General features: G+C 66.4%; 116 protein-coding genes, 4 tRNA genes and 1 pseudogene. 71 read left to right on the top strand and 50 right to left on the bottom strand.

Annotated features, from left to right (window positions below):
• Positions 1–65: 65 nt before the first annotated feature.
• A complete protein-coding gene (serS, locus tag AC56KW_RS11105) occupies positions 66–1,361 on the top strand; it encodes a serine--tRNA ligase (RefSeq protein WP_497170791.1) in 1,296 nt (431 codons plus the stop codon).
• A 110-nt stretch (positions 1,362–1,471) separates the two neighbouring features.
• Positions 1,472–1,561: transfer RNA gene (locus tag AC56KW_RS11100), tRNA-Ser, on the top strand.
• Between the two features lie 204 nt (positions 1,562–1,765).
• On the opposite strand, the gene AC56KW_RS11095 is transcribed toward AC56KW_RS11100, so the two are convergent.
• From AC56KW_RS11095 to AC56KW_RS11080, 4 genes are all read right to left on the bottom strand, one after another.
• Positions 1,766–2,314 (bottom strand): arsinothricin resistance N-acetyltransferase ArsN1 family B, encoded by a 549-nt coding sequence (locus tag AC56KW_RS11095; RefSeq protein ID WP_497170790.1) that lies wholly within the window; start codon positions 2,312–2,314, stop codon positions 1,766–1,768.
• Between the two features lie 72 nt (positions 2,315–2,386).
• Entirely contained in the window at positions 2,387–3,103 is a 717-nt protein-coding gene (arsH, locus tag AC56KW_RS11090; RefSeq protein ID WP_497170789.1) for an arsenical resistance protein ArsH, read from the bottom strand.
• A gap of 15 nt (positions 3,104–3,118) precedes the next feature.
• Positions 3,119–4,399 carry an arsenic transporter gene (locus AC56KW_RS11085; RefSeq protein ID WP_497170788.1) on the bottom strand — a complete coding sequence of 427 codons (1,281 nt, stop codon included), beginning with the start codon at positions 4,397–4,399 and terminating at the stop codon, positions 3,119–3,121.
• Positions 4,399–4,878 (bottom strand): arsenate reductase ArsC, encoded by a 480-nt coding sequence (locus tag AC56KW_RS11080; RefSeq protein ID WP_497170787.1) that lies wholly within the window; start codon positions 4,876–4,878, stop codon positions 4,399–4,401. The genes AC56KW_RS11085 and AC56KW_RS11080 overlap by 1 nt, the downstream gene beginning before the upstream one ends.
• A 143-nt stretch (positions 4,879–5,021) precedes the next feature.
• Here AC56KW_RS11080 and AC56KW_RS11075 point away from each other — a divergent pair, with 143 nt between their 5' ends.
• On the top strand, positions 5,022–5,366 hold the full coding sequence (locus tag AC56KW_RS11075; protein ID WP_497170786.1) for an ArsR/SmtB family transcription factor: 345 nt from the start codon (positions 5,022–5,024) through the stop codon (positions 5,364–5,366).
• Here AC56KW_RS11075 and AC56KW_RS11070 read toward each other — a convergent pair.
• Positions 5,350–5,901, bottom strand: a complete 552-nt coding sequence (locus AC56KW_RS11070; RefSeq protein ID WP_497170785.1) for an isochorismatase family protein — start codon at positions 5,899–5,901, stop codon at positions 5,350–5,352. The genes AC56KW_RS11075 and AC56KW_RS11070 overlap by 17 nt on opposite strands.
• A gap of 129 nt (positions 5,902–6,030) precedes the next feature.
• Here AC56KW_RS11070 and AC56KW_RS11065 point away from each other — a divergent pair, with 129 nt between their 5' ends.
• From AC56KW_RS11065 to AC56KW_RS11050, 4 genes are read left to right on the top strand one after another with little or no spacing between them, the layout of a single operon-like run.
• Entirely contained in the window at positions 6,031–6,981 is a 951-nt protein-coding gene (locus AC56KW_RS11065; RefSeq protein ID WP_497170784.1) for a phosphate acetyltransferase, read from the top strand.
• 1 nt (position 6,982) lies between these two features.
• Positions 6,983–8,179 carry an acetate/propionate family kinase gene (locus AC56KW_RS11060; protein WP_497170783.1) on the top strand — a complete coding sequence of 399 codons (1,197 nt, stop codon included), beginning with the start codon at positions 6,983–6,985 and terminating at the stop codon, positions 8,177–8,179.
• Positions 8,176–8,949 (top strand): enoyl-ACP reductase FabI, encoded by a 774-nt coding sequence (fabI, locus tag AC56KW_RS11055; protein WP_497170782.1) that lies wholly within the window; start codon positions 8,176–8,178, stop codon positions 8,947–8,949. The genes AC56KW_RS11060 and fabI overlap by 4 nt, the downstream gene beginning before the upstream one ends.
• A gap of 14 nt (positions 8,950–8,963) precedes the next feature.
• On the top strand, positions 8,964–9,251 hold the full coding sequence (locus AC56KW_RS11050) for an RNA-binding protein (protein ID WP_497170781.1): 288 nt from the start codon (positions 8,964–8,966) through the stop codon (positions 9,249–9,251).
• Here AC56KW_RS11050 and AC56KW_RS11045 read toward each other — a convergent pair.
• The 5 genes and pseudogenes from AC56KW_RS11045 to AC56KW_RS11025 form a co-directional block, all read right to left on the bottom strand.
• The gene (locus AC56KW_RS11045; RefSeq protein WP_497170780.1) at positions 9,212–9,694 is read right to left on the bottom strand and encodes a hypothetical protein; all 483 of its coding nucleotides are present in this window, start codon (positions 9,692–9,694) and stop codon (positions 9,212–9,214) included. The genes AC56KW_RS11050 and AC56KW_RS11045 overlap by 40 nt on opposite strands.
• Positions 9,673–9,921: pseudogene (locus AC56KW_RS11040) on the bottom strand (hypothetical protein); the annotation flags it as partial. The pseudogene AC56KW_RS11040 and the gene AC56KW_RS11045, both read right to left, overlap by 22 nt.
• A 66-nt stretch (positions 9,922–9,987) precedes the next feature.
• The gene (locus tag AC56KW_RS11035) at positions 9,988–10,122 is read right to left on the bottom strand and encodes a hypothetical protein (RefSeq protein ID WP_497170779.1); all 135 of its coding nucleotides are present in this window, start codon (positions 10,120–10,122) and stop codon (positions 9,988–9,990) included.
• Entirely contained in the window at positions 10,119–10,382 is a 264-nt protein-coding gene (locus AC56KW_RS11030) for a hypothetical protein (protein WP_497170778.1), read from the bottom strand. The genes AC56KW_RS11035 and AC56KW_RS11030 overlap by 4 nt, the downstream gene beginning before the upstream one ends.
• A 327-nt stretch (positions 10,383–10,709) precedes the next feature.
• Positions 10,710–11,303: a sigma factor gene (locus tag AC56KW_RS11025; RefSeq protein WP_497170777.1), complete on the bottom strand. Its 594-nt coding sequence runs from the start codon at positions 11,301–11,303 to the stop codon at positions 10,710–10,712.
• Positions 11,304–11,669: 366 nt separating this feature from the next.
• Here AC56KW_RS11025 and AC56KW_RS11020 point away from each other — a divergent pair, with 366 nt between their 5' ends.
• The 3 genes from AC56KW_RS11020 (at position 11,670) to AC56KW_RS11010 (ending at position 13,074) form a co-directional block, all read left to right on the top strand.
• Positions 11,670–12,212 carry a carboxymuconolactone decarboxylase family protein gene (locus tag AC56KW_RS11020; RefSeq protein WP_497170776.1) on the top strand — a complete coding sequence of 181 codons (543 nt, stop codon included), beginning with the start codon at positions 11,670–11,672 and terminating at the stop codon, positions 12,210–12,212.
• The gene (locus tag AC56KW_RS11015) at positions 12,209–12,754 is read left to right on the top strand and encodes a redoxin domain-containing protein (RefSeq protein WP_497170775.1); all 546 of its coding nucleotides are present in this window, start codon (positions 12,209–12,211) and stop codon (positions 12,752–12,754) included. Before AC56KW_RS11020 ends, AC56KW_RS11015 begins: the two co-directional genes overlap by 4 nt.
• A gap of 158 nt (positions 12,755–12,912) precedes the next feature.
• The gene (locus AC56KW_RS11010) at positions 12,913–13,074 is read left to right on the top strand and encodes a hypothetical protein (RefSeq protein WP_497170774.1); all 162 of its coding nucleotides are present in this window, start codon (positions 12,913–12,915) and stop codon (positions 13,072–13,074) included.
• Here AC56KW_RS11010 and AC56KW_RS11005 read toward each other — a convergent pair.
• Together AC56KW_RS11005 and AC56KW_RS11000 are read right to left on the bottom strand one after the other, a co-directional pair.
• The gene (locus AC56KW_RS11005; RefSeq protein WP_497170773.1) at positions 13,051–13,500 is read right to left on the bottom strand and encodes a GNAT family N-acetyltransferase; all 450 of its coding nucleotides are present in this window, start codon (positions 13,498–13,500) and stop codon (positions 13,051–13,053) included. The genes AC56KW_RS11010 and AC56KW_RS11005 overlap by 24 nt on opposite strands.
• A 258-nt stretch (positions 13,501–13,758) precedes the next feature.
• Complete coding sequence (locus AC56KW_RS11000) at positions 13,759–13,953, bottom strand: hypothetical protein (RefSeq protein ID WP_497170772.1); 195 nt, start codon at positions 13,951–13,953, stop codon at positions 13,759–13,761.
• A gap of 64 nt (positions 13,954–14,017) precedes the next feature.
• Here AC56KW_RS11000 and AC56KW_RS10995 point away from each other — a divergent pair, with 64 nt between their 5' ends.
• From AC56KW_RS10995 to rnk, 5 genes are all read left to right on the top strand, one after another.
• Positions 14,018–14,671, top strand: coding sequence for a MarR family winged helix-turn-helix transcriptional regulator (locus AC56KW_RS10995; protein WP_497170771.1), 654 nt, complete (start codon positions 14,018–14,020; stop codon positions 14,669–14,671).
• Between the two features lie 11 nt (positions 14,672–14,682).
• Positions 14,683–15,405: an MOSC domain-containing protein gene (locus AC56KW_RS10990; protein ID WP_497170770.1), complete on the top strand. Its 723-nt coding sequence runs from the start codon at positions 14,683–14,685 to the stop codon at positions 15,403–15,405.
• Between the two features lie 93 nt (positions 15,406–15,498).
• Positions 15,499–15,588: transfer RNA gene (locus AC56KW_RS10985), tRNA-Ser, on the top strand.
• A gap of 667 nt (positions 15,589–16,255) precedes the next feature.
• Positions 16,256–16,549 carry a hypothetical protein gene (locus AC56KW_RS10980; RefSeq protein ID WP_497170769.1) on the top strand — a complete coding sequence of 98 codons (294 nt, stop codon included), beginning with the start codon at positions 16,256–16,258 and terminating at the stop codon, positions 16,547–16,549.
• A gap of 99 nt (positions 16,550–16,648) precedes the next feature.
• A complete protein-coding gene (gene rnk / locus AC56KW_RS10975) occupies positions 16,649–17,032 on the top strand; it encodes a nucleoside diphosphate kinase regulator (RefSeq protein WP_497170768.1) in 384 nt (127 codons plus the stop codon).
• 4 nt (positions 17,033–17,036) lie between these two features.
• Here rnk and AC56KW_RS10970 read toward each other — a convergent pair whose 3' ends face one another.
• The gene (locus tag AC56KW_RS10970) at positions 17,037–17,645 is read right to left on the bottom strand and encodes a response regulator transcription factor (protein WP_497170767.1); all 609 of its coding nucleotides are present in this window, start codon (positions 17,643–17,645) and stop codon (positions 17,037–17,039) included.
• Positions 17,635–19,305, bottom strand: a complete 1,671-nt coding sequence (locus AC56KW_RS10965; protein WP_497170766.1) for an ATP-binding protein — start codon at positions 19,303–19,305, stop codon at positions 17,635–17,637. The genes AC56KW_RS10970 and AC56KW_RS10965 overlap by 11 nt, the downstream gene beginning before the upstream one ends.
• Positions 19,306–19,480: 175 nt before the next feature.
• On the opposite strand from AC56KW_RS10965, the gene AC56KW_RS10960 reads away from it, so the two are divergent.
• Positions 19,481–20,341 (top strand): hypothetical protein, encoded by an 861-nt coding sequence (locus AC56KW_RS10960; RefSeq protein ID WP_497170765.1) that lies wholly within the window; start codon positions 19,481–19,483, stop codon positions 20,339–20,341.
• Positions 20,338–21,018, top strand: a complete 681-nt coding sequence (locus AC56KW_RS10955) for an N-acetyltransferase (protein WP_497170764.1) — start codon at positions 20,338–20,340, stop codon at positions 21,016–21,018. Before AC56KW_RS10960 ends, AC56KW_RS10955 begins: the two co-directional genes overlap by 4 nt.
• Positions 21,019–21,100: 82 nt before the next feature.
• Here the strand turns inward: AC56KW_RS10955 and AC56KW_RS10950 are convergent, their stop codons facing one another.
• Positions 21,101–22,036 carry a methyltransferase gene (locus AC56KW_RS10950; protein WP_497170763.1) on the bottom strand — a complete coding sequence of 312 codons (936 nt, stop codon included), beginning with the start codon at positions 22,034–22,036 and terminating at the stop codon, positions 21,101–21,103.
• Positions 22,037–22,188: 152 nt separating this feature from the next.
• On the opposite strand from AC56KW_RS10950, the gene AC56KW_RS10945 reads away from it, so the two are divergent.
• The 5 genes from AC56KW_RS10945 (at position 22,189) to AC56KW_RS10925 (ending at position 27,468) form a co-directional block, all read left to right on the top strand.
• Positions 22,189–22,371 (top strand): hypothetical protein, encoded by a 183-nt coding sequence (locus AC56KW_RS10945; protein WP_497170762.1) that lies wholly within the window; start codon positions 22,189–22,191, stop codon positions 22,369–22,371.
• A 30-nt stretch (positions 22,372–22,401) separates the two neighbouring features.
• Entirely contained in the window at positions 22,402–23,277 is an 876-nt protein-coding gene (ypfJ, locus tag AC56KW_RS10940) for a KPN_02809 family neutral zinc metallopeptidase (RefSeq protein ID WP_497170761.1), read from the top strand.
• Positions 23,278–23,454: 177 nt separating this feature from the next.
• The gene (locus AC56KW_RS10935) at positions 23,455–24,639 is read left to right on the top strand and encodes a zinc-dependent alcohol dehydrogenase (protein ID WP_497170760.1); all 1,185 of its coding nucleotides are present in this window, start codon (positions 23,455–23,457) and stop codon (positions 24,637–24,639) included.
• 26 nt (positions 24,640–24,665) lie between these two features.
• Positions 24,666–25,268 carry a hypothetical protein gene (locus AC56KW_RS10930; RefSeq protein ID WP_497170759.1) on the top strand — a complete coding sequence of 201 codons (603 nt, stop codon included), beginning with the start codon at positions 24,666–24,668 and terminating at the stop codon, positions 25,266–25,268.
• Between the two features lie 352 nt (positions 25,269–25,620).
• Positions 25,621–27,468 carry a M4 family metallopeptidase gene (locus AC56KW_RS10925; protein ID WP_497170758.1) on the top strand — a complete coding sequence of 616 codons (1,848 nt, stop codon included), beginning with the start codon at positions 25,621–25,623 and terminating at the stop codon, positions 27,466–27,468.
• On the opposite strand, the gene AC56KW_RS10920 is transcribed toward AC56KW_RS10925, so the two are convergent.
• Positions 27,437–28,120 carry a M23 family metallopeptidase gene (locus AC56KW_RS10920; RefSeq protein WP_497170757.1) on the bottom strand — a complete coding sequence of 228 codons (684 nt, stop codon included), beginning with the start codon at positions 28,118–28,120 and terminating at the stop codon, positions 27,437–27,439. The genes AC56KW_RS10925 and AC56KW_RS10920 overlap by 32 nt on opposite strands.
• A 63-nt stretch (positions 28,121–28,183) precedes the next feature.
• Positions 28,184–29,224, bottom strand: coding sequence for a L,D-transpeptidase family protein (locus AC56KW_RS10915; RefSeq protein WP_497170756.1), 1,041 nt, complete (start codon positions 29,222–29,224; stop codon positions 28,184–28,186).
• A 123-nt stretch (positions 29,225–29,347) separates the two neighbouring features.
• On the opposite strand from AC56KW_RS10915, the gene AC56KW_RS10910 reads away from it, so the two are divergent.
• Entirely contained in the window at positions 29,348–29,650 is a 303-nt protein-coding gene (locus tag AC56KW_RS10910) for a 2Fe-2S iron-sulfur cluster-binding protein (RefSeq protein WP_497170755.1), read from the top strand.
• On the opposite strand, the gene AC56KW_RS10905 is transcribed toward AC56KW_RS10910, so the two are convergent.
• Together AC56KW_RS10905 and AC56KW_RS10900 are read right to left on the bottom strand one after the other, a co-directional pair.
• Positions 29,647–30,660, bottom strand: coding sequence for a Kelch repeat-containing protein (locus AC56KW_RS10905; protein ID WP_497170754.1), 1,014 nt, complete (start codon positions 30,658–30,660; stop codon positions 29,647–29,649). The two genes, AC56KW_RS10910 and AC56KW_RS10905, sit on opposite strands and share 4 nt — an antisense overlap.
• A gap of 21 nt (positions 30,661–30,681) precedes the next feature.
• Positions 30,682–31,587 (bottom strand): alpha/beta hydrolase family protein, encoded by a 906-nt coding sequence (locus tag AC56KW_RS10900; protein WP_497170753.1) that lies wholly within the window; start codon positions 31,585–31,587, stop codon positions 30,682–30,684.
• Between the two features lie 149 nt (positions 31,588–31,736).
• Between AC56KW_RS10900 and AC56KW_RS10895 the strand changes: the two genes are divergently transcribed.
• Both AC56KW_RS10895 and AC56KW_RS10890 read left to right on the top strand, forming a co-directional pair.
• Complete coding sequence (locus tag AC56KW_RS10895) at positions 31,737–31,925, top strand: hypothetical protein (protein ID WP_497170752.1); 189 nt, start codon at positions 31,737–31,739, stop codon at positions 31,923–31,925.
• A 195-nt stretch (positions 31,926–32,120) separates the two neighbouring features.
• Entirely contained in the window at positions 32,121–32,315 is a 195-nt protein-coding gene (locus AC56KW_RS10890) for a hypothetical protein (RefSeq protein ID WP_497170751.1), read from the top strand.
• A gap of 24 nt (positions 32,316–32,339) precedes the next feature.
• Here the strand turns inward: AC56KW_RS10890 and AC56KW_RS10885 are convergent, their stop codons facing one another.
• A complete protein-coding gene (locus AC56KW_RS10885; protein WP_497170750.1) occupies positions 32,340–32,579 on the bottom strand; it encodes a hypothetical protein in 240 nt (79 codons plus the stop codon).
• Positions 32,580–32,765: 186 nt separating this feature from the next.
• Here AC56KW_RS10885 and AC56KW_RS10880 point away from each other — a divergent pair, with 186 nt between their 5' ends.
• Both AC56KW_RS10880 and AC56KW_RS10875 read left to right on the top strand, forming a co-directional pair.
• Positions 32,766–32,906 carry a hypothetical protein gene (locus AC56KW_RS10880; RefSeq protein WP_497170749.1) on the top strand — a complete coding sequence of 47 codons (141 nt, stop codon included), beginning with the start codon at positions 32,766–32,768 and terminating at the stop codon, positions 32,904–32,906.
• A 59-nt stretch (positions 32,907–32,965) separates the two neighbouring features.
• Complete coding sequence (locus tag AC56KW_RS10875) at positions 32,966–33,337, top strand: hypothetical protein (RefSeq protein WP_497170748.1); 372 nt, start codon at positions 32,966–32,968, stop codon at positions 33,335–33,337.
• A gap of 118 nt (positions 33,338–33,455) precedes the next feature.
• Here the strand turns inward: AC56KW_RS10875 and AC56KW_RS10870 are convergent, their stop codons facing one another.
• From AC56KW_RS10870 to AC56KW_RS10840, 7 genes are all read right to left on the bottom strand, one after another.
• Positions 33,456–33,677, bottom strand: a complete 222-nt coding sequence (locus tag AC56KW_RS10870; protein ID WP_497170747.1) for a hypothetical protein — start codon at positions 33,675–33,677, stop codon at positions 33,456–33,458.
• 124 nt (positions 33,678–33,801) lie between these two features.
• Complete coding sequence (locus AC56KW_RS10865) at positions 33,802–36,633, bottom strand: bifunctional diguanylate cyclase/phosphodiesterase (protein WP_497170746.1); 2,832 nt, start codon at positions 36,631–36,633, stop codon at positions 33,802–33,804.
• 152 nt (positions 36,634–36,785) lie between these two features.
• A complete protein-coding gene (locus tag AC56KW_RS10860; RefSeq protein ID WP_497170745.1) occupies positions 36,786–37,562 on the bottom strand; it encodes a spermine/spermidine synthase domain-containing protein in 777 nt (258 codons plus the stop codon).
• A 44-nt stretch (positions 37,563–37,606) separates the two neighbouring features.
• Positions 37,607–39,871, bottom strand: coding sequence for a hypothetical protein (locus tag AC56KW_RS10855; protein ID WP_497170744.1), 2,265 nt, complete (start codon positions 39,869–39,871; stop codon positions 37,607–37,609).
• A gap of 167 nt (positions 39,872–40,038) precedes the next feature.
• On the bottom strand, positions 40,039–41,562 hold the full coding sequence (locus AC56KW_RS10850; RefSeq protein ID WP_497170743.1) for a CitMHS family transporter: 1,524 nt from the start codon (positions 41,560–41,562) through the stop codon (positions 40,039–40,041).
• A gap of 139 nt (positions 41,563–41,701) precedes the next feature.
• Complete coding sequence (locus tag AC56KW_RS10845; protein WP_497170742.1) at positions 41,702–43,153, bottom strand: sensor histidine kinase; 1,452 nt, start codon at positions 43,151–43,153, stop codon at positions 41,702–41,704.
• Positions 43,154–43,157: 4 nt separating this feature from the next.
• Entirely contained in the window at positions 43,158–43,844 is a 687-nt protein-coding gene (locus AC56KW_RS10840) for a response regulator (RefSeq protein ID WP_497170741.1), read from the bottom strand.
• Between the two features lie 156 nt (positions 43,845–44,000).
• Between AC56KW_RS10840 and AC56KW_RS10835 the strand changes: the two genes are divergently transcribed.
• The 6 genes from AC56KW_RS10835 to AC56KW_RS10810 all read left to right on the top strand — a co-directional run bounded on the left by AC56KW_RS10835 (position 44,001) and on the right by AC56KW_RS10810 (position 49,454).
• Positions 44,001–45,059: a porin gene (locus tag AC56KW_RS10835; RefSeq protein WP_497170740.1), complete on the top strand. Its 1,059-nt coding sequence runs from the start codon at positions 44,001–44,003 to the stop codon at positions 45,057–45,059.
• Between the two features lie 34 nt (positions 45,060–45,093).
• Positions 45,094–46,083: a tripartite tricarboxylate transporter substrate binding protein gene (locus AC56KW_RS10830; protein WP_497170907.1), complete on the top strand. Its 990-nt coding sequence runs from the start codon at positions 45,094–45,096 to the stop codon at positions 46,081–46,083.
• Positions 46,084–46,218: 135 nt separating this feature from the next.
• Positions 46,219–46,851, top strand: coding sequence for an exopolysaccharide biosynthesis protein (locus AC56KW_RS10825; protein ID WP_497170739.1), 633 nt, complete (start codon positions 46,219–46,221; stop codon positions 46,849–46,851).
• Positions 46,852–46,936: 85 nt separating this feature from the next.
• On the top strand, positions 46,937–47,212 hold the full coding sequence (locus tag AC56KW_RS10820; protein WP_497170738.1) for a hypothetical protein: 276 nt from the start codon (positions 46,937–46,939) through the stop codon (positions 47,210–47,212).
• Positions 47,202–48,386 (top strand): GGDEF domain-containing protein, encoded by a 1,185-nt coding sequence (locus AC56KW_RS10815; RefSeq protein ID WP_497170737.1) that lies wholly within the window; start codon positions 47,202–47,204, stop codon positions 48,384–48,386. The genes AC56KW_RS10820 and AC56KW_RS10815 overlap by 11 nt, the downstream gene beginning before the upstream one ends.
• 90 nt (positions 48,387–48,476) lie before the next feature.
• Positions 48,477–49,454, top strand: coding sequence for a Ppx/GppA phosphatase family protein (locus AC56KW_RS10810; RefSeq protein WP_497170736.1), 978 nt, complete (start codon positions 48,477–48,479; stop codon positions 49,452–49,454).
• On the opposite strand, the gene AC56KW_RS10805 is transcribed toward AC56KW_RS10810, so the two are convergent.
• Positions 49,428–50,525 carry an AI-2E family transporter gene (locus AC56KW_RS10805; RefSeq protein ID WP_497170735.1) on the bottom strand — a complete coding sequence of 366 codons (1,098 nt, stop codon included), beginning with the start codon at positions 50,523–50,525 and terminating at the stop codon, positions 49,428–49,430. The two genes, AC56KW_RS10810 and AC56KW_RS10805, sit on opposite strands and share 27 nt — an antisense overlap.
• A gap of 242 nt (positions 50,526–50,767) precedes the next feature.
• Positions 50,768–50,992, bottom strand: a complete 225-nt coding sequence (locus AC56KW_RS10800; protein WP_497170734.1) for a hypothetical protein — start codon at positions 50,990–50,992, stop codon at positions 50,768–50,770.
• Between the two features lie 58 nt (positions 50,993–51,050).
• Here AC56KW_RS10800 and AC56KW_RS10795 point away from each other — a divergent pair, with 58 nt between their 5' ends.
• On the top strand, positions 51,051–51,410 hold the full coding sequence (locus tag AC56KW_RS10795) for a hypothetical protein (RefSeq protein WP_497170733.1): 360 nt from the start codon (positions 51,051–51,053) through the stop codon (positions 51,408–51,410).
• Between the two features lie 23 nt (positions 51,411–51,433).
• On the opposite strand, the gene AC56KW_RS10790 is transcribed toward AC56KW_RS10795, so the two are convergent.
• From AC56KW_RS10790 to AC56KW_RS10760, 7 genes are all read right to left on the bottom strand, one after another.
• Positions 51,434–51,724 carry a hypothetical protein gene (locus AC56KW_RS10790; protein WP_497170732.1) on the bottom strand — a complete coding sequence of 97 codons (291 nt, stop codon included), beginning with the start codon at positions 51,722–51,724 and terminating at the stop codon, positions 51,434–51,436.
• A gap of 183 nt (positions 51,725–51,907) precedes the next feature.
• Positions 51,908–52,552, bottom strand: a complete 645-nt coding sequence (locus tag AC56KW_RS10785) for an ABC transporter ATP-binding protein (protein ID WP_497170731.1) — start codon at positions 52,550–52,552, stop codon at positions 51,908–51,910.
• 12 nt (positions 52,553–52,564) lie between these two features.
• Positions 52,565–53,359 carry a phosphonate ABC transporter, permease protein PhnE gene (gene phnE / locus AC56KW_RS10780; protein WP_497170730.1) on the bottom strand — a complete coding sequence of 265 codons (795 nt, stop codon included), beginning with the start codon at positions 53,357–53,359 and terminating at the stop codon, positions 52,565–52,567.
• A complete protein-coding gene (locus tag AC56KW_RS10775) occupies positions 53,356–54,186 on the bottom strand; it encodes a PhnE/PtxC family ABC transporter permease (RefSeq protein ID WP_497170729.1) in 831 nt (276 codons plus the stop codon). Before AC56KW_RS10775 ends, phnE begins: the two co-directional genes overlap by 4 nt.
• Complete coding sequence (locus AC56KW_RS10770) at positions 54,186–55,001, bottom strand: phosphonate ABC transporter ATP-binding protein (RefSeq protein ID WP_497170728.1); 816 nt, start codon at positions 54,999–55,001, stop codon at positions 54,186–54,188. The genes AC56KW_RS10775 and AC56KW_RS10770 overlap by 1 nt, the downstream gene beginning before the upstream one ends.
• Positions 55,002–55,017: 16 nt before the next feature.
• Positions 55,018–55,890 (bottom strand): putative selenate ABC transporter substrate-binding protein, encoded by an 873-nt coding sequence (locus AC56KW_RS10765; RefSeq protein WP_497170906.1) that lies wholly within the window; start codon positions 55,888–55,890, stop codon positions 55,018–55,020.
• A 71-nt stretch (positions 55,891–55,961) separates the two neighbouring features.
• Positions 55,962–56,576: a class I SAM-dependent methyltransferase gene (locus tag AC56KW_RS10760; protein ID WP_497170727.1), complete on the bottom strand. Its 615-nt coding sequence runs from the start codon at positions 56,574–56,576 to the stop codon at positions 55,962–55,964.
• Between the two features lie 152 nt (positions 56,577–56,728).
• On the opposite strand from AC56KW_RS10760, the gene egtD reads away from it, so the two are divergent.
• From egtD to AC56KW_RS10745, 3 genes are read left to right on the top strand one after another with little or no spacing between them, the layout of a single operon-like run.
• A complete protein-coding gene (gene egtD / locus AC56KW_RS10755) occupies positions 56,729–57,697 on the top strand; it encodes an L-histidine N(alpha)-methyltransferase (protein ID WP_497170726.1) in 969 nt (322 codons plus the stop codon).
• Positions 57,694–58,920: an ergothioneine biosynthesis protein EgtB gene (gene egtB / locus AC56KW_RS10750; protein WP_497170725.1), complete on the top strand. Its 1,227-nt coding sequence runs from the start codon at positions 57,694–57,696 to the stop codon at positions 58,918–58,920. The genes egtD and egtB overlap by 4 nt, the downstream gene beginning before the upstream one ends.
• The gene (locus AC56KW_RS10745) at positions 58,917–59,864 is read left to right on the top strand and encodes a YihY/virulence factor BrkB family protein (protein ID WP_497170724.1); all 948 of its coding nucleotides are present in this window, start codon (positions 58,917–58,919) and stop codon (positions 59,862–59,864) included. The genes egtB and AC56KW_RS10745 overlap by 4 nt, the downstream gene beginning before the upstream one ends.
• A gap of 65 nt (positions 59,865–59,929) precedes the next feature.
• Here AC56KW_RS10745 and AC56KW_RS10740 read toward each other — a convergent pair whose 3' ends face one another.
• A complete protein-coding gene (locus AC56KW_RS10740; protein WP_497170723.1) occupies positions 59,930–60,895 on the bottom strand; it encodes a TerC family protein in 966 nt (321 codons plus the stop codon).
• A 142-nt stretch (positions 60,896–61,037) separates the two neighbouring features.
• Between AC56KW_RS10740 and nhaR the strand changes: the two genes are divergently transcribed.
• Positions 61,038–61,979, top strand: coding sequence for a transcriptional activator NhaR (gene nhaR, locus AC56KW_RS10735; RefSeq protein WP_497170722.1), 942 nt, complete (start codon positions 61,038–61,040; stop codon positions 61,977–61,979).
• 148 nt (positions 61,980–62,127) lie between these two features.
• Here nhaR and selD read toward each other — a convergent pair whose 3' ends face one another.
• From selD to AC56KW_RS10720, 3 genes are all read right to left on the bottom strand, one after another.
• Positions 62,128–63,183 carry a selenide, water dikinase SelD gene (gene selD / locus AC56KW_RS10730; RefSeq protein ID WP_497170721.1) on the bottom strand — a complete coding sequence of 352 codons (1,056 nt, stop codon included), beginning with the start codon at positions 63,181–63,183 and terminating at the stop codon, positions 62,128–62,130.
• Between the two features lie 227 nt (positions 63,184–63,410).
• The gene (locus tag AC56KW_RS10725; RefSeq protein WP_497170720.1) at positions 63,411–64,991 is read right to left on the bottom strand and encodes a DEAD/DEAH box helicase; all 1,581 of its coding nucleotides are present in this window, start codon (positions 64,989–64,991) and stop codon (positions 63,411–63,413) included.
• 389 nt (positions 64,992–65,380) lie between these two features.
• Entirely contained in the window at positions 65,381–66,721 is a 1,341-nt protein-coding gene (locus tag AC56KW_RS10720; RefSeq protein WP_497170719.1) for a transglycosylase SLT domain-containing protein, read from the bottom strand.
• Between the two features lie 327 nt (positions 66,722–67,048).
• Between AC56KW_RS10720 and AC56KW_RS10715 the strand changes: the two genes are divergently transcribed.
• Both AC56KW_RS10715 and AC56KW_RS10710 read left to right on the top strand, forming a co-directional pair.
• Complete coding sequence (locus AC56KW_RS10715) at positions 67,049–67,615, top strand: DUF1415 domain-containing protein (RefSeq protein WP_497170718.1); 567 nt, start codon at positions 67,049–67,051, stop codon at positions 67,613–67,615.
• Positions 67,599–67,817, top strand: coding sequence for a DUF1289 domain-containing protein (locus AC56KW_RS10710; RefSeq protein WP_497170717.1), 219 nt, complete (start codon positions 67,599–67,601; stop codon positions 67,815–67,817). The genes AC56KW_RS10715 and AC56KW_RS10710 overlap by 17 nt, the downstream gene beginning before the upstream one ends.
• 21 nt (positions 67,818–67,838) lie before the next feature.
• On the opposite strand, the gene AC56KW_RS10705 is transcribed toward AC56KW_RS10710, so the two are convergent.
• Positions 67,839–68,348, bottom strand: coding sequence for a DUF1993 domain-containing protein (locus tag AC56KW_RS10705; protein WP_497170716.1), 510 nt, complete (start codon positions 68,346–68,348; stop codon positions 67,839–67,841).
• Positions 68,349–68,529: 181 nt separating this feature from the next.
• Between AC56KW_RS10705 and AC56KW_RS10700 the strand changes: the two genes are divergently transcribed.
• The 4 genes from AC56KW_RS10700 to AC56KW_RS10685 all read left to right on the top strand — a co-directional run bounded on the left by AC56KW_RS10700 (position 68,530) and on the right by AC56KW_RS10685 (position 75,853).
• Positions 68,530–71,673, top strand: a complete 3,144-nt coding sequence (locus tag AC56KW_RS10700; protein WP_497170715.1) for an EAL domain-containing protein — start codon at positions 68,530–68,532, stop codon at positions 71,671–71,673.
• Entirely contained in the window at positions 71,666–73,987 is a 2,322-nt protein-coding gene (locus tag AC56KW_RS10695; protein WP_497170714.1) for a xanthine dehydrogenase family protein molybdopterin-binding subunit, read from the top strand. The genes AC56KW_RS10700 and AC56KW_RS10695 overlap by 8 nt, the downstream gene beginning before the upstream one ends.
• Positions 73,988–74,129: 142 nt before the next feature.
• The gene (locus tag AC56KW_RS10690; protein ID WP_497170713.1) at positions 74,130–75,215 is read left to right on the top strand and encodes a hypothetical protein; all 1,086 of its coding nucleotides are present in this window, start codon (positions 74,130–74,132) and stop codon (positions 75,213–75,215) included.
• Positions 75,212–75,853, top strand: a complete 642-nt coding sequence (locus AC56KW_RS10685) for a hypothetical protein (RefSeq protein WP_497170712.1) — start codon at positions 75,212–75,214, stop codon at positions 75,851–75,853. The genes AC56KW_RS10690 and AC56KW_RS10685 overlap by 4 nt, the downstream gene beginning before the upstream one ends.
• Before the next feature lie 55 nt (positions 75,854–75,908).
• Here AC56KW_RS10685 and AC56KW_RS10680 read toward each other — a convergent pair whose 3' ends face one another.
• On the bottom strand, positions 75,909–76,334 hold the full coding sequence (locus tag AC56KW_RS10680) for a thioredoxin family protein (protein ID WP_497170711.1): 426 nt from the start codon (positions 76,332–76,334) through the stop codon (positions 75,909–75,911).
• Positions 76,335–76,433: 99 nt separating this feature from the next.
• On the opposite strand from AC56KW_RS10680, the gene tsaB reads away from it, so the two are divergent.
• From tsaB to AC56KW_RS10660, 4 genes are read left to right on the top strand one after another with little or no spacing between them, the layout of a single operon-like run.
• On the top strand, positions 76,434–77,144 hold the full coding sequence (tsaB, locus tag AC56KW_RS10675) for a tRNA (adenosine(37)-N6)-threonylcarbamoyltransferase complex dimerization subunit type 1 TsaB (protein ID WP_497170710.1): 711 nt from the start codon (positions 76,434–76,436) through the stop codon (positions 77,142–77,144).
• Positions 77,141–77,608, top strand: a complete 468-nt coding sequence (gene rimI / locus AC56KW_RS10670) for a ribosomal protein S18-alanine N-acetyltransferase (protein ID WP_497170709.1) — start codon at positions 77,141–77,143, stop codon at positions 77,606–77,608. Before tsaB ends, rimI begins: the two co-directional genes overlap by 4 nt.
• Complete coding sequence (locus AC56KW_RS10665) at positions 77,605–78,528, top strand: uracil-DNA glycosylase (RefSeq protein ID WP_497170708.1); 924 nt, start codon at positions 77,605–77,607, stop codon at positions 78,526–78,528. The genes rimI and AC56KW_RS10665 overlap by 4 nt, the downstream gene beginning before the upstream one ends.
• Positions 78,512–79,483, top strand: a complete 972-nt coding sequence (locus AC56KW_RS10660; RefSeq protein WP_497170707.1) for a DUF1853 family protein — start codon at positions 78,512–78,514, stop codon at positions 79,481–79,483. Before AC56KW_RS10665 ends, AC56KW_RS10660 begins: the two co-directional genes overlap by 17 nt.
• Before the next feature lie 171 nt (positions 79,484–79,654).
• Here AC56KW_RS10660 and lplT read toward each other — a convergent pair whose 3' ends face one another.
• Positions 79,655–80,914 (bottom strand): lysophospholipid transporter LplT, encoded by a 1,260-nt coding sequence (gene lplT / locus AC56KW_RS10655; protein WP_497170706.1) that lies wholly within the window; start codon positions 80,912–80,914, stop codon positions 79,655–79,657.
• Positions 80,915–81,074: 160 nt separating this feature from the next.
• Between lplT and alr the strand changes: the two genes are divergently transcribed.
• The 17 genes from alr to AC56KW_RS10570 all read left to right on the top strand — a co-directional run bounded on the left by alr (position 81,075) and on the right by AC56KW_RS10570 (position 98,734).
• Positions 81,075–82,181, top strand: a complete 1,107-nt coding sequence (alr, locus tag AC56KW_RS10650; protein ID WP_497170705.1) for an alanine racemase — start codon at positions 81,075–81,077, stop codon at positions 82,179–82,181.
• A 31-nt stretch (positions 82,182–82,212) separates the two neighbouring features.
• Positions 82,213–83,589: a DNA repair protein RadA gene (radA, locus tag AC56KW_RS10645; protein ID WP_497170704.1), complete on the top strand. Its 1,377-nt coding sequence runs from the start codon at positions 82,213–82,215 to the stop codon at positions 83,587–83,589.
• 89 nt (positions 83,590–83,678) lie between these two features.
• Positions 83,679–83,999 carry a PilZ domain-containing protein gene (locus tag AC56KW_RS10640; protein WP_497170703.1) on the top strand — a complete coding sequence of 107 codons (321 nt, stop codon included), beginning with the start codon at positions 83,679–83,681 and terminating at the stop codon, positions 83,997–83,999.
• 479 nt (positions 84,000–84,478) lie between these two features.
• A complete protein-coding gene (gene pstS, locus AC56KW_RS10635) occupies positions 84,479–85,513 on the top strand; it encodes a phosphate ABC transporter substrate-binding protein PstS (protein ID WP_497170702.1) in 1,035 nt (344 codons plus the stop codon).
• A gap of 95 nt (positions 85,514–85,608) precedes the next feature.
• Positions 85,609–86,634, top strand: a complete 1,026-nt coding sequence (pstC, locus tag AC56KW_RS10630; protein WP_497170701.1) for a phosphate ABC transporter permease subunit PstC — start codon at positions 85,609–85,611, stop codon at positions 86,632–86,634.
• A 15-nt stretch (positions 86,635–86,649) separates the two neighbouring features.
• Positions 86,650–87,510, top strand: coding sequence for a phosphate ABC transporter permease PstA (gene pstA, locus AC56KW_RS10625; protein ID WP_497170700.1), 861 nt, complete (start codon positions 86,650–86,652; stop codon positions 87,508–87,510).
• 36 nt (positions 87,511–87,546) lie between these two features.
• The gene (pstB, locus tag AC56KW_RS10620; RefSeq protein WP_229520015.1) at positions 87,547–88,335 is read left to right on the top strand and encodes a phosphate ABC transporter ATP-binding protein PstB; all 789 of its coding nucleotides are present in this window, start codon (positions 87,547–87,549) and stop codon (positions 88,333–88,335) included.
• Positions 88,336–88,399: 64 nt separating this feature from the next.
• Positions 88,400–89,101, top strand: coding sequence for a phosphate signaling complex protein PhoU (gene phoU, locus AC56KW_RS10615; RefSeq protein ID WP_497170699.1), 702 nt, complete (start codon positions 88,400–88,402; stop codon positions 89,099–89,101).
• Between the two features lie 2 nt (positions 89,102–89,103).
• A complete protein-coding gene (locus AC56KW_RS10610; RefSeq protein ID WP_497170698.1) occupies positions 89,104–89,790 on the top strand; it encodes a response regulator in 687 nt (228 codons plus the stop codon).
• Between the two features lie 19 nt (positions 89,791–89,809).
• Entirely contained in the window at positions 89,810–91,102 is a 1,293-nt protein-coding gene (gene phoR / locus AC56KW_RS10605) for a phosphate regulon sensor histidine kinase PhoR (RefSeq protein ID WP_497170697.1), read from the top strand.
• Positions 91,103–91,164: 62 nt separating this feature from the next.
• On the top strand, positions 91,165–91,377 hold the full coding sequence (locus AC56KW_RS10600; protein WP_497170696.1) for a hypothetical protein: 213 nt from the start codon (positions 91,165–91,167) through the stop codon (positions 91,375–91,377).
• A gap of 220 nt (positions 91,378–91,597) precedes the next feature.
• Positions 91,598–92,545 (top strand): patatin-like phospholipase family protein, encoded by a 948-nt coding sequence (locus AC56KW_RS10595; protein WP_497170695.1) that lies wholly within the window; start codon positions 91,598–91,600, stop codon positions 92,543–92,545.
• Positions 92,542–92,952 carry a GlcG/HbpS family heme-binding protein gene (locus AC56KW_RS10590; protein ID WP_497170694.1) on the top strand — a complete coding sequence of 137 codons (411 nt, stop codon included), beginning with the start codon at positions 92,542–92,544 and terminating at the stop codon, positions 92,950–92,952. Before AC56KW_RS10595 ends, AC56KW_RS10590 begins: the two co-directional genes overlap by 4 nt.
• A 295-nt stretch (positions 92,953–93,247) precedes the next feature.
• Positions 93,248–94,411: a glutamine-hydrolyzing carbamoyl-phosphate synthase small subunit gene (gene carA, locus AC56KW_RS10585; protein ID WP_497170693.1), complete on the top strand. Its 1,164-nt coding sequence runs from the start codon at positions 93,248–93,250 to the stop codon at positions 94,409–94,411.
• A gap of 1 nt (position 94,412) precedes the next feature.
• Entirely contained in the window at positions 94,413–97,643 is a 3,231-nt protein-coding gene (gene carB / locus AC56KW_RS10580) for a carbamoyl-phosphate synthase large subunit (RefSeq protein WP_497170692.1), read from the top strand.
• Positions 97,644–97,787: 144 nt separating this feature from the next.
• A complete protein-coding gene (greA, locus tag AC56KW_RS10575) occupies positions 97,788–98,261 on the top strand; it encodes a transcription elongation factor GreA (RefSeq protein ID WP_306392700.1) in 474 nt (157 codons plus the stop codon).
• A gap of 20 nt (positions 98,262–98,281) precedes the next feature.
• Positions 98,282–98,734, top strand: a complete 453-nt coding sequence (locus AC56KW_RS10570; protein WP_497170691.1) for a DUF4149 domain-containing protein — start codon at positions 98,282–98,284, stop codon at positions 98,732–98,734.
• A 50-nt stretch (positions 98,735–98,784) separates the two neighbouring features.
• On the opposite strand, the gene yhbY is transcribed toward AC56KW_RS10570, so the two are convergent.
• Positions 98,785–99,255, bottom strand: a complete 471-nt coding sequence (gene yhbY / locus AC56KW_RS10565; RefSeq protein WP_497170690.1) for a ribosome assembly RNA-binding protein YhbY — start codon at positions 99,253–99,255, stop codon at positions 98,785–98,787.
• 44 nt (positions 99,256–99,299) lie between these two features.
• On the opposite strand from yhbY, the gene AC56KW_RS10560 reads away from it, so the two are divergent.
• The 6 genes from AC56KW_RS10560 to AC56KW_RS10535 all read left to right on the top strand — a co-directional run bounded on the left by AC56KW_RS10560 (position 99,300) and on the right by AC56KW_RS10535 (position 104,756).
• On the top strand, positions 99,300–99,947 hold the full coding sequence (locus AC56KW_RS10560; protein WP_497170689.1) for an RlmE family RNA methyltransferase: 648 nt from the start codon (positions 99,300–99,302) through the stop codon (positions 99,945–99,947).
• Between the two features lie 226 nt (positions 99,948–100,173).
• The gene (gene ftsH, locus AC56KW_RS10555) at positions 100,174–102,057 is read left to right on the top strand and encodes an ATP-dependent zinc metalloprotease FtsH (RefSeq protein ID WP_320467797.1); all 1,884 of its coding nucleotides are present in this window, start codon (positions 100,174–100,176) and stop codon (positions 102,055–102,057) included.
• 90 nt (positions 102,058–102,147) lie between these two features.
• Positions 102,148–103,008, top strand: coding sequence for a dihydropteroate synthase (folP, locus tag AC56KW_RS10550; protein WP_497170688.1), 861 nt, complete (start codon positions 102,148–102,150; stop codon positions 103,006–103,008).
• 32 nt (positions 103,009–103,040) lie between these two features.
• Complete coding sequence (gene glmM / locus AC56KW_RS10545; RefSeq protein ID WP_497170687.1) at positions 103,041–104,381, top strand: phosphoglucosamine mutase; 1,341 nt, start codon at positions 103,041–103,043, stop codon at positions 104,379–104,381.
• Positions 104,382–104,453: 72 nt separating this feature from the next.
• A tRNA-Pro gene (locus AC56KW_RS10540) sits at positions 104,454–104,530 on the top strand.
• Positions 104,531–104,679: 149 nt separating this feature from the next.
• Positions 104,680–104,756: transfer RNA gene (locus tag AC56KW_RS10535), tRNA-Arg, on the top strand.
• Between the two features lie 81 nt (positions 104,757–104,837).
• On the opposite strand, the gene AC56KW_RS10530 is transcribed toward AC56KW_RS10535, so the two are convergent.
• From AC56KW_RS10530 to AC56KW_RS10505, 6 genes are read right to left on the bottom strand one after another with little or no spacing between them, the layout of a single operon-like run.
• Positions 104,838–105,905, bottom strand: a complete 1,068-nt coding sequence (locus tag AC56KW_RS10530; RefSeq protein WP_497170686.1) for a tyrosine-type recombinase/integrase — start codon at positions 105,903–105,905, stop codon at positions 104,838–104,840.
• Positions 105,898–106,128, bottom strand: a complete 231-nt coding sequence (locus AC56KW_RS10525) for a DUF4224 domain-containing protein (protein WP_497170685.1) — start codon at positions 106,126–106,128, stop codon at positions 105,898–105,900. The genes AC56KW_RS10530 and AC56KW_RS10525 overlap by 8 nt, the downstream gene beginning before the upstream one ends.
• Positions 106,125–106,331: a hypothetical protein gene (locus AC56KW_RS10520; protein WP_497170684.1), complete on the bottom strand. Its 207-nt coding sequence runs from the start codon at positions 106,329–106,331 to the stop codon at positions 106,125–106,127. The genes AC56KW_RS10525 and AC56KW_RS10520 overlap by 4 nt, the downstream gene beginning before the upstream one ends.
• Positions 106,328–106,897 (bottom strand): hypothetical protein, encoded by a 570-nt coding sequence (locus tag AC56KW_RS10515; protein WP_497170683.1) that lies wholly within the window; start codon positions 106,895–106,897, stop codon positions 106,328–106,330. The genes AC56KW_RS10520 and AC56KW_RS10515 overlap by 4 nt, the downstream gene beginning before the upstream one ends.
• Positions 106,894–107,802 (bottom strand): hypothetical protein, encoded by a 909-nt coding sequence (locus AC56KW_RS10510; protein WP_497170682.1) that lies wholly within the window; start codon positions 107,800–107,802, stop codon positions 106,894–106,896. Before AC56KW_RS10510 ends, AC56KW_RS10515 begins: the two co-directional genes overlap by 4 nt.
• On the bottom strand, positions 107,799–108,164 hold the full coding sequence (locus AC56KW_RS10505) for a hypothetical protein (RefSeq protein ID WP_497170681.1): 366 nt from the start codon (positions 108,162–108,164) through the stop codon (positions 107,799–107,801). The genes AC56KW_RS10510 and AC56KW_RS10505 overlap by 4 nt, the downstream gene beginning before the upstream one ends.
• Positions 108,165–108,286 lie beyond the last annotated feature (122 nt).

The raw sequence follows: 108,286 nt of genomic DNA, 5'->3' as shown, positions 1-108,286 counted from the left end.
TCGTATTCAAAGTTGGGCGGCTTGGTACAATTGTGTTTTCGATACACAGCCCAGTCCAACCCGACATGATTGACATCCAACTTCTCCGCAAAGACATCGACAACGTCGCCGCCCGCCTGGCGACCCGCAAGTACCAGCTCGATGTGGCCAGTTTCAATGCGCTGGAGGCCGAACGCAAGGCGATCCAGACGCGCACCGAAGAACTGCAAGGCAAGCGCAACTCGCTGTCGAAGCAGATCGGCATGCTCAAGGGCAAAGGCGAAGACACGACCGCCGTGATGGCCGAGGTCGCCGGACTGGGCGACGAGCTCAAGGCGAATGAAGTGGCGCTGGGCGACGTCCAGGCCAGGCTCGCGAGCTTCATCGAAGCCGTACCCAACCTGCCGCACGAGAGCACGCCCGAAGGCAAGGACGAAAGCGGCAATGTCGAAGTGCGCAAGATCGGCACGCCGCCTGAATTCGACTTCGAGGTGCGCGACCACGTCGACATCGGCGAACGCCTGGGCCTCGATTTCGAGACCGCGACCAAGGTTACCGGTTCGCGCTTTTCGATGATGAAAGGCGGCATGGCGCGTCTGCACCGCGCGCTGGCGCAGTTCATGCTCGACACCCATACCGGCCAGCACGGCTATACCGAGTGCTACACCCCGTACATGGTCAATGCCGATTCGCTGCGCGGCACCGGCCAGCTGCCCAAGTTCGAGGCCGACCTGTTCTCGGTCAAGAAGGGCGGCGCGGAAGGCGAGGGCGAGAACTTCTACCTGATCCCGACCTCGGAAGTCTCGCTCACCAACGTCGTGCGCGACGAGATCGTGGCGCTCGACGAACTGCCGATCAAGATGACGGCGCACACCCCGTGCTTCCGCTCCGAAGCCGGCAGCTACGGCCGCGACACCCGCGGCATGATCCGCCAGCACCAGTTCGACAAGGTCGAGCTGGTCCAGGTCGTGCATCCGGAGCAGTCGTACGCTGCGCTGGAAGAGATGGTCGGCCAGGCCGAGTTCATCCTGACCTCGCTGGGCCTGCCATACCGCGTCATGCAGCTGTGCACCGGCGACATGGGCTTCTCGGCCGCCAAGACCTATGACCTCGAAGTCTGGCTGCCGGCGCAGAACACCTACCGCGAGATCTCGTCGCTGTCGAATTGCGAAGGCTTCCAGGCGCGCCGGATGCAGGCGCGCTTTCGCAACGCCGCCGGCAAGCCTGAACTCGTGCACACGCTGAACGGCTCGGGTCTGGCGGTCGGCCGTACCCTGGTCGCGGTGCTGGAGAACTACCAGCAGGCCGACGGTAGCGTGGTCGTACCGGAAGTGCTGCGCCCGTACATGGGCGGGCTGGAGCGCCTGGCGCCGGCTGCCTGATGCCGGGGCAGGGAAGGGATGTCACCTTGGTGCAATTTTCCCTTCCATTTTCCGCGAATATGTCTATAATGGCGGTCTCTTGCAGGACACTGCAAGGATCGACCAAAGCCGGAGAGGTGGCAGAGTGGTCGAATGTACCTGACTCGAAATCAGGCGTACGGGTGACCGTACCGTGGGTTCGAATCCCACCCTCTCCGCCAAGTATCATGAAACAAGCCACCGCAAGGTGGCTTTTTTCATTCCGCATGACGAGTCGCGCACAGCCTCCCATTGGTCGTCGTTTCCCTGCGCGCCCTGCGTGTGGTCCCCAAGGGGGCATGCGAAGGGCAGCGCGTACCCGCGATGCCGCGGCCTGCAGGATGCGCGCGAATCCCGGCCTCTTCCTCCAGGTAGCGTGGGCGACGCTAGTGCGACGTGCCGTCCGGCTGTTGCAGCAGCAGCTGCCAGTATCCCACGTCGATCCGGCTGCCAAGCTTGAAGCCCACTTCGGTGAAATGGGCAACCTTGCGAAAGCCCAGGCCCTCGTGCAGGGCGACACTGGGTTCGTTGGGCTGGGCGATGCCGCCGATGACCGTATGCAGCCCACGCATGCGCAGTTCGTCGAGCAGGCGCGCGTAGAGGCGCCGTCCATGCCCGCGGCCGGCCAGCGCGGGATCGAGATAGACGCTGCTTTCCACGGCGTGCCGATAGGCGGGCCGGGCGCGCCACCTGGTGGCGTAGGCATAGCCCGCCACCTCTCCATCCACCTCCAGCACCAGCCAGGGCAGCGCGCCACCCGTCACATCGGCGATGCGGCCGGCCATGTCGGATTCGGCAACCGGCGCTTCCTCGAACGAGATCGTCGTGCTGGCGACGTAATGGTTGTAGATGGCGCAGATGCGGGCGGCGTCGGCGCGGGTCGCAGGGCGGATCTCGTTCATCGTCACGGATGGAAGGATTGAAGATGGCATCATACGAGGATCGCAGCCGCTGTTCAATCGCCAGCGGCATGCAGGTCGAATCCATGTCCGTCCATGCCAGCCTGCTCACAGCCGCGCGATCTGGCGGTCGATCGCCCGGTTCGCCCGTTCGCTGCGTTCGCTGTAGCGGTCGGTCAGGTAGGCGCTGCTGCCACGCATGAGCAGCGTGATCTTGACCAGTTCCTCCATCACGTCGACCACGCGGTCATAGTAAGCCGAAGGGCGCATGCGGTCGGCGTCGTCGAATTCCTTGTACGCCATCGGCACCGACGACTGGTTGGGGATGGTGAACATGCGCATCCAGCGTCCCAGCAGGCGCAGTGTATTGACCACATTGAACGATTGCGAGCCGCCGCAGACCTGCATCACGGCCAGCGTCTTGCCCTGGCTCGGCCGCACCGAGCCCTGTTCGAGCGGAATCCAGTCGACCTGATTCTTGAACACCGCGGTGACCGCGCCGTGGCGTTCGGGACTGCACCACACCTGTCCTTCGGACCAGATGCACAGTTCGCGCAGCTCGACCACCTTCGGATGGGTTTCGGGCGCGCCGCCCACCAGCGGCAGGTCGGACGGGTCGAAGATCCTGACCTCGGCGCCGAAGTGGCGCAGGATGCGCGCCGCTTCTTCCGTCAGCAGGCGGCTGAACGAGCGCTCGCGCAGCGAGCCGTACAGCATCAGGATGCGCGGCGGGTGGTCGAGGCGCTCGGCGGGAGCGAGCCGCCCGCTTGCCGGCAGGTCGAGCCGGGCGGGGTCGATATTGGGGAGGTCGGTAATCTTGTCCATGGTCGTGTGCAAGGTTCAGCCCAGGCGCAGTGCGAGTGCGCACAGTGTGAGCAGGAGGATCGGCAAGGTCAGCACCAAGCCGACACGGAAGTAATAGGCCCACGAGATGCGGATGCCCTTGCTGGACAGGACATGCAGCCAGAGCAGGGTGGCGAGGCTGCCGATCGGGGTGATCTTGGGACCAAGGTCGCTACCGATCACGTTCGCGTAGATCATCGCTTCGCGCACCGCGCCCGTGGTGACGGTGGCGTCGATCGCCAGCGCGCCGACCAGCACCGTCGGCATATTGTTCATGATCGACGACAGGACGGCCGTGATCAAGCCGGTGCCCAGCGCCGCACCCCAGACGCCATGCGCGGCGCAGCGCTCGAGCAGCGCGGCGAGGTAGTCGGTCAGGCCGGCGTTGCGCAGGCCGTAGACGACCAGGTACATGCCCAGCGAGAACACCACAACCTGCCAGGGCGCGCCGCGCAGCACCTCGCGGGTGGCGATGCGGCCCCCGCGCGCGGCGACGCCGAGCAGGATGACGGCGCCGCTTGCCGCGACGGCGCTGATCGGCACACCGGCCGCATCGAGCCAGAAAAAGCCGATCAGCAGCAGCGCCAGCACCCACCAGCCGGCCACGAAGGTGGCGCGGTCGTGGATCGCGTCAGCGGGATGGCGCAATTGGGTCGGGTCGTAGTCGGGCGGGATGTCCTTGCGAAAGCACAGGTAGAGGACGACCAGCGTGGCCGTCACCGATACCAGGTTGACCGGGACCATGACCGCCGCGTAGCGCGCGAAGCCGATCCCGAAATAGTCGGCCGACACGATGTTGACGAGGTTCGACACCACCAGCGGCAGGCTGGCGGTGTCGGCGACGAAGCCGGCCGCCATCACGAAAGCGAGCGTCGCGCGCGGCGCAAAGCGCAGCGCGGCGAGCATCGAGATCACGATTGGCGTCAGGATCAGCGCGGCGCCATCGTTGGCGAACAGCGCCGCCACCGCCGCGCCGAGCAGCACCAGCAGGATGAACAGGCGCCGTCCGTTGCCCTGGCCCCAGCGCGCCACGTGCAGCGCCGCCCATTCGAAGAAGCCGGCCCGGTCGAGCAGCAGGCTGATGACGATCACGGCCACGAAGGCGCCGGTGGCGTTCCAGACGATGGCCCAGACCACCGGGATGTCCGACAGCTCGATGGCGCCGGCCAGCAGTGCGGCGAGCGCGCCGGCGGAGGCGCTCCAGCCGATGCCCAGGCCGCGTGGCTGCCAGATCACCAGCGCCAGCGTGGCCAGGAAGATGAGCGAGGCGGTTAGCATCAGGCGGTGAGGGCGCCGATGCGCTCCAGCGAGCGCTGCAGCGTCGCCCGGTCGCCGGCCAGGTCGGCCGGCGGCAGTGCGAACAAGGCCTCGGTGCGGGCCAGGACGATCCGGTAGGTCTGCTCGAAGGCGGCCTCGATGTCCTGCGCGCTACCGGTGGCCAGGCCCGGGTCTTCCAGCCCCCAGTGCGCGCGCACGGCCTGGCCCAGGTAGGCCGGGCAGGTCTCGCCCGCGGCGTTGCCGCACACGGTCACCACCACGTCGGGCGTCAGCGCAAGGTCGTGCCACGACTTGCTGGCCAGGCCGTCGGCAGCAATGCCCTTGCGCCGCAACTGCGCGACGGCGCCCTGATTGAGCGCGCCGCTGGGATGGCTGCCGGCGCTGAGCGCCACGAAACCCGGCGGCGCCAGATGGTTGAAGACGGCTTCGCTCAGGATCGAGCGGCATGAGTTGCCGGTACATAGGAACAGGAAGTGCATGGCGGGTGGGTCCCCAAGGGTTGATCTCAATATTTCAATAGATGTTGAGATGATGTCGAACTATAATCGAGCTGCTGGACTTATTCAAGCAGAATGACGCCGTCAAGGTGTCCGGTACAATGCCGTTTTTGATGGTGTCGAGCATGGAAACGAAACACGTACTGGCGGCGCTGGCCGCCCTGGCCCAGGAGTCGCGCCTGGCGATCTTCAGGCTGCTGATCCAGGCCGGCCCGTCAGGATTGCCGGCCGGGAAGATCGGCGAAGAGCTGGGTATCGCATCTTCGGCGCTGTCGTTCCACCTCAAGGAGCTGTCCCACGCCGGCCTGGCGACGGCGCGCCAGGAAGGTCGGTTCGTCATCTACACGGCGCAGTTCGACACAATGAGCGAACTGGTCGGATTCCTGACCGAGAACTGCTGCGCTGGCGTACCGTGCGGAATCGACGCGCCAGGCGGCGTGTGCCGGCCGGCGCCTACGGCGCGGCCTTGACCAGCGCCAGCACCTCGCGAAAGCGCGGATGCCGGCAGTCGTGCAGCCACTCGAACAGCACCATCTCGTGGGTCACGATCGTTGCCCCGGCCTGCCCCAGGCGACGCATGGCGGCGCGGTGGTCCGACGGCCGGCGCGCGCCGCTGGCATTTTCCACCACATACACCTCGCGCCCCGCACGCAGCAGGCCGAGCGCCGTCTGCAGCAGGCAGACGTGGGCTTCGCAACCGGCGATCACCACCTGGGGGCGACCCGGCGCCCGCGCTTCCAGCGCCGCCAGCAAGCCATCCTCGCAGGCGTCAAAGTGCGTCTTGCTCACCGTGTGCTCGCATAGCCGGGCAAGCACGTCGGTATTCGGTCCGAGGGCGTCCGGATTGTGCTGTGTCCCCAGCACCGGCACCTCGAGCAAGGCTGCTGCACGTGCCAGCACCAGGGCCGTGGCGACGGCGTCGTCGGCGCCGTGGATGGCCGGCATCAGCCTGGCCTGGTAGTCGACCAGCACCAGGCTGCTGGCGCCTGCATCGATTGCATTCATCGTCGACCTCATCGTCATTGTGTGCAGGATTCTTGAACCGGATTAAGTTCTGTTGCGGCGCAATATAAAATGATTGCTTTGCAGTCATGTAGTGCTACCATCTGCTCGTCATGCTACAGGAGGAAGTGGATGGAACCGGTGAACACGACGCATCCCTATTATGACCGCCTGATCGCGGCCGCGCGCGCGCAGGGGCCGGTCACGGTGGCGGTGGCGCATGCGTGCGACCGCTATGCGATCGAGGCGGCGCTCGACGCGGCCCGCATCGGCCTGATCGCGCCCTTGCTGGTCGGGCCGCGGGCGCGCATCCGCGCCGCGGCCGATGCCGCCGGCCTCGACATCGGTGCGCTGCCGCTGGTCGACACGGAACACAGCCACGCCTCGGCCGCGCGCGCCGTGGAACTGGTGCGCGAGGGCAGGGTGTCCGTGCTCATGAAGGGCAGCCTGCACACCGACGAGTTGATGGGCGCGGTGGTGTCGGGCAGCACCGGCCTGCGCACGGCGCGCCGCCTGTCGCACTGTTTCGTGATGGACGTGCCGGGCCGCAGCGAACCCTTCATCATCACCGACGCCGCCATCAACATCATCCCCGACCTGGCGGCCAAGCGCGACATCGTGCAGAACGCGATCGACCTGGCCCGCGTGCTGGGCTTCGAGAGCGTGCGGGTGGCGATCCTGGCGGCGGTGGAAACGGTGAGCGACAAGATGCCGTCGACGATCGATGCCGCGGCCCTGTGCAAGATGGCCGACCGCGGCCAGATCACGGGCGGCATCCTCGACGGCCCGCTGGCGATGGACAATGCAATCGACATGCAAGCCGCCGCGGTCAAGGGCCTGGCCTCGCCGGTCGCCGGCCGCGCCAACGTGCTGGTTGCGCCGGACCTGGAAGCCGGCAATATGCTGGCCAAGAGCCTGAGCTTCATGGCCGGCGCGGCGGCGGCCGGCATCGTGCTGGGCACCCGCGTGCCGCTGATCCTGACCAGCCGCGCCGATACCGTCGCGGCGCGCCTGGCCTCGTGCGCGGTGGCGGTGCTGCTGGCGCGCCACCAGCTGGCCAGTACACAAGTGGCGGGGCGCTGACATGGCGCACGCCACGCGGGACTGCATCGCTGTCATCAACGCCGGCTCGTCCAGCATCAAGTTCTCGGTCCACGTCCTGCCCGACCTGGCGCCGGCCTTCAAGGGCAGGATCGAGAACCTGTACCGTGGCGCGACGCGCTTCATCGTGCAGGACGCCGGTGGCGCCACGATCGCAGAACGGACCTGGCCGGAGGCGCTCGACCACCACGCCGGCATGGCCTTCCTGATCGACTTCGCCGGGCGCGAGCTGGCTGGCTACCGCGTGTGCGCCGTGGGCCACCGCATCGTGCATGGCGGGGGCGACTACAGTGGCCCGCAGCGGCTGGGAGAAGCCGTGCTCGAACGCCTGGAACGCCTGGTGCCGCTGGCGCCCCTGCACCTGCCGCACAACCTGGCGCCGGTACGGGCCTTGATGGCGCTGGCGCCCGGCCTGGCGCAGGTCGGCTGCTTCGACACGGCCTTCCACACGGCGCAGCCGGCGCTGGCCCAGGCCTTCGCGCTGCCGCCGTCGATCACCGATCTGGGCATCCGGCGCTACGGTTTCCATGGCCTGTCCTACGAATACATTGCGGCCACCTTGCCCAGGCACGACCCGGCGCTGGCCGGGGCGCGGGTGGTGGCCGGCCATCTCGGCAACGGCGCCAGCATGTGCGCGATGCAGGGCGGGCGCAGCGTGGCCAGTACGATGGGCTTTACCGCGGTCGATGGCCTGCCGATGGGCACGCGTTGCGGCGCCCTCGATCCGGGCGTGGTGATCTACCTGATCGAGGAACTCGGCATGAAGGTCTCGGACGTGCAGCGCCTGATGTATCAGGAGTCAGGCCTGCTCGGCGTGTCCGGCCTGTCGTCCGATATGCGCACGCTCGAAGCGAGCGGCGATCCGCGCGCGCAGCTGGCGATCGACCTGCTGGTGTACCGAATAGGGCGCGAGGTCGGTTCGCTGGCGGCGGCGTTGGGTGGCCTGGATGCGTTGGTGTTTTCGGGCGGGATCGGCGAGAACAGCGCCCGGCTGCGCGCCGCGGTGTGCGGCGATGCGGCCTGGCTCGGCGTCGCGCTGGATGCGGCGCTGAACGCCGCGCCGCCGGCCGGGGTTGCCCGCATCAGCGCGGCCGATAGCCGGGTTTCGGTATGGCTGGTGCCGGCCAACGAAGAAACCATGATCGCCCGCCATACCCTCGACTCCCTGGAGGCAGCATGACCCAGGTCATCCACCCCATCCTGGCCGGCCAGCGCGCGCTGGTGGTCGGCGTCGCCAACGAACACTCGATCGCCTGGGGCTGCGCCAGGGCCTTTCATGCGCTCGGCGCCGAGCTGGTGCTGACCTACCTGAACGACAAGGCGCTGCCGCACGTCGAACCGCTGGCCGCGCAACTGGGCGCGCAGCTCTTGCCGCTCGACGTGCGTGAGCCGGGACAGTTGGACGCGCTGTTCGCCGAGCTTGCGCGCCAGGGCCGGCTCGACATCCTGGTGCACTCGATCGCCTTCGCGCCGAAGGCCGACCTGCAGGGCGGCCTGCTCGACTGCTCGCTCGATGGCTTCCTGCAGGCGATGGACGTTTCGTGCCACTCCTTCGTGCGCATGGCGAAGCTGGCGGCGCCGCTCATGACGGATGGCGGCAGCATGTTCGCGATGAGTTATCACGGCGCAGGCAAGGTGGTGCCGAACTATAACGTCATGGGACCGGTGAAGGCGGCGCTGGAATCGTGCTGCCGCTACCTGGCCTTTGAACTCGGCCCGCGCGACATCCGCGTGCATGCGATTTCACCGGGGCCGCTCAAGACCCGCGCCGCCTCGGGGCTGAAGGATTTCGACCTGCTGCTGAGCGACGCCGTGGCGCGTTCGCCGCTGGGAGAACTGGTGGACATCGACGACGTCGGCCAGGTGTGCGCCTATCTCGCTTCGAACTTCGCGCGCCGCCTGACCGGCAGCACGGTGTACGTCGACGGCGGCCTGAACATCATCGCCTGAACCTGGAGCGCATCATGAAAGTCATCCTGTCCGGCCTGCACGGCGACGCCTGCGAGAGCGCCATCGTCGAGAGTTTCGCGCCGTTCTTCCACATCCGCCACGTCGAGATGATCCGCGAAGGTTCGCCCGACAGTCCGTGGGCGGTGCTGCACATCGCCGATTCCTACGAGCGCGCCTGGGAAGCGTGCAATACGCTGCGCGGCGTGTTCCACCGCGGCCGGCGCCTGCACGTGTATATCCCGCTGCACCAGCACGACCTCTATCACGAGTTCGCGCCGCACCCGCGCGTCGATATTCCTTGAGAACCCAAGCGCCGCGTGCGTCCGGCCACAAGCGTGTCGAACCAGTTCAGCGTCTCGTCCCACAAGGGCTGCGCCTGCGGCCTGAAATAACCCATGTGGCCGAGCTTGCGGTGGTCGACGTCGACCGTATGCACGGCCGCGCCGCTGTGGCCGGCCATGAAGGCGTCGCGCGAGGCCGGCGGCGCCCAGCGGTCGTCCAGCGTGCCATAGGCGACGATCGGCGTCTTCACGCCGGCAAAGCCAAGCGCCGTCTCGCGCATCGCGGGATCGTCGAAGAAGTAGCGCGGGAAGCGGCACCACCCCTTCCATTGGTGGTAGACGCCGCGCGGCACGTCCGCGCCCATGCCGATCCGGCTCCAGGCCAGGTAGCCGTGGCGCCACACCAGCCAGGGACCGGCGATGCGCCACAGGAAGTGCAGCTTCAGCCGTTCCAGCGGCGGCATCCAGCCGTGCCAGCCGCCCCAAGGCCGAACGGGGCCAGGCCGGCAATGCGCGCGTGGTTCGGCAGCAGGGCCAGGGCCTGGCCGCCGAAGGAATGGCCGACCAGCAGCAGCGGCGCGGCGCCGTGCGGCACCGAGTCGACCGCCGCGGCCAGGTCGAGCCGGGCCCAGTCCAGGAAGTTGCCGACGAAGCCCGCCAGCGATGAGGGCGCCGAGCGGCCGATGCCGCGGTAGTCGAAGGTGGTGACCGTGTAGCCGCGCGCCGCCGCGTGCTCGGCGAAACGGCGATGGAAGCCTTACTGCACGGCGGTGGCGCCGGCCACGACCAGGTGGCCGCGCAACGGACCCGGTGTGTCGAAACGGGTCGCGCCCAGCAGGTAGCCGTCGGCGGCGCGGATGGTGATCTCGGTGGCCATGGCCGCTGGGCTCATGCGGCGCCGACGTGGGCGAGATCGGAATGCGGCGCCACCGGCAGCACTTTGCCGCCGATGACCAGGCTTGGCAGCGCGACGACCCCGCGCTGCGTCGCCTGCGGCGCCAGCGCAGGCTCCAGGCCAAGGTCGATGACCAGCAGACCGGGAATGGCGCCGCCGAGCGTGCGCGCGATGTCGAGGCACAGGCGGCAGCCGTCGTGGTAGAGGACGGGCGCGGCGTCGCCGATCGGGGTGGGAGTGGATGCTGGCTGGGACATGGATCGTGCTTTCTTGGTTAGGAATCCTAATGATATCCCAATGGCGGGGTGTGTCAAGCGTCCTTCGCGTGGTCTGGCGCGGCGTTCCGCGCCAGCAGGATATCGAGCTGCGCGCACAACTGCGCGAACTGCCTGGAGGCGCCTGGCAGGCGGTACAACCGGCCAGGCGCGCGGCCAGTTGGCGCGTCTCGTGCGGGGTGAGCGCCGCGCCGCGCGCGCTGGGCGCCAGCCAGGTGGTGTCGCAGCAGGTGACCGGCGTGGCGGCTGGCGTGGTCGGGACAGTGGCCGACGTAGTGGTCGGCGTGGTGGCCGGCCCAGTGGCGTCGGTCATTCGGGTTCTCCCGAGCTGCGCATCCTGCATTCGCGCATGCGCATGCGCGCGCGGTACAGCACCACGCGCAGGTTGGCATTGGTGAGCATGCAGTGCGCTTGGATTACCTCCAATTCCATGCCGAGGTATTCGCGCATCAGGAACAGGCGCGCCGTATCCTCCGGCAGGCGGCGCATGCACAGCTCGACGATGTCGGGCAGCTGGCGCTGGGCGGCGAGGGTGGCGAGGGTGGCGCCGCACCGTGTCGATGAAGGCGCCCGGTTGCCAGGCGCCTCTTGCGTGAACAGGCCGTCGCATTCGGCCTTGCCGTCGCGCGCGCCTGCCGGCGCCGGCAGGTCCGGGTCCGGCCGCCGGCTGCGGATCAGGTCGACGATCTTGTGGCGCAGGATCCCGGTCAGCCAGCTGCGCAGCGCGGCGCGGCCAGCGTAGCCAGGCCAGCCGCGCGCCGCGCCGACCAGGGCGCCCTGGGCCGCGTCCTCGGCATCGGTCTGGCTGCCCAATTGCAGGCGCGCCAGCCGCAGCAGGAAAGGGCGCTCGCCAGCCAGGACCTGCCACGGATCGCTCATCCGGTCCAGCAGTACGTCCGTCACTGCTTCAGGCGGCGCCGGGCGCGTGCACCCTGTGCGACCGGCCTGTGGCGAAGGGGTGGCCGTGGCCATCGCACGCCAGGATGAAGGCATCCGAAGATATACTTAGGAGTCCTTGACATTATCCCGGGAACTGCTATTCTGTGTCTCGGGCCGTCAAGCAGCTGACATCGCCGCAGAGGGAGGTACCGTGAAGTACTACGTGTGGAACGCCTGAAGCAAGACCTCCCGCGCATGCCGCCGCATGCCGGGCGGCGCGAAGTCGGCAGCATGATGCCTCTTTTTTCAAGGTTAATAGTTAGGACTCCTTTTCATATGGGTGGTGTGGCCGCACCCTTCGACACGGCCAATCGACTGAAAGGAAACATCATGTCCCGTATCGAACTCGTCAACCCAACCACCGCCCAAGGCGCCAGCGGCGAACTGCTGCAACAGATCAAGGACGCCTTCGGCGTCGTGCCGAACATGTTCCGCGGCGTGGCCAACTCGCCGGCGGCGCTGACCAGCATGTGGGGCTCGTTCGGCGCCCTCGGCGGCGGCACCATCGGCGCCCGCCTGGGCGAGCAGATCGCGGTCGCGATCGCCGACCGCAACGCCTGCCACTACTGCCTCGCGGCGCACACCGCCCTGGGCCAGAAAGCCGGGGCGAGCGCGGACGAAATGGCGCAAGCCCAGGCCGGCCAGTCGGCCGATCCGAAGACTGCCGCCGCCCTCCTTTTCGCGCTGGCCGTCGTCGAGAAGCGTGGCCAGGTCGATGCCACCGAAGTGCAGGCGCTGCGCAACGTCGGTTTCGACGACGGCGCGATCGTCGAGATCATGGCCCATATCGCCCTGAACCTGTTTACCAATTACGTGAACGTGGCCTTCGAAGTGCCGGTCGACTTCCCTGGCGTGAAGCTGCGCGCAAAATGAACGCGCCCACGAACGTGCCATATGCGCGCGCCCCCGCGCCCGAGTTCGAGGTCAGCGGCTGGCTCAATGCCACGCGGGCGCCGACCCTGGCCTCCCTGCGCGGCAAGGTGGTGGCGGTGTATGCCTTCCAGATGCTGTGCCCGGGCTGCGTCTCGCACGGGATCCCGCAGGCCAAGGGCATCCGCCAGCTGTTCGGGCACGACGAGGTCGCGGTACTGGGCCTGCATACCGTGTTCGAACACCACGACGCCATGAACGAAGGCGCCCTGAAGGCCTTCGTCCATGAGTACCGCATCGGCTTCCCGGTCGGCATCGACCGCGCCGGCGACGGTCCGGTGCCGCGCACGATGGAGCGCTACGGCATGCGCGGCACGCCGACCCTGCTCCTGTTCGATCGCCAGGGCGTGCTGCGTCACAACCTGTTCGGCCGGGCCGAGGACATGCAGGTCGGCGCGCTGATCGGCAGGCTGCTGGCCGAGCCGGCGCAGGGGCAAGCCGATCCTGCCACGGGCTGCGACGGCGACGCCTGCAGCGTGCGCTAGCGACGCGCACCGGTGCGGCGCCGCCCCAGGGAGCGGGGCGGCGCCGGCCGCCGGAAGGCGCCAAGCCGAAGCTGCCGAAAACCTGGCCCGGCCTGCCGATCCTGATCGACAGCCCGGCCTACAGCCCGGTCTTCAAGGGCGGCGCGCCGGAGGTGAAGGTGCGGTTCGACGACATCGCGGCGCTCGACAATGCCAGCTTTGACGGCGTTACCGCGGCGCTGCGCATCAACGAAAGCGTGCACAACCCGCTGGCGTGCGTGGCCGACGTGTTCAAGGTCGCCTCCGGCAACCTGAGCCTACCAGGCAAGGTCAGCCAGTAAGCCGCAGGCATGGATGCGTGGCCGCGGCCATTGCAGGCGCAGCGCATCCATGCCGTCGTGATCAAAGGCGGCGTGGCGCCCGAACCCGCGGTAGCCGCGCCCGCGAAACAGCGCCAGCGAGGCGGCGTTGTCGACGCGGACTTCCAGGCGCAGGCGGGTATGGCCATGCCTGCGCGCCTGCGCCTCGGCGGCAGCGACCAGTCTTGGACCTCCCCGCGGCCCGGCTGCCCGGGATGGGTCGCGATCGAGTACAGCCGCGCACTCGTCGAGCTGACGCGAACAGCAGCAGGATGGAGCCGCGCAGCGTATCCTCGACCCCGTCGACCAGGGGCGCGCCGTGCGCGTGCTCGAGCAGAAAGCAAAGCGGCGTCGGTCGAGCCGGTTGCCGGAGAAGCTGGCGCCTCGATCCCGACCAGCGCGCGACATCGTCCAGGTGGCGCGCCGCTGATCAACCTGTGCCGCAGCTACAGATACCGCAGCTACCGGTGCTCATCCTGGTGCAGGAATACCTGTACACCGACTTCGAACGGTGCATCAGGGTACCGAACCGCGCGCCGATCTTCGCCAGCAAGTACTTCATGTGGAAAGGCCAGTGCCAGGTCGCCAAGCGCGACGCCAGAGGCGAGGCCGAATCCGGGATGGCCGCCGCGGCCCCCTGGCCGAGGTGCCGCCCGCGCTGCTGGATTACGCCCTGCAGGCGGCCAATCTGACTGGCGACGGCCTTGATGGCGTGGACATGAAGATGACGCCGCGCGGCCCGGTGGTGATCGAGGTGAACGGCAGCCGAACATCGATGCCGGCGCCGAAGACGGCGAACTGGGCGACGAGTCGTACCGGATCGTGCTGCGCGATGTCGTGCGCCGCCTCGACCTGCTGCACAGGGAATCCTCCATTCGTAATTAGGAGTCCTTGACAAATCCGCGGGCTTTGCTATCCTGAAGTGATGGACATCCAACCCGAAACCCCCTGGGACAGCACGCCCGACGTCTCGGCGCGCATCGTCACCGCCATCGGCCGCATCGCGACCGTGCTGCGCGCCGGCATGTGGGAAGTCTCGACCAGCGAAGGTCTCAATCCGGCCCAGGCCGAGATCCTGCACCTGCTGCAGCATCGCACGCGCGGCGTGCGCCTGTCGTGGCTCGCCAAGCAGTTGTCGATCTCGGCGGCCAGCGCCAGCGACTCGGTGGCCGCGCTGGTGGGCAAGGGCCTGGTGCGCAAGGCGCGCGCCGAGGACGACGGCCGCGCCACCGCGCTGCACCTGACACCCGAGGGCGAGCGGGTCGCCGAGCGCCTGGGCCACGCGCTGTCGTTCGCCGACAATGCCGCGTCGCGCCTGCCGTCCGGTCAACAGGTGCAGATGCTCACCGGCCTGTTCAAGCTGATCGCCGAGCTGCAAAAGACCGACCGCTTCCCCGAGCTGCGCGCCTGCCTGTCGTGCCGCCATTTCGAGGCCAATAAATACCCCGGCGCCGAGGTGCCGCACCACTGCGCGCTGGTCAATGCGCCGCTGCCGATTTCCTTCCTGCGCATCGACTGCGCCGAACACGAGCCGACCGATCCCGTGACGCAGCAGCGCAACTGGACCATCTTCGCCTGACGAGGACATACATGGAATCATTTCAAGCACGCCCGATCGAGGCGCTGCTGGCCGGTCGCGCGCGTCCGATCAATGCGCCCGGCGCACCCGAGGTCTTGAGCGGCATCGGCAAGCAGGCATGCCAGGGTGCGCTGTGGCTGGGCGTAGGCGGCCTCGAAGGCGACGAGCAGGGCGACCGCGTCTACCACGGCGGTCCCGAGAAGGCGCTGCACCACTACGCCGCCGAGCATTATCCGTACTGGCGCGAGCGGTATCCGGACAGCCCGGTGCCTTATGGCGCCGGCGCCTTCGGCGAAAACGTGTCCACGGTCGGGATGAGCGAACGCACGGTGCACGTGGGCGATGTGTTCCGGGTCGGCGACACGCTGGTGCAGGTGTCGCAGGGGCGGCAGCCTTGCTTTCGCGTAAACCTGCGCTTCGGCCGGCCGGACGCGGCGCTGGCGCTGCAGGCCAGCGGCTACACCGGATGGTATTACCGCGTGCTGCGCGAAGGGTGGCTGGCGGCGGGTGACGCGTTCGAGCTGGTCGACCGGCCCTGTCCCGACTGGCCGCTGGCGCGGGCGATCGCGGCCATGTTCCCGGACGACGTACTGGCGCCGGGTCTGCAGGGCGAGTGGCGGGCGGCGTCGCAACTGGCGCCGCTGGTGCCGCGCTGGCGCACGACTTTCGAACGGCGCCTGGCGAGCGGGCAGATCGAGGACTGGCATCTGCGCCTGAACGGTCCACCGGCGTGAGGCCGGAATTTAGTTGCAGCGCATGCCTTGCAGTTTTCGCCAGGCCTCCGCTATAATGCGGCCTCGCTTACGCGACCACGCAACACCGATTCAGGAGAGGTGGCAGAGTGGTCGAATGTACCTGACTCGAAATCAGGCGTACGGGTGACCGTACCGTGGGTTCGAATCCCACCCTCTCCGCCAAGCAGCATGAAACAAGCCACCGCAAGGTGGCTTTTTTCATTCTGGAAGACGAGTCGCGCGAAGCCTCCTCTCCATTGCTCGTCTTTGCCCTGCGTGTGGTCCCGAGGGGTCATTCGAAGGCCAGCGCGTGCTCGCGACGGCGCGGCCTGCGTGCGGGAGGTGGGCGAATCCCACCTTCTCCGCCACCTAGCATGACAACGCCACCGCAGGGTGGCGTCGTCATCGCGCTGTCAGCCCTTTGGCGCCGCCCGTCATGCCCGTCCCCTAGTTCATTTTCCGGTTCTTGGCGGGGGCAGCGGGAGGAATAGGCAAGGTAAAACCACTACGTGTTTCACTGATGCGGCAAGCGGGCACGTTTGCGACAATGGGCCAACGGGCGCCATCACGTCCGTTCCGGGCCTGACAGTACAAGCCTGTTCGTGCCGCTGGCACCGCCCGGTCCGCTTCCATGGAATGACACACCCGATGTTTCCTTCTCCGATAGACACGATCTCTCGGCCCATCCTGCATGGAGGCCGCGCCCGGCTCTGTTGAGCTCGGCGGGCACATGCCTGGCGGGTCGTTCCGCCAATTCTGATGCCCGCCGAGCACCCGGATGCGCGCCGATGCCGCGCCAGCGGGCGCGGCGCACCGGCTTTCCAGGTATCTCTGCAACAGGAGAGCAGCAATGATTGATCGTACCAGCTTATATCGAGAGGGCGGGCCGATTCCGGACCCCGCACGCCGGGCCCAGGAGCGGCTTGCCGAGCGCGGCAAGCGGCGCGCCGGCAAACTGGCCCTGGCACGCGGCGCCCGGTGGCGCCGCTGGGTGCTCGGCGTCATGATGTCGGGAGTGGCCGTGCTCGCGGCGTTCCAGTTCGCACTGGGCCGCCAGATGGCGGCGCCGGTCGCCGCGGGCGAAGGCGTGGCCGCCGCGCTGGCCACGCACGAGCAGGCGCCGGGCGCCGACACACCCGGCTAGCACCTCACCTGGCCAGCATATCGCCTGGCCTGGCAGCGAGAGCCGACCGGCCAGCTGGCCGGGCCGGCTTCTGTCCATCCAATCGACCCCAGGAATCCAATGACCAAGCAACTCCCACGCATCTATGTATCGAACATCGACTTCGCGCGACTCACGGCCCACCTTGACGCACTGCCGGTAGCGGACGCCAACCGCCTGCAAGGGCTTGCCGACGAGCTGGACCGGGCCGACGTGCGCCTGCCCGACGCTATGCCGGCCGGCGTCGTCGTCATGGGCTCGGTCGTCAGGTTCGCGATCGGGCCGGAGGGCCCGGACCTGACGCTCACGCTCGTGTACCCGGACGAGGTGCAAGGCCAGCCGGACCGGATCTCCGTCTTTGCCCCGGTCGGCAGCGCCTTGCTTGGCCTGCCGGTGGGCGCGCGCATCGCCTGGCCCCGCCCGGATGGCGCCACGCAGATCATCACGATCAAGGACGTCGGCTGACGCCTTACTGCGGGTGGTTCTGCAAATGCTGACGCACCAGGTCGGCGACCGAGGCCACGTTCAGCTTGTCCATGACGCGTGCCTTGTGCACTTCGACAGTCCTGACGCTGATCGCCAGCAGTTGCGCGATCTCGCGATTGTGGAGGCCGTCGACCACCAGCGCCATCACTTCGCGTTCGCGCGGCGTGAGACTGGCCTGGCGCCGGGCATAGTCGTGCGACGCATGCGTGCGCGTCGTGCTGCGCTGGCGCGCTAGCGCCTCCTCGATCGCCTGCACCAGCTGCGCTTCCTGGAGGGGCTTTTCCAGAAAGTCCACCGCCTGCGAGCGGAACGCCTCGCGCGCCGAGCCGACGTCGCCATGCCCGGTGATGATCAGGATCGGCAGCAGGCTACCCAGCTCCACCAGCTTCTTCTGCAGGGCAAGCCCGTCCATGCCAGGCATGCGGATGTCGAGCAGCAGGCAGCCGCGCAGCGTGTCATTCCACGCGCCGAGGAAAGTCGCCGCATCGGCGAAGAAGGCGGTCCGGTAGCCGTGCAGGCTCAGGAGAAGGCCAAGCGCATCGCGCACGGCCGCATCGTCATCGACGATATAGACGGTTTGTTCACTGGACATGGTCGGGTTCCTGGTCTGCGCCGCCGTGGGCGGGCAGGGTGATTCTGAGTACTGCATGGCGGCCCGGTTCGGCCGTCAGCGTGCCGCCATGGGTCTCGACGATCGAGCGGCTGATCGCCAGGCCGAGCCCCAGGCCGCTCGACTTGAGCGAGATGAACGGTTCGAACAGGCGCGCCCGTATCTTGTCGGCGATCCCGGGGCCGTTGTCGGCGATCCGGATCCATATCATCGCGCCGTCCAGGCCGGCCCGCACCGCGATGCGGCGCTCGGCGCCGGCCGGCATCTGGGCCAGCGCCTGGATCGCGTTGGACAGCAGGTTGCGCATGACGATGTCGAGCTGGATGCGGTCGCCCAGGATATCGGCCCGCGGCGCCGGCGCCACATCGAGCGCGATGCCATGCGCGCTGGCCTGGCCCGCGAACGGCGCCACCGCATCGTGGATGAGTTGTTCCAGCGACAGGCGTTCCAGCGCGGTGGCACCGGTACGGAAGAAGTCGCGCAGGCGCTTGAGCACGTCCGACGCGCGCTGCGATTCGGCCACCATCGAGCGGATCGTGGTCTGCAGCAGCGCCTCGCTGTCGCCGCGCGCCATCAGGCGCTCGCAGGCACTGCCGTACATCGCCAGCGCCGTCAGCGGCTGGTTCAGCTCATGCGCCACGGCGCCCGCCATCTCGCCTGCCGCGGCCAGGCGCAGCGAATGCCGCAGGTCGTGGCTGGCGCGACGCGCCACGTCGACCGCGATGCCGATCAGGAAGCCCGACAGGGTCAGCGTCAGCACCAGCATCTGCACGTTCGGCATCTGGGCCGCACTGGCGAGCGGGCGCAGGGCGGCGATGGTCACGCCCGCCTCGAGCACGATGGCGGCGGTCACGGCGCCGGCCATGCCATGGCGCGCGGCCGACCAGGCCAGCGGCAGGAACAGCAGGTAGTACACCAGCGACTCGGGCGCCGGCCGCTGCAGGCCGATTGCCAGCACCAGCGCGATCAGCGCGACATACGCGGCCGTCTCCCGGTTGAGGATGCGGCCCAGGACCTCGGTGCGCAGCTCGTCGTCGAGCAGGTAGTGCAGCGCCGGCACGATCACCAGCATGCCTGCGGTCTCGGCGATCGTGTAGTGGGTTACCAGCTTGAACCATGCATGGCTGGTGCCGGCGCCGGTCCCCAGCAACATCAGCGCATAGGCGGCCGCGCTGAGCAGGCTGCCCAGCGTGACCAGCCCGGCCCAGGACAGCAGGCCCTGGTGGCTGGCGAAGAAGGCATTGCCGGCAAGGTAGCGCCGCATGAGGGTGCCCACCGCCAGGTACATCGGCACCGGAAGCAGGCCAATCAACAGGGAGCGCATGGGGTGGGCCGGCAGGGCCGGGGTGATGACGGCGGCCAGCACGACGGTGGCCACCAGCAGCGGCAAGCTCCTGTAGCCGGAAACGAGCACCAGGTAGAGGGCCAGGCCGGCCGCCGGATGCCAGACCGGCGCGATGGCCTGGTAGCGGGCTTCCGGGCCGCTGAGCACGTCGAGGACGATGTAGGCGATGGCGAAAGCGCAGCAGAGCCAGGCGGCCCGCACGGTACGCACGTCGATCATGGTGTGTTCTCCCGGCGCGGGCGCCGTCGGCAGAATGCGAAATGCGGCATCCTGCATCGTTTCGCGCGAATGGTCCATACGGGAATCCCGTAGCGGGGGGCCCTGATGTGCGCGCAGATCCCCCTCATTATACTGCCGGGCACCTCGCCGTGGGCCCGCAGCGCTGGCACGACCCCGGGCCGCACGGGATGACGGCGACCCGCCTGCCCGCGGCGCGCACGGCGTCGCGGCACCTTCACTATTTTCTTTTGCCATGGACCTGAACAAGCACTTTATCAAGAGCAAGCGACCTTGCGCGGACGGTTTTCGCTGGTTCCTCAAGCACTACCAGGGGGGCGCCGACTATCAGCCGTTGCTCGACGCGCTGGTGGGCGCCGGACGCACGGGCGATGCGTGCTGGTTGCTGGAACAGTTCGGACCGAGCGATGCGGTGCTCGAGCTCGACGCAATCGACGCCGGGGCCATCGTGTTCGCCGGCGCGCTGGTGGTACGCGACGGCATCGAGGTCGATACCGTGCTGATGGCGGGCGGCGCCATCCGCGCCGGCGGCGGCATCCGGGTCGGACAGCATCTTTCCAGCGGCGACGAGATCCGCGCCGGCGCCGCGATCCGCTGCGGCGGCGACCTGACCTCCGGCGGCCATATCGGCGCGCACTGGAATATCGAGGTCGCCGGGGCACTGCGCGCGGCCGGCAATGTGCGCGCCGGCTGGGACCTCGCCTGTGGCGGCGCGGCGCAAGTCGGCGGCAACTGCATCGCGGGCCACGGCATCGCGTTCGGCGCCGCGGCGCGCTGCGGCCACGGCCTGCGCGCCGGCGACGGCATCACGGGCGCGCAGGCGATCCGCGCGGGCCACGGCATCGAGGCCGGCGGCGACATCGCCTGCCATGACCATCTCGAGGCGCAATGGGGTATCCGCGCCGGTGGCGAGATGCGCGCGGCTGGCACGATCCGGGCCGGCGAGAGCCTGCAGGCGCAACGGATCGAAGCCGGTCCGGGGTATGGCGTGTATGCGGGCCTGGCGGTGCGCCAGGAAAGCTGGGCGTCCTGCGCCCAGGTGCGCGTCGCCGATCGCCCGGCGCGGCTGCTGAGTGGGCACTGGTCGCAGCCGTGAGCGCGCTGGTCCTGCCTACCTATGGGGGCCTGCCCACCTATGGGGTCGGGCCCGGCCGGCCGGCCGAATTGCGCATCGACGTCGACCATCGCGACGACGATATCGCGCGCGAACTCGATACGCTCTACCAGCGCATGGGGCGCCCCGATGACTGCCTGTACGGCATGGCCGGGGCGGGCATCGCGCACCCCGGCTTCGCGTTCCGGCACCGGGTGGCCGACGGCGAGCACTATGTCTACGCGATCGATGCCGTGCGCGGCCGCATGGCCGGCTATACGGTGTTCAACCGGCTGGTCGAAGTCGACCGGCGCACCGACCCCCACGTGCGCGCCCCGCACGCCAGGTTCGCCCTGGCCTACCGGCGCGCAGGCATCGCGACCGCCATCTACCGCTGGTGGCTCGACGGCGGTAACTGCCTGCTCAGCGGGGCGCGCCAGTCGTCCGGCGCGCATGCGCTGTGGCAGTCGCTGGCGCGCAGCTATCGCCTCGTTTACGTGGGCCTGCACCGGCGCCAGCTCAGCATCATGCCGCCGGAACAGCTGGCCGGGCGCCTCAATGCCCTCGGCACCCGCATGCTGCTGCTCGGCGCCGGCCGGGATCTCGAGCGCTGGTGCGCGGCGACCGGCGTACCGGCGCCTGGCGGGGATCGGAGCGCCGCTGGCATGGTCTCGTCCTGACGCGGCGCGGCCCGCGCCGCCTGCGTCGGCGTGCCTTGTTCCACGCCGACGCAGGCGGTCCTGCGCGGCGCGCACAACCTGCTCAGCGCTTGACCGCGTGCAGCCACACGGCAGCGATGCGCTCCACGTCCTCGTAGCCCGGTTCGCCCAGCTGGCCGCCGAAGATGTCGGGGTCCAGCTCTTCATAGGTCCAGGTGTCGCATTGCGCCGCCAGCGTCGGGCGCAGGCTTTCCAGGAAGTGGTCCTGCTGGCCGCACAGGGCCACCCCGGTGTAGAGCATCAGGCTGCCGCCGCGGCGCAGGCGGCCCAATCCCTGCTCGACGATGCGGCGCGACAGCTCGGCGCCGCGTTCGCCGCCGCCATGGCGATAGCGGCGCGCATCGGGATCGACCACGAACGGCGGGTTCGACACCACCAGGTCGAAGTCGCCCTCTAGGCCGTCGAACAGGTCGCTCTGGCACAGCGTGAAGTTGCGCGCCTGGGCCAGGCGGCCGTTGACCATCGCCAGCTGCAGCGCCTTGGGGTTGATGTCGGCGCCGATCACCTCGGCGTGCGGGAATTTGCGGGCGATGGTGAGCGCGCCGGCGCCCCCGCCGCAACCGATGTCGACCGCGCGCTCGGGGCCGGCGCCGACGAAGGCGAAGCCGCGGCGCATGGCGTGCACGAAGCGGTAGGTGTCGGGACCGAAGAACACGGCGTCCTCGTCGCGCGTCGGCCAGGCCGAATGGAACAGCAGCATGTCGTCCAGGGTCGAAACGCGCACCAGGGAGCGCAGGCCGTCGTTCGACTCGGCCAGCACGCCGGCTTCGCGCATCAGGTCGACGACACTGGCGGGCAGCAGGCCGGGATCGAAGGGCCGGCTCCAGCCGAACACGCCGCGCAAATCTTGCGCGCGTTCGTTGCCCGGACGGTTGTTGATGCGGCGGTGGGTCGACGGCGTGACCGTCATGAAGCGGTAACCTGCCTGGCGCAGGGCGTTGCCGAGGGCGAGCAGGGCGTTGGCGTTGGAAGAGTTCATGGCGCCAGCGTGGCATGTGTACCTCGACCGTTTCTGTGCGCGCACGCACGCAGGCGGTATTCGTGCGCGGGCCGGATTTGGTGCATTATTGTAGTCAACCGGCATGCAAGGGAACCCGACCGGAAATCCGACTGCACAAAGAGAGAGAAATCATGACCAGCAGGGAACTTGAAGAAGTGCCGCGCGGGCGCATGGCGCGCGAGATCGCCCGCGAGCGCCGCGAGCGCGCGCTGCACGACGAGCTGCGCGCCGGCCTGGGCGCATTGGACGACCTGCGCGGCAAGGACGCGCGCGAGCGTGCCGATACCTGTAATCTGAAACGCGGCGGCAACTGAGCCGATTGAAATAAAAAGCAAGGAGTACCGATGCGTTGGGAAGGCGATCGTGAAAGCGACAATGTAGAAGACCGGCGTGGCGCAGGCGGCGGGGGCGGGGGCTTCGGCTTCGGCGGCCGTTCGATCGGCATCGGCACCATCGCCATCGCCCTGGTCGCCTCGTATTTCCTTGGCGTATCGCCGGCCACCATCCTCGGGCTGCTGTCGGGTGGTGCGCCGCCGCAGCAGGCGCAGGTCGGGCAGCCCTCCGGCACGCGCGCCGATGACCGTGAAAGCCGCTTCGTGCGCACGACGCTGGCCTACACCGAAGACGCATGGGCCCAGCTGTTCAGCGAGCAGGGCGCACAGTACACCCCGGCCAGGCTGGTGCTGTTCGAAGGCCAGGTCGGCACCGCCTGCGGCGTCGGCCAGAGCGCGACCGGGCCGTTCTATTGCCCAGCCGACAGCAAGGTCTATATCGACCTGGGCTTCTTCCGCACCATGCAGCAGCGCTTCAATGTCGAGGGTGAATTTGCCCAGGCCTATGTGATCGCGCACGAGGTCGGCCACCACGTGCAAAACCTGCTGGGCATCTCGAACAAGGTACACGCAGCACAGCAAGGCGCATCCGAGACCCAGGGCAACGCTCTGTCGGTGCGCCTGGAGCTGCAGGCCGACTGTTTCGCCGGCGTGTGGGCGAACCGCACCAACCAGCGCGCGAAGATCCTGGAGCAGGGCGACATCGAGACCGCCCTCGACGCGGCCAGCGCGATCGGTGACGATGCGCTGCAAAAACAGTCGCGCGGCGTGGTCGTGCCCGACTCCTTTACCCATGGCAGCTCGGCCCAGCGGGTACGCTGGTTCCAGCGCGGGCTCGAGCGCGGTGATGTCGCCGCCTGCAATACATTTGATGCCACTAAGCTATAAATGGCATCATTTAATTGCCGTTAGTACATAATTTCCTGATTTTATTCGATTAAATTAAAAAAGAACCCCGTTCGTTTCCGTGCGCCTATCGCAATTCGTGACGTTTTGACATAAGTTTGTGTCACACCAGCTCGTCCATGTACGAGCCATCACCCATCGAATTGTGAAGGAGTACTCATGCTGGCAATGAATTACCGCGGACCATTCCGGGTCCGCGCCGATCACAAACCCGATCCTGTCATCGAACATCCCGGCGACGCCATCGTGCGCGTCACCCGCGCCTGCATCTGCGGCTCCGACCTGCACCTGTACCACGGCCTGGTCCCCGACACCCGCGTCGGCCATACTTTCGGCCACGAGTTCATCGGCGTGGTCGAAGAGATCGGTTCCAGCGTGCAGCACCTGAAGGTCGGCGACAAGGTCCTGGTGCCGTTCAACCTGTTTTGCGGCTCCTGCTTCTTTTGCCAACACGAGCTGTACGGCAATTGCCACAACACGAATGCGCAAGCCACGGCCGTGGGCGGCATCTATGGCTACTCGCACACGGCGGGCGGCTACGATGGCGGCCAGGCCGAATACGTCCGCGTGCCCATGGCCGACGTCGGCCCAATGGTGATCCCCGACGATATTCACGACGACGACGCGGTCTTGATGACCGACGCGCTGCCCACCGGCTACCAGGCGGCCGAGATGGGCGATATCCAGGAAGGCGACACCGTGGTCGTGTTCGGTGCCGGCCCGGTCGGCATCTTCGCCGCCAAGTCGGCCTGGCTGATGGGGGCTGGGCGGGTGATCGTGGTCGACCACGTCGAGTACCGCCTCGAGTTCGTCAAACGCTATGCCCAGTGCGAAGTCGTGAACTTCAAGGAAGTGAAGGACATGGCGATGCACATCAAGAAGATGACCGACTGGATGGGCGCCGACGTCTGCATCGACGCGGTGGGCTGCGAAGCGGCCGGCAACACCATGCAGACCATTACCGGCGTCTACACGATGATGCAGGCGGGTGCGGCGACGGTGCTGCACTGGTGCATCAACTCGGTACGCAAGGGCGGCAATGTATCGATCGTCGGCGTGTATGGCCCGACCTTCAATGCAGTCCCGATCGGCAATGCGCTGAACAAGGGGCTGACCTTGCGCATGAACCAGGCCAGCGTGCGGCGCCACCTGCCGCGCCTGATCGAGCACATCCGCGCCGGCCGCATCGATCCGAAGCAGATCATCACCCACCGCATCCCGCTCGAAGAAGTATCGGATGCGTATCACATCTTCTCGAGCAAGCTGGATAACTGCATCAAGCCGATCCTGATCCCGCCGCGCGCCAACGAGGTGAGGGCGGTCAAGGCCAGCGCCCAGCAGTGAACACACGATCGAGCACAGGAGAGAACATGGAAACACGCAACGATATCGTCACGGCCAACGACCAGCACGACGGCCACCACGCACCGGGCGAGCACGATGGCGATGGCCACGTCGGCCATGTGCACGGCCCCATCACGCCGCGCCGCCCGAGCCGTGACCAACTGCAGCATATCCAGGGCTGGGGCGCCGACCTCGACCGCAAGAACCGACCCGGCGTGCCGATGGAGCGCACCCCGCCGCGCTTCATCCACGTGCCGGACGGCGATCCGGTGCCGCAGGAGCAGCACGTCGAGGTGCTGGTCTCGACCGAGCGCCCCGGCCGCACGCCGCTGTTCGGTTCGGTGCAGCCGCCGTCGGGCCTGTCGGGCGCGATCCGGCGCCTGGCCTTCAAGAGCAGCGAGAACGACATCCGCCACTGGCTGCTGTTGCTGCTGGCCGACCGCGTCAACGTGGTCGAGGGGATCGGCGATGACCTGGCCAAGGGCAAGGTGCCGAATATCCTGGCCGAGATGGGCATCAAGTCCGAGCTCAAGCATAACCCGGCCGGCCTGGCGAAGAAGGTCGCGATCGGCGCGGCCGTCGTCGGCGCCGCCTGCTACCTGATGAAACGGCGCGATCGCTATCGCTGATCACGGCATATTGATCGGTTCCGTGACCGGGTTGCCGCTATTGGCAACCCGTCGCCAACCCATCGCCAACCCGTCGGTAACCCATCGCCAACCCGTCGGTAACCCATCGGTAACCCGTCGGTAACGCATCGGCAACCCATCGGCAACCCATCGGCAACCCATCGGCAACCCATCGGCAACCCATCGGCAACCCATCGGCAACCCATCGGCAACCCATCGGCAACCCATCGGTAACGCATCGGCAACCCATCGGTAACGCGGTCCTTGTTTTTGAGCAAACCCAGCTTTACAAGCTCGTCCATCATGGTCGATGACCGGCGCCTCCCGGCCCGGCCAACCGGATGGAGACGAGATGAACCCGCGCGCCAGAATAACGCCATGCTTCCTCGAGGCAGCCATGCTGGCGGCTGCCGTCCTGTTCCTGCCCTTCGCCCTGGTCGTCGCACCCGGCGTCCAGGCCGCGCCGATGATGGGTGCGCCGCTCAAGCTGGACAGCAAGACGCAGGCCCGGGTCGTCGACCAGCTGGCGGCCCGCCGCCCCGCGGTGGGCCTGGACGCCGACCACGGCTACAAGGTCGTGGCCCAGCACCCGGGCGTCGATGGCACCCACGTGGTGCGCGCCGCCCATCTATACAAGGGTTTGCGGATCTTCGGCTCCGAATCCGTGGTGGTGCTCGACGCGCGGCGCCAGATCGTATCCGAAAGCGCCTCGCAGCGCCGCCTCTACCTGGGCCGCGGCGCCGCCAACCGCATGCAGGGCGCCCCCGGCGGCTTTGACGTCAAGCCGACGGCCGGCCGCCGCGCCGCGATCAATGCCGCGCTGCGCGAGATGCCGCGAAGCGTGGTCGACGTGGTTCCGCCGGCCGCCGAACTGCTGATCTATCCGATCATGCGCACCGCGCGCGCGCCCGGCGCCGAGGGCAAGCCCGAGGCCGAACTGAACGCGGTCGACCTGGTCGAAACGGTGGACCGCTACGCGCTGGCCTGGCTGGTGCGCTTGCGCATGCGCAGCGGCGAGCAGCCGCTGTACTACGACGTGGTCGTCAGCGCCCGCGACGGCGCGATCATCGATCGCTGGAACATGCTGCAGACGGTCGAGGGCGTCGGCAAGAGCCAGTACAACGGCCAGGTCGCCCTGAGCACGACGTTCGCCGACAACGTCTACCAGATGCTCGACCCCGAGCGCGGCAAGGGCGGCGCGTTCGGCGCGATGGCGATCACCAACGCCGACCACGGCACGGCCAGCGGCCGGGTGTATGCCAGCACGGTCAACACCTGGGGCGACGGCAAGCAGTTCGTCGAGGGCGCCAGCACGACCGGCGCGAACGGCCAGACCGCCGCCGTCAACGCCATGTGGGGCCTGAAGAACACGTATGACATGCACAAGAACGTGCTGGGCTGGCTGGCGCTGGACGGCCAGGACACGGCCACCCACATCGCGGTCCACGTCAACCGCGGCTACGACAACGCCTATTACAGCGACACCTGCCGCTGCATGTTCATCGGCGACGGCACCTTCTTCACCAACCTGGGATCGATCGACGTGGTCGGCCACGAAATGGGCCACGGCATTACGGCGGCGACGTCGAACCTGGTGTATTCGGGCGAGCCGGGCGGCCTGAACGAATCGAGTTCGGACATCGCCGGCGAGGTGGTCGAAGCGTATGCGCGCGGCGGCGGCAGGGGAGACACCATCCCCGAGAGCGGCAACGACTGGATGCTGGGCAGCGAAATCAGCCGCACCGGCACGCCGCTGCGATGGATGATCAAGCCGAGCAAGGACGGCAATAGCCACGACGCGTGGAGTACCGGCCTGCGCCGCCTGGATGTCCATTACAGCAGCGGCCCGAACAACCGCATGTTCCACTTCCTGGCGAAGGGCTCGCATGCGGACAACGGGAACGACGCATGGAGCCGCTACCTGGTGAAGCAGCCGCTGGCGATGACGGGCATCGGGATCGACAAGGCGTTTCGCATCTGGTTTCGCGCCAGTACGACCAAATTCACATCGTCCACCAACTACCTCGATGCGCGCGCCAAGATGATCGAGGCCGCGCAGGAGTTGTATGGCGCCGGCGGACGCGAGGCGACTGCGGTGCAGCGCGCCTACGCCGCGATCAACGTGGGGCTGGACGTCGACGAGCCGGCCGTCCGGCCGCCGGTGGAGACTACTGGTCGGACATTAGTGGAAACGGATTGAGCGGCGTGCCTTTCCACCACTGCTTCTCTGGCGTCAGCGCGACGACGGCGAAGTGCAGGTGCGGCGCGTTGGGGTCGGCGTTGCCGGTCACCCCGACATAGCCGACGACATCGCCGCGCTTGACGTCCATGCCCTCCTTGATATGGTCGGCATAGCGGTCGAGGTGGGCGTAGTAATAGGCGTACTGCTCGCTCGGATCGAACTGGTAGACCGTCAGGCCGCCCGGTTTGCTCTGGAACAGCTTGACCACCTTGCCGTCGGCCGCCGCCACCACCGGCGTGCCGGTCGGCGCCATGATGTCGAGCGCCTCGTGCTGGCGCTGTTCGCCGCGCGGCTGGTAGAAGGTGTCGGTCAGTTCGGCCGACTGGATGCCCTGGACCGGCACCAGCAGTTTGCCGGGGACGGTGGCGGGGGCGGCGGGCGTGGCGCCTGCCGCCAGGTCGGGGCGCAGCGGCAGGTCAGCCTCCGCCAGGTTCGGCTCGACGACCGGCGCCGGCGGCAATTGGCCTTCGATCTGCGCGGCCGGCACGCCGCCGGGATTGGCGTCGGGCGGGGCAGTGGCGACGGCCTCCGGCGCTGGCGACGACGGCCGCTCGCTCAGCAGCACGAACAACACCCCGGCGCCCAACAGCGCGCCTACGATCAAGGTCATCAGCCATTTCATCGCATCCTCCGTCGGGCGCCTGCCGCGCCCCTTGTCCTGGTTAATTGCCGATCACTTGACGAGTTCGACATCGGTGCCTTCGCCGACCACGGCCCCCACTTCGGCGGCGCTCCAGTTGGTCAGGCGGATGCAGCCATGCGACTCGGTCTTGCCGACGTGGCCGGGCACCGGCGTGCCGTGGATGCCGTAGTGGGGCTTGGACAGATCGATCCACATCACGCCGACCGGATTGTTCGGGCCTGGCTTGATCTGCGTCTTGCTGTCGCCTGGCTTGGCGTCCCAGAACAGCTTCGGGTTGTAGTTGTAGACCGGGTTGGCGTGCACGCCATTGATCTTCCAGTTACCGATCGGCAGTGGATCGCGGCTGCTGCCGGTCGAGACCGGATACTGCGCCAGCAACTGGCCGCCCGCGTCGAAGAGCTGCATGGTCTTGGTCGAATCGCGCACCACGACCCTGGCGGCCGGCGCCAGCGGCTCCTTGCCGCTCACGTGCGGCACCATGATCGTTTCACCGGCGCGCGACAGCGATTTGCCGGGATTCAGTCGCTGCAGCAGCGCCGGGCTGGCGTGGAACTTCTCGCCCAGGCCCTCGAGCGCATCGGCGTAGCCGAGCGCGGGCAGTTTTGCCTTGCCCATCATCGTGGCGGGAATCGGCTGGAAGGGGCCGGCCACGTCTTCCTCGGCGATCGTGTATTCGGCCAGGGTCGGGCTGGTGTCGGTGTTCAGGGCGTTCCAGGTGGCTTCGTCGAGCTTGCCGGTGACCGGGAGCTTGCGCTGGGTCTGGAAGGTATTCAGGGCCTGGCGCATGTTCGAGCCATAGGCGCCGTCGATTTCGCCCGGCGACAGGTACTGGCGTTCGAGCAGTACCTGGGCCCGCAGCAGGCGTTCGAATTCGGCTTGTTCGGCGATGCCGGGGTCTTGCACCGCGCCGGGCGCGGCGTGCACCGACGTTCCTGCCGGAGCATGTTGAGCGGGGGCCTGCTGCAGCGCTTGCTGGACAGGAGGTTGCTGGCCGACTGGCTGTTGCGCAAAAGCGAGAGGAATGGCGCCTCCAAGGGCGGCGATCAGGGTCAGTGCGGTGGCTTTTTTCATGTGGTCTCCTGCAATTTGCATCTGGAAACCTTAGCGTAATGACGCAAATCAATGGGGTCTGTGCGTGAACGAACTCTTCAATCCGGTCCGGTTTATTTCGCCTGGCGCTACAATCGCTGCACCATGCCGACCACCCACCATACCGTCACCCTGCTTCCCCTCGGCGCCAGCTTTCCCGTTCCGGACGATGCGACCTTGCTGCAGGCGCTGGAGGCGGCCGGGATGAATGCGCCGAACTCCTGCCGCAACGGCACCTGCCGCACCTGCATCTGCCGCCTGCAACAAGGCACGGTGGCCTACACCATCGAATGGCCGGGCCTGTCGTTCGACGAAAAACGGGAAGGGTATATCCTGCCGTGCGTCGCGCTGGCGCGCAGCGATCTGGTGGTCATGGCGCCGTTGGCGCGGCGCCCGCGATGCGACTAGCGCCTCAGCGCCGGGAGTGCGAGCGCTTCGTGCACGCTGCTTGCCGCCACCCCGACCTGCTCTCCACCGCCCATCAGATAGACGCGGTCGCCGACGACGGCGGCGCCGTGCCCATGGCGCGGCGTCGGCATGGCCGGCAACGCCGACCAGCGGTCGCTCGCGGGATCGTAGATCCAGGACTCGGCGAACACCCTGGCTTGGGGGACGAACTGTTCACCGCCGAACACGACCAGCTTGCCGTCATGGGCCGCCGCCGCCAGGCCGCCCTGGGCCAGTGGCATCGGCGCCCGGGTCTCCCAGCGGTCGGTGGCCGGGTCATACACTTCCAGGGCCGCTACATTGACCGGACGCGAGCGGCCATCGTCCTGCCTGACCATCTGGCGGCCACCGACCACGTAGATCTTGTTGCCGATGACGGCGCCGGCCGCGCTATTGCGGGCGCTGGGGGCGTCGGCGATGCGGGACCAAAGGCCCGAACGCACATCCAGGACCTCGGCCCGGCTGGTATCGACGTGCTCGCTGATGTGCTTTGCTGTTGCGCTGGCCGGGACGCGGCCGCCGATGAAGAAGATCCTGTCGCCGCTTGACGCGACCACGCCTTCGGCGCGCGGCTGGGGCAGCGCGGGACCGTTCGACCAGCGGTCGGCTTTGGGGTCATACACGAACACCGAGGCGTGCGCACGCCAGTCGGGAATCGCGCCGGAAAATCCGCCGATGCCGAAGATCTTGCCGGCGGCCGCGGCCAGGGCGATGTGGTGGCGTGCTGCGGGCAGCGGGGCCAGTCGCGTCCAGCGGTCGGCGTTCGCGTCGTAGGCTTCGAACAGGTCGGTGAAGCCCGGCGCCGTGCTCAGGATCCCGCCCGCCACGTAGACCTTGCCCTCCAGCACGGCGGGATAGATTTCCTGGCGCGCCAGCGAGGCGTCGGCAACGCGCGACCAGGATTGCGCCAGGACGGCGCCGGAAGTGGCGAACAGGCTCATCGCCAGCAGCGCCGGCACGATCGGTTTCACGATACACACTCCTTCGATTGCTTATTGGGCGGCGCGGGCGGGAAGCCCGAGCGCCTGTTCGATCACGCGCAGTACCTGCGGCCAGGCGGGCGAGGTCGCCGCCACTTCGTCGTAGTGGCTCGCCTGGGGCAGGATCACGACCTCGGCCGCGTCGCCGGCCGCCCTGGCGCGCGCCGCATAATCGTGGGCCACGCGCGGCGGCGAGATCGTATCGTGTTCGCCCGTCACCAGCCAGGTACGGCTGCCGTTGGGCATCAGGTCGGCGGCATTGGTGTCGGCCAGCACGTCCGGCCGTCCGGCGCTCGGCGCGCCCGCCAGTTGCGCGATATCGCGGTCGCAGCTGGCCTTGATCAGCGCCGCCTCATGGCGCAAGTCGGCCAGTCCGCCCAGGCTGACGATGCGGTCGACCTTCAGGCCAGCGGCGCGGAACAAGGGGCTGGTGGCGGGAATGCGTGACCGGCCCGCGATCCACTGCACCAGTTGGCCGCCGGCCGAGTGGCCCACCGCGACGACCCGCTCCAGGTCGAGCTCGTGGGCGGACGCATTGGCTGCGAGCAGGTCGAGCGCCGCATGCATGTCGAGATACATGCCGGGATAGCCGCCGCCGTCCTCGTCCACGCGCCGGTATTCCACATTCCATACCGCGATGCCGCGCGCTGTGAGCGCGCCGGCCATATTGCGGAACTGCGTGATGCCGCCGAACCTGCTGGTCCAGCAGCCGCCATGCACCAGGATCGCCACCGGGAACGGCCCGGCGCCCTGCGGCACGAACAGCTCGGCATACTGCGAGGGCGCGGGGCCATAGGCGAGCTTGGCGGTGGGGGCGGGGCCGCTCAGGGCCAGGTAGTCGTCGAGTTTCATGGGGGCGGCGGCGGCGTTCAGGAGCGCGCCGAGCAACAACGCAGGAAGCAGTCTGGATAGGCGCATGGACAGGTGGCAAGCATCGTGAAACCGCCACTATAGCCGAGTTGCAACGCCGCAGGACCATCGGCACGGGGCGCCCAATTGAAAATCCCGGCGGCGCGAAGCATGCTAGGCTGGCGTCGACGTCATCCAATAGATCGCGAGGTGAAATCATGAGCAATTCGAAATCGAGTGGTAGCCAGAACAAGCAGTCGGGCGCGCCGGGCAACCTGTCCGAGGAAGACCAGGCCAAGCAGCGCGCGGGCAAGGCGGACAAGAGCAGCCACAACGCCAAGTCGCGCATCAAGGCGGGCACCGGCGAAGGCGCCGGCGGCGGCGCCAAGCAAAAGGCGCGGCGCTGAACGGCAACGCGTTGACAGCGAGCCAGGGATGTAGTCCCCGCCGACGGCGCGATCCGCCGGTGCGGCAGGTGTCTGTCCGCCGCAGCAACAGGTGCCTGTCGGCCGAAGCAGCAGGCAACAACAGGCAACGGTGTTGCCTTCCATGTCCATGCGCGTCAGGGGTTCGATGGCGCGCGTCCAACCTGAGAGGCCAATATGAGTGACATCCAGTCGTATGCAAGCTGGCGCGCGCGCGCCGGCCAGCACTTCCATTCCACGCCCGATCCGGAGTTCCCGGGCGAACCGACGGCGCCGCCATCACCGCCGCCGGTGCCGGACGACGTCCCCGACCCGGTCAACGCCCCGGTCGAGGAACCACGCTTGCCCGAACCGCCGATCCGGGCACACTAGGAACCCGGCCAGGACGGGTCCTGGTCAGACGCCGGGCGTTCCCTGGCGGTTGGCGGGCGGTTCGCCGCCGCCCTTGGTGTCATCGTTGCCTCCCTGTTGCTGCCCCTCGTCGGATTGCCCGGTCGGTGGCAGGGAAGGGATGCTGCGGATCATCTCATCGGTTTCGTGCTGCGCCGGAGAACGTTCACCGCTACCGATGTCCGCTTCGTCGTACATCGTGCGGCCCTTGTTCTTGGGATCGATATTGGGCGTGGGGTCATTCATGCTGTGCTCCGCTGAAGTTGTCAATGTCTTACGATCCTAACAGGCCGCCCGCGGTTCCGGCGCGCGGCAGGATGACGGCCTGAGTGTTGCTTTTTTGTCGTCCGTGACGCGGCCCGTGCTCGCTGTCACACGGCGGCAATGGTGGGGTTTCTATAATGAGCCTGTAACAATAACAAGCAGGAGGAGATGATGGGTTCGACCTTGTACAACAAGATTTACCTGGGCCGCGGCCCGCTGCTGGGCTCGCGCCGCGCCCAGCTGGCGCTGCTGCTCGGGGTGGTTGCCGGCGCCGGGATCGGCTGGTACGCGCTGCGTTCGCTGCGCTGAAAGTTGCCGCCGTGGGCTGGTGCGCGTACCATGCGCCCTTTGCTTAATTGAATGTGGTAATGAAAAACGAAAAGCTGACGACGGACGAATACGACGCGCTGGAACTGGTGCGCCGCGGTGGCAAGCAGAACCTGGCAACGGCCTGTGTCGGGCGTAATACCAAGCGCCTGTGCGGCATCAAGCTGATGTCCCTCGGCCGCGACAAGCGGCTGACGCTCACCGAAAAGGGAGAAGAGGTGTTGTTCCTGCGCCGCTGCGTGATCGGCCTGCGCGCCGTGGCGCAAGACCCGATGGCGCCGATCGACGACGACGTGCTGCGCTTCCTGAGCCGCAAGTCGCACCTGCTGCCGCTGGAAGCGGGCGGCCATGCCTTGAGCGACAAGGGCCGCGAATCGCTGGCCGATATCGAGCGGCAGGAACAGGCGCGTTAATGCAGTCGCGTTAGCCGTCGCCCCGCGAAGGCGAGGTCTGGCCCCCCATCGCGATGATTGCTGCAAGCGGCCACGATGCACCCCGAGCTCCCGCCTGCGTGGAGGCGGCGGGCCGACGCTAGTTGGCGCGCCGGCGGCCCGGATACACCAGCGCCCGCACCGCCACCTCCGCTGGCACGTTCATCGTCGCCAGGAACTCGGCTGCGCGCTGCAGGCCGAGCGTGGGAATCGACGCCACGGCCTGGTTGACCAGGTCGCGTGTGCGGCTGTCCGTGCGCTGCGTGCGGGCTGCTGGCGTGCCGGCGTCGCGTGCGACCTCAGGCGTATCATTCATCATCATGGTGTCCGTGCTCGGGGGTTGCTGGAAATTGCGTATGGGCAGCAACATTGTACGGCCACTGATGTCGGAATGGCTACAAAAATTGTTGTTGGAGAAGCCATTCGTGCCCCAGTTGCCCCGGCGATCACGCGGCAGCGGCTTTCAGCGGTTTTGCTTCCGGCGCCGGCAACGCGCGTCCCTGGCGCAGCAATTGCTCGAATTCGTGGGCCGGTAGCGGCCTGCTGAAATAATAGCCCTGGATTTCATCGCAACCGTGGCTGCGCAGGTAGTCGAGCTGCTCGCGGGTTTCCACGCCCTCGGCGATCACCGCCAGCTTCAGGTTGTGCGCCAGCGCGATGATCGAGGTGACGATCGCGGCGTCGTTGGCGTCGTGCGTGATGTCGGCCACGAACGAGCGGTCGATCTTGAGCACGTCGATGGGGAAGCGCGACAGGTAGGAAAAGCTCGAATAGCCGGTGCCGAAGTCGTCGATGGACAGGTTCACGCCCAGGGCCTTCATCCGGTGCAGCAACTCCACCGCGGGCGTCACGTCGCTCATGAACAGGCTCTCGGTCAGCTCGATCTCGAGGTAGGCCGGATCCAGGCCGGTGTCACGCAAGGCCGATTCCAGGCGGTGCAGCAGGTCGGGGGCGGCGAACTGGCGCGCCGACAGGTTCACCGCCACCCGCAGGCGCGGCAGGCCGGCGTCCTGCCAGGCCTTGTTCTGGGCGCAGGCGGTGCGTATCACCCAGGCCCCGATCTGCACGATCAGGCCGGTTTCCTCCGCCACGCCGACGAAGCGGCCCGGCGGCACCATGCCCAGTTCGGGGTGGTTCCAGCGGATCAGCGCCTCCATGCCCACGATCTGGCCGCTCTTGAGGTCGACCTGCGGCTGGTAGTGCAACACGAATTCGTCGCGGTCGAGGGCGTTCCTGAGCGCGCTTTCGATGCGCACCCGTTCCAGCGATTCCTCGTTCATGGCCGGCGTATAGAACACGAAGTTGTTACGGCCCAGTTTCTTGGCGCGATACATGGCGATGTCGGCGTGCTCGATCAGGTTGTCGCTCGAGGTGCCTTCGCTCGGGTACACGGCCACGCCGATCGAGCAGGTGACGAAGAATTCCTTATTGCCGAGCATGACCGGCTGCGCCACCGCATCCATCACGCGCTGCACGATGGCGGGATCGAGCGGCTGGTCGGCGTGCTCATTGAGGATCGCCACGAATTCGTCGCCCGACAGGCGCGCCACCGTGTCGGCGTCGCGCAGCGAGGCGCGCAGGCGCGCCGCCACCGTTACCAGCAGTACGTCGCCGGCCTTGTGGCCCATGCTGTCGTTGACGAACTTGAAGCGGTCGAGGTCGATCAGCATCACCCACGCCGGACGGCCGCTGCGACTGGCGTAGGCGATCGCCTGGCCCAGGCGGTCCTGGAGCAGCGAGCGGTTGGGCAGGCCGGTCAGCACGTCGTGCTGGGCCACGTGGTGCACCCGTTGTTCGGTCAGCTTGCGCTCGGTGATGTCGCTGCCGGTGCCACGGTAGCCGCGCAGGACGCCGTCTTCATCGAAGACCGGCTGGCCGTTCACGCAGAACCAGCGCGTGTCGCCGTTGTCGTCGACGATCTGGTATTCGAGGTTGGTGAATGCCTCATGGGCCTGCATCTTGGCCAGGTGCTCGCGTCCGCTCTCGCTGTCGAGCAGGCCCGGCACGTATTCCCAGCGCGTCTTGCCGACCAGGCCCTGCACCGCGACCCCGGACTTTTCGGTGAAGCCGCCGGTGATCATCGTGAAGCGAAACGCCTCATCCTGTTCCCAATACCAGTCGGACGACATCTCGACCAGCTGGCGGAAGCGCTGTTCGCTCTGCAGCAAGGCCTTTTCGGCGCGCACGCGCGCGGCCATGTCCTCGATCAGGCGGCGGTTGCTGCGGCGCAGGTCCGAGGTGCGCTGGCGCACCAGTTGCTGGACCTTGCGCGCGCGCATCCCGGCCGACTGCACGAAGGCGGTGCCGAGAAGGGTCGCCAGGATGCCGCCTACCAGCAGCGCCACCGAAGCCATGTGGTCGGCCAGGAAAGGACGCGGCGCGGCGGCGACGTCGACCCGCCACGGCCGCCCGCCGGCCTGCAGCACGATCGAGCGGGCGCCATGGTCCGCCCGCAGCCACCCCACGAACGAGGGCCGCGTCTCGCGCGAGGTCGGGCCGGTCGACAGCAGCAATACCGCGGGATCGGCGTGTTCTGCGGCGTAGACCGACACAAAGATGCCGTCGCGGTCCAGCAGGCCGGCCCCGTCCAGCGACTGGCGCACCAGTTCCTTGCCGCGGATGACGACCGCGGTATTGCCGCGCAGCGCGCCGCGCTTGTCGAGCACGGGCATGACCAGGTCGAAGGCCGCCGTGTTGGTCCGGACCAGCTGGAACAGGGTGGTCGCGGCCGGCTGGCCGCTGCTGCGCGCGCGCTCGAGCGCGCTCATGACGGAGACGTCCAGGCCCAGGTTCAGGCCGAGGGCGCCTTCGTTGCCGGCCATCGGCTCGACATAGTCGATCATGTGGTAGCGGCTGCGCTGGGGCGCCGGCACCAGCCCGTTCGGCGACTTCTCGGTAATGACGGCGCCCGGCCGCACGCGCTGGAGATCGGCCTCGGCCGCCGCGCGCTCCGGTCCCGGCACCATCCGGTGGAAATGGAAGGCCTGGATGAAGCGGTGCCGTTCGAGCAGGAGCGAGGTGAAGTCGGCGAACCGTTCGCGGCTGACCGGTTCGCCTTTCGAGAACAGCTGGTTGGTCACCGCCAGCACTTCGACCGCCCGGTCCATGCCCTGGCGCACCGCCGCCACCCGCTCGTCGGCGCGCTGGGCGAAGGCCAGCGCCATATTGTCGTATTCGAGATGGCTGACGCCCAGGAACAGGCCGAACGAGGCGGCCAGGCCGCCCCCGAAGGTCAGGGCCGCCGCAAGAGTCAGGGAGCGAAGCGGGCGGCGCGGCATCGGTTCATGTTCCAGGAAGTTAAGCAGGCGATCGGAAGTCGTGACAATTGTGCTTGCCAGCAGGCATTAATCGGCGCAAGTGTGTCATAAACCGGTAAGTCCCGCAAACGAATCGTGGCATGCGCGTCTTTTCATCCACAGCGAGTACGCGCTCAGGGGTGACGCCATGCGAGCCAGGCGACCAGCAGGCGCGCCAGCAGGCGGTTGCTCCAGCCCAGGCCGACGCCCCCCGTGCGCGCCATGCGCAGGAGCCGGCGCTCGCCCCGGCCGGGTACCGCCGGTGGCACGGTGGGCCGCAGTGCGAACAGGATGCGGTTGTTGCCGGCGATGCGGGCGAACCATGCCAGGCGGCCATCGAAGGCGGCGCGCACGCGCTGCAGCGCGCTCGCATACTGGGGATCGTAGGTGAAGATATTCGCCACCAGGACGCCACCCGGATGCAGGGCGCGGCGGCAGGCGGCATAGAAGGCGCTGCTCGACAGGGCGGAGGGCAGGCCCCGGCTGTCGAAGCCGTCCACCAGCAGCACGTCGCAGCGGTCGGGCGTGCACGCGAGGTAGTCGGCGGCGTCGCACTGCAGCACGCGCAGGCGGGCGTCGTCGGGGGGCAGGCGGAACGCGTCGCGCAGGGCGATGACGTCGGCGCGGATCTCGAGCACCGTGATGCGCGCGCGCGGGAAATGGCGGTGGCAGAACTTGGCCAGCGAACCGCCGCCCAGGCCGACCATCACGATGTGGCGCGGATCGGGCACGAACAGGGCGAAGCACATCATGGCGCGGGTGTACTCAAGCGCCAGCGCGTCGGGGCGCGCGAGCAGCATCTCGCTCTGGATGTCGCCCGGGGTGAATTCGAGCGTCAGGCGGCCGCCCGCGGTGCGTACCAGGGGCGGGTGATCGTCGAGGGAGGCGGGGCGGTCGAGGGGCGCGGGCATGGAACAAGTATAGGCGAGCGGCGCGCCCGGCGCGCACGCCGCGGTCAGGCGTTCTGCCAGGCCTCGACCCTGAGCCGATCGGATCGCAAGGCAGCGAATTCGTCGTAGATCTGATCCATGAGAATGGATTCATTGCCCCGCTGCGCATGGTCCAGGCGGCGCGCCAATTCCTTCGACAGCGCGTCTGGGTCCCATGACCATTCGCCCTGGCCTGGCTTCACCATGCGGTTGAGGAAGCAGTCTTCGGGACAGTCGATCAAGGTCGGCTGCGCGTTTCCCGGCAACCGAATGAAGCCCCCCGCAGCCAGCACTGACCAGATCGCTGGCAGGAAGCCATTCGACATCCCGATTTCCGTTTCGCTGACCAACTGCCCACCGAAGGTAAAGTTACCCGGACGTTTCATGAGTACGCCCTCGATCCACAGCCCCAACAGCACAGCCTGCGGTTCGAGCGCCAGACTGGTGAACGGATACTGGTAGACGCCGAACCAGCGCATCGTGCGCCGTTCCTCCGGGTCGAGTCCTGCAATGAGATCGCCGGCCTGCTTGAAGTGTCGCTGCGCTTGCTCGCGCTCGCCAAACGCGGCATGGCAGTCGAACAGGTCCAGGTGCAACTGGACGGTCAATACCGTATCGGACGACAAGGCGCTCAGTTCGCTCAACCGTGCAAGCGTCTCACGGCGCTGTTCCGGCGCGGCGTCCATGGCCCAGTTGACGAGCAGGCAGCGCCGGTACTCGCGGTGGCCGGCCGGGCCCAATTTCACGAACTGCCGTTCGACCGCGCCGTTCATCGATTTGACGATGCGGTGGATCGCTTCGATACTGGCGTGGCGCCCGAGGTTCATCTTGGTCGATTCGATACCGATGGCGATGCAGGCCAGGTGGTCGACCAGTTCCTGTTTGGTGAGCAATACGTCACCGTCGATGCCCGCTGCCAGGCTGTCATAGGCGGCGTCCATCCAGTCGGGCGGCATATGGTAGAACAGGGCGTTGTATTCGATGCGTGCCTTGGCGGCACGCTCCTTGCTGTCTGCTGATTCCGGATCGAGCGGATACGAGTAGAGTTGCTGGAGCTCCTCGACTTCGGTGCAGAACGCCCTGGGGAAGTAGTCGGTCCACTCCGGTACCAGGGTCAGCAAATGATCTTCCGGCGAGTCATCGATGAACTGCTTGAGAAAGCGCCACTCCTCCCACTTTTCGAGATCGGATAGCGACTCCTTGGTGCCGGGGATGGCAAGACTCGAATCGATCAGCACCGCGGTTCCCAGGTCGACGCGAAACGGCAAGCTGCCACCTGACCACTTATCCCATGCATCGTATCGACCATCCGCCCGCATCAGCGCCGGACCGATGAACCGAAATCCCAGGTTGTCCGCCATGCCGCTCACGTTCGCGCTCGTGACGTCACTTCCCGACAACACGAAATCGCGGACGGTCAGCGTCCCGATCTGCTCGAGCGAGGCATGCGACCAGCGCACGACCCCTTGGGCCATGCGTTCAAGACGTGCACGCACCAGATCGGTCGCGGTCAGGCGAACGGCCCTGATCGTCATCCGGTCGGCGATTGCCTGGTAGTCGCGCTGGAACAGGGAGCTTACGAACTCTTTCGGCTCGAGCCCCTGACTGAAGAAATGGCTTTCTATCGCATCCAGCGGCGAGTTTTTCTTTCTGATCAACGTGATACTGTTCTCACGTACCGCAATTGCCGCATCGCGGTAATCATCCAGCGCGGTGCGCAACATCGCAAGGCCGTCTTCCTCGATCCGCGCCGTCTCTTTGCGGATATCGATCACGGCTTGCGCTCGACCGGCTTCGTCGTTCGGCAGGGCCGCGATGACCCGTTCTACCTGGGCGACCATGATGAATGAGGTGTTGTTAACGTCGCGCAGCGCCTTGGCGAAGCGGCCAACGACGGCATTGCGCTGGTCGAGCCGGTCACGGAAGTTCTTCCTGATCTCATACCGGTTGAACTGGTTCGACTGCCGCTCACTTTGTCTTGCGAGCAAAATCGCGTACAGGGAACCGGCAACCGCGACAGGCACACCGAACAGTACTTGCAGGAAGCCGCTATATGACTGGGTGTCAAAGCCGCCAGCGTCGTCGTCCAGCTTCGGGAAGAATCTGGTCCCACCCAATGCGGTGTATGCATCCGGCGCCCAGATCAGCAAGGCTGCCGTGACCAGCAGGATCGAAATCGACGCCAGCAGGTAAAGCCAACCGTCATGACCGGAGTTCCTGATCTTCCACAGGACCGCGAATGGTAAAGCGGCCAGGCCCAGCAATACTAGCGACAACATCCAATGCGACATGCAATAGTCTCCGGCGAGCCGTCGGTATTCGACGACGAACGACGATCAAACACATCGGCCGTCATGATTCACGATGACCAATATGACAAAGACTATTAGCTTAAGGGAAATCTAATTTGCCAAGAGAGAACTTGTCGATTGTGTTGTACATTAGCATCAGGATCGATTCAGGTTCCCTGCCCGATCAGCGGCACCACGCCGAAGATGACCGCGGCCAGCAGCATTACCAGCGAGGCCGAGATCGACCAGATCAGCGTATAGCGCTGGTGGTCGCCGAATTCGACCTTGCACATGCCGACCAGCAGGTAGGTGGAGGCCACCAGCGGGCTGAGCAAGTGGACCGGCTGGCCGATGACCGAGGCGCGGCCGATTTCCGCGGCCGTGATGCCATACACTTCGGCGGCCTTGGCCAGCACCGGCACCACGCCGAAATAGAAGGCGTCGTTCGAGATGAAGAAGGTGAACGGGATGCTCAAGAGGCCGGTGACGATGGCCAGGTAAGGGCCCATCCATTCCGGCACCGCCGCGATCACGCTCAGGGCGATGGCATCGACCATCTTGGTGCCCTGCAGGATGCCGACGAAGATGCCGGCGGCGAAGATCAGCGCAACCACCGGCAGCACATTGGCCGCATGCGCCTCGATGCGCGCCTTCTGCGCTTCCAGGCCCGGGTAGTTCACGGTGATGGCGATCGCGAAGAAGATCATGAACAGCACCGGCAGCGGCAGGGCGCCCAGCACCAGCAGCACGAGGAGGGCCAAGGTCAGCAGGAAGTTCACCCAGATCAGCTTGGGACGCGCGGTGTCGGGCGAGGACACGCCGACAGGCGGTTCGTCGCCGCCCGAGCCGCCCACGCCGGGCAGCGGGGCCGGGCCGCCGGCCTGCGCCTCGACGCGGCCGCCGGAAAAGACGTGCACATTGCCTTCGCGCGTTGCGGCGAGCGGTGCCGCAGCGGCGGCGTTCCACTGGCCGGTCGTGCCGTTCATGCCGCCGGCGACGGCAAGCTCTGTAAAGGCGGGCTGCAGCACCGCCGCCGGCGCCGGCTTGCGCGCCCTGGCCTGGTCCGGCAGGCTGACGGTGCCCAGGCGCTTGCGCTCGCGCATGCCCAGCACCCAGGCGACGAACATGACCCACACGCCGGTCACCGCCATCGGCAGGATCATCGGCACGAAGATCTCGCTCACGTCGACACCGAGGGCGGTAGCGGCGCGCGCCGTCGGGCCGCCCCACGGCAGGATGTTCATCACGCCGCCGGCCAGCATGATCACGCAGGCCATCACCAGGCGGCTCATCCCCAGCCGCATGTACAGCGGCAGCATGGCCGACACGGTGATCATGTAGGTGGTGGCCCCGTCGCCGTCGAGCGAGATGAACATCGCCAGCGCGGCGGTGCCGACCACGATCTTCATCGGGTCGCCCTGCACCAGCTTCAGGATGATGCGCACGATCGGGTCGAACAGGCCGGCGTCGATCATGATGCCGAAGTACAGGATGGCGAACATCAGCATCACGCCGGTCGGCGCCAGCGAACGGATCCCGTCCAGCATCATCGGGCCGAGGCCGGCGCCGAAGCCGCCGATCAGCCCGAAGACGATCGGCACGACGATCAGCGCGACCAGCGCTGGCAGGCGCTTGGTCATGATCAGGAACATGAAGACGACGACCATCGAATAGGCGAGGATGGTCAGCATGTCAGGCTCCGCGATGGAGGAGGAATGGCGCAGCCGGGACGGCGCGGGCGAAGGCAGGCTTGTTCATGATGTCTCCGATCGTTGTCGTGGTAAGGGCAGTGCCCCGTTTTCGCCAACTATAGGCCGCGCCAGCTTTCAATCAGCTTTCAGCGCGCAACCCGTCGAACATCACCTCGATTTTCACGCCGCCGGCATCCGCCCGCCCCAGCGCCAGGGTGGCGCCATGCAGGGTCGCGATATCGCGCACGATCGCCAGGCCCAGGCCGGTGCCGCCGGGATTGGCTTCCAGCGTCGCCTGGGCGCGGTAGAAGGGCATCAACACCTTGTCGTATTCGCCTTCCGGGATGCCGGGACCGCTGTCGCTGACTTCCAGCACCACGCGCCGTGCGCGCCGCCCGACCCGCAGCAGCACGCTGCCGCCTGCAGGCGTGTAGCGGATCGCGTTGTCGACCAGGTTCGACACCAGTTCGTGCAGCAGCAGTTCCTGGCCCATGACGCGCGTGCCGGCGCCGTCCTCGGCTTCGAGCGCCAGGTCGATGTCCTTCTGGACCGCCGGCACGGCCAGTTCGAGCCCGACCTGGCGCGCCACGGCCCCCAGGCAGACCGGCCGCGCCTGTTCGCCGCCGCCGCCATGCTCGATCCGCGCCAGCACCAGCAGGCGGTTGGCCAGGTGGATGGCGGAATCGGTGGTGCCGGCGATCGAGGCCACGATGGCGCGCATCGACGCCGGGTCGTTTTCGCGCAGGGCCAGCGCGGCCTGGGTCTTGAGCACCGCGAGCGGGGTGCGCAGCTGGTGCGAGGCGTCGGCGATGAAGCGGCGCTGACTGGCGACCAGGTCCTGCATGCGCGCCATGGTGCCGTTCATCGCCGCGACCAGCGGCCGCACTTCCTTGTGCACCAGGGCCTGGTCGATGGTCGACAGGTCGGACAGCGGCCGCGTCTCGACCTCGCTCTTCAGGCGCATCAGGGGCCGCAGCACCAGGCGCACGGCGAACCACACCAGCGCCGCCACCGCCAGCACCAGCAGGGCCTGGCGCCACAGGGTATTGAGCAGGATGTCGCGCGACAGGGCATTCCTGGCGTCGAGCGTCTCGCCGACCTGGATCAGGGCAATGCCGCGCATCGAATCGTCGTACACCGGCTGCAGCAGGGCCGCGATGCGCACCGGCTCGCCGCTATAGGTGGCGTGGTAGAAGCGCACCAGGGCCGGATACAGGTCGCTGCGCGGCACGTTGGCCGGCACCGGCGGCAGGTCGTCGTAGCCGCTGACGGTTTCGCCATCCAGGCCGGTGACCTTGTAGTAGATGCGGCCCAGGGTGTCGGTCTCGAAGCTGTCCAGCGCCACGTAGGGCACGTCGGCCACCACCTTGCCGTCCTTTACCGTCACCCGTTCGGCCAGCGCGCGCGTGGACGACAGCAGCGAGCGGTCATAGGCCACGTCGGCGGCTTCCAGCGCGTCGCGGTACAGCGACACGGCGTTGAGCGCGACCAGCGCCACCAGCGGCAGGATCAGCCAGCGCAGCAACTGCTGGCGCAGGCTGCCCAGCGGCTTGGCCGCGAGGCGGCGCAGCAATGGCAGGCGCGCGGCCATGGCTTCAGGCCGGCTTTTCTTGCATCAGGTAGCCGATGCCGCGCAGCGTGACGATGGCGGCGTCGCCGCCGGGGCGTTCGAGCTTCTTGCGGATGCGGTGGATATAAAGCTCGATGGCGTCGAGGTTCACGTCGTCGTCGAGCGCGAACACTTCCTGGAACAGCTTCTCCTTCGACAGCGCGCGGCCCGGCCTGGCGATCAGCGCCTCGAGCACCGCGTGCTCGCGCGGCGTCAGCGCCAGCGGCTCGCCGCAATAGGAAAACATGCGCGAGACCGTGTCGAAGGCGAGCCGGCCGCAGCGGTGCACCAGCGCCTCGTTGCCGCTGCGCCGACGCAGCAGGGCTTTCACGCGCGCTTCGAGTTCGGCCAGTTCGAACGGCTTGGCGAGATAGTCGTCGGCGCCCAGGTTCAGGCCCTGCACCTTGTCTTCGAGGCCGCCGCGCGCGGTCAGGATCAGCACCGGCGTGCCGCCGCGCGCGCCGCCACGGGCGCGCAGGCGGCGCAGCACGTCCAGGCCATCCATGCGGGGCAGGGTCAGGTCCAGAATCACCAGCGCGTAATCCTGCGTGTGCAGCAGGGCGTCGGCATCGGCGCCGGTGGCGGCGCATTCGACGGTGAGATGGGCGTCGCGCAGGGCTTTCGATACCCAGTGCGACAGCTCGACATGATCTTCAACTAGCAGGATTCTCATCGCGCCAGTGTAAGCGCAAAGGCCGGGCGGCGGAAAGGCCATGGGCTACGGGTTTCCCACAATCGTGGGCGAGGGCGGTGAAAGCGAACTGAAAGGTTGCCGCGCATATAGTCGGGCCGATAAGCAGCACCACCATAACAGGATTTTGGAGACACCATGAAGCAGTCGGCCCTCGCGCTTGCCGTCCTGGCAGCGCTTTCCCTGAACCATTCCGCCTTCGCCCAGAGCAACGTCCAGGTCTACGGCCTGATCGACGCCGGCGTCGAATATGTGAACCACGCCGGCGAGAACGACGGCAATATGGTCCGCGTGATCTCGGGCGGCAAGAACACCTCGCGCTGGGGCTTTCGCGGCAGCGACGACCTGGGCGGCGGCCTGAAAGCCGTCTGGCAGCTCGAAGGCGGCATCCTGATGGATACCGGCGCCAGCGACGGCGCCGTGTTCAAGCGCCAGGCCTGGGTCGGCCTGGACGGCGCGCTGGGGCGCCTGGTCATCGGCCGCTCGTTTACCACCACCTATGAGCTAGTGATCAAGTTCGATCCGCTGGGCTTTGCCCCCCATTACTCCTGGGCCACCGGCGCCAGCGCCACCGGGCCGTCGAAATACGGCATGACCACCCAGTTCGACAATCTCGTCAAGTACACCGGTAAGAGCGGCGGCTTCACCTATGGCGCGACGGTCGGCCTGGGCGAGCGCTCGGGCAGCCTGGCCGAGGGCCGCAAGCTGGCCATCGGCGGCGCGTGGTTCGGCGACGGCCTGGGCCTGATGGCGGCCTATGAACGGATCAACGGCAACGCCGTCGCGGGTGTGCCGGCGCGCGACGAGACCGACGTCTGGCACCTGGGGGCCGACTATCGGACCGGCAAATGGCGCTACACGGCCGGCATGCGCGGCTACCGGCTCGACGCGGCCAGGGACGGTGCCGACCTGCGCGCCAATACGGTCTGGGGCGGCGTCACGCGTACGATCGACAGCGTGACGCTCACCGGCGCCGTCTACCACGTCGACACGCAGGACCTGCCGCTGGTGGAGGACGCCGATCCGACGATGTTCGTCGTGCGCGCCATGCTGGCGCTGTCCAGGCGCACCGACGTCTACCTGTCGCTCGCCCATGCGAAAGCCGACCACGGCCAGCTGGTCGGCCTGTCGCGCGACGCCCCCGGGTTCGGCACGACCCAGACCGGCATCACGGCCGGCATGCAGCACCGTTTCTGAGCGGCGCCTGCGCCAACCCTGGCGTGGCGCTATGATGCACACCATGAGCTGCGTGCGAACCTTCCTGGCGACCCTCGGCATGGCGGCGGCCCTGGCGTCGACGCCGGCCGCGGCCCAGCCGCGCGCGCCCGAATGCCTGATCCCGTCCAAGCCAGGCGGCGGCATGGACCTGACCTGCAAGCTGGCGCAGGAAGCCTTGCACGGCCAGCCCGGCGCTCCCGAGTTGCAGCTGAGCTACCTGCCGGGGGGCGTGGGCGCGGTGGCCTGGCACACCGTGGTGTCGCAGCGCCGCGCCGAAGCGAACACCCTGGTCACTTTTTCCGGCGGGTCGGTGCTCAACCTGGCCCTCGGCAAATTCGGCAATGCCGACGTCGACGACGTGCGCTGGGTCGCGGCCTTCGGCGCCGACTATGGCATGATCGCGGTGCGCGCCGATTCGCCCTGGCACACGCTGGACGACTTATTGAACGCCCTGAAGCGCGATCCCAGAAAAGTTCTGATCGGCATGTCCGGCACCGTCGGCAGCCAGGACTGGATCAAGATGGCGCTGCTGGCGCAGATGGCCGCGATCGATCCGCGCAAGATGCGTTTCGTCGCGCTCGAGGGCGGCGGCGAGCAGTTCATCGCGATGCAGGAAAATCACGTGCAGGCGGTGTCGGGCGACACCTCCGAAGCCTTGCTGTACACGGGCGACGGCAGGGTGAGGGTGCTGGCGGTGCTGTCCGAACAGCGCCTGCCGGGCGCCCTGGCCCACGTGAAGACCGCCCGCGAGCAGGGCTATGACGTGGTCTGGCCCGTGATCCGCGGCGTCTGGATGGGACCCGATGTGCGCGAGGCCGACTACCGGCGCTGGGTGAAGGCCTTTGCCAATATGGCGTCGCGTCCGGAATTCGCCGAGCAACGCGCGCGCGCGGGACTGTATCCGTTTTCGCTCACCGGCGACGCGCTGACCCGGTATATCAAGCAGTCGGTCGCCGGCCACCACCGCCAGGCGCGGCGGTTCAAGCTCATGCGCGAGCGCTGATATTGCGGGAAGGGCGCCAGCCCGGCAGTGCCTATTGCCCAACGTCCCGTTATACTGTCGCACCGATGGCTGGCGCAGCCCAGGCATCGTTCGCTCATCAACGACATACTTCGCGATTAACGATAACAGGACGACATGAACACCCTTGATAGTGAACCAGTATCCCAGCGCCTGCGCGCGCTGGTGCGCGACATGCCGCGCACCGGCATCACGCTCAGCGAATTGATCCATCGCGTCGGCAACGACGGTCTGCTGATCCTGGTGACCTTGCTCACGCTGGTGTTCCTGATCCCGATCTCGATTCCCGGCGTGAGCACGGTGTTCGGCGCCGCCATCCTGTTGATCAGCGTCAGCCGCCTGTTCGGGCGCGACCTGTGGATCCCCTCCAGGCTGTCGCACCGCGTGATCGGTACCCGCAAGCTGCGTCCGCTGCTGCGCAAGGCGCTGTCCTGGCTCAAGAAGCTGGAGCGCATCAGCCGTCCGAACCGCATCCAGTGGCTGGTGGCGACCGGCCTGGTGGCCTTCCTCAACAACGCGGCCCTGATCCTGGGCGCCGTACTCTTGATGATGCCGTTCGGCCTGATCCCGTTCAGCAATACCTTCCCGGCCGTGGCCATCCTGTTCCTGGCCATCGGCCTGCTGCAGCGCGACGGCCTGTGCATCCTGCTTGGCCATATCAGCAATATCGTCACCATCCTGTACTTCGCCGTGCTGATCGGCGGCGGCGGCCTGGCCGTGCGCGAGGTGTTCAACCGCTTCGCCGGTTGATGTTATAGAGCAACGTCGAAGGGGAAGAGTTGGCTTGTTGTAAAGCATCTTCTTCTGATAAGCTGGTCTCTTCGACGGAGAGCCCATGTTCCTGGACCATCCCACCATGACCGCGACCAATGCCGTGGCCGAGCCGGACCGGCTCGAGCGGCTGCAGCGCGTCTACGGTTACGCGATGGCGCTGGCGGACGCGGCGGAAAATGGCGGCGTCGTCGACAAAGTGACGCAGTTGCACGATCACAAAGGCACCCTGATCGTGTTCTGGCACGAACCGCCCATCGCCGAGGAGCGCGATTATTTCACCCGCGCCTGGGCCAGCAAGGTCGGCGACGGCACCCTGAACGTCGAACATGAGTACTGACACAATGATACTGGATGCGTCGACCATGGTCCTGGTACTGGCATTGGGCAACCTGACCCTGTGCGCGCTGCTGACCTTCTTCGAACACGGACCGCACCGTTCGCCCGCGCTGGTGCCGTGGAGCCTGTCGAAACAGATCCAGGGCGGCGCCTGGCTGCTGCTGGCCCTGGGCGATGCCGGCGTGGTGCCGGTCCCGATCGCGGTGCCGTTGGGCTACGCCTTGCTGTTCGCCGGCGTGGCGGTCGAAGGCGGCGCGGCGTGGGAAGCGGCGCGCCGGCCTGCCTGGCGCACGCCGACCATGATCGTCGCCGGCGTCGCGATCCTGGCTTTCTTCCTGTGCTACCTGATCGACGCCGAAGGCTTGCGCGTCGTGGCGGCGTCGCTGCTGCTGGGCGGCTTCTATTTCTCTGGCGCGCTGGCGCTGGCCTGGCGCTGGGCTGACGCCAGCCTGCTGCAGCGCTTCCTGGCGCTGGCCAGCATGGCGCTGGCCCTGGTAGTGGCCTCGCGCGGCCTGTCGGTGCTGCTGCTGCCGGGTGGCTGGGGCTGGCTGACCAGCGAGTTGCTGGGCCAGTTGTCCAGCGGCGCGCTGTACCTGCTCATGCTCGGCAACGCCTTCGGCGTGCTGCTGCTGAGCCGCGAAAGCCTGCAGCAGGCGCTCGAGCGCGCTGAAATCGTCGATCCGCTGACCGATGCGCCGAACCGGCGCGGCTTTTTCCAGTTGCTGGCGCCATGGATGGCGCTGGCCCGGCGTCCGGGGATGCCGACCGCGCTGGTGGTGTTCGACCCGGATGGCTTCAAGCGCGTCAACGACAGCTACGGCCACCCGGCCGGCGACGTCGTGCTGCGCCAGATGGTCGAGCTGTGCCGGCGCCAGCTACGCGACAGCGACCAGCTGGGACGCGTGGTCGGGGTCGAGTTCGCGATCGTGCTGCCGCGTACGAACCTGGACGAGGCCTCGCTGGTGGCCGAACGCATCCGCGCGGCGCTCGAGGCTTCGCCGGTCAAGAGCGAGCGCGCGATGATCAAGCTGACCGCCAGCTTCGGTGTCACCACCATCCGCCCCGAAGACAGCACCACGACCCTGTTCCAGCGCGCCGACGAGGCCCTGCGGCAGGCGAAGCAGCAGGGACGTAACCGGGTGGCGCAAGCCACCGAAGCGGTGGCCGAAGTGTGACCGCTCTCCCATAGCGGATGGCTGGACTTGCAGCGTCACGCGCCTGTCATGGGCAAGGCTTATCCTGCGGTCTGTTCCGATGGACATGCCATGCACGATTCTCAAATCGATTCACCCATCTACGCCGCTGTCGAATTAGGTTCCGACAGTTTTCGCCTGCACGTCGGGCGTTTCGAGGACGGCGTCCTGCGCCTGGTCGCCACCCTGGCCGAGCCGGTACGGCTGGCCGCTACCCTCGACGAGGACGGCATGCTGTGTGCGTGCGCGATGCGCCGCGCGCTGGGATGCCTGGAGGCTTTCCGCAGCGCGCTCGACGCCTGGCGTCCGCAGGCGGTGCGCGTGGTCGCCACCTCGGCCCTGCGCATGGCGCGTAATGCCTCGTTGTTCCTGCCTGCCGCCGGCAAGGCGCTCGGCCGGCCGATCGAGATCATCGCCGGCGACGAAGCCGGGCGCCTGGTCTACCTGGGCGTGGCGGCCACCCTCGGCGCGCACGACGATGCGCCGCGCCTGGTGGTGGATATCGGCAGCGGCTCGACCGAACTGGCGCTGGGCGAGGGCGCCACGATCCGGCGTATCGAATCGTTCGCGGTCGGCGCGGTGCGCCAGAGCCTGACTTTTTTTGCCGACGGCCACCTCGACGCCGCCGCGTTCGACGCCGCGGTGCGCTCGAGCCGCAGCCGCTTCGCCGAGGCCAGGCTGGGCGCGCAGCGCTGGCAGCAGGCGTATGGCGCTTGCGGCACGGTGCGCGCGCTGGCCGAGATCGCGCAGTCGTACGGCGAGAAAGAAATGCTGAGCCGCGCCTGCCTCGAACGCCTGCGCCGCGATTTTCTCGAAAGCGGCCACGTGGCGCGCGTGCGCCTGGCCCATCCGGCGGCCGAGCGCGTCTCGCACCTGCCGGGCGGACTGGCGGTCCTGATCGGCCTGATGGAAGAACTCGACATCGTCGAACTGGCGCCGGTGCAGGCCGGCTTGCGCGTGGGCGCCCTGTGGGACTTGCACCAGCGCGCAGCGGCGCTGGGCGCCGCCGCGCTCGTGGATTCGCTAACGCAGCCGCCCGGCCTCGACTGACGCCGGTGCGGCCGGCTGGTCTGGCGGCGGCACTGTCAGCAGCGCCGTACCCGGCGGCTCGTCGCGCAGCCAGCCGAACAGGATCGCCATCATCAGCGGGCCGACGAACAGGCCGATCACGCCCAGCGTCGAGACGCCGCCCAGGAGGCCGAACAGCACCGCCAGGAAGGGCAGGTTGACACGCTGCCCGATCAGTTTCGGGCGGATGAATTTATCGACCAGGAACAGCTCGACCGCGCCCCAGGTGAACAGGCCGAGCGCCTCGGCCGAATGGCCCTGGCCAAACAGCAGCAGCGACACCATCGTGAACGACAGCGGCGCGCCGCCCGGGATCAGGGCCAGGTAGCCGGTGATCACGCCCAGCAGCACCGGGGCCGGGGCGCCGGCGATCCAGTAGGCCACGCCCAGCACGATGCCCTCCAGGATCGCGATCGATCCCAGTCCCAGCGCGGTGCCGCGCACCGACAGCGGCAGCACGCGCCGCAGCTTGGCGTATTGGTCGGGCAGCAGGCGTGCGCCGGCGCGGTCGAGGTAGTGCAGCACGCTGGCGCCGTGCAGATACAGCACGAACAGGGTCAGCAGGGTCAGGAACAGATAGAGCGCGTTGGCCAGGATGGTCGAGCCCCAGACCCGCGCGGTATCGGTCAGGTGCGGCATGAAGTCGCCCACCGTGGTGCGCACCAGCGCATTGAGCCCACCCGGGACGGCCAGGTGCTCGAGCCACCATTTGACGGCCGAATCGGCCACCAGCGGCAGGTTGGCCACCCATCCCGGCACCGGCACGCCGGTCTGGTTGAAGCTGATGAGCATGCGCTGCAGGCTGGCCAGCTCATAGGTGAGCGTGTGGAACAGCAGCACCGACGGCCCGACGAAGCTGACGATCAGCAGGGCCAGCATGAAGCTGGCGCTGGCCAGCGGCGCCCAGCCGCGGCGCAGCAGGCGCTGGTGCAGCGGCCAGGTGATCACCGCCAGCAGGCCGGCCCAGGCGATCGAGCCGAGGAAGTGTTGCAACAGGAAGGCCAGGGCGGTGGCGAACAGCACCGGCAAAATCAAATGAGCTTTGTTGCGCATACTGGCCCGGGTTGAATCACGTTTTCCTCGAAAATTTTCCACGTCGCGCAGAGTTTACAGCAGAGTTGTCCGCTCGAAAGAATAAAACAGCTTGCCTTCCCATAAAAGCGTAGTTTGTCGAATGATTACTTCGAAAAAACAGAAGCCTGCTTCTATGAAGATAGCATTGTGCCACCGATTGGCACGGAGGGCAGCAAACGCTTGCGGTATGTACTTCGTCGCGCTGGCATGGGCTAAATCGTTTATACTATTTTCCCTTTCAAAACTGGAGCGACTATGCCACGCAAGAGCGCGTCCGCGCCCGGACAAACAGCCACATCGCGCGCGCAGCGGCCCTCGGCCAGGAACGCCGCATCGAAGGCGTCTGCGAAGAGCGCCGTGACGCCGGCGGCAGACCCGACTCCGAAGCGCGCGGCGAAGCCGGGCGCGAAGTTGGCAACGAAGCCGGCAGCGAAGAGCGCGGCCAAGCCAGGCGCCAGGGCCGCCACAAAGTCGGCGCCCGCGAAGGGGACGCTGAAGGCGGTCGTGAAAACGGCCGCCAGGGCGCTCGCGCAGCCGCCGGCGCGCAAGAGCGCCGCGACTCCCGCGACTCCCGCGACCAGGTCCGCGGCCAGGGCCGCGCCGCGCACGGCGGCGGCGGAGCGCGCGCCCGCGCAGGATGCGCGGCCGGTCCTGGTGCGCGACAGTTTCACGATGCCCGAGCACGAATACGCGGTACTGCTCGAGGTCAAGCAGGCCTGCCTGCGGGCCGGCATCGACGTCAAGAAGAGCGAGTTGCTGCGTATTGGCGTGGCCCTGCTGGGCCAGCTCGACGTGGCCACCCTGCAGGGCGTGCTGGCGGCGCTGCCGCAGCTCAAGACCGGGCGTCCGCCGGCGCAGGATTGAGCCAGCCGTGCGCCGATGGGGCGCTAATGGATCGCGGAGGCGCTGGTCAACTCCTTCAGCTCGCGGATCGGGATATTCGATTTCTCGTGCATCCGCAGCAGGATGGTCGCGCCGACGTTCAATTTACGATGGCGGATCTTGCTGATGATCGGCGGCTGCACTTCCAGAACGCGGCATAGCTCCGCATCGTTCTTCAGTTGCAGGCGCTCGATCAGGGTGTCGAGCAATTTGTTGGGCACGAAGCTCGAGGGCTCCTGGGCACGCGCTCGATGCATCGCTTCGAGCATTTCCTGTTTTTTCTGTCGTACGCTCATGTCGATTCTCCAATATGAAAACATGATTCAAGACAGACTGTTCTGGAAGGTAGCCCTACCTGTTTTTAAAGCGCTCCTTGATGGCGTATCGTGGCGGGTCGTTGTGATATTACTACGAATATGTTGCGCACGCCTCGTAAAATTTAACTAAAAATGCCGCAATGTCGCGTTTCTTCTGGGAATTTATGCCAATTTAAGTCCGGAATGCGTCAGCAGCAGGACCTTGTCGGCCATGGCGGCCGCGGCGTGGGAATGGGTGACCATGATGGCGCCGGCGCCATGGGTGCGGGTTTCGAGGCGCAGCAGCCGCAGGATGCCTTCGGCCGTTTCCGGATCGAGGTTGCCGGTCGGTTCGTCCGCCAGCAGCAGTGCCGGACGGTGCACCAGGGCGCGCGCGATCGCGACCCTCTGCAGTTCTCCGCCAGACAGCTGGCGCGGAAAATCATCGCCGCGTCCACCGAGTCCCACGGCGTCCAGCATCGCATCGGCCCGTGCGCCCGGCGCTTTGTTCAGCAGCAGCGGCAGCGCCACGTTCTGGCGCAGGGTCAGGTGCGGCAGCACGTGGAAGGCCTGGAAGATGAAGCCCATGCGGGTGCGCCGCAGGCGGGTGGCGGCGTCGTCATTGAGACGCGAGATCGGCGTGCCGTCGACGATCACCTGGCCGCCGTCGGGCGTGTCGAGCCCCGCGATCAGGTTCAGCAGCGTCGACTTGCCGACGCCCGATTCGCCCATGATCGCCACGAACTCACCGGCCTTGAACACATGCGACAGTTGCGCGAGCACGGTGCGGCCGCCGTAGGATTTGGTGAGCTGGTCGAGTTCGAGCATGAAGGAGTCGGCTTATCGGGTCAGGGCGCGGCGCAGGGCGTAGCTCGCCGCATCGACCAGCGCCACCAGCACCAGCATCGCGATCACCACGGTGGCCGCGCTGGGCATCTGGAACAGCGAGAGGTGGTACTTCAGCATCTGGCCCAGGCCGCCGGCCCCGACCACGCCCAGCACCGCCGCCGCGCGAATATTATTCTCCCAGCGGTACAGCGTATACGACAGCATCTGCGGCAGCGCCTGGGGCAGCGTAGCGTACAGGAAGGCCGCCAGCGGCCGCGCACCATTCGTGCGCAGGGTCTGCTCGGCGTGCGGCTCGACGTTTTCCAGGGCGTCGGCGAACAGCCGCCCCAGCACCCCGGCGGTGTGCGCGGCCAGCGCCAGGGTGCCGGCCATCGGCCCCAGGCCGGCCAGCACCAGCAGCACTGCCGCCCACACCAGCTCGGGAATCGAGCGCAGCACGTTGAGCACCAGGCGCGTCGCGGCGCGCGCCACGCGTCCGAGCCGGCCGGCGCCGGCCAGCGCCAGCGGCAGGCCGATGAGCGCGGCGAGCAGGGTGCCGATGGCCGACATGGCCAGCGTCTCCCACAACGCGCCGAGCGTCTTGTGCAAGAAGGGCGTGCCTGTTTCGGGCGGGGCGAACCCGGAAAGGAACTCCCTGGCGGAGTCGATCGCCTCGGCGGTGAAGAACGCGCTCCACTGCAGCGGCAGCGAAGCGAAGCTGGCCACGACCAGCGCCGCCAGGCCGGCCAGGATCAGCCAGGTGCGGATGTCGCGCGGCGGGGCAGGTGGCAGCGAAGAGGGCGTCATCCAAGCCTCCGGCGCAGCATCTTCGAGACCAGGTCGGCGCAAGCGACCAGCAGCACGAATACCATCAGCATGGTGGCGACTTCGCTGCCGGCCATCATCTTGGTCGACTCGTCCAGGCGCTGGCCCAGGCCGCCGGCGCCGACGAAGCCCATCACCGCCGAGCCGCGGATTGCGCACTCCCAGCGGTAAACGGTGTACGACACCAGTTCGGCGCTGGAATCGGGCAGGGCGCCGTACAGCAGCGCCGGCAGTCGCCCGCTGCCATTGGCCAGCAGGACGTCGGTGGCGTGGGCGTCGCTCGATTCGAGGATCTCGGCATATACCTTGGCCAGCATGCCGCTGTACGACAGCGCGATCGCCAGCACGCCGGCGGTCGGGCCGAGGCCGACGATGCGCACGAACAGCAGCGCCCAGACGAGTTCGGGCACCGAGCGCAGGATCATCAGGATCCAGCGCAGCATCTGGCGCACGGCGGTGGCGAACGGCTGCACGCGGCCGGTGCCCAGGCGCGAGATCGACAGACGTTCGGTGATCACGAAGGTGGCGGGAATCGCCACCAGCAGCGCGAGGGTCAGGCCGGCGGTGGCGATGGCGACCGTCTGCCAGGTCTCGCGCAGCACCATCGCCAGGAATTCAGGTTCGACGGAGGGCACCAGGAAACCGGACAGGAACATCCCGGCCGCGCGCAGGCTTTGCGCATCGAACAGCAGCCAGGGCTTGAATTCGGCGCCCGCCAGCAGCGGATACAGCAGCACGATGGAGACTGCGGCCCAGGTGACGCGCGCGCGCCACGCGGGATCGCGGTGGAGGGTTACTGCATCCTTCATCAGAAACAGGCGCCGACGGCGATCTGGGCCGGCGTGTCGTGCGGCGTTGCCGGCTGCGGGTCGACCTGCTCGTTGGCGTACAACTCGGCGATCATGGCGTCGCTGACCTCTTCGCGTGGGGCGTCGAACACGATGCGGCCGTCGCGCAGGCCCACCAGGCGGGAGAACTGCTCGCGCGCCAGGTCGACCTGGTGCAGGCTGCACACCAGGGTGGCATTGCGTTGCTGCGCTTCCTGGCGCAGGGTCGCGAGAGTGTGGCGCGCCAGCGCCGGGTCGAGGGCCGAGATGGGTTCGTCGACCAGCAGCGCTTCGGCGTTCGACAGCAGCAGGCGCGCCAGGCCGCAGCGCTGGCGTTCGCCGCCCGACAGGCGGTCTACCCGCGCATACAGCTTGTCGCCCAAGGAAAAGCGCGCCAGCGCGGCGTGGGCCGCGGCCGGATCCTGCGGGCGCACCAGCGAGGCCAGGGCCTGCCACAGCGACCAGTGCGGCAGGCGCGCGGCCAGCACCGCGGTCACCACGCGCTGGCGCGGCGGCAGCGGCGGCGCCTGCGGGGCCAGGAACAAGCGCGAACGCAAGTGGTGACGGTCGGCGCCGCCTAGCTGCCAGGGGGCCTGGCCGAAGATTTCCAGCACGCCCTCGGCCGGCCGGTGGGCACAGGCGAGCGTGGACAGCAGGGTGGTCTTGCCGGCCCCGGAAGGGCCGATCAAGGCGACTTGCTCGCCGGCGCGGATCGTCAGGTCGAGCGCGTGCAGGACCGGCGCGCGGCTGCCGGCCAGGTGGCGCACGGTCAGGCCGCGCAGGCGGTAGGTCGCCACGGTGTGCCTCCCCGAATTACTTCAGCAGGCCCGCATTGCGCGCGGCGGCTTCGATCGCACCGTAGTTGGCGGTCTTGGTCGGCACGAACCGGGTGGCGCGCTGCAGGTCGAGGATCTGCTTGCCCTGGGCGGTCGAGCCGTCCAGCGCCAGGAAGGCGTCGGTGATCTTCTTCTTCAGCGCCGGGTCCATGTCGCTGCGCACGGTCCAGTTGTAGTCGAAGTAGCCGGGGGTGGTGTAAAACACACGCACCTGCTTCGGATCGACCTTCTTGCCTTCGACCAGCTTTTCCCAGACCGAGATGTTCAGTGCGCCGGCATCGACCTTGCCGCCGGCCACGGCCGCCACGGTGGCGTCATGCGCGCCCGAGAAGGCGATGCGCTTCAGGTCGGCGTCCGGATTGATCTTGGCTTGCAACAGGAAGGAGCGCGGCATCAGGTGGCCCGAGGTCGACGATTCCGAGCCGAAGGCCAGGGTCTTGCCTTTCAGGTCTTCCAGCTTGGTGATGCCCGGCGCGGTGGTGATGAAGACCGAGCGGAATTTTTCGTCTTCCTCGCGCTGCACCAGCGGGGTGACCTGGCCCTTGCTGCGCACATTCGCCTGCACGAAGGTAAAGCCGCCGAACCAGACCATGTCGATCTTGCGGTTGATCAGGCCTTCGACCGAGGCGGCGTAGTCGGTCACCGGGGTGAACTCGACCTTCAGGCCGGTGGCCTTGGCCAGGTAGTCGCCCAGCGGCTTGAACTTGCGCTGCAGTTCGGTCGGCGATTCGTCGGGAATGGCCGAGACGCGCAGCACGCCGTTGCTCTGGGCTGAAGCCGCGCCGGCGACCAGCATGGCGCCGGCGACGGCGGCGCACAAGGTTTTCAGAACTTGACGGCGGAAGGACATGGTCATGGTTGGCTCTTATTGATGGTTGGTTGAACGCGGAATCGAATTATACGGGGGGCCGTGCCAAGTAACTATTCCACGCGGCAAAAACAATAGACAAATTGCTGCGTGGTGCCGAATGGCGTGCGATGCAGCTCGATCGCGCTTTCCACCAGCCGGAACCCCGGGCCGAATTCGTCGTGCAGGCCTTCGGCGTCATAGCGCACGATCTCCAGGCCGCTGCACCTGGTGGGGCCCTCGGGGCCGAAGGTGGCGACGATCACGCTGCCGCCAGGGCGCATGGCGCGCGCCACCTGACGTACGTACGCCGCCCTTTGCCCGGGCTCGAGCAGGAAGTGGAACACGGCGCGGTCGTGCCAGACATCATAGCGTCGCGGCGGCAAATCGGCCCGTGTGATGTCGGCGACGAGCCAGTCGACCTTGTCGCCTTGCACACCCAGGCGCCCGCGGGCAACGCTGACCGCCTCGGCCGAGATGTCCAGCACGGACACGTCGGCGTAGCCGCGCGCCAGCAAGTCGTCGACCAGCGTGGCTTCGCCGCCGCCGACGTCGATGATCGCGGACGCGGTCGACCTGGCGCTGCGCCCGATCAACGCAAGCGAGGTGTCCAGGTGAGGGGCGTACCAGCTCAGCGCGTCCGGCGCCTTGGTGCGGTACACCGTCTCCCAATGAAGTCGCGGGTCCATATTGAAATAAAGAAAGATCGCAGGGAAAGGCGCCTGCACGCTTGAATTGTCGCGCGCACAGCGAATCGGGGGATTCCGCTATGATGGCAAAAACAGCAATACTTACATGCCATATCGCATGGTGCGGCGTGGCGGCACGAATGATAAACCTTATGCTGACATCCTGCACATCGGAAGAGCTCGGAGCGAGCGTGGTCAATGCGCACGACGCCGAAGAGCTTCACGCCGGCCTGCTGGCCGCCGAGGCCTGCATTTCGCCCAAGTTCCTGTACGACGCGCTCGGTTCCAAGCTATTCGAGGCGATCTGCGAATTACCCGAGTACTACCCGACCCGCACCGAAGCCGCGATCTTCGAGCGCCATGGCGCCGAGATCGCGCGTGTGGCCGGACTGGGCTCCACCCTGATCGACCTGGGCGCCGGTAATTGCGCCAAGGCAGCGAGTTTGTTCCCGCTGCTGCAGCCGGCGCAATACGTGGCGGTCGATATCTCCAGCGAATTCGTGCACGAGGCCCTGGCGCGCTTGCGCCAGCGTTTTCCGCGCATCGCGATGGACGCGCTGGGCATGGATTTCTCGAACCGCTTCGCGCTGCCCGAACTGGTGCGCGCCGAGCGCCGCCTGTTCTTCTATCCGGGTTCGTCGCTCGGCAATTTCACGCCCGAGCAGGCGCAGGAATTCCTCATGCGCCTGCGCGCGCAATGCGGCCCGGATGGCGGCATCCTGATCGGCATCGACCTGGCCAAGGATAAAGCCACGCTCGACGCCGCCTACGACGACGCGCTGGGCGTGACCGCCGCCTTCAACCTGAACATCCTGCGCCACGTGAACACCCTGGTCGACGCCGACTTCGACATCCGCCAATGGAAGCACCACGGCTTCTACAATGCGGCGCGGGGACGGATCGAGATGCACCTGGAGGCGCGCAGCGCGCAAGAGGTGCACTGGCGCGGCGGCGAGCGCCGTTTCGAGGCGGGTGAGTGCATCCACACCGAGAACAGCTATAAATACCAGCAGGCCGACGCCATCGGGCTGCTGGAGCGCTCCGGCTTCGAGGCCACCCGCGTCTGGACCGATCCGCAGCGCTGGTTCGCCGTGATCCACGCGCAGGCGATCCCCGCATGAACATGCTGCGCGACGAGAGCCTGCCCCGCACCTTCGCCAGGGTGCGCGGCCGTTCGCTGCACTTGGCCGAGGCGCTGTCCGACGAGGATTGCTGCGCGCAGTCGATGCCCGACGCCAGCCCGCTCAAGTGGCACCTGGCGCACATCACCTGGTTCTTCGAGACCTTCATCCTCGAGCCGCGCGAGCCTGGTTTCGCGCCTTTCCATCCGGCCTTCCGGGTACTGTTCAATTCCTACTACAACGGTGTCGGCGCCAAGCATCCGCGCCCGCATCGGGGCCTGCTGACGCGCCCTTCGCTGGCCGAAGTCAAGGCCTACCGCCACGACGTCGACCGCCGCATGGACGCCTTGCTGGCGCGCGGCATCGACGGCGAACTGGCGGCCCTGGTCGAACTGGGCCTGCAGCACGAGCAGCAGCACCAGGAGCTGATGCTCACCGACGTCAAGCACCTGCTGGCGCAAAATCCCCTGTATCCCGCCTATGCGGCCGAGCCGTTGGCGGCTTCCGAACCGGCGCCGCCGCTGGAGTGGATGCCGTTCGAAGGCGGCCTGGCCGAGATCGGCTATGGCGGCAGCGGCTTTTGCTTCGACAACGAGCTGCCGCGCCACCGCACCTATGTGGCGCCGTTCGCGCTGGCCTCGCGTCTCGTCACCAATGGCGAATACCGCGCATTCATCGAGGCCGGCGGCTACCGCGATCCGGCGCTGTGGCTGGCCGAGGGCTGGGACCGGGTCTCTTCGGGCGAGATCACGCAGCCGCTGTACTGGATCGCACAGGCCGATGGCTGGCACGAGTTCACGCTGCACGGCGTGCAGCCGCTCGACCCCGAGCGGCCCGTGACCCACGTTTCGCTGTACGAGGCGGACGCCTATGCGCGCTGGCGCGGCGCGCGCCTGCCGACCGAGGCAGAGTGGGAATTCGCTGCGCGCCAGGCCGGCGTCAAGGGCCTGCCGGTGCACCATCCTGGCGCCGCCAGCGGCGCCGGACTGCAGCAGATGTTCGGTGCCTGCTGGCAGTGGACCAGCAGCAGCTACGCGCCATATCCCGGCTATGCGCCGGCGCCCGGCGCCATCGGCGAATACAACGGCAAGTTCATGGTCAACCAGTACGTGCTGCGCGGCTCGTCCTGCGCCACGCCCGAAGGGCATGCGCGTCCGAGCTACCGCAACTTCTTCCCGTCCGGCGCGCGCTGGCAGTTCACCGGCATCCGGCTGGCGCGATGAGCCGCCGGCGTGACTGGCGCGCGCGCCTGAAAGACCAGCGCGCCAATATCTATATCCTGTCGCATCCGCTCAGGTTCGCCCTGCAGGTGCTGGGGGGCTTTCGCGCCAACCAGGGCCTGCTGCTGGCCGGGGCGGTCGCGTATTACGCGCTGCTGTCGATCGTCCCGTTCCTGATGCTGGTGGTGGTGGTGCTGTCGCACTTCCTCGACCCCGCCGAATTGCTCGACACGCTGCGCCGCTATCTCGAGCTGTTGATGCCGGGGCAGTCGCGCTCGATCGTGGCCGAGGTCGCCAACTTCCTGCAAGATCGGCAAATACTGACCTGGGTGCTCGCGCTCACCATGTTGTTCTTCAGCTCGCTCGCGTTCACAGTGCTCGAAAATGCGATGAGCGTGATCTTCGTGCACCGGGTCGCGGTGCGGCGCCGACATTTCATGGTGTCCGCCGTACTGCCTTATTGTTACATCCTGGCGCTGGGCGTCGGCATCATGGTGGTCACCCTGGTCGCCGGGGCGCTGCAGGTGATGGGCTCCGAAAGCGTCTGGCTGTTCAACTACAAGTGGTCGCTGGACGGGGTGTCGGGGGTGCTGCTGTACCTGCTGGGACTGGCGGGCGAGATCCTGGTGCTGACCTCGATCTACCTGGTGATGCCGGTGGGCCGGCTGTCGGTCTGGCATGCCTTCATCGGGGGGGCGACCGCAGCGCTGCTGTGGGAAGTGGCGCGCCATGTGCTGGTCTGGTATTTCTCGACCCTGTCGCAGGTGAACCTGGTGTATGGCTCGATGACGACGGCGATCGTGGTGATGTTTTCGCTCGAGATCGCCGCGACCTTGCTGCTGCTCGGGGCCCAGGTGATCGCCGAGTACGAGCGGGTAGGGCAGGCCGGCGGCGCCGAGCCGCCGTCCAAGCCGACCTGCGATATTCCGCCGCTCGCGCGGGGATGATCGAAGGTCCTTGAATGCCTTGGGGTGGATGGCTTGCCGTCCACCCCACGATGAGCTCCTGCTGGTTATTTCTGTTCGCCCTTCGGCTTGACCATGAGGCTGGCGATACAGCTGCCTGCGATCAGCACCGCCACGACGGTCAGGGAAGCCTGCACCGGCACGTGATACCACGGCATGATCAGCATCTTGACGCCGATGAAGGTCAGCACCATCGCCAGGCCATACTTGAGCAGGTGGAAGCGGTCGGCCACGTCGACCAGCAGGAAGTACAGCGCACGCAAGCCCAGGATCGCGAACATGTTCGACGTAAACACGATGAACGGGTCGGTCGTGATCGCGAAGATCGCCGGGATCGAATCCACCGCGAAGATCAGGTCGGTCACCTCGATCAGGATCAGCACCAGGAACAGCGGCGTCACGTAACGCAGGCCATCCTTTTGCACGAAGAACTTCTCGCCATGGTCGCCATCGGCGACGCGCAGGTGCTTGCGCGCCAGCTTCAGGATCGGGTTATTGGCCACGTCCGGTTCTTCGTCGACCGCCACCAGCATGCGAATGCCGGTGAACAGCAAAAAGGCGCCGAACAGGTACAGGACCCAGCTGAATTCGCTCACGACCCAGGCGCCGGCGCTGATCATGATGGCGCGCATGATGATTGCACCCAGCACGCCGTAGATCAGGACGCGGCGCTGGTACTGCTGCGGCACCTGGAAGGCGGTGAAGATCAGCAGGAACACGAACACGTTGTCGACCGACAGCGCTTTCTCGATGAGGTAACCCGAGAAGAACTCGAGCGATTTCTGGCTCGCGATCTCGGCGCCGGCGGTGTCCTTCAGGTAGAAGTAGAGGCCGGCGTTGAAGATCAGCGCCAGGCTGACCCAGACCAGCGACCAGATGCCGGCTTCCTTGACGCTGACCTTGTGCGCCTTGTTGCCGCCGAAGACGAACAGGTCGAGTGCGAGCATGACCAGCACGAAGCCGACGAAGCCGGCCCACATCATGGGACTTGCAATGGTTTCCAATCCATTCATTGGATACTCCTTATAGTGAATCGACGTGGCATGACAATCTTCCGGTGGATAAAAACCTCACTATAGGGTCGCCCGATACATCGTACAAATCGAATATTGTTTGATGTAAGATCGAGTTTTTCGATATTTACAAGAGCGGGCGATGTCGACACTCAACTATAAGCACCTGCGCTACTTCTGGATGGTGGCGAAAACCGGCAGCATCACGAAGGCAGCCGAACAGCTGCACCTGACGCCGCACTCGATTTCGGGCCAGCTGTCCGAGTTTGCCGACAGCCTGGGCGTGGAGCTGTTCCGCCGGGTCGGGCGCAAGCTGGAATTGACCGATACCGGGCGCCGCATCGTGAGCTACGCCGAAGACATCTTCAATACCGGCGACGCGCTGCTCGAACTGGTGCGCGACCACGCTTTCGCGACGACGTCCTACCGCGTCGGCTGCGCCGATTCGGTCTCCAAACTGATCGCGGTCGACCTGGTCGAGCCGGCCCTGAGGCTGAAGGACCCGGTCAAGCTGATCTGCCGTGAAGGGCGGCTCGACAGCCTGATCGCCGACCTGGCCGTGCACCGGCTCGACCTGGTGATCGCCGACCGCCCGATCCCGGGCCACTTCAGCGTGCGCGCCTATAACCACTTGCTGGGCGAGAGCCCGATGACGGCCTTGTGCACCGAGGCGCTGGCGGCGACCTTCGCGCAGCCTTTTCCGGCCTGCCTGCACAATGCGCCGATGCTGCTGCCGGGCGAGGACTTCGCGATCCACCAGCGCCTGCTGCGCTGGCTGGAGCGCTGCGACGTGCATCCGCGCGTGGTGGGGGAGTTCGACGACAGTGCGATGATCCAGGCCTTCGGCCGCTCGGGCGCCGGCGTGTTCTTCGCTCCAAGCGTCATCGCGGCCCAGGTCAGCAGCCAGTACGGGCTGGTCGCGCTGGGCCAGGTCGACGCCGTGGTCGAGCAGGTGTATGCGATCACCACCGAGCGCCGCATGAGCCATCCGGCCACCGTCGCGATCAGCAGGCTGGCGCGTGAACAACTGTTTGCGCGGGGCGAGACCAGAGGTGACAGTGGAATGGCGCCTGGCCAGCCGTGAGGCGCGTCGTGGATGGCCGCCACGGCGGCGGCCTCGGACGCGATCAAAGCGCGACTAACCAGCGATCAACGAGCGATCGATGCGCGATCGATGCGCGATCGATGCGCACTTGCGCGCCGGCCGCCGCCGGCCGCCGGCGGCCATGAAGTCAGGCGCGCACGGCGACCCCGGCGGCGCCAGCTTCCATACGGCCGATCACGGCCGCGTCCGCGAACCCTTCGCGCGTGAACAGCGCTATCACCTTGTCGACCGATGCCGGATCGCAGGCGACCAGCAGGCCGCCCGAGGTTTGCGGATCGGTCAGCAGCGCGCGCTGGGCCGGGGTGAGGGAGTCGTCCAGCTGCACGTCCTTGCCATACGCTTCCCAGTTGCGGCCCGAGGCCCCGGTGAAGAAGCCGTCGTGCGCCAGTTGCAGCACGCCGGGCAGCAGCGGGATCGCCGGCATATCGAGTTGCGCCCGCAGTTGCGCGCCGCGCACCAGTTCCAGCAGGTGGCCCAGGAGGCCAAAGCCGGTGACGTCGGTCATGGCGTGCACACCCGGCATGTCGGCCAGCAGGCGGCCGGGTTTGTTGAGTTTGGTGGTGTTGGCGATCATGGCGGCGTAGCCGTCTTCGCCCAGCGCGCCTTTCTTAAGGGCGGCTGACAGCACGCCCACGCCCAGTGGTTTGCCGAGCACCAGCACGTCGCCGGCGCGCGCCGCGTTGTTCTTCTTGACCTTCGACGGATGCACCAGGCCCATCACCACCAGGCCATAGATCGGCTCGACCGAGTCGATCGTGTGGCCGCCGGCGATCGGGATGCCGGCTTCGCGGCAGATGGTGGCGCCACCTTCCAGGATCTTGCCGATGGTCTCGAGCGGCAGCTTGTTGATCGGCATGCCGACCAGGGCCAGCGCCATGATCGGGGTGCCGCCCATCGCGTACACGTCCGAGATCGCATTGGTGGCGGCGATACGGCCGAAGTCGAAGGGGTCGTCGACGATCGGCATGAAGAAATCGGTGGTGGCGACCAGCGCCTGCTCGTCGTTGAGCTGGTAGACCGCGGCGTCGTCCGAGGTCTCGATGCCGACCATCAGCTCCGTCGGCACCGGGAAGCCGGTGGACGACTTGAGGATCTCGGCCAGCACGCCGGGCGCGATCTTGCAGCCGCAGCCGCCGCCGTGCGAGAACGAGGTGAGTTTGATGGGTTGGTCGAGAGTGCTCATGGGCTGGTCCGGTGATCGTTGGTAGTCGAATTATCGCGCAAGTTCGCAAGGGGCGCTGGATGGCGTCAGTCTTCTTCGCCTACATAAAAAACGTCGTCCCCGCGCAGGCGGGGACCCAAGTTCCTCAGCGCGCCACCACTTCAAGGGAAGTAGCGGCGCAAGCTGGCTTGGGTCCCGCCTGCGCGGGGACGACGGGGGTACTGCAAATGCGTCTAGAGGTTCAGGAATTACTCACCGAACGAACGGCGCGCGCCGTCCATCGAGCGCGGGTGGGCGCCCTTGTAGCCGCCTTCGCGGCGCTGGCCCTGGCCTTCGCGTGGAGCGCTGAAGCGGTTGCCATCGCGTGGCGCACGGTCGGCGGCCGGACGGTCGCCTTGCGGACGCGGTGCGTAGCCTTCGCGCGGACCGCGGTCGGCGTAGCGGCTCTCGCCGGCAGGACGGTCGCCCTGCGGACGGGCTGCGAAGCCTTCGCGTGGAGCGCGATCGGCGTAGCCGCCTTGCGAACCCGACGGCTTGCCGAAACCGCGCTGCGCAGGCTTGCCGGCACTACGGCCGTCGCCCGGCTTCCAGCCCGGACGCGCCGCGGTACGTGGCGCCGCGCTGCGTTTCGGCTCGAAGCCCTCGATCACATTGACCGGGATCGGCTGGCGGGTGAAGCGCTCGATACGGCGGATGTTCATGTTCTCGGCATGGTTCACCAGCGAGATCGCGACACCGTTGCGGCCGGCGCGGCCGGTGCGGCCGATGCGGTGCACGTAGTCCTCGGGGAACTTCGGCAGGTCGTAGTTGACCACGTGGGTGATGGTCGGCACGTCGATGCCGCGCGCGGCCACGTCGGTCGCGACCAGCACGCGGACGCTGCCACGGCGCATGCCGTCGAGCGTGCGGTTACGGGCGCCCTGGTGCATGTCGCCATGCAGCGCGGCGGCGGCGAAACCGGCGATGTTCAGGCGGTCGGCGATCATGTCGGCGTCACGCTTGGTGGCGGTAAACACCACGGCCTGGTCCAGCGTCTCGTCGCGCAGCAGGTGGTCGAGCAGGCGGTTCTTGTGCGACAGGTCGTCGACAAAGTGCACGCGCTGGACGATGTTCTCGTGGCGGTTGGTCGCGCTGGCGATCTGGATCGTCATCGGATCGGTCGTGATGCGGCGGGCCATATTGCCCACCACACCGTCCAGGGTCGCCGAGAACAGCATGGTCTGGCGGGTCGATGGGGTAGCGGCGACGATTTTCTCGATGTCGTCGATGAAGCCCATGTCGAGCATGCGGTCGGCTTCGTCGAGCACCAGGATCTCGAGCTGCGAGAAGTCGATCTTGCCCGACTCCATGTGGTCGATCAGGCGGCCCGGGGTGGCGACGAGGATTTCAGGATTCTTGGCCAGCAGTTGCATCTGCTTCGGGTACGGCATGCCGCCCAGGATCGAGACGCAGCGCACGCGGCGCATATGGGCCGTGTACTTGTCGGTGTTGCTGGTCACTTGCAGGGCCAGTTCGCGGGTCGGGGTCAGGACCAGCATCTTCGGCTGGGCCGGCTTGAAACGGACGCGCTCGCCACGTGCCTTGGCAGCCTGCGCTTCTTGCGCAGGGGTCTTGCCGACTGGCGCAGGCTCGGCGTTGGCGAGGTGGTGCAGGGCCGGCAGCATGAAGGCGGCGGTCTTGCCCGAACCGGTCTGCGACGACACCAAGAGGTCGCGGCGTGCGATGGCCGCAGGGATGGCTTGCGCCTGGACCGGGGTCGGGGTGGTGTAGCCGCTATCGGCGACTGCCTGGACGATGGACGCGTGCAGGCCAAGTGCTTCAAAACTCATGTGTTCTTTACTTTCGGAATAAATCATGCACGTTCGCACATGTGGCGCGAACGTAAAAATGCAACGCGAACCAACAAACGAAATGACTCAGTAATGAAAGAAATTTCGGCACAAAAGCTTTGCGCCGGGACGGTGTCTGGAAACGACACGCAAGGCGGGAGGCTTTGGAAAGGCGCTCTGGTCGAGCTGCCTGGGGTTTGCGTAGCTGCTAGTTGTACTGCTGTCGCTGCTTTGACTGCCGCCTTGAAGGTGGGGGATGTCGCAGCGCACAAACCGTACTATACAGGGTTTTCCGGATCTCTGCACGACCCACGCTAAAACTGTGCAGTCTATGCTGCACAGCAATATTAAGGCGAAGCGCTGCGAGGGCGGGCCTTGCGCCCGCCATGTCAGCGCTGCTTGCGCTTGGACGAGGTATTGCGCGCGATGCGCTTGCCGTTCTTGCTGGCGCCGGCCTTGGCCTTGAAGCGCGAAGCGCTGCGCGTGGCCTTGCCGCGGTCTGCTTCGAACGCGACCACCGCATTCTCGATGATGTTCTCGGCGATGTCGGCGTGGCCGGAGGCCGAAGTCTTCGGCACCAGGATCGTCGAGCCGGCCTTCAGGCGCGACTGGGCGGGAATATTGTTGGCCTGGCGGATGACTTCGGGTGTCGTCCCGAACTTCGAGGCCAGCTGGGCGATGCTGACGCGGGCGCCGGTAATCTTGTGCGTGGTCCAGGTCGACAGGGCATGGCCCCATTGCGCCAGGTTGATGTGGAATTTCTCGGCGTTCTCGGTTGGCAGCAGGATCTTGGTGCGCTCGCCGCCGATGATGACCGGTTTCTTGAACTGCGGATTGAGCGCCTTGAATTCATCGAGCGACATCTCGGCCAGTTGGGCCGCGATGGCCAGGTCGATGTCGCTGGTCTTGTCGACCGTCGTGAAGTAGGGCTGGTTGTCGATCGCCGGCAGCGTCACGCCGTACTGGCCCGGATTGGCCACCACGTTCTTGACCGCCTGCAGCTTCGGCACGTAGTTGCGGGTCTCGGCCGGCATCAGTTCGGCCAGGCTGTCGAAGTCGGTCGGCTTGCCCAGTTCCTGGTTTTTCTTGATGGCGCGCTGGACATTACCTTCGCCCCAGTTATACGCCGCGAGGGCCAGTGGCCAGTCGCCGAACATCGTGTACAGGCGCTGCAGATAGGTCAGGGCCGCGTCGGTCGAGGCGACCACGCCGCGCCGTTCGTCCTTGAACATGTTCTGCCGCAGGTCGAAGTCCTTGCCGGTGCCCGGCACAAACTGCCACAGGCCGGCGGCATTGGCGCTCGACATCGCCTGCGGATTGAAGGCCGATTCGATCACCGGCAGCAGGGCCAGCTCGGTCGGCATGCCGCGCTTTTCGAGTTCGGATACCACGTGGTACAGGTAGGGCGAGGCACGGCCGGAAATGCGGGCTAGGCTGGCCGGATGATTGGCGTAGGCCTGGGCATGGCGGGTGACGAGCGCGTTGTTCAGGTCAGGGATCGCATAACCGCTGCGGATGCGGCCCCAGACGTCGGTCTCGCGGTATTCGTCGGTCTTGTCGGCGGTTCTGTCGATCCTGGTCGACGCTGGCGACAGCGAGGTCGACAGAGGCATGGACTGGACGGTCGGCAGGGCGGCGGCGTCCATTGCCTGGCTCAGCGGCGCGGCTGCCAGCAGAGCCAGCGCGGCCAGGGTGAAGATGGAACGTTTCGTGTCGTGCATGGGCTTCATGGTGAGAGGCTTTTCCAGTGTTGCGTCCAGGAACGAGCGGACAAGACAAGAGGGCAGTGTACGGACCAATTGTCGAGGCAGTCAAGAATTAAGTCTCCGTCGTTACAATAAAAGTCGAAGAATGAATATCATCCATTGGCATCATGAAAACGGAAGATGCCGGACATATCAGGAAGATGGGAGCAACAGGCATGTGCTCTGGCGCCTGTCCTGGTCTACGCCCGTGGTTGCCAAACCTTAGCGCCGCCGTGGGGGCAATCTATGAGTCGGCGCAAAGAGTGCGTACAATCCAGGCTTTGCCGTTCCCCTGCTATTGAAAGTTTCACCATGAGCCCCCCCAATCTGAACGCCGACGATGACGCCATCGTCGCCGCCACCCGCAGGTGGCTGGAGCGGGCCGTCATCGGCCTCAACCTCTGCCCCTTCGCCAAGTCGGTCTATGTCAAGGAACAGATCCGCTACGTCGTGTGCCCCGCCACGACGCCCGAGCAATTGCTCGAGACCTTGATGGACGAGTTGCAGCACCTGTCCGACACCAGCCCGGAACAGGTCGACACGACCCTGCTGATCCATCCCTTCGTGCTGAACGATTTTGAGGACTACAACGAGTTCCTCGACGTGGCCGACGTCGCGGTCGAGGACATGGGGCTCGAAGGGGAGCTGCAGGTGGCCAGTTTCCACCCGGATTACCAGTTCGCCGACACCGACGCCAACGACATCGCGAACTACACCAACCGCGCGCCGTATCCTATCCTGCACCTGCTGCGCGAGGACAGCATCGCGCGCGCCGTGGAAGCGTTCCCGCAAGCCGAGGAGATCTTCGAAAAGAATATCGAGACCATGGAAAAGCTGGGCCACGAAGGCTGGGACAAGCTCGATGTCGGCCCGGCCTGAAGACGGCGGCGCCAGGGCGCCGCTGCCCGAGCGTCCCGATACCCCGTGCGTGGCGGTGTGCTCGACCACTTTCGACGAGGTGTGCCGCGGCTGCGGGCGCACCGTGGCAGAGGTCGCCAACTGGGTGTCGATGAGCGCGCCCGAGAAGGAAACCGTGTGGCAGCGCATCCTCGCGCAGGGTTACCCGCGCCGCAATACCTGATCGTTCTCGGGGAACGCTGGATCAATAGGTCCCGATAAAATCCCGCTTGCCGATCGGAACGCCGTTATGACGCAGGATCGCGTACGCCGTGGTGACGTGGAAGTAGAACTGCGGCAGGGCGAAATGGATCAGGTAGCGCACGCCGTCGTCGAAATGGCGGGCGCGTTCGCCGCTGCCATGGGTGATGGCGCGCGTGGCGCCGGCCTCGACGTCCGCCTGCGCCAGGCTGTCGATGAAGCCGAGCGTCCTGGTGATGCGCTGCTGCAGTTCGGTGAAAGTGCGCTCGGCGTCCTCGTAGCGCGGCGGCTCGACGCCGGCCAGGCGCGCGCTGGCGCCCTTGGCGAAATCGGTGGCGATCTGGATCTGCTTGGCCAGCGGGAACATGTCCGGATACAGGCGCGCCTGCAGCAGGGCGTCCGGTTCGATACGGCGTTCCAGGGCGTGGGCCTCGGCTTTTTCGAGCACCGCCGCCAGGCCGCCCAGCAATTGGCGGAATACCGGCACCGAGGCCGCATACAGCGAATGGGTCATTTGATGGTTCTCCTATCGATTGTCAATCATAGCAAGTCTTGTCGTGCGCCGCCGACAGACGTGGCCGGCGATATCGGCCGTCGTCCCCCTCGGCCGCATTGTTAGTGACGCCCAGCAAGCAACTGTGCATAATCTCGCCATCTTCATGCAGCGGGCCTGTCCAGTCCGCCATTCTGCATCCATGTCCAGTCCCGCTGCCCCCGCCGTACCGTCCCGCCTGCGCATGCTGAACGGCCGCTCGTTGTACGGTGCGCTGCTGCTGGTGGTGTTCGCCGGCCTGCTGGCGCCGGCGGTGGTCGGCAGCTATCTGCTGGTCGGGGTGCAGGAGCGCGCCGCCGCGGCGGCCAGCCTGAACGACACGCTCCAGCGCAATGCCGACATCCTGGCGCTGGGAATGCAGGAATCGCTGCTGGACCTGAACACCGACGCGGCGCGGCCGCTGCTCGACTCGATGCTGCGCGACCCGGCCGTGGTCGGGATCGACGTGCGCGACCTGGCTGGCGCCAGCGTACTGCGCCTGCGCTCGCCCGAACGTCCCCTGGGCAAGGTCTTGCGCGCCGAGCGGTCGATCACGGCGCGCGGCGCGGACATCGGCAGCGTCACGCTGGCCATGGACGACTACCGTAGCGGCCAGGAGCTGCGCGCCAAGCAGCGCAACTACGCGCTGGTGCTGGCGGTGCAGCTGGCGGTGTCGCTGCTGCTGATCGCCTTGCTGCTGCGCCGCCGCCTGGCCTCGCCCCTGCGCGGCCTGATGCGATTTTCCGACCGCCTGGCGCGCGGCGACTTCGAGACGCCGCTGGCGCTGTCGGCCCATGACGAGTTGGGGCGCCTGGGCGAGCAGATGGAACGCATGCGGCTGGCGATCCGCGACCTGTTCGCCGACGTCGCGCGCAGCGAAGAACAGTTCCGCACCATCGTGACCCAGGTCCCGGGCGCGGTCTACCGCGTGCGCGCGGGCGGACCGATCGAGTTCGTCAGCGATGCGATCGAAGCGATCACCGGCTTCCCGTCGGCGCGCTTCATGTGCGCCACGACCGAGGACTGGGCCGCCATCGTCCATCCGGAAGACCGGCGTGAATATCACCGGATCGTCCGTGAAGCGGTGCGCTCGGGCGCCGCCTACGAGATGGAATACCGGATCCTGGACGCCCACGGCATCGAGCGCTGGGTGCAGGAGCACGGCCAGCCGCAGGCCGCCCACGATCCGGCACTGCACGGCGCGGGCGGAGTGTGGGTCGACGGCATCATTTCGGACATCAGCGAGCGCCGTCATGACGAGATGCGCATCGAGGCGCTGCTGGCCGAGCAGGCGGCAATCCTGGACAACGTCATGTTCGGCGTGCTGTTCGTGCGCCAGCGCCGCATCATCTCCAGCAACCGCCGCTGCGAAGAGCTGTTCGGCTACCAGGAAGGCGAGATGGTCGGGCAGTCGACCGCCATCCTGTATCCGACCCGCGGGGAGTATGAGCGCATCGGCACCGAACAGTACCCGCTGCTCGAGCGCGGCATGGACCCGGGCGAGGAGCGCCAGCTGCGCCACCGCGACGGCAGCCTGTTCTGGTGCCTGATGAGTGGCTGCGCGCTCGATCCGAGCCGCGCCAACGAGGGCAGCATCTGGGTGTTCGCCGACATCACCGAGCGCAAGCTGGCCGAGGAAAAGCTGCGCCTGTCCGCCAATGTACTGGAACACATCGCCGACGGCGTGATGGTGCTCGACGTGGGTGGCCGCATCGTGGCCACCAACCCGGCCTTCACCCGCATCACCGGCTACGCCGAGCAGGAAGCGCTGGGCCGCGAATCGAGCCTGACAAAAGGCACCGGCAACGACCAGGCCTTCTACGAACAGTTGTGGCGTCAGCTCGAGGAATCGGGATTCTGGCGCGGCGAGATCTGGGACACACGCAAGGACGGCGAAGCCTACCTGGAAGCGCTGACGGTATCGGCGGTGCGCGACGACGCCGGCGCCACCACCCATTATGTGTGCGTGTTCAGCGACATCACGCGCGAGCGCGAGTCGCAGATGCAACTCGATCACCTGGCGCATCACGACGCGCTCACTGCACTGCCGAATCGCCTGCTGTACCACGACCGCCTGCGCCACGCGATGGCGCGGGCTGAACGCGACGGCGAGCAGCTGGCGGTGATGTTCATCGACCTCGACCGCTTCAAGAACGTCAACGACACGCTTGGCCACCACGTGGGCGACGAACTGCTCAAGCAGGCGGCGCAGGCGCTGTCGCGCTGCCTGCGCGAGGGCGATACCCTGGCGCGCCTGGGCGGCGACGAATTCATCTTGCTGCTGCAGGACGTCGGCGGCGCGCCCGGTGCGACGCGCGTGGCCGAGAAGCTGATGGCGATGTTCGAGCAGCCCTTCGAGGTCTCGGGCTACGAGCTGTTCGTCACCGGCAGCGTCGGCATCAGCCTGTATCCTCAGGACGGACGCGACCTGCACATGCTGATCCGGAACGCCGACGTGGCGATGTATCAGGCCAAGGCGCGCGGGCGCAACGGCTACCAGTTCTACACGCCGTCGATGAGCGGCGACGGCGTGGAGCGCCTGCGCATGGAAACCCTGCTGCGGCGCGCGATCGAGCGCCAGGAGATCTACCTGGACTACCAGCCTCAGGTCGAGATCGACAGCGGACGCCTGATCGGGGTCGAGGCCCTGCTGCGCTGGAACAGCCCGGAGCTGGGCCAGGTGGCGCCCAGCAGCTTCATCCAGCTGGCCGAGGACACCGGCTTGATCGGCCAGCTGGGCCAGTGGGTGCTGCAGGCTGCCTGCCGCCAGATGGTGGCCTGGGAAGCGCGTGGCCTCGCGGTGCCGAAGATCGCGGTCAACCTGTCGGCGCGCCAGTTCGAGCGCGGCGGCATGGCCGCCGCCGTGGCCGCGGTGCTGGACGATGCGGGCCTGGCGAGCGCGCGCCTGCAGCTCGAAGTGACGGAATCGGTGATCATGAACACGGGCGACGCGCTGCAGTACGTGAACGACCTGCATGCGATCGGCGTGGCGCTGGCGATCGACGATTTCGGGACCGGTTACTCGTCGCTGGCCTATCTCAAGCAGCTGCCGGTGCAGACGCTCAAGATCGACCGCAGCTTCATCAAGGACATCCCGCAGGACCCGGATGACGAGGCGATCGCGATCGCCATCATCCAGCTCGGCAAGAGCATGGGGCTGTCGGTGATCGCCGAAGGCGTCGAGCGCGAAGACCAGGCCGACTTCCTGCTGCGCCACGGCTGCAACCGCGCGCAGGGCTATTTGTATGGCAGGCCGGTGTCCGGCGACGACATCCTCGCGCGCTGGGGGAGGGCCTCCGATGCCTAGGCCAACGCTGGTGCCGCGCGAAGGCGCGCCTGCCCTGCCTCACCCGCAGGGCAGGCGCCGCCGCAACTTCCTGCTGGCTGGCCTGGCCGCCGGCGGCGCGCTGCTGATCGGCTGGGGCACGCAACCGCCGCGCCAGCGCCTGCATCCGTCGCGGCCGCTGACGTTGGAGGACGGCGAAGTGGCGCTCAATGGCTGGGTGGCGCTGGCCCAGGACGGCACGGTCTCGGTGGTGGTGCCGCGCAGCGAGATGGGGCAGGGCGTCCACACGGCGCTGCCGATGCTGGTGGCCGAGGAACTCGACGTCGGCCTGGACGCGGTGCGCGTGATCCAGCCGCCGATCGACAAGATCTACGCCAACGTCACGGTGCTGCGCGAGAACCTGCCGTTCCACCCGGACGACACCGGCCGCACGGCGCAAGGCGCCCAGTGGCTGATGGCGAAGATCGGGCGCGAGCTGGGCATCATGTTCACGGGCGGCTCGAGCAGCGTGCGCGACGCCTGGCTGCCGATGCGCGAAGCCGGCGCCGTGGCGCGCGCGATGCTGGTCCATGCCGCGGCGCACGGCTGGGACGCGCGGGTGGAGGATTGCCGTACCGAGGATGGCTTCGTGCTCCACCGTGACGGCCGCAGCGCCGGCTATGGCGCGCTGGCGCGCCAGGCGGCGCGGCTCGGCGCCGGCATCACCGCGCGCGACGTGCGACTGAAGCAAGCAAAGGACTTCCGCCTGATCGGCAAACCCGTGGCGCGCCTGGACAGCCGCGCCAAGTCCGACGGCAGTGCGCGCTTCGGCATCGACGCGCGGCCTGCCGGTCTGGTCTACGCGGCCCTGAAGATGGCGCCGACGCTGGGCGCGACGGTGGCGTCCTTCGACGCCGACGCGGTGCGCCGCATGCCGGGCGTGCTGGCCGTGGTCGACGTCTCGCCGGCGCTCGAGGGCCGCACCGGCGCCGGCGCCGGCGTGGCGGTGGTGGCGTCGACCTGGTGGCAGGCGCGCCAGGCGGCCGAGGCCTTGCCGGTCAGCTGGATCCCGGGCGAGCATGCGGCGCTGTCCTGCGCCGCGATCATGGACGGCCTGGCGCGCGCGCTCGACGAGGAGCGTGGCCATGTCTATCACGAGACCGGCGCCCAGGAAGTCGCAGGCGCGGCGCGCACCGTGCGCGCCGAATACCGGGCGCCGTTCCTGGCGCATGCGGCGCTCGAGCCGGTCAACTGTACCGCCCAGGTCGCGCGCGGCAAGGTGCGCCTGTGGGTCTCGACCCAGGTGCCGAGCATCGCGGTCGATTGCGCCGCACGCGTGGCCGGCGTGGCGCGCGAGAACGTGGCGATCGACGTGATGCTGCTGGGCGGCGGCTTTGGCCGGCGCCTTGAGGTGGACATGGTGGCGCAGGCGGTCGCCATCGCGAAGGCGGCCGGCGGCCAGCCGGTGCAGTTGATCTGGACCCGCGAGCAGGACACGATGCACGACGTCTACCGCCCGGCGGCGCTGGCGCGCTTTGCGGCGCAATTGGACAAGGACGGCGCCATCCTGGCCTGGGACAACAAGTCGGCGGGCGGCGCGATCGGCCATCAGTATTTCGAGCGCAGCCTCGGCCTGCCGGGCGTGGGGCCGGACAAGACCACGGCCGAGGGAGAGTATGACCATCAATACGCGATCCCGAACCAGCGCGTGGCGCACGTGGCCGTGGCCAGTGCGGTGCCGATCGGCTACTGGCGCTCGGTCGGGCATTCGCACAATGCCTTCTTCAAGGAGTCGTTCCTGGACGAGGTGGCGCACGCCGGCGGCCAGGATCCGGTGGCCTTGCGGCGCAAGCTACTGGCGGGCCAGCCGCGCGCGCTGGCGGTGCTGGATGCGGCGGTGGCCGCCGCCGGCCAGGCGCCGGACGGGCGCGCGCACGGCGTGGCGCTGCATCGATCGTTCGGCAGCACGGTGGCCCAGGTGGCCGAGGTGTCGGTGGAACATGGCGAGATCCGCGTGCACCGCGTGGTGTGCGCGATCGATTGCGGCCTCGTGGTCAATCCGAATATCGTGGCCCAGCAGGTCGAGTCGAGCGTTGTGTTCGGCCTGTCGGCCGCGCTGGCCGGCGAGGTCACGGTGGAGGGCGGCAGGATACTGCAGTCGAACTTCGGCGACTATCCGCTGCTGCGCATGGGCCAGGCGCCGCGAGTCGAAACCGTCGTGATGCCGAGCAGCGCGCATCCGGAAGGCGTGGGCGAGCCGGCCGTGCCGCCGGTGGCGCCGGCGGTGGCGGCGGCGGTGTTCAGGCTGACCGGGCAGCGGCTGCGCAGCTTGCCGTTGCGGCTGGCCTCGTCATAGGCTGTTCGCTTCTGGCCGCATCCGCGTTGGCGTAATGACGACAGACATGGCGTGCGTTGTGGTTCACAATGATAATTGTGACTACACCCGGCTTCCGGTAGGCGCGGTTTGCCCCGGCCGGCTTTCGTGCACGGCGACAATCGTGGTGAACATCATGTCGATAGTGGCCAGCTTGATCGAAAGGCTCACTGCCAAGCCGGACAACGCGCCGTTCCTGTATGCAGCCGAGCATGTGGTCGTTGCGACGGATGGTGCATACCGGACGCTCGATATCGCCGCCTATCCAGGGCTGGCCATGCTCCATACCGTCTCATGCGGCGCGCACGTCAAGGTCTTGTCGTACTGGCGAAGCGCCGAACACTTCCGGGCATGCAAAGCGCAGTTCGGCGCGGCGCTGGGTAGTGCCGGCAAGCCCCATCATGGGCCGGTCGACCATGTCGCGACGGCCGGCAAACCCTGGTGGCGCAAGGTGTCGGCATATAACGCCGTGGTTACGCTGGTGGCGGTGCTGTCGGCGGCGAAGGCGCTCGAAGGGCATCTCGACTGGCTCTTTGCGGCGCCTGACGTTTCGTTTCACCCGGGACGGCAGCAGTTGCATGTCGTCGAAGGCGAATCGTTCGAAGCCAATCTGGAAGTGACGAACCGGGCGCCGGTGGTGCAGCGGCTCGACATGCAGGCATGGCAGGCGTCGCCGGCGCATGGCCAGCTATCCATCGATCAGTTCGGGTCCTCCATATCGAATCTGGCGCCCGGTTCGTCGCATTCCATGCGCGTCACCGGCCGTGCGCTGAAGCCGGGGGAGTCGACGGTCGTCGTGGCGGTCACCGCCAACGCCGGCCTGTTCAGGTACAAAAAGGTCCGGTCGGCACGCATTGCGATCTCCGTCTGGCCGCTGACGCCGTTCGCGACCGGGCTGCGTTTCGATCCTTCCAAGGGGCGGGCCGGGATGCTGCGCGGCCAGGTCGTCAACGGACCGCCGGCCCACGAGATCGAATGCCGCGCGGTCATCAAGGCAGTGCCGGGGTTGCGCTACAGCGGTGAAGGAGAGTTGATTTCCGCGGGCGAGCCATCGAAAGGGAACTATGTCCTGGTATTCAAGATCGGTATGAAGACAGCGTTCAAGGTCACCGACATCGCACAACAGCTGGAGAGCCCGGTCGCTCAGGATTGGAAGAAAGTCGAGGCGGCCAGCGAACTGACGTGTTTTCAAAAGGAGCCGACATCATGAAAAAATCCTTGCTGGCGCTGGCGGCCGTATTTTTCGCGGTGACGATCATGACCAGTTCAATGGCGGGGGCCGGGACGATCCGGGGTCGGGTCATCGAGGCAGGTTCGAGCGGTGCGACCGATGTCGGTATCGACGCGGTGATCGTCAGGATCATGGATGCCGGCGACAAGGTCCTGGGCTCGACGGCGACCGACGAAACCGGGCATTACAGCGTCCAGGTGGCGGCGAAAGCGAGCAAGGCCACGTTCGACAAGATCGACTATGCCCCGCAACCTGCCCGGCGAATACTCGACCCTGGCAAGGCCACGCAGGACGATGTCTTTCTTGGAAAGAAAAATCAGGCACCGGACTACTATCAGTCCCTGGCAAGAGCGTTCAACCAGAGCGATCGGCAAAAGGTGATGCAATACGCCGAAATCGTGGATGCCTTGCCCAGGCGAGACAGGGATCTGGTCGTGGGCTCGCTCAGCTCGATAGAGGCCATCGCCGCGCTGAAACAGGTCGAGATCCGGCACGGGGAGTTGGGGTTCTTCCGACAACGGGAGATGCGCGCCGCAGGCCGGCCTGACCAGGAGCAGCCTGCGCCAGTGAGCGACTCGGGTTCTGGCAGAGCGAAGGAAAAAATCATTGTCAACTGAATCGCGCCGGCGCCGCGGTAGCGAGCCGCGTCGACCCGCCGCGTGTCGCGGCTTTTCAGTCGACTTTCCCGAGCAGCAGGCGCAGGCTGGCCTGGCGTTGCCAGCCGCGGCGTTCTTCGCTCGACTGCGCCAGGCGCGCCAGCTCGTCGTCGCTTTGCTCGGCCTGCGCCTGTACCAGGCGGTCGGCCACGCCGACGTCCGGGACCATGGAGCCGAAGAAGGCGACCGTATCGCCGCGCTGCAGCAGCAGGGTGGGGAAGTTGTCGACGTCGAGATCGCCCACCAGGTCGGCCTGGTCTTCGATATCGATCCAGACGAACTGCTTGTCCGGATGGCGCAGCGCCAGCTCGTCGAAGGTGGCGCGGTAGGTCGCGCAGGTACCGCACCAGGCGGCGCACAGGCAGGCGACGGTCCAGCCATCGCCATTGACGGCGGCGGCGACCGCGTCGCGGGTCGTGGAATCGAGGGTCAGGCTCTGCATGAGCGGCATTGTACAGCGACTTTCAGATCGTGTTGCACTGCAATGGGCATTCGCCATGCCGCCATGGAAGCCGTTCGGCCGAGCGGTTAAAATAGCGGCATGTCTACCATCCTTGCTATCGAAACCTCGGCCGAACTGGCGTCCTGCGCGCTGCTGGTCGGGGAAACCGTCATTGTCCGTTCGACGCCCGGCGTGCGCAGCCACTCGCAATCGGTCCTGCCCATGGTGCAGGAGTTGTTGAATGAGGCAGGCGTCGCGCTGGCCGACTGCGACGCGGTCGCCTTTGGCGCCGGTCCCGGCTCCTTCACCGGCGTGCGCACCGCCTGCGGCGTGGCCCAGGGCCTGGCCTACGGCGCCAACTTGCCCGTGCTGCCGTTGGTGACCCTCGAGGCGATGGCCGTAGCCTGCCGCGCCGCCACCGGCGCCGACGAGGTGCTGGCGGTGCTGGATGCCCGCATGGGCGAGGTGTACTGGGCCCAATACAGATTCGAAGACGGCAAGTGGACCGACGTGGTGGCGCCGGCGCTGTCGGCGCCGCAGGACGTGGCGCCAATCCCGGCCGGCGGCCTGCAAGCCTGCGGCAACGGCTTCGCGGAGTACGCCGACGCCTTCGCCGCCCACCCGTTCGCGCAAGGCGCGCTACCCGATATCATGCCGCATGCGCGTGAGCTGGCGCTGCTGGCGCGCGCCGCGCTGGCGGCCGGGCAGGGCGTGCCCGCGGCCCAGGCCCAGCCGATCTACCTGCGCAACAAGGTCGCGTACACGAGCGCCGAGCGCCAGGCCATCAACCAGGCCAAGGCCGGCGCATGACGCAACTGCAAGACACCGGCCTGCGCCTGGCCCCGATGACGCCGGCCGATGTGGACGAGGTGTGGGCGCTCGAACGCAGCGTTTTTCCCTATCCCTGGAGCCGTGGAAATTTCGTCGATTCCGTGGCCAGCGGCTACGATTGCTGGACCGTGCGCGACGCCGGCGGCGAGTTGGCCGGCTATTATCTGTTGATGTACGCGCTCGACGAAGCGCACCTGCTCGACGTTGCGCTGGCCGGCAAGCACCAGGGCCAGGGCCTGGGCCGGCGCCTGCTCGACGAGATCGCCGCGCGCGCGCACAGCCAGGGCATGACCTCGATCCTGCTCGAGGTGCGACCGTCGAACGAGCGCGCGCTCGACGTATATCGGCGCCATGGCTACGTCCATATCGGCCGCCGCAAGGGGTATTATCCGGCCGGCCCGGCGGGCCGCGAGGATGCGATCGTGATGAGGCTGGATTTATGAAGAACACGAGCCAGCGCGACGCGCTGTTCCTGGCCGAGATGGGCATCGGCCCGCTGTGGCAGTTGCGCAATGCGCCGCAGGCCGAGGCGGGGGCCGTTGCGGAAACGGCGTTCGTCGAGGCGGCGCCGGACGTCGTCGCGCCGGCGTCCGACGCTGCGCCTGCACTTGAAGCCGCACCTGCACTTGAAGCCGCGCCTGCACTCGAAGCAGCGCCTGTGCCCGAGCCGACGCCGGCCGCGCGGGTCCACACGCCGTTGTCCGCGCCGCCGTACCGCAATGCGCCGCCGGTCGAAGAAGATTCGGCCTGGGACGATGGCGCTGTACCTGAACCGGCGGCGCCGGATGTCGCCGCCATGGACTGGACCGGCCTGCGCCAGGCGATCGCCGCCTGCAGGGACTGCGCCTGTGGCGAAGGCCGCAAGCCGGTGTACGGCGCCGGTCCGCGCCAGGCACGCTGGCTGGTCGCGCCCGGCACCCCGAGCGCCCTCGATGAACAGGCGGGACAGCCGCTGACGGGCGACCCCGGCAGGCTGCTCGACAATATGCTGCACGCGGTCGGCCTCTCGCGCGAGCGCGACGTCTATGTCACGCCGCTGGTCAAATGCCGTCCGCTGAACGCGAAGGGCGGCGACCGCGCGCCGACCCCTGGCGAGATCGCCGCCTGCCGTCCCTTCATCGCGCGCGAAGTGGCGCTCACCGGGGCGTCGACCGTGGTGACCCTGGGCCAGGTCGCGGCCAACGGCTTGCTGGGCCGTGCGCTGCAAGAGCCTCTGGCGGGCGCACGTGGCGAAGTCCATCGATTGAACGAGACGCCGCTGGTGGCCACGCTCCATCCGGGCGAGCTGCTGCTGCGCGGCGAGAACAAGGCGCTGGCGTGGGCCGACCTGTGCCGGGCGCGATCCCTTGGGCCGCGCGACTAGTTACCAGGCCGCCTTCCACCGCCGCTGGGGCCACCTGCGGCAGGACCGGGTGCGTGCGCTTGCCTGGCTGCTCGACTCGCCGGACCTGCTCGACGCGCAAGCGCCGGCATGGGCGGGCCGCATCGCCGCCCTGGGCCCGGTCACGCAAGACGTGGCCGACTGGCTGGCGCGGCTCGACATGGATTCATCGAGGCTGGACGCCGCGCTCGGCGCCAGGACCTTTACCCGGCTGGGGCTGTACGCCGAAAAGCTGATGGCCTTTTATTTCGCCGAGCAGGGCCGCCTGGTGCGCCACGGCCTGCAGGTGCGTGCCAGCCGCAACGACACGGTGGGCGAATTCGACTTCCTGCTCGAGCACGGCCCCAGCGCGCTGACCCACATCGAATTCGCCACCAAGTTCTACCTGCTCGATGGCGGCGGATCGACCGAGTTCGACGCCCTGGTCGGCCCCAACCTGGCCGACAGCCTGGGCGTCAAGATGCGCAAGGTGTTTGAGCGCCAACTGGCGCTGGGCGCGCACCCGGCGGCCCAGGCCCTGCTGCCGCTGCCCGTGACGCAGGCGCAAGCCCTGGTCAAGGGCTGGCTGTTCTACCCGTCCGGCAGCTGGCCCGCGATGCAGGGCATCACAGCCGGCCACTGTCGCGGTTTCTGGTGCGCGCTGGAAGAACTCGATGAGGTGCCCGGGGAGGAATTCCTGGTCTTGCCCAAGCTGCAATGGCTTGCTCCGTTCCGCGCCGAATCGGCAGACCGGACAATGACCCGGTCCCAGCTGGCCACCGCCCTGGCCGACCAGTTCGCCACCTCCGGCACGCCGGTCCTGGTCGCCATCGTACGCCGTCACGACGGCATCATCGACGAGGTCGACCGCGGCTTCGTCGTCCCCAACGACTGGCGCGCACGGGCAGCCCAGGTACGCATGGTCAAGTCGGTCCAGCCGCCGCAGCCTCCCTCTTGATGAGGGTCAGAGTAGAATTGTTGAGCAATTTCTCGCATGGGCGAGGAAAGTGGGGGCCGAGTGGCCAGGTTGAGCAAGTTCCAGCCGTAAGCATTGCATGTTAGTGCCGCTTAAGCAATGTTGACTTGAAACGTTGTCAAACAATCCGGCGCCGCCCCTCATTGGATGGGGTCAGTGCTTGCCTTCGCCGATCAGGCCGAGCGAATCGTGTTCGCGCTGGTTGAGCAGGTGGCGGCGCTGGATCAGCAGCATGATGCCGGCGACCGACAGGCCGAAGATGACGATGATGATGTCCAGGTCGAGGTTCAGCGTGATCATGATCGCGTAGGCGGCCAGCATCACCAGGATGGACAGGTTCTCGTTGAAGTTCTGGACCGCGATCGAGTGGCCCGCGCTCATCAACACGTGGCCGCGGTGCTGCAGCAGGGCGTTCATCGGCACCACGAAGAAGCCCGACAGGAAACCGATCAGGGCCAGCAGCGGGTAAGCCAACGACACCGAGGTCACGAACACCATGCTGGTCACGACCAGGCCCATGATGATGCCCATCGGGATCACACTCAGCGACTTGCGCAGCGGGATCATGCGCGCCGCCATCGCGGCGCCCAGCGCCACGCCGATCGCGACCACGCCGATCAGGTTGGTCGCTTTGTCCAGCGGCATGCCGAGCGAACGCTCGGCCCATTTCAGCACGATGAATTGCAGGGTCGCGCCGGCGCCCCAGAACAGGGTCGTCACCGCCAGCGAGATCTGGCCCAGCTTGTCGCGCCACAGCGTGGCCGAGCAGTTGGCGAAGTCGGCGATCAGCTTGGCCGGATTGCGCTCCTGGTGCTCGTAACGCGCGCCGGTGTCCGGGATGCGCAGGTTGAACAGGGCTGCCAGCATATAGATGCCGACCACTACCGCCATCGCGGCTTCGGCGCCGGTCGTGATGCCCAGCGCCGTGATGGCGTCGAACGACAGCAGGAAAGCCGTACCGCGCTCGCTCACCAGCGTGCCGCCGAGGACGGTGCCGAGGATGATCGACATCACCGTCAGGCCCTCGATCCAGCCATTGGCGGGCACGAGTTTTTCGGGCGGCAGCAATTCGGTCAGGATGCCGTACTTGGCGGGCGAGTACACGGCCGCGCCGAAGCCGACCACGGCGTACGACATCAAGGGATGGATGGTGAAGAACATCAGCGCGCAACCGACGACCTTGATGATGTTCGCGATGAACATCACGCGTCCCTTGGGCAGCGAGTCGGCGAAGGCGCCCACGAAAGCGGCAAGCAGGACGTAGAACAGGACGAATGACAGCTTCAGCAGCGGGGTCAGCGATGCCGGGGCGTCCATTGCGACGAGCAGGCTGATCGCGACAAACAGGAGCGCGTTATCAGCCAGCGACGAGAAGAACTGCGCCGCCATGATGGTATAAAAACCACGGTTCATTCGAGAATTCTTAAATCTGGTCCGGGTTGCTTTATACCATGAATGGGTAGACAGGCGAAACGGGAAACGCTGCCCCCGGCGCGCCCCGTGGTCCGCTCCGGTAAAATAGGCGCTTGACGTTTTGTACCGGATTCCCTCCGTCCTTCTTGAAAAAATTGCCATGCCGCGTCCGCTATTCGCCACCATCCACCTCGATTCCATGCAACACAACCTTGCCCAGGCCCGCACTTGCGCGCCACTGGCCAAGATCTGGGCGGTCGTGAAAGCCGACGCCTATGGCCATGGCCTGGAGCGCGCCATGCGCGGCTTCGCCACCGCCGACGGCCTGGCGCTGATCGAGCTCGAGAGCGCGATCCGCCTGCGCGAACTCGGCTGGATCAAGCCGATTCTTCTATTAGAGGGATTCTTCGAAGCGGCCGACGTGCCAATGCTCGCCGAGCACAATATCTCTACCGCCGTGCACAGCATCGAGCAGGTCAAGCTGCTCGAATACACCCAGCTCTACCACCCGATCGACGTCTACCTGAAAATGAACACCGGGATGAACCGCCTGGGTTTCCGCCCCGACGAGTACGCCGCTGCCTACAAGCGCCTGCGCGCGATCCGCGACGTGCGCAGCATCACCCACATGACCCACTTCGCCAATGCCGACGAACTCGAACATCCGCGCCTGACGATCGCCGAGCAGGTGCGGCGTTTCCGTGAAGGCGCAGGCGAGCTGGCCGGCGAACGCAGCCTGTCGAATTCGGGTGGCGTGCTGCACCAGGCTGAACTCGCCGGCCAGTTGTCGAACGACTGGGTCCGTCCCGGCATCATGCTGTACGGCGGCACGCCGGGCGGCCGCAGCGCCCAGGACTTCGGCCTGCGCCCCACCATGACCCTGCGCTCCGAAGTCATCGGCATCCAGCACATCGGGCCGGGCGACACGGTCGGCTACGGCAGCCGCTTCGAGGCCGAGGGCCCGATGACGATCGGCGTGGTGGCCTGCGGCTATGCCGACGGCTATCCACGCAGCGCGCCGCACGGCACGCCGGTGATCGTCGACGGCGTGCGCACCACGCTGGTCGGCCGGGTGTCGATGGACATGATGACCGTCGATCTTACGCCGGTCGCCAACGCCCGCATCGGCAGCAAGGTCACCCTGTGGGGCGATGGTCTGCCCATCGACGACGTGGCCCAGGCCGCCGGCACCATCGGCTACGAGTTGATGTGCGCGCTGGCGCCGCGCGTGCGCGTTACCGAAGGCCGTCTCGGCACCGACGGTTGAACTTTGCCGCCTTTACCTCCATATAAGAACGATGGCAAAAGCAAAAACCAACTATACCTGCAGCGAATGCGGCGCGATCGCGAACCGCTGGACCGGCCAGTGCGCCGACTGCAAGGCCTGGAACACGATGGTCGAGACGGTCGTCGACACGCCCGGCGTCAACCGCATGTCGCAGACCCAGCACCGCAGCCTGGCGCAGACCGCGCCGGTACTGTCGCTGGCCGATATCGAGGCGATCGACGTGCCGCGCTTCGGCACCGGCATCGAGGAATTCGACCGCGTGCTGGGCGGCGGCCTGGTGGCCGGCGGCGTGGTCCTGATCGGTGGCGATCCCGGGATCGGCAAGTCGACCCTGCTGCTGCAGGCGCTCTCGAGCCTGTCCGCGGTGCGCAGTACCCTCTACGTGAGCGGCGAGGAATCCGGCGCCCAGATCGCGCTGCGCGCAAAGCGCCTGGCGGTCGATGCGAAAGACCTCAAACTGCAGGCCGAGATCCAGCTCGAGAAAATCCTCGGCACCATCGCCGACCTCAAGCCCGACGTCGTGGTGATCGACTCGATCCAGACCATGTATTCGGACGCGCTCACCTCGGCTCCCGGCTCGGTGGCCCAGGTGCGCGAATGCGCGGCCCAGCTCACGCGCGTGGCCAAGCAGACCGGCGTGACCATCATCCTGGTCGGCCACGTCACGAAAGAGGGCGCGCTGGCTGGCCCGCGCGTGCTGGAACACATCGTCGACACCGTGTTGTACTTCGAAGGCGATACCCAATCGAGCTACCGCCTGGTGCGGGCCATCAAGAACCGCTTCGGCGCGGTAAACGAGCTGGGCGTGTTCGCGATGACCGAGAAGGGCCTGAAGGGCGTGTCGAATCCGTCGGCCCTGTTCCTGTCGCAGCACGACAGCCAGGTGCCGGGTTCCTGCGTGATGGTGACGCAGGAGGGGACGCGACCGCTGCTGGTCGAAATCCAGGCCCTGGTCGACACCAGCCACCTGCCCAATGCGCGCCGCCTGTCGGTCGGCCTGGAGCAGAATCGCCTGGCGATGCTGCTGGCGGTGCTGCACCGCCATGCGGGCATCGCGGCCTTCGACCAGGACGTCTTCATCAACGCCGTCGGCGGCGTCAAGATCACCGAGCCGGCGGCCGACCTTGCGGTCTTGTTGGCGATCAACTCGTCGATGCGCAGCAAGCCGCTGCCGCGCGGGCTGGTGGTGTTCGGCGAGGTTGGCCTGGCCGGCGAGATCCGGCCGGCGCCGCGCGGCCAGGAGCGCCTGCGCGAAGCAGCCAAGCTGGGCTTCTCGCTGGCCGTGATCCCCAAATCGAATATGCCCAAGCAGAGTATCGAGGGCATGAAGATCATCGCGGTCGAACGGATCGACGACGCCTTCAACAAGTTGCGCGAGATAGACTGAGCGTCCAACCCCGTGACGCAGGCCTTTGCCTGACGGAAACTCCGGATGCTTTTATAATTGTGTCTTGTTCACTGCATTCGGGTAAACACGTGCATCAAGACCAAAGGAAGACCCCACGCAAGGTCTACCGGACCAAGGCCGTGGTGGTCATGGACGGGCAGGCGCCGGTGATCGGCAAGACCTTCGACGTCGGCGCGAGCGGCGTCAGCATCAACGTCGCCGATCCGCTGGCGGTCGGCCAGGGCGGCCAGCTCGCCTTCGACCTGCTGGTGGACGGCGCTTGCGTGACGATCAATGCGCGGGCCAGGGTGTCATATTGCATCTTCAGTAGTGGCGAGTTCAAGGTCGGCTTCCAGTTCCTGAGCCCGGACCTGGCGGCGGTCACGATGCTGGCGCGTTTCATGCGTTGACGGTGACCGCTGTATACGCCAAGCGGCGAGCGCCATGGGCCTCGCCGCTTGCTGTCTTGGCCCGCGGAGCGGGCTATTCGCTATTCGTGATAGCGGTCATGCAAGTCATTGGAACTTCCTCGTACTTCCTGGTAGATCTCGAACGCCACCAGGGCAGCAAGTCCGCTCAGGATTCCCATCACCATCAGGTCGATCATATAAAACAAACGCCTTTCGGCATCCCCTCCATGTCATGACTACTCTCTCAGGGTAGCAGGCAATGGAGTATTTACAAGTGCGTGTAATTTGAACATGACAATATTCGGCGCGGTGCGACGTCCTTCCGCGCGCCACGCCGCTGCCGGGGATGCCATCCTTGCGCGCGTGTCATCTTGATGTCATATATGCCAAATATGTCATGAACCTGTCATATTCGCCCGTTAGACTGCACCTCATCGTCAGCGGGACCGTCCCGTGGTGTCACTTCCAAAGGATCCGATATGCGCATGAAGCATCTCTTCGTTTCGATCGCCCTGGCCGCAACGGCATTCTCCGCCAGCGCCCAGAACGCCAACATCACGGGCGCAGGCGCGACCTTCCCATACCCGATCTATGCCAAGTGGGCCGAGCTGTACAAAGCCGCCTCCGGCGTCGGCCTGAACTACCAGTCGGTGGGTTCCGGCGCCGGCATCAAGCAGATCAAGGCCAAGACCGTCGACTTCGGCGCCTCGGACATGCCGCTCGCGGCGGCGGACCTGAATGCGGCAGGCCTGTTCCAGTTCCCGGCCGTAATGGGCGGCGTGGTGCCGATCGTGAACCTGGAGGGCATCGCCCCGGGCCAGCTGAAACTCAGTGGTGCGATCATCGCCGACATCTACATGGGCAAGATCACGAAATGGAACGCGCCGCAGATTGCCGCGCTGAACCCGGGCGTCAGGCTCCCGAACTCGGACATCACCGTCGTGCGCCGCGCCGACAGCTCGGGTACCTCGTTCCTGTGGACCGACTACCTGTCGAAAGTCAGCCCGACCTGGAAATCGACCATCGGCGCCGGCACCACCGTCAAGTGGGCGGTCGGCGTGGGCGGCAAGGGCAACGAAGGCGTGGCCGCCAACGTGCAGCGTATCAAGGGCGGCATCGGCTACGTCGAATGGGCCTACGCCAAGAAGAACCGGATGGCGCACACCCAGCTGCAAGGCGCCGACGGCAGCTGGCTGCAGCCTTCGGACGACGCCTTCAAGGCCGCCGCCGCGGGCGCCGACTGGAAGGGCACCCCGGGCTTCGCCGTGATCCTCACCAACCAGCCGGGCAAGGGCGCCTGGCCCGTGACTGGCGCCTCGTACATCCTGATGCACAAGAACCAGGCCAGTGCCAAGGGCCAGCAGGTGCTGAAGTTCTTCGACTGGGCCTACAAGAACGGCGCTCCGGCCGCCGCCGACCTGGACTACGTGCCGATGCCAGCCGAAGTCACCAAGCTGGTGCAGGATGCCTGGCGCGCCAACCTGAAGGACGCGGCCGGCAAGGCGCTCTGGTAAGCCACTTTTCCTGACCCGGACGGGCCGGTGCGACCGGCCTTTCCGCACGCCAGCGATCTTGACAAAACGATATTGATAAAGAAGTCAACAAGACCATGAGCGCCCATCCATCCCTCTCCGCCGGCGATTTGTCCGCCAAGGCAGCCAGCGCCGACGACGGCTTCCAGTCCGCCGCCCTGCGCAACACGATGCGCAAGCAGCGCATCCAGGATTTCCTCTTCCATAAAGTCACCTTGTTGTTCGCGGCATCGGTGCTGGTGGTGCTGGTCGGGATCATCATCTCGCTGGCGATCGGTGCCGCGCCGGCCTTCAGGGAATTCGGCGCCGGCTTCATCACCCGCGTCGAATGGGATCCGGTGAACGACCAGTACGGCGCGATGATCGCGATCTGGGGCACGCTGGCCACCTCGATCATCGCGCTGGCGGTGGCGTTCCCGATCAGCTTCGGCATCGCCCTGTTCCTGACCGAGATCTGCCCGGCCTGGCTGCGCCGCCCGCTGGGCACCGCGGTCGAACTGCTGGCTGGCGTGCCGTCGATCATCTACGGCATGTGGGGCCTGTTCGTGTTCGCGCCGCTGTTCGCCGAATACGTGCAACCGGCGCTGAAGGAAACCATCGGCCAACTGCCGATCGTCGGCGCCATCTTCCAGGGCCCGACCATGGGCATCGGCATCATGACCGCCGGCCTGATCCTGGCGATCATGATCATCCCGTTCATCGCCTCGGTGATGCGCGACGTGTTCGAGATCGTGCCGACCGTCCTCAAGGAATCGGCATACGGCCTGGGCTGCACCCGCTGGGAAGTGGTGCGCAAGGTGGTGCTGCCGTACACCCGCAACGGCGTGGTGGGCGGCGTGATGCTGGGCCTGGGCCGCGCGCTGGGCGAGACGATGGCGGTCACCTTCGTGATCGGCAATGCGCACTCGCTGTCGGCGTCGCTGTTTGCGCCGGGTAACTCGATCTCGTCGACCCTGGCCAACGAATTCGCCGAAGCGGCCACCGCGCTGCATTCGTCGTCGCTGTTCGCCCTGGCACTGATCCTGTTCGGCATCACTTTCATCGTCCTGTCGGCCGCCAAGCTGATGCTGGTGGGTATGTCGCGTAACGAAGGCACCAAATAACAAGGTGGCATAGAGATGAATACCGCTGTCAAGAACCCTGTTTATCGCAAGCGCCTGCTGGCGCACCGCATCGGCATCACGCTGTCGGTGTGCGCCATGGGCGTCGGCCTGGCCTTCCTGGCCTGGATCCTGTTCACCCTGCTGTACAACGGCCTCGGTGGCCTGACCTCGACCCTGTTCACGGCCGACACCCCGGCTCCCGGCACGCCGGGCGGCGGCCTGCGCAACGCCATCGTCGGCAGCGTGATGATGGTCGGCCTGTCGACCCTGGTGAGTACCCCGATCGGCATCCTGGCCGGCATCTACCTGGCAGAGTACGGCGAGAACAACAAGTTCGCCCAGGTCACCCGCTTCGTGACCGACATCATGCTGTCGGCGCCGTCGATCGTGATCGGCCTGTTCGTGTATGCGATCTATGTCGCCAATGTGCAGCACTTCTCGGGCTATGCCGGTTCGATCGCGCTGTCGCTGATCGCGATCCCGGTCGTGGTGCGCACCACCGACAATATGCTGCGCCTGGTGCCGGCCAGCCTGCTGGAAGCGGCCTACGCCCTCGGCGCGCCGCACTGGAAGGTGGCGATCACGGTGCGCCTGCGCGCCGTGAAGGCCGGCGTCGTGACCGGCGTGCTACTGGCCGTGGCCCGTGTCACCGGCGAGACCGCGCCGCTGCTGTTCACCGCGCTGAACAACCAGTTCTTCAGCGCCGACATGAATGCGCCGCTGGCCAACCTGCCGGTGGTGATCTATACCTACGCCATGAGCCCGTACGACGACTGGCGCTCGCTGGCCTGGGGTGGTGCATTGCTGGTGACCGCGACGGTGCTGTTGCTGAACATCCTGTCGCGGACCCTGTTCAGCCAAAAAACTCCGCGTTAATTTATCCTGATAAAAGACAAAGTGATGAACCAAGCCATGCTCAATACGACTCCGGCGCCGGCCGCCGCCAAAGCCAAGACGATCGAAATCCAGGGCCTGAACTTCTTTTACGGCAAAACGCAGAGTCTGAAGAACGTCTCGCTCGACATCCATGCCAAGCAGGTGACGGCCTTCATTGGCCCGTCCGGTTGCGGCAAGTCGACCCTGCTGCGCACGCTGAACCGGATGTACGACCTGTACCCGGGCCAGCGCGCCGAGGGTTCGATCATGTACCGTGGCCGCAATATCCTGGAGCCGGGCGTCGACGTCAACATGCTGCGCGCCAAGGTCGGCATGGTGTTCCAGAAGCCGACGCCGTTCCCGATGTCGATCTACGACAACATCGCCTTCGGTGTGCGCCTGTACGAGAACCTGTCCAAGGGCGAGATGGACGAGCGCGTCGAATGGGCCCTGAAAAAGGCGGCGCTGTGGGAAGAAGCCAAGGACAAGCTGAACAAGAGCGGCCTGTCGCTGTCGGGCGGCCAGCAACAGCGCCTGTGCATCGCGCGCGGCGTGGCGGTCAAGCCGGATGTGCTGCTGCTGGATGAACCGACCTCGGCGCTGGACCCGATCTCGACCGCCAAGATCGAGGAACTGATCAGCGAACTGAAGCAGGATTACACGATCACCATCGTGACCCACAACATGCAACAGGCCGCTCGTTGTTCGGATTACACTGCCTACATGTATCTTGGCGAGCTCGTCGAATTCGGCGAGACCGACCAGATCTTCATGAATCCGGCGCGCAAGGAAACGCAAGACTATATTACCGGCCGCTTCGGCTGATCCGGCCGGCGACGACTATTTCGCCGGCCCCGCCGGCTTCACAAGAATATTTGACGGAGAAGTTATGACAGGCGAGCATTCATCCAAGCAGTACGACCAGGAACTCGAGGGCATCCGTTCCCAGGTCTTGCTGATGGGCGGCATGGTGGAAACGCAGTTCGAGGAAGCGCTCGAGTGCTTCCGCATCGGCGACATCGCACGCGCCGAGCGCGTGATGGCCGAGGACCAGGCCGTCAACCAGCTCGAAGTCTCGCTCGATGACGCCTGCAGCCACCTGATCGTCAAGCGCCAGCCGACCGCCAACGACTTGCGCACCGTGATGGCGACCATCAAGGTCATCACCGACCTGGAACGCATCGGCGACGAGGCGACCAAGGTCGCGCGCACCGCCAAAAGCCTGCACGAGCGCGGCGCCACCGGCTTCGCCCACTACGACATGATTCGCACCATCGCCAAGGCGACCTCGGAACTGCTGCACGATTCGCTCGACGCTTTTGCCCGCCTGGACGGCAGGCAGGCCTTGCAGATCATCGCCGGCGACGAAGTGGTCGACCACGAATTCCGCACCATCCTGCGCTCCATGGTCACCTATATGATGGAAGACCCGCGCACGATTTCGTCGGCGCTGGACACCCTGTGGGTGGCGAAGGCGATCGAGCGCATCGGCGACCACGCCAAGAACATCGCCGAGTACGTGATCTACGTGGTCGAAGGCCGTGACATCCGTCACAGCAAGGTGGTCCTCGACGGCCAGCCGGCGGCTTGACGATGGCGGACAACACTTCCGTCCTGGTGGTCGAAGACGAGCCGGCGATCGTCGAACTGGTGACCTACTCCCTGCGCGAGGCAGGGTGGGACATCCGCACCGCCGATACCACCGCCGGCGCCTGGGACAGCATCAGCCGGGGCAAGCCCGACCTGCTGCTGCTGGACTGGATGCTGCCCGACCAGAGCGGCCTGCGCCTGCTGTCGCGCCTGCGCGCCGACCGCGACTTCCAGGACCTGCCGGTAATCATGCTGACCGCGAAGAGCATGGAAGAAGACAAGCTGGCGGGCCTGAACAACGGCGCCGACGACTACATCACCAAGCCGTTTTCGCCACGCGAATTGCTGGCGCGTTCGCGCGCGCTGCTGCGCCGCAAATCGCCGCACCTGGCCGAGGCGCCGCTGCGCGCCGGCGCGGTGACGCTCGATCCGAACAGCTGCACGGTGACGGTCGAGAACCAGCAGATCGACATCGGCAACGCCGAATACAAGCTGCTCAAGTACCTGATGGCCCACCGCGAGCGCGTGTTTTCGCGCGCGCAGCTGCTCGACAAGGTGTGGGGCGACCACGCCGTGATCGAAGAGCGCACGGTCGACGTGCACGTGCTGCGCTTGCGCAAGGCGCTGAAATCGGCCGACGGCTTGATCCGCACGGTGCGCAGCGTCGGCTACATGCTGTCCGAGAAATAGCGCGGTGGCGAAGGACGCGATGAATCCCAAGCTGCTGTTCTGGGTGCCGGCGCTGCTGCGCATGGCGCTGTTGTTCGCCGCGGCCGGCGCGGTGTGGTGGTGGTTCGGCGCAGTGGCCGGATTGTTGCTGGCGCTGTCCGGCATGGCGGTCGCCGTGTTCACGCAGCTGTCCTACCTTCAAAAGCTGGGTGCATGGCTCGACGAGCCGCACAGCACCCGCCTGCCGGACGGCTGGGGCGCCTGGACCGACGCCTTCGCCCGGCTTTACCGGTTGCGGCGTGACGACGAGCGGCACCAGGCCGAACTGACCGAATGGCTGGCGCGCTTCCGCCAGGCGATGCACCTGCTGCCGGAAGGCGTGGCGATCATGGACGACGTGCTGTTCCTGGAGTGGTGCAATCCGGCGGCCGAGCGCCACCTCGGCTTGACGATGGAGCGCGACAAGGGGCTGCGCGTGACTAACCTGGTGCGCCACCCGGACTTCATCGACTACATCGTCCTGGGACGCTACGAGCAGCCGCTGACGCTGTCGTTCCGCGGCCGCAAGCTCGAATGCCGCATCATCCCGTTCGAGAACCGGCGCCAGATCCTGGTGACGCACGATGCGACGGACACCGAGCGCATCGAAGCGATGCGGCGCGACTTCATCGCCAACGCCTCGCACGAATTGCGCACGCCGCTGACGGTGATCGTGGGCTTTCTGGAGATCGCGATGTCCGATCCGGGCATCGACGTCAGCACGCGCATGTCGCACCTGACGCTGATGACGGAGCAGGCGCACCGGATGCAGCGGCTGATCCAGGACATGCTGACGCTGTCGCGGCTGGAGTCGGACGATTATCCATTGAGACGCGAGCGGGTCGACGTGCGCAGCCTGATCGAATCGATCGCGGCGGAGGCGCGCGCCTTGTCCGGCGGACGCCACACGATCGAGGTGTCGGTCGATGGCCCGGACGTCATGGGCAGCATGGAAGAACTGCGCAGCGCCTTTGCGAACCTGGCCTCGAATGCGGTGCGCTATTCGCCGAACGGCGGCACGATCCGGCTGGCCTGGAAGCGTGGCGGCGACGCCTTGTCGTTTGCCGTGACCGATTGCGGCATCGGCATCGACCCCGAACACATCCCGCGCCTGACCGAGCGTTTCTACCGCGTCGACAAGAGCCGTTCGCGCGAGACCCAGGGCACGGGACTGGGACTGGCGATCGTCAAGCACGTGCTGCTGCGCCATGGCGGCAAATTGACGATTACCTCGCAAGCGGGCAAGGGCAGTACCTTTTCCGCAACGCTGCCCAATACATCGCTGCCGGCCTGAAGCGGCGAGCCCGCAGCGGTTGATGCGATGCCGGTCCGCGCGCAGCCGGTTCCTGCGCTTGTATGCTGCAGCTCGTCTGCCGTGCGTTGAGCCCGGAAGGGATCGTCGCTGTCGGCGGTGAAGGCTTGCTCGCTATCGGATGGGTGGCGGCTGCCGCGCTGCTGTTAGTGGCCGCATTGCCGCCGGCGATGTTCACTTCCGTCGGCAATGCGGTTCGTTGCTTGCCTTCTGCGCGAGCAGGCGCCGCAATGCGCACGCTCGGGCTGGTGACGTAGCCGTTCTATCTGCTGCGCGAGGTGATTGGCGGCGCCGTCATCTCTTCTGCGATCGGCCACGACCTCGGCGGCCCGGCCAGCCAGGTGCTGGCAATTGCCGCAGCCCTCGGCATCGCCCGGATCGTTCCGGGTTGTCTTTACGGCAGACCGGACGGGGCTCCTGGTGTCGGCAAGATCAAGCCGGGGTACAATCCTCGCCTTGTTCTTTCCGGCACATTCCATGCTCTCTCGTCGTACCTATATCGCGGCCTGCGCCGCACTGCTGCTGACCGCCTGCGGCAGCACGCCGGTCCAGACGCCGGCCCCGGCCGCTCCAGTCGCCGCCGCGCCAGTGGCTGCGCCTTTGCCGCCAAAGAAAATCCGTGTCGGCCTGGCCCTCGGTGGCGGCGCCGCGCGTGGTTTCGCCCATATCGGCGTCATCAAGGCCCTCGAGGCCCAGGGGATCTATCCCGAGATCGTGGTCGGCACCAGCGCCGGCTCGGTGGTCGGTTCGCTGTATGCATCGGGCCTGAACGGCTTCGCCCTGCAAAAGACGGCGCTCACCATGGACGAGGCGACCATCTCGGACTGGGCCATGCCGTGGCTCAGCAAGTCCAGCGGCCTGCTCAAGGGCGAAGCGCTGCAGAACTATGTGAACAAGGCCATCGGCAATGTGCCGATGGAAAAGCTGAAGCTGCGCTTCGGCGCCGTGGCCACCGACCTCAAGACCGGCCAGCCGATTCTGTTCAACCGCGGCAATACCGGAATGGCGGTGCGCGCGTCGTCGGCCGTCCCGAGCGTGTTCCAGCCGGTCAGGATCGGCAACAAGGAATATGTCGACGGCGGCCTGGTGGCGCCGGTGCCGGTGCGCTTCGTGCGCGAGATGGGCGCCGATTTCATCATCGCGGTCAATATCTCGAGTGCGACCGAGGGTGCGGCCACGGCCAGCTCGCTCGATGTGTTGATGCAGACCTTCAGCATCATGGGCCAGCGCCTGAACCATTTTGAATTGAAGGATGCCGACGTGGTCATCACGCCCGCGCTCGGCAATATGGGATCGAGCGATTTCGGCGGACGCAATCTGGCCATCCTGGCCGGCGAGCAGGCCGCCGCCGCGGTCATGCCGCAAATCAAGGCCAAACTGAAACTCAAGGCATCATCCCAGGCAACGACACAAGGAAAACCATGAACACCAAACCCTACCTGACCCTGGCGGACGCCAAGCAGATCGGCGCCGCCGCCGAAGCCGAGGCCGTGAAAAACGGCTGGGCCGTGTCGATCGCGATCGTCGACGACGGCGGCCACCTGCTGTGGCAGCAACGCCTGGATGGCGCGCCGCCCGTGTCGTCGTATATCGCCCCGGCCAAGGCCAATACCGCCGCCCTCGGCCGCCGCGAATCGAAGATCTATGAAGACGTGGTCAATAACGGCCGCGTGTCGTTCCTGAGCGCGCCGAAGCTGGAAGGCATGCTGGAGGGCGGTGTGCCGGTAATCGTCGACGGGCATGTGATCGGCGCGGTCGGCGTCTCGGGCGTCAAGTCGGAACAGGATGTGCAGATCGCGCAGTCAGGCATCGCCGCCCTGGGCGCTGCCTGACTGCGAGCTGCGGGTGCCATATCGCACCCGCAACATAAGTTTCAGCAGGGCAGGGCGGTGGCATGGCGTGTCGTCCAGTACGAATTTGCTAGCCGGTATGTGGCAGCGCCGCATTGCCGAACATCAGACTTCGCGCTATAATTCGGAAGTTTATCTAATTCAAACTTAGCCGTAGCGCATACCCACCATCCCTCATTCAACATGACCTCCAACACCGGGCGGCTTCACCATGCCCAGGACAGCTGGATGTCGGTCTGACGTGGCGAAGCTACGGCAACTTTTTCGGGAGTTGCCCTTGCCGCCATTTTTTTCTGGCCCCTCCGTTCCAGCCATCCTGGCACTTGCTGACGGGACCATCTTCAAAGGATATTCCATCGGTGCCGTCGGTCATACGACGGGCGAAGTGGTGTTCAACACCGCAATCACCGGCTACCAGGAAATCCTGACCGATCCGAGCTATTCGCGCCAGATCGTCACCCTGACCTATCCGCACATCGGCAACTACGGCGTGAACGCCGCCGACGTCGAAGCCGGCAAGGTGCATGCCGCCGGCCTGATCATCCGTGACCTGCCGCTCTTGGCCTCGAACTTCCGTTCGACCCAGTCGCTGGGCGACTACCTCAAGCAAGAGAACGTGGTTGCCATCGCCGGCATCGACACCCGCAAGCTGACCCGCATCCTGCGCGAAAAAGGCGCCCAGGCCGGCGCGATCCTGACCGCTGCCCAAGGCGCCGAACCGTCGCCAGCCCAGGCGCTGGAACTGGCGCGCTCGTTCCCGGGCCTGGCCGGCATGGACCTGGCCAAGGTCGTGTCCGTAACCGCGCCATATGAATTCACCGAGACCGAGTGGAAACTGGGCGAGGGCTTCGGCAAGCAGACAGACCCCAAATACCATGTGGTCGCCTTCGACTACGGCGTCAAGCGCAACATCCTGCGCATGCTGGCCGAGCGCGGCTGCAAGGTCACCGTGCTGCCGGCGCAATCGACCGCCGCCGACGCCTTGGCGCTCAATCCGGACGGCATCTTCCTGGCCAACGGTCCGGGCGACCCGGAGCCGTGCGACTACGCGATCAAGGCGTCGCGCGAGCTGATCGAGAAGGGCATCCCGACCTTCGGCATCTGCCTCGGCCACCAGATCATGGCATTGGCCTCTGGCGCCAAGACCATGAAGATGAAGTTCGGCCACCATGGCGCCAACCACCCGGTGCAGGACCTCGACAGCAAGAAGGTCTTGATCACCTCGCAGAACCATGGCTTCGCGGTCGACCCCGATACCTTGCCGGATAACTGCCGCGTGACCCACGTCTCGCTGTTCGACGGTTCGCTGCAGGGCTTTGCCCGCACCGACAAGCCGGCATTCTGCTTCCAGGGCCACCCGGAAGCCTCGCCCGGCCCGACCGACGTCGCCTACCTGTTTGACCGCTTCATCGGCCTGATGCAAGCAGCGGAGAAAAAATAATATGCCAAAACGTAGTGATATCAAAAGCATCCTGATCATCGGCGCGGGCCCGATCGTCATCGGCCAGGCAGTCGAATTCGACTACTCCGGCGCCCAGGCCTGCAAGGCCCTGCGTGAAGAAGGCTACAAGGTCATCCTGGTCAACTCGAACCCGGCGACCATCATGACCGACCCGGAAACGGCGGACGTGACCTATATCGAGCCGATCACCTGGAAGGTCGTCGAGCGCATCATCGACAAGGAGCGCCCGGACGCGATCCTGCCGACCATGGGCGGCCAGACCGCGCTGAACTGCGCGCTCGACCTGCACCGCCACGGCGTGCTGGAGAAATACAAGGTCGAGCTGATCGGTGCGACCCCGGAAGCGATCGACAAGGCCGAAGATCGCTCCAAGTTCAAGGACGCGATGACCAAGATCGGCCTGGGTTCGGCGCGTTCGGGCGTGGCCCATTCGATGGACGAGGCCTGGACCGTGCAGCGCGAGCTCGGCTTCCCGACCATCATCCGGCCGTCGTTCACCATGGGCGGCAGCGGCGGCGGCATCGCCTACAACGAAGAGGAATTCGAGCAGATCTGCAAGCGCGGCCTCGAGGCCTCGCCGACCAGCGAACTGCTGATCGAAGAGTCGCTGCTGGGCTGGAAAGAGTACGAGATGGAAGTGGTTCGCGACAAGAACGACAACTGCATCATCATCTGCTCGATCGAGAACCTGGATCCGATGGGCGTGCACACCGGCGACTCGATCACCGTCGCGCCGGCGCAGACGCTGACCGACAAGGAATACCAGATCATGCGCAACGCGTCGATCGACGTGCTGCGCGAGATCGGCGTCGACACCGGCGGCTCGAACGTGCAGTTCTCGATCAATCCGAAAGACGGCCGCATGATCGTCATCGAGATGAATCCACGCGTGTCGCGTTCGTCGGCGCTGGCGTCGAAAGCGACCGGCTTCCCGATCGCCAAGGTCGCGGCCAAGCTGGCCGTGGGCTTCACGCTGGACGAATTGCGCAACGAGATCACCGGCGGCGCGACCCCGGCCTCGTTCGAGCCGTCGATCGACTACGTGGTCACCAAGATCCCGCGCTTCACGTTCGAGAAATTCCCGACCGCGGACAAGCACCTGACCACGCAGATGAAATCGGTCGGCGAAGTCATGGCGATGGGCCGCACCTTCCAGGAGTCGTTCCAGAAAGCCCTGCGCGGCCTGGAAGTCGGCGTCGACGGCCTGAACGAAAAGACCCGCGACCGCGAAAAGATCGAGGAAGAGCTGGGCGAACCCGGCCCGGACCGTATCTGGTACGTGGGCGACGCCTTCGCCCAGGGCTTCACCCTGGAAGAAGTGCACAACCTGACCAAGATCGATCCGTGGTTCCTGGTGCAGATCAAGGAGATCGTCGACATCGAGCTGTGGCTCGAGAAGCAGACCCTCGAGTCGCTGGACAAGGCCACGCTGTACAAGTTGAAGCAGAAGGGCTTCGCCGACCGCCGCCTGGCCTTCCTGCTGAAGGTCGAGCCGAGCGCCGTGCGCGCCCGTCGGCACGAGCTGGCCATCCGTCCGGTCTACAAGCGTGTCGACACCTGCGCCGCCGAGTTCGCGACCAACACCGCCTATATGTACTCGACCTATGATGAAGAGTGCGAATCGAACCCGACCGACAAGAAGAAGATCATGGTGCTGGGCGGTGGCCCGAACCGCATCGGCCAGGGCATCGAGTTCGACTACTGCTGCGTGCACGCGGCGCTGGCCATGCGTGAGGACGGCTACGAAACCATCATGGTCAACTGCAATCCAGAGACCGTGTCGACCGACTACGATACCTCGGACCGCCTGTACTTCGAATCGCTGACGCTGGAAGACGTGCTCGAGATCGTCGAACTGGAAAAGCCGGTCGGCGTGATCGTGCAGTACGGCGGCCAGACCCCATTGAAGCTCGCGCTGGACCTGGAAGCGAACGGCGTGCCGATCATCGGCACCTCGCCGGACATGATCGACGCCGCCGAAGACCGCGAGCGTTTCCAGCAGCTGCTGCAAAAGCTCGACCTGCGCCAGCCGCCGAACCGCACCGCACGCACCGAGTCCGACGCCCTGGCGCTGGCCGAGGAAATCGGCTACCCGCTGGTGGTGCGTCCGTCGTACGTGCTGGGCGGGCGCGCGATGGAGATCGTCCACGAGCAGCGTGACCTCGAGCGCTACATGCGCGAAGCGGTCAAGGTGTCGCACGATTCGCCGGTGCTGCTGGACCGCTTCCTGAACGACGCGATCGAAGTCGATGTCGACTGCATCTCGGACGGCGAAGCGACCTTCATCGGCGGCGTGATGGAACACATCGAGCAGGCTGGCGTGCACTCGGGCGACTCGGCCTGCTCGCTGCCGCCGTACTCGCTGTCGCAAAGCACCATCGATGAACTCAAGCGCCAGACCTCGCTGATGGCCAAGGCCCTGAACGTGGTCGGCCTGATGAACGTGCAGTTCGCGATCAAGCAGTCGGACGAAAACGGCCAGATGGTCGATACCGTGTATGTACTGGAAGTGAACCCGCGCGCCTCGCGTACCGTGCCGTTCGTCTCGAAGGCGACCGGCCTGCAGCTGGCCAAGATCGCTGCGCGCTGCATGGTCGGCCAGACCCTGGCGCAGCAGGGCATCACCAAGGAGGTGATCCCGCCGTTCTACAGCGTCAAGGAAGTCGTGTTCCCGTTCGTGAAATTCCCGGGCGTCGACACCATCCTCGGCCCAGAGATGAAATCGACCGGCGAAGTGATGGGCGTGGGCACCACCTTCGGCGAGGCCTTCGTGAAGTCGCAGCTCGCGGCCGGCATCAAGCTGCCGAAGTCGGGCACCGTGTTCCTGTCGGTGAAGTCGTCCGACAAGCCGCGCACCGTCGCCGTGGCGCGCGACCTGGTGGCGCTGGGCTTCGACCTGGTCGCGACCAAGGGCACCGCGGCCGTGATCGCCGCCGCCGGCATCCCGGTGCGTTCGGTGAACAAGGTGCTGGAAGGCCGTCCGCACGTGGTCGACATGATCAAGAACCGCGAGATCGTCATGGTCGTCAACACGGTCGAGGAAAAGCGCAGCGCGATCAACGATTCGCGCGCGATCCGTACCTCGGCACTGGCGGCGCACGTCGTGACCTACACCACGATCTTCGGCGCGGAAGCGGCAATCGAGGGCATGCGTCACATCGACGAACTGCGCGTGTACGATTTACAAGGCCTGCATAAAACCTTACACTAAGCACACGCAGTACCCGTAACACAGCGCAGCACCAGTTAACCACAGAGCTCGCGCGGCCTTGGCCGCGTGCCTCTGTGGTTTTCGCTTTGAAGCGCATTGCGACCGTGTCCCGGTGCCCCCGTAAAACATTTTTAGCAGAGAACCATGAACACTCCACTGACCAAATTCGGCGCAGAACTCCTGAAAGAAGAGCTGCACCAGCTCAAGACCAAGGAGCGCCGCATCGTGATCGACGCGATCGCCGAGGCGCGTTCGCATGGCGACCTGTCCGAAAACGCCGAATACGACGCCGCCAAGGAGCGCCAGGCTTTCGTCGAAGGCCGCATCGCCGAGCTCGAGGGCAAGCTCTCCACCGCCCAGGTCATCGATCCGTCGACCCTCGACGCCGAAGGCCGCGTGGTGTTCGGCGCCACCGTCGACCTCGAAGACCTGGAGTCGGGCCAGAAGGTCACCTACCAGATCGTCGGCATCGATGAAGCCGACTTGAAGTTGAACAAGGTTTCGGTGACTTCGCCGATCGCGCGCGCGCTGATCGGCAAGTTCGCCGAAGACGTGGTCGAAGTGCAGGCCCCGTCCGGTCCGCGCGAATACGAAATCCTCGAAGTGCGCTACGTGTGATGGACGGCGCGGCAGCCAGTGTGAAGGCAGGGCGCTTGCCCGCGGCGCGACTACTGGTGGCCGCGCTGTGGGCGGGCGTCTTGTGGGCGCTCGGCTATATCGCGGCGCCGGCGGCGTTCGCCGTCCTGGGCAGCGTGCAGGCAGGCGACCTGGTCGCGGTGCTGCTCACGCGCCAGGCGTGGTTGTCGATTGCCTGCGCCGTGGTGCTGCTGGTGCTGCTGCGGTTGTCGACCGACCTGGCGCCGCCGCGCCGCAAGTTCCTGAGCCTGCTGGTGCTGGCGATGCTGGCGTGTACGCTGGTGATCTTCGTCGGGCTGCAGCCGGCCATGGCGCAATTGCGTGAACTCGCCGGGCCGGGCGGGGTGAGGGCGTCGCCCTACTGGACGCAATTCGCCGTGATGCATGGGGTGTCGCAGCTGTTCTATCTCGTGCAGAGCTTGCTCGGAGCATGGCTGCTGGTCAGCTTGCGTTGACCGCATGGACCGTACCGACGTAAAAAACCGGGTCGCCCCGGTTTTTTTGTTCACTTGTTCAGCGAATTTTTCTTGGAACTGGTCTGACGCGGCTTGGCGCGCTTGATGTTGCCGCCGGCGGTGACGCGTTCGTTCCCCTTCAGCATGACCTTGGTGACGCTCGGCTTCTTGGTGCCGCTGGCGCTGGCCTTGACGATGGTGACTTCGCGCATGCCCGGACCCGACTTGCCGCTGCGTTCCTTGAGCGCTTCTTTTTTCGGGCGATACAGGACCAGCAGCTTGCCGATGTGCTGGACCTGGGCTGCGTCGAGGTCGGTGGCGATCTGGTCGTACATGGCGACGCGCGCTTCGCGGTCGTCGCCGAACACGCGCACCTTGATCAGGCCATGTGCGTCGAGGCTGGCCGCGATTTCCTTGACCACGTTTTCAGTAAGGCCGGCTTCGCCGATCATGACGACTGGATTGAGCCCGTGGGCTTCTGCGCGCAAGGCGCTGCGCTCGGCCGGTGTAAGTTTGATCATAACAATTTTTTTTGATGTACCTATAAAAGCAGTATTCTACGCGAATGGCCAAGAACAAATTAAACAAAAACTGGTTGCACGACCACATTAACGACCCGTACGTCAAACTGGCGCAAAAAGAAGGGTTCCGCGCCCGCGCCGCCTACAAGCTCAAGGAGATCGACGAGCTTGAAAAGCTGATCAAGCCCGGGCAGGTCATCGTCGACCTCGGCTGCACCCCGGGCAGCTGGGCGCAGTACACGCGGCGCAAGCTGGCCGGCGCGGACGGTGGCGGCATCAACGGCACCATCATCGGCCTCGACATCTTGCCGATGGAGCCGATCGCGGACGTTCAATATATCCAGGGCGACTTTCGCGAAGAAGAAGTACTCGCGCAACTCGACGAAATCCTGTCCGGTCGCAAGGCTGACCTTGTGCTATCCGATATGGCGCCCAATTTATCGGGTATCGGCCATGCGGATGCGGCGCGCATGGAACATTTGATCGACCTGGCGATCGAATTTTCACAATTGCACATGAAACCAGGCGGCGCGTTGTTGGTTAAGTGTTTTAAAGATATGGGTTTCACCCAGATCCTGGAGAAATTCCGGACTGAATTCAAGACGGTGAAACAGATCAAGCCGAAGGCGAGCCGTGATAAATCGTCCGAGATTTTCCTGCTCGGCCGCGGCCTGAAGAATCCGGCCGTCTGATGTGCGGGCAGGGCGATAATTTCCCCTTGAAATCGCCGCGCCTGCCCATACATCAGCCGCGTGATCCTTTCGGCCTGCTTGCACGGATTTTCCTGCAAAGTGCTTGGGAGACATAAAACATAGTATTTCGGCACTATTGCTGGCGGCGCGTGGCGGTGTCGGCTTATTGCGGGTAAAATCGGAATACTGAAATCGGTAGAGATGCTGTTGCATCGGAGGAGTGCTCGTGAATAATATGTTTTCCAAATCCGCCATCTGGGTGGTCGTCGCGCTGCTGTTGTTCATGCTGTTCAAGCAGTTCGACACCCATAGCGTCGCCGGCGGCAGCAAGACCATTGCTTATTCCGAGCTGCTCGATGAAATCAAACAACGTCGCATCAAGGATGTGACGATCGAAGGCTCGAATATCACCGCCACCCGCAGCGACGACTCGAAGGTGCGCGCGACCGCGACCATCCTGGACCGTGGCCTGATCGGCGACCTGCGCGAAAACGGCGTGCGCTTCGACGTGAAGCCGCCCGAGGAGCCGTCGTTCCTGCAGCAGGTGTTCATTTCCTGGTTCCCGATGCTGCTCCTGATCGGCGTGTGGGTGTTCTTCATGCGCCAGATGCAGGGCGGCGGCAAGGGCGGCGCTTTCTCCTTCGGCAAGTCGAAGGCGCGCATGCTCGATGAAACCAACAACACCGTCACCTTCGCCGACGTCGCCGGTTGCGACGAAGCGAAAGAAGAAGTGTCGGAGATCGTCGACTTCCTGAAAGATCCGACCAAGTTCCAGAAACTGGGCGGCCGTATTCCACGCGGCGTGCTGATGGTCGGTCCACCAGGTACCGGTAAGACCCTGCTGGCGCGCGCCATTGCCGGCGAAGCGAAAGTGCCGTTCTTCTCGATCTCGGGTTCCGATTTCGTCGAGATGTTCGTCGGCGTGGGTGCAAGCCGTGTCCGCGACATGTTCGAGAATGCCAAGAAGCATTCTCCTTGCATCATCTTCATCGACGAGATCGACGCGGTCGGTCGTCACCGCGGCGCCGGCATGGGCGGCGGCAACGACGAACGCGAACAGACGCTGAACCAGCTGCTGGTCGAGATGGATGGTTTCGAAGCGCAATCGGGTGTGATCGTGATCGCCGCCACCAACCGCGCCGACGTGCTCGACAAGGCGCTGCTGCGTCCGGGCCGTTTCGACCGCCAGGTGATGGTGGGCCTGCCGGACATCCGCGGCCGCGAACAGATCTTGAACGTGCACATGCGTAAAGTGCCAATCGGTACCGACGTGAAGGCCGACATCCTGGCGCGCGGCACCCCGGGCTTCTCGGGCGCCGACCTGGCCAACCTGGTCAACGAAGCCGCGCTGTTTGCCGCACGCCGCAGCAAGCGCCTGGTCGAGATGATCGACTTCGAAGACGCAAAGGACAAGATCTACATGGGTCCTGAGCGCAAGTCGATGGTCATGCGGGAGGAAGAGCGCCGCAACACGGCCTATCACGAGTCTGGCCACGCGGTCGTCGCGAAGCTGCTGCCGAAGGCCGATCCAGTGCACAAGGTCACGATCATGCCGCGCGGCTATGCGCTGGGCCTGACCTGGCAGCTGCCTGAGCATGACGCACTGTCCGGCTATAAAGACAAGATGCTCGAAGAAATCTCGATCCTGTTTGGCGGCCGTATCGCTGAAGAGATCTTTGTCGGCCAGATGTCGACCGGCGCGTCCAACGACTTCTCGCGCGCCACCAAGCTGGCCCGTTCGATGGTGACCCGCTTCGGCATGTCCGACAGCATGGGCGTGATGGTGTACGAAGACAGCGAGAACGAAGGCTTCTTCGGCGGCGCCACCAAGACGATCTCCGAGGCGACCCAGCAAAAGGTCGACGCCGAGATCCGCGCCATCCTCGACACGCAGTACGCGCTGGCACGGCGCCTGCTCGAAGAGAACCGCGAAAAGGTCGAAATGATGACCAAGGCGCTGCTCGACTGGGAAACCATCGACTCCGAGCAGATCAACGACATCATGGCCGGCCGCGAGCCGCGCCAGCCGAAGACCGTGCTGACCAAGCGCACGCCGCCCGGCGACAGCGGCTCGGGTGGCGTGGCGCCGAACGCCACCGCACCGGCCTGACGCTGTCTCCACCATCAAAGGCACCCGTCAGGGTGCCTTTTTTGTTTGCCCCCGCGGCCTAGCCAAGGTCTTTCCGAACGTCCTTCCCTTATGACCAAGAAACTGCAATGCGGCCACTTCAGCTTTGCGCTGGAGGGGACTGAATCCTTTTATCCGGTGGTGATGGGCATCCTCAACATTACCCCCGATTCCTTTTCGGACGGCGGCCGCTACCAGGGCCTCGAGTTCGCGCTGACCCATGCCGAGACCATGGTCCGGGACGGCGCGACCATGATCGATATCGGCGGCGAATCGACCCGTCCCGGCTCGCCCAGCGTGCCGCTCGACGAAGAGTTGCGGCGCGTGATGCCGACCCTGTACGCGCTGCGCACGCTGGACGTCGCGCTGTCGGTCGACACCTGCAAGCCGGAACTCATGCGCGAGGCGCTGATCGCCGGCGCCGACATGATCAACGACATCAACGGCTTTCGTGCGCCGGGCGCGATCGAGGCCGTGCAGGACAGCGACTGCGGCCTGTGCATCATGCATATGCAGGCCACGCCCGAAACCATGCAGCGGGCGCCGCGCTACGACGACGTGGTGGGGGAGGTCATCACCTTCTTGCACCAGCGGGTCGATGCGATGACGGCCGCCGGCATCGAGCGCGAGCGCATCTGTGTCGATCCCGGCTTCGGCTTCGGCAAGACAGTCGAGCACAACTACGCCTTGCTGCACGGCGTGCGGCGCATGCGTGACGAACTGGGCTTGCCGGTACTGGCCGGCATGTCGCGCAAGTCGATGATCGGCGCCGTCACCGGGCGAGCGGTGGAGGGGCGCGTGGCCGGCAGCATCGGCGCGGCATTGGCTGCGGTAGCGCATGGCGCTAGAATCGTGCGTGTGCATGATGTGGCAGAGACCGTCGACGCCTTCAAGGTGTGGCATGCCGCGATGCATCCCTCCGCGGTCGTATAAAAAAACGTTTCAACAAGAGAAAAGAGAACTAGATGGCACGGAAATATTTCGGTACTGACGGCGTGCGTGGCCTGGTGGGCGTTGCGCCCATTACGCCTGAATTCGTGATGCGTCTCGGCTATGCGGCCGGCACCGTCCTGGCCAAGGGCCGCAAGTCGAGCAGCGGCCGCCCGGTCGTCCTGATCGGCAAGGACACCCGGATTTCGGGCTATATGCTCGAAGCCGCGCTCGAAGCAGGCCTGTCGGCCGCCGGCGTCGATTCGATGCTGGCCGGTCCGATGCCGACCCCGGCCATTGCCTACCTGACCCGTGCGCTGCGCCTGCAGGCCGGCGTCGTGATCTCGGCCTCGCACAACCCATTCCAGGATAATGGCATCAAGTTCTTTTCGGAACACGGCACCAAACTGCCGGACGCCGTCGAGCTCGAGATCGAGGAAGCCATCGACCAGCCGATGGGCTGCGTGTCGTCCGACAAGCTGGGCCGCGCCACCCGGCTGCGCGACGCCCAGGGCCGCTACATCGAGTTCTGCAAGGGCACTTTCCCGAATGAACTCGACCTGCGCGGCCTGAAGATCGTCGTCGACAGCGCCCACGGCGCCGCCTACAATATCGCGCCGCACGTGTTCCACGAGCTCGGCGCCGAAGTGATCTCGATCGGCGCGCAACCTGACGGCTTCAATATCAACGCCGGCTTTGGCGCCACCGCGCCGAAGGCGTTGTCCGAAGCCGTGGTGGCCAACAAGGCCGACCTCGGCATCGCGCTGGACGGCGACGCCGACCGCCTGATCATGGTCGACGCCAATGGCCGCGTCTATAACGGTGACGAGTTGCTGTATGTGATGGTGCGCGATCGCATGAGTACCGGGCCGGTGGCGGGCGCCGTCGGCACCCTGATGACGAATATGGCGTTGGAGGTGGCGTTCAAGCAAATGGGTATCGGCTTCGCGCGCGCCAAGGTCGGCGACCGCTATGTGCTCGAAGTGATGAAGGAACGCGGCTGGCTGTTCGGCGGCGAAGGCTCGGGCCACCTGCTGGCGCTGGACAAGCACAGCACGGGCGACGGTATCGTGTCGGCGCTGCAAGTGCTGTCGGCCCTGGTACGCGGCAACAAGTCGCTGGCGGAATGCTGCGCCGAGCTGCAACTGTTCCCGCAAACCCTGATCAACAAGAAAGTCGCGCCGGGATTCGACTGGACCGCCGACCAGGCGCTGGTGGCCGAGAAGGAAGCGGTGGAGCGCGAACTGGGCGACAACGGCCGCGTGCTGATCCGCGCGTCCGGCACCGAACCGCTGATTCGCGTGATGGTCGAGGCGAAAGAGGCGGCGCTGGCTGACAGCATGGCGCGTCGTATCGCCGACAAGCTGGCGGCGTAAAAGAGTCGCCGGCCAGGCGCGAGCCGGGGCTGGCGCTTCACGCCGCTATCGCGTATAATACCCCTCACACGGCGGAGTGTAGCGCAGCCCGGTAGCGCACCTGGTTTGGGACCAGGGGGTCCAAGGTTCGAATCCTTGTACTCCGACCAAGAGATTCATCGAAACAGGCCGTCATTGACGGCCTGTTTTGTTTTCAGCAGCCTGTTTTGCTCTCGGTATCGCTACCCTGGCGCGAATTGCTGTCCAGTCATATTGCAAGCGTCGTGACTTGCGGTTTATAGTAGCGCCTCTTTCAAGTCCGCCCTTAGCTCAGTTGGATAGAGCAACAGCCTTCTAAGCTGTGGGTCGGGGGTTCGATTCCCTCAGGGCGGGCCACTTTTCCCCATCATTTCAAAGCGTTATAGCCGCGTCGTGCTGCCCATATTTTGAGCATTGCGCTACTCAATCGGCATTGCGCTATTCAAATGCCAGTTTTCCCGGCTTCACGCGCTCCGGCCGCCGGCGGTAGACCCGCTGCGTGAGCTGGCTGTCGGCGTGCGCGAGCAGGGCCCGGGCATGCTCCAGGGACTCCGCATCGCTGGCGCACTTGGCGCGCAGGTCGTGCTCGGTGAAGCGTTCCTTGACGTTGGTCTCGGCCAGTATCCGCTCCATGAAGCGCTGCCACATCGAGTCCCAGCCGCTGGCCGTACCCTTCGCCTCGTTGAAGTAGCCGGCGCCCTTGCGCGTGCAGAACAGCCAGGGCGCGATGTCGACAGGCCGCACCGCTTTCGCCGCGGCGATCGCGTCCCGCAGTTCGGGCGACCACTCGATGATTAACCGCTTTCCGGTGCTGCCCTGAGTTTTGCTCGGGGTAACGTGGATACCATCCTCCTGCAGGTCGGCGCTGGTCAGGCGCAGCAGGTCGCCGCGCCGAAGGCCGGTCAGCAGCTTCAGGCGAATGTACGCCTGCAGCACGAGCACGCTGCCCTTGGTGTGCTTGCTCGGCAGCGAGAGGCACTCGATTAGCTCCCAGTCCTCGACATACCGGTCGCGCGGCTTCTCGCCCGCCAGGCGCACCTCGCCCTTGAACGGGTGCCGGTCGATGTAACCCCACATGACCGCCATCGTGAAAGCATGTGAGAGGACGTCGATCGCGCGGTTGGCCGCCACTGGCGTGGCCTTCCGCTTGTCCGCGTACTGGTAGACATGCTGCGGCCGCAGCCAGGTCAACGGGGCCTCCCCGAACACCGCGCGCAGGGACCGGAGCGCGCGTTGATTCTCCACCTGCGTGCGCGTGGCCTTCGTCGGCACCACCTCGAGCGCATACCGGTCGAGCAGGGCGCCGATCGACTTGGCTTGGTCGACCGACTCCAGGCGCTTCGCCCACTCCTTGTACGCCTCGGGTAGGGTGGCGCCGAGCCGGAACTTTTTCTTCCCGTCCCAGCGATCCTCCAGCCCGGCCGGCACCTGGTAGTAGACCGCGCCGTGCTCGATCTTCCACCGCGCCGGCAGCCCGACATTCTCCTTGTTGCGCTTTCTAGGCATTTAGCCCACTCCAATTCGGCACAAAATCCTTACTCTTCGACTGCCGTTCCTTCCCGGCGCCGAACTCCTTTTCGACGTGCGCACGCAGCACGGCCAGCGTGCCGTCGGCGCGTTGCTTGAACGCGATCCCCATCGAGCGTAGCATTTTGGCCTGGGCGGCTCGCTGCTTGCGCTTGGTCATGCTCTTCAGCTCGTCGTCGTCGAGAAACATCTGATCCATCATTTCCCCCTCGGGCTTTCGTTTTTCATCTTGTCAGCGCCTGCGACCAGGCCGGCATAGCACTTGCTGTGGAACGCGCGCTTCGCCAGGCGCCCGCCGCCCGGCACCGGTGCCCGCACATACTGCTGGCCAGCCTGGATCGACATGCCGCAGAATGCGCACTGGTGCTGGCACCGGGCGATGTGCTGGATGCTGTTGAGGATCACTTGTCGCCCTTCAGGCGCCGCGCCCGATCCGCCGCCACCGCGTCGCGCTGGCCCTGGCGGTATTGCTCGGCGGTGTACAACGTCAGCGCGCCGCGCAGATCCTTCCCGGCGTCTTGCCACTTCACGAAGAAGGCGACCTCGCCCTTCATCGCGCGCGCGGCTTCCGGCGGCAGCGGCGGCAGCCCTTCGTCGTCCACCTCAGCAGGGCGAGAAGCAAGGGCTGCGCGCTCCCGAATCAGCCGCGCGATGTTGGCGCTTGCTGCCTGCTCACCCTCCCAGCGCCCTCGGATCAGATCGCTCGGGCGCGCTGCGACGATAGGGCGGCTAGGGCCATAGCCTTCGGCGATCCGGGCCGCCACCTCAAATGCAGCGCGCTCGTCTACCTCGGGCGCAGTGCTGGGCGATGGCGGGGTGGCTGCGTCAATCTCAGCCAGCCGGGCCTCAGCCGCTTCCAGCCGGCGCGCAGCCTCCTGCACTCGGTCATAAAACTGGCGCTGCGAGAGGTAGCCGCTCATCGCCATGTCGAAGGGCATGCGCAGCACGCCGTAAAGCATCAGGTCGCTCATGCTCCCTCTCCCTGGCCGCCGTCGAGCTGGGCGGCGCGCGCGTATTCAGCGCAGATGCCGCACTTGCGAGTGGCGTGGCACGGCTGATTGCTCTCGAACTTGATCGTTTCTTCCTTGTCGATCATCTTGTGCGCCTTCTGCTCGGCCTCTTCCATCGTGCTGGCGTGCACGCCGACCCCGGCCGCCATCTTCGTCTTGCCTACATAGCAGTCGAAGCGGTACAGGCGCGGCAGTTCGGCCGGCGCTTCCGGTGTGCCGGGGGCGCTAGTTGCGCGCTCCAGCTTGCCGGCCGCCTGGCCCATCGCGGTGAACAGCAAGCCTCGCACCTGGTCGTCGCTGGCGTTCGTACTACCGTCCATGCCCAGCGCGTGGATGAGGCGGCGCAGACGCGTCATCTCGTCGGCGTCGAGCGCGCCAGGTGCTGCGGCTTGCTGGGCAGCCGGCGCTTCGGCCTTCGCGGCAAGAGCGGCATCAATGATGTTGATGGCCTTCTTCGCATCGGCTTCGGTCGGCGCGGTCGGGCCGCGCTCCAGAATGTTTTCCAGCAGCGGCTTCACAGCGGTCAGCACACTACTCGCCTGTGCGCCGCTCTCTGCATGCTGGGCGGCTGGGGCGGTGTAGAGCGTGCGTGCCTCGTAATGGTCGTCCACTCGCTCGTATGCATCTTCCTTGCTGGCGTCATACCATGCGGGCTGAAAACTTCCGACCGGCTTCTGCCTCCACTGGTAGACGGCTTGCGGCGCTTCGCCCTCTGGCTGGGCGCGGCGAGCAAGGGTTGCGATATGCGCAAGCAAGGCCGCATAGGCGGACTTCTGCCCAGGTCGGCCGGCACACAGGCGCCAATCGTCCAGAAGTTCTCGCAACTCGAAAGTGTCCAGGTCCGGCAGTTCAGTTGGATTGCTCATTTCGATTCCTTCCGGCGGCGCGCGCCTGGGTATTGTGGTTGCGGCTTGTGCAGCGGGTCCGGCAGGGCGAACTCCAGAATGCACTTCCAATTCGTCTTGTTGTTCAGCAGGACCGGGCCCGCGTCGTTGTCGATGGTGCCCTTGGTCGGCGGCACTGCCAGCGCATCGACCAACACGCACGGCACAGCCAGCGTGTCGTCGCCGCGGTGGTAGTAATCGCGCGTCGCCAGCACCATCTGCTCGTCGTACTTGCCCGCCCACGACAGCGGCCAGGCGTAGCCCTTATCCTCGGGCCGCCAGAACGTGATGTAGGCGTGCTCGCGGTTCGTGTGTTTCAGGCTGACGATGTAGCAGGCAGTCACGATTGGCCGCCTTCCTGGCGCCCGCCAGCTGTAGATGCCTGGGCAGCGATGTCTTGCTCCGTGATGACATAGGCGCGCACGTTCTTCACTTCATAGAAGGCCGGAGGGCACGACTTCTCGAT

The sequence above is a fragment of the Telluria sp. RT2P19 genome (assembly GCF_059685725.1).
Note: the sequence above shows the minus strand (reverse complement) of the source record. Positions and strands in the feature narration are given on the sequence as shown.

What these genes read in the sequence shown, in the direction of transcription:
- serS (WP_497170791.1), top strand. Translation starts at nt 66, where the DNA reads ATGATTGACATCCAACTTCTCCGCAAAGACATCGACAACGTCGCCGCC.
- AC56KW_RS11095 (WP_497170790.1), bottom strand. Translation starts at nt 2,314, where the DNA reads ATGATGCCATCTTCAATCCTTCCATCCGTGACGATGAACGAGATCCGC.
- arsH (WP_497170789.1), bottom strand. Translation starts at nt 3,103, where the DNA reads ATGGACAAGATTACCGACCTCCCCAATATCGACCCCGCCCGGCTCGAC.
- AC56KW_RS11085 (WP_497170788.1), bottom strand. Translation starts at nt 4,399, where the DNA reads ATGCTAACCGCCTCGCTCATCTTCCTGGCCACGCTGGCGCTGGTGATC.
- AC56KW_RS11080 (WP_497170787.1), bottom strand. Translation starts at nt 4,878, where the DNA reads ATGCACTTCCTGTTCCTATGTACCGGCAACTCATGCCGCTCGATCCTG.
- AC56KW_RS11075 (WP_497170786.1), top strand. Translation starts at nt 5,022, where the DNA reads ATGGAAACGAAACACGTACTGGCGGCGCTGGCCGCCCTGGCCCAGGAG.
- AC56KW_RS11070 (WP_497170785.1), bottom strand. Translation starts at nt 5,901, where the DNA reads ATGAATGCAATCGATGCAGGCGCCAGCAGCCTGGTGCTGGTCGACTAC.
- AC56KW_RS11065 (WP_497170784.1), top strand. Translation starts at nt 6,031, where the DNA reads ATGGAACCGGTGAACACGACGCATCCCTATTATGACCGCCTGATCGCG.
- AC56KW_RS11060 (WP_497170783.1), top strand. Translation starts at nt 6,983, where the DNA reads ATGGCGCACGCCACGCGGGACTGCATCGCTGTCATCAACGCCGGCTCG.
- fabI (WP_497170782.1), top strand. Translation starts at nt 8,176, where the DNA reads ATGACCCAGGTCATCCACCCCATCCTGGCCGGCCAGCGCGCGCTGGTG.
- AC56KW_RS11050 (WP_497170781.1), top strand. Translation starts at nt 8,964, where the DNA reads ATGAAAGTCATCCTGTCCGGCCTGCACGGCGACGCCTGCGAGAGCGCC.
- AC56KW_RS11045 (WP_497170780.1), bottom strand. Translation starts at nt 9,694, where the DNA reads ATGCCGCCGCTGGAACGGCTGAAGCTGCACTTCCTGTGGCGCATCGCC.
- AC56KW_RS11035 (WP_497170779.1), bottom strand. Translation starts at nt 10,122, where the DNA reads ATGAGCCCAGCGGCCATGGCCACCGAGATCACCATCCGCGCCGCCGAC.
- AC56KW_RS11030 (WP_497170778.1), bottom strand. Translation starts at nt 10,382, where the DNA reads ATGTCCCAGCCAGCATCCACTCCCACCCCGATCGGCGACGCCGCGCCC.
- AC56KW_RS11020 (WP_497170776.1), top strand. Translation starts at nt 11,670, where the DNA reads ATGTCCCGTATCGAACTCGTCAACCCAACCACCGCCCAAGGCGCCAGC.
- AC56KW_RS11015 (WP_497170775.1), top strand. Translation starts at nt 12,209, where the DNA reads ATGAACGCGCCCACGAACGTGCCATATGCGCGCGCCCCCGCGCCCGAG.
- AC56KW_RS11005 (WP_497170773.1), bottom strand. Translation starts at nt 13,500, where the DNA reads ATGTCGCGCGCTGGTCGGGATCGAGGCGCCAGCTTCTCCGGCAACCGG.
- AC56KW_RS10995 (WP_497170771.1), top strand. Translation starts at nt 14,018, where the DNA reads ATGGACATCCAACCCGAAACCCCCTGGGACAGCACGCCCGACGTCTCG.
- AC56KW_RS10990 (WP_497170770.1), top strand. Translation starts at nt 14,683, where the DNA reads ATGGAATCATTTCAAGCACGCCCGATCGAGGCGCTGCTGGCCGGTCGC.
- AC56KW_RS10980 (WP_497170769.1), top strand. Translation starts at nt 16,256, where the DNA reads ATGATTGATCGTACCAGCTTATATCGAGAGGGCGGGCCGATTCCGGAC.
- rnk (WP_497170768.1), top strand. Translation starts at nt 16,649, where the DNA reads ATGACCAAGCAACTCCCACGCATCTATGTATCGAACATCGACTTCGCG.
- AC56KW_RS10970 (WP_497170767.1), bottom strand. Translation starts at nt 17,645, where the DNA reads ATGTCCAGTGAACAAACCGTCTATATCGTCGATGACGATGCGGCCGTG.
- AC56KW_RS10965 (WP_497170766.1), bottom strand. Translation starts at nt 19,305, where the DNA reads ATGGACCATTCGCGCGAAACGATGCAGGATGCCGCATTTCGCATTCTG.
- AC56KW_RS10960 (WP_497170765.1), top strand. Translation starts at nt 19,481, where the DNA reads ATGGACCTGAACAAGCACTTTATCAAGAGCAAGCGACCTTGCGCGGAC.
- AC56KW_RS10950 (WP_497170763.1), bottom strand. Translation starts at nt 22,036, where the DNA reads ATGAACTCTTCCAACGCCAACGCCCTGCTCGCCCTCGGCAACGCCCTG.
- AC56KW_RS10945 (WP_497170762.1), top strand. Translation starts at nt 22,189, where the DNA reads ATGACCAGCAGGGAACTTGAAGAAGTGCCGCGCGGGCGCATGGCGCGC.
- ypfJ (WP_497170761.1), top strand. Translation starts at nt 22,402, where the DNA reads ATGCGTTGGGAAGGCGATCGTGAAAGCGACAATGTAGAAGACCGGCGT.
- AC56KW_RS10935 (WP_497170760.1), top strand. Translation starts at nt 23,455, where the DNA reads ATGCTGGCAATGAATTACCGCGGACCATTCCGGGTCCGCGCCGATCAC.
- AC56KW_RS10930 (WP_497170759.1), top strand. Translation starts at nt 24,666, where the DNA reads ATGGAAACACGCAACGATATCGTCACGGCCAACGACCAGCACGACGGC.
- AC56KW_RS10925 (WP_497170758.1), top strand. Translation starts at nt 25,621, where the DNA reads ATGAACCCGCGCGCCAGAATAACGCCATGCTTCCTCGAGGCAGCCATG.
- AC56KW_RS10920 (WP_497170757.1), bottom strand. Translation starts at nt 28,120, where the DNA reads ATGACCTTGATCGTAGGCGCGCTGTTGGGCGCCGGGGTGTTGTTCGTG.
- AC56KW_RS10915 (WP_497170756.1), bottom strand. Translation starts at nt 29,224, where the DNA reads ATGAAAAAAGCCACCGCACTGACCCTGATCGCCGCCCTTGGAGGCGCC.
- AC56KW_RS10910 (WP_497170755.1), top strand. Translation starts at nt 29,348, where the DNA reads ATGCCGACCACCCACCATACCGTCACCCTGCTTCCCCTCGGCGCCAGC.
- AC56KW_RS10900 (WP_497170753.1), bottom strand. Translation starts at nt 31,587, where the DNA reads ATGCGCCTATCCAGACTGCTTCCTGCGTTGTTGCTCGGCGCGCTCCTG.
- AC56KW_RS10895 (WP_497170752.1), top strand. Translation starts at nt 31,737, where the DNA reads ATGAGCAATTCGAAATCGAGTGGTAGCCAGAACAAGCAGTCGGGCGCG.
- AC56KW_RS10890 (WP_497170751.1), top strand. Translation starts at nt 32,121, where the DNA reads ATGAGTGACATCCAGTCGTATGCAAGCTGGCGCGCGCGCGCCGGCCAG.
- AC56KW_RS10885 (WP_497170750.1), bottom strand. Translation starts at nt 32,579, where the DNA reads ATGAATGACCCCACGCCCAATATCGATCCCAAGAACAAGGGCCGCACG.
- AC56KW_RS10880 (WP_497170749.1), top strand. Translation starts at nt 32,766, where the DNA reads ATGATGGGTTCGACCTTGTACAACAAGATTTACCTGGGCCGCGGCCCG.
- AC56KW_RS10875 (WP_497170748.1), top strand. Translation starts at nt 32,966, where the DNA reads ATGAAAAACGAAAAGCTGACGACGGACGAATACGACGCGCTGGAACTG.
- AC56KW_RS10870 (WP_497170747.1), bottom strand. Translation starts at nt 33,677, where the DNA reads ATGATGATGAATGATACGCCTGAGGTCGCACGCGACGCCGGCACGCCA.
- AC56KW_RS10865 (WP_497170746.1), bottom strand. Translation starts at nt 36,633, where the DNA reads ATGCCGCGCCGCCCGCTTCGCTCCCTGACTCTTGCGGCGGCCCTGACC.
- AC56KW_RS10860 (WP_497170745.1), bottom strand. Translation starts at nt 37,562, where the DNA reads ATGCCCGCGCCCCTCGACCGCCCCGCCTCCCTCGACGATCACCCGCCC.
- AC56KW_RS10855 (WP_497170744.1), bottom strand. Translation starts at nt 39,871, where the DNA reads ATGTCGCATTGGATGTTGTCGCTAGTATTGCTGGGCCTGGCCGCTTTA.
- AC56KW_RS10850 (WP_497170743.1), bottom strand. Translation starts at nt 41,562, where the DNA reads ATGCTGACCATCCTCGCCTATTCGATGGTCGTCGTCTTCATGTTCCTG.
- AC56KW_RS10845 (WP_497170742.1), bottom strand. Translation starts at nt 43,153, where the DNA reads ATGGCCGCGCGCCTGCCATTGCTGCGCCGCCTCGCGGCCAAGCCGCTG.
- AC56KW_RS10840 (WP_497170741.1), bottom strand. Translation starts at nt 43,844, where the DNA reads ATGAGAATCCTGCTAGTTGAAGATCATGTCGAGCTGTCGCACTGGGTA.
- AC56KW_RS10835 (WP_497170740.1), top strand. Translation starts at nt 44,001, where the DNA reads ATGAAGCAGTCGGCCCTCGCGCTTGCCGTCCTGGCAGCGCTTTCCCTG.
- AC56KW_RS10830 (WP_497170907.1), top strand. Translation starts at nt 45,094, where the DNA reads ATGCACACCATGAGCTGCGTGCGAACCTTCCTGGCGACCCTCGGCATG.
- AC56KW_RS10825 (WP_497170739.1), top strand. Translation starts at nt 46,219, where the DNA reads ATGAACACCCTTGATAGTGAACCAGTATCCCAGCGCCTGCGCGCGCTG.
- AC56KW_RS10820 (WP_497170738.1), top strand. Translation starts at nt 46,937, where the DNA reads ATGTTCCTGGACCATCCCACCATGACCGCGACCAATGCCGTGGCCGAG.
- AC56KW_RS10815 (WP_497170737.1), top strand. Translation starts at nt 47,202, where the DNA reads ATGAGTACTGACACAATGATACTGGATGCGTCGACCATGGTCCTGGTA.
- AC56KW_RS10810 (WP_497170736.1), top strand. Translation starts at nt 48,477, where the DNA reads ATGCACGATTCTCAAATCGATTCACCCATCTACGCCGCTGTCGAATTA.
- AC56KW_RS10805 (WP_497170735.1), bottom strand. Translation starts at nt 50,525, where the DNA reads ATGCGCAACAAAGCTCATTTGATTTTGCCGGTGCTGTTCGCCACCGCC.
- AC56KW_RS10790 (WP_497170732.1), bottom strand. Translation starts at nt 51,724, where the DNA reads ATGAGCGTACGACAGAAAAAACAGGAAATGCTCGAAGCGATGCATCGA.
- AC56KW_RS10785 (WP_497170731.1), bottom strand. Translation starts at nt 52,552, where the DNA reads ATGCTCGAACTCGACCAGCTCACCAAATCCTACGGCGGCCGCACCGTG.
- phnE (WP_497170730.1), bottom strand. Translation starts at nt 53,359, where the DNA reads ATGACGCCCTCTTCGCTGCCACCTGCCCCGCCGCGCGACATCCGCACC.
- AC56KW_RS10775 (WP_497170729.1), bottom strand. Translation starts at nt 54,186, where the DNA reads ATGAAGGATGCAGTAACCCTCCACCGCGATCCCGCGTGGCGCGCGCGC.
- AC56KW_RS10765 (WP_497170906.1), bottom strand. Translation starts at nt 55,890, where the DNA reads ATGTCCTTCCGCCGTCAAGTTCTGAAAACCTTGTGCGCCGCCGTCGCC.
- AC56KW_RS10760 (WP_497170727.1), bottom strand. Translation starts at nt 56,576, where the DNA reads ATGGACCCGCGACTTCATTGGGAGACGGTGTACCGCACCAAGGCGCCG.
- egtD (WP_497170726.1), top strand. Translation starts at nt 56,729, where the DNA reads ATGCTGACATCCTGCACATCGGAAGAGCTCGGAGCGAGCGTGGTCAAT.
- egtB (WP_497170725.1), top strand. Translation starts at nt 57,694, where the DNA reads ATGAACATGCTGCGCGACGAGAGCCTGCCCCGCACCTTCGCCAGGGTG.
- AC56KW_RS10745 (WP_497170724.1), top strand. Translation starts at nt 58,917, where the DNA reads ATGAGCCGCCGGCGTGACTGGCGCGCGCGCCTGAAAGACCAGCGCGCC.
- AC56KW_RS10740 (WP_497170723.1), bottom strand. Translation starts at nt 60,895, where the DNA reads ATGAATGGATTGGAAACCATTGCAAGTCCCATGATGTGGGCCGGCTTC.
- nhaR (WP_497170722.1), top strand. Translation starts at nt 61,038, where the DNA reads ATGTCGACACTCAACTATAAGCACCTGCGCTACTTCTGGATGGTGGCG.
- selD (WP_497170721.1), bottom strand. Translation starts at nt 63,183, where the DNA reads ATGAGCACTCTCGACCAACCCATCAAACTCACCTCGTTCTCGCACGGC.
- AC56KW_RS10725 (WP_497170720.1), bottom strand. Translation starts at nt 64,991, where the DNA reads ATGAGTTTTGAAGCACTTGGCCTGCACGCGTCCATCGTCCAGGCAGTC.
- AC56KW_RS10720 (WP_497170719.1), bottom strand. Translation starts at nt 66,721, where the DNA reads ATGAAGCCCATGCACGACACGAAACGTTCCATCTTCACCCTGGCCGCG.
- AC56KW_RS10715 (WP_497170718.1), top strand. Translation starts at nt 67,049, where the DNA reads ATGAGCCCCCCCAATCTGAACGCCGACGATGACGCCATCGTCGCCGCC.
- AC56KW_RS10710 (WP_497170717.1), top strand. Translation starts at nt 67,599, where the DNA reads ATGTCGGCCCGGCCTGAAGACGGCGGCGCCAGGGCGCCGCTGCCCGAG.
- AC56KW_RS10705 (WP_497170716.1), bottom strand. Translation starts at nt 68,348, where the DNA reads ATGACCCATTCGCTGTATGCGGCCTCGGTGCCGGTATTCCGCCAATTG.
- AC56KW_RS10700 (WP_497170715.1), top strand. Translation starts at nt 68,530, where the DNA reads ATGTCCAGTCCCGCTGCCCCCGCCGTACCGTCCCGCCTGCGCATGCTG.
- AC56KW_RS10695 (WP_497170714.1), top strand. Translation starts at nt 71,666, where the DNA reads ATGCCTAGGCCAACGCTGGTGCCGCGCGAAGGCGCGCCTGCCCTGCCT.
- AC56KW_RS10685 (WP_497170712.1), top strand. Translation starts at nt 75,212, where the DNA reads ATGAAAAAATCCTTGCTGGCGCTGGCGGCCGTATTTTTCGCGGTGACG.
- AC56KW_RS10680 (WP_497170711.1), bottom strand. Translation starts at nt 76,334, where the DNA reads ATGCAGAGCCTGACCCTCGATTCCACGACCCGCGACGCGGTCGCCGCC.
- tsaB (WP_497170710.1), top strand. Translation starts at nt 76,434, where the DNA reads ATGTCTACCATCCTTGCTATCGAAACCTCGGCCGAACTGGCGTCCTGC.
- rimI (WP_497170709.1), top strand. Translation starts at nt 77,141, where the DNA reads ATGACGCAACTGCAAGACACCGGCCTGCGCCTGGCCCCGATGACGCCG.
- AC56KW_RS10665 (WP_497170708.1), top strand. Translation starts at nt 77,605, where the DNA reads ATGAAGAACACGAGCCAGCGCGACGCGCTGTTCCTGGCCGAGATGGGC.
- lplT (WP_497170706.1), bottom strand. Translation starts at nt 80,914, where the DNA reads ATGAACCGTGGTTTTTATACCATCATGGCGGCGCAGTTCTTCTCGTCG.
- alr (WP_497170705.1), top strand. Translation starts at nt 81,075, where the DNA reads ATGCCGCGTCCGCTATTCGCCACCATCCACCTCGATTCCATGCAACAC.
- radA (WP_497170704.1), top strand. Translation starts at nt 82,213, where the DNA reads ATGGCAAAAGCAAAAACCAACTATACCTGCAGCGAATGCGGCGCGATC.
- pstS (WP_497170702.1), top strand. Translation starts at nt 84,479, where the DNA reads ATGCGCATGAAGCATCTCTTCGTTTCGATCGCCCTGGCCGCAACGGCA.
- pstC (WP_497170701.1), top strand. Translation starts at nt 85,609, where the DNA reads ATGAGCGCCCATCCATCCCTCTCCGCCGGCGATTTGTCCGCCAAGGCA.
- pstA (WP_497170700.1), top strand. Translation starts at nt 86,650, where the DNA reads ATGAATACCGCTGTCAAGAACCCTGTTTATCGCAAGCGCCTGCTGGCG.
- pstB (WP_229520015.1), top strand. Translation starts at nt 87,547, where the DNA reads ATGCTCAATACGACTCCGGCGCCGGCCGCCGCCAAAGCCAAGACGATC.
- phoU (WP_497170699.1), top strand. Translation starts at nt 88,400, where the DNA reads ATGACAGGCGAGCATTCATCCAAGCAGTACGACCAGGAACTCGAGGGC.
- AC56KW_RS10610 (WP_497170698.1), top strand. Translation starts at nt 89,104, where the DNA reads ATGGCGGACAACACTTCCGTCCTGGTGGTCGAAGACGAGCCGGCGATC.
- phoR (WP_497170697.1), top strand. Translation starts at nt 89,810, where the DNA reads ATGAATCCCAAGCTGCTGTTCTGGGTGCCGGCGCTGCTGCGCATGGCG.
- AC56KW_RS10600 (WP_497170696.1), top strand. Translation starts at nt 91,165, where the DNA reads ATGCTGCAGCTCGTCTGCCGTGCGTTGAGCCCGGAAGGGATCGTCGCT.
- AC56KW_RS10595 (WP_497170695.1), top strand. Translation starts at nt 91,598, where the DNA reads ATGCTCTCTCGTCGTACCTATATCGCGGCCTGCGCCGCACTGCTGCTG.
- AC56KW_RS10590 (WP_497170694.1), top strand. Translation starts at nt 92,542, where the DNA reads ATGAACACCAAACCCTACCTGACCCTGGCGGACGCCAAGCAGATCGGC.
- carB (WP_497170692.1), top strand. Translation starts at nt 94,413, where the DNA reads ATGCCAAAACGTAGTGATATCAAAAGCATCCTGATCATCGGCGCGGGC.
- greA (WP_306392700.1), top strand. Translation starts at nt 97,788, where the DNA reads ATGAACACTCCACTGACCAAATTCGGCGCAGAACTCCTGAAAGAAGAG.
- yhbY (WP_497170690.1), bottom strand. Translation starts at nt 99,255, where the DNA reads ATGATCAAACTTACACCGGCCGAGCGCAGCGCCTTGCGCGCAGAAGCC.
- AC56KW_RS10560 (WP_497170689.1), top strand. Translation starts at nt 99,300, where the DNA reads ATGGCCAAGAACAAATTAAACAAAAACTGGTTGCACGACCACATTAAC.
- folP (WP_497170688.1), top strand. Translation starts at nt 102,148, where the DNA reads ATGACCAAGAAACTGCAATGCGGCCACTTCAGCTTTGCGCTGGAGGGG.
- glmM (WP_497170687.1), top strand. Translation starts at nt 103,041, where the DNA reads ATGGCACGGAAATATTTCGGTACTGACGGCGTGCGTGGCCTGGTGGGC.
- AC56KW_RS10530 (WP_497170686.1), bottom strand. Translation starts at nt 105,905, where the DNA reads ATGCCTAGAAAGCGCAACAAGGAGAATGTCGGGCTGCCGGCGCGGTGG.
- AC56KW_RS10525 (WP_497170685.1), bottom strand. Translation starts at nt 106,128, where the DNA reads ATGATGGATCAGATGTTTCTCGACGACGACGAGCTGAAGAGCATGACC.
- AC56KW_RS10515 (WP_497170683.1), bottom strand. Translation starts at nt 106,897, where the DNA reads ATGAGCGACCTGATGCTTTACGGCGTGCTGCGCATGCCCTTCGACATG.
- AC56KW_RS10510 (WP_497170682.1), bottom strand. Translation starts at nt 107,802, where the DNA reads ATGAGCAATCCAACTGAACTGCCGGACCTGGACACTTTCGAGTTGCGA.